The sequence below is a fragment of the Acinetobacter sp. SA01 genome (assembly GCF_011319235.1).
Lineage (GTDB): Bacteria > Pseudomonadota > Gammaproteobacteria > Pseudomonadales > Moraxellaceae > Acinetobacter.
Genome location: NZ_WXXM01000005.1, coordinates 1 through 115,343, shown reverse-complemented (window position 1 = coordinate 115,343; position 115,343 = coordinate 1). Strand labels below are relative to the sequence as shown.

The following is a 115,343-nucleotide window of genomic DNA, read 5'->3' as shown; positions in this document are numbered from 1 at the left end:
CTGGCTTTACCCTTACTGATCGGCAGTATCTGTCTATTTTATATAGGGATCAGCTTTGCCTATTTTGTTGCTCTGCCTTCTATTTTGCATTTTTTCATCAGTGTTTCACCCGAAACCGTTGCCCCAATGACAGATATTAATAGCTATCTGGCCTTTTGTTTAAAGCTGTTCTTGGTATTCGGATTTACTTTTGAAATTCCGGTGATTACCTTGTTATTGATTTTAATCGGGCTGGTCAATACCGAACAATTGGTAGAAAAACGACGCTTTATTGTGGTGGGTTGCTTCTTTGTGGCGATGTTTGTTACTCCGCCGGATGCTCTGTCAATGATTATGCTGGCTGTTCCAATGTGGCTGTTGTTTGAAATGGGTTTATGGCTAGGCAAGCTGCTGGAAAACCGGCGTACCGTTTAAATTCAACCGCGATGTTGCTGAGCAGACTGAGGTCTGCTTTTTTCATGAAAACGACTTATTTTCTTCACCAGACTGTCATTCAAACGTCAGGACGCTGTCATATTTTTCACCTAAGTTTAAAACAACTTTACAACAACCATACATTTGGAAAATTATCATGACAGACTTTACGCCATATCATGAAGATCAAGAATTAGACAATAATACTTCTGAGAATATCCATTTCCGTGACATTTTAGAGCAGGCTATTACACGCCGCAGCCTCATCAGCAAAACTGCGAGCGGTGCAGTTGCCTTGACTTTGGCTTCAACTTTGACTGCTTGTGGCAGCGATAGTGACAGTACCCCAAGTGCAACAACTCCATCTATTGATCCAACCAAATTACCGACAAAGTTAAGCTTTACCCCAGTGGCAAAGAACCTGAATGATATCGTCACGGTGCCAGAAGGTTATGAAGCTAAAGTACTGTATGCAATGGGTGACTCCATCAACCCATACTATGAAGCATGGGATGACAGCAAGATTCCTTCAGGTGCAAGCTTTCAGTTCCGTTCTGGTGACTGTCATGATGGCATGAGCTTTTTCGGTTTAAATACTTCGACAGGCCGTTACGATAACACCAAATCAGATCACGGCTTACTGGTGCTGAACCACGAATATATTAACCAGACTTTCTTACACCAGACAGGCCCGACCAATAAGGGAACAGGTCCTCGCCCTGAAGATGAAGTGATCCGTGAAGTCAATGCACATGGCGTATCCATTATTCATCTGAAAAAAGACAGTAAAACCCAAGCCGTTGAAATTTTGAAAAATTCAATTTTTAACCGCCGTATCACAGCTTCTACACCCATGACTTTTACCGGCGTTGCTGCTGGTTCAGCTTTACTTTCAACCCGCTTCTCTCCATCTGGTGTAAAAACCCGCGGTACTCAAAATAACTGCGGTAATGGTTATACACCTTGGGGCACCTACCTGACTGCTGAAGAAAACTTTATCGGTTACTTTGTGCGTAATGCAGCAGATGATAGCTCGCGCACTGCCAATGAAATTGTGGCATTAAACCGTTACGGTTTAAAACAAGGTGCTAAATCGCGTTATCAATGGGAAACTGCAACAGGCAGCCTGGAACAGCAGGACATGTATGATCGCTGGAATGCATCTGTTGTAGGTGCATCTGCATCTGTAGACTATCGCAATATTGCGAATACTTTTGGTTGGATTGTAGAAATTGATCCATTCGATAGCCGCCAGGACCCTGTAAAACGTACCTCACTGGGCCGTTTTGCACATGAAGACTGTCGTACCAGCCGTGCCATTGAAGGTCAGAACTTGGCATTTTATATGGGTGATGACTCACGTGGTGAATACATCTATAAATTCGTTTCTGATGCGAAATGGGATGCAAAAGATGTCAACGGTGGCTATGCAGCCGGTGATAAATACATGAATAGTGGTAAACTGTATGTTGCCAAATTCAATAGCGATGGTACAGGTCAGTGGATTGAGCTATCGATTAGCAACCCGGCAATTTCTGCTTACACGACTTATAAATTTGCAGACCAAGCGGATGTCGTAACGCATGCACGTATCGCTGCAGATGCTGTTGGCGCAACCAAAATGGACCGTCCTGAATGGGTCGCAGTCAATCCGAACAATGGTGAAGTATATGTCACTCTCACCAATAACAGTAACCGTGGTACCAGCTATGTAACTGATGCCGCCAACCCACGTAACTATACAGATCCTGAAGGCGGTAAAGGTAACGTGAATGGTCACATTATCCGCTTCCGTGAAGATGCCGATAATACAACAGCCACCACATTCAAATGGGATATTTACCTGTTTGGAGCTGAAGCAAAAATGCTTGAAAATGTTAACCTGTCTGGCCTAACTGACAATAATGACTTTTCTAGCCCGGATGGTATGTGGTTTGACCCACGTGGTGTACTCTGGATTCAAACCGATGATGGTGCCTACACGGACGTAACCAACTGCATGATGCTGGCTGCATTGCCAGGTACAATGGGTGATGGTGGCACAGCAACTGCACTTTCAGGTGCTGGTACACAAGATACCTTTATGGGTGCCAAAGTAACCGATGAAAATTTACGCCGCTTCCTGACTGGTCCAAACGAGTGTGAAATCACCGGCGTAACCATGACACCAGATTACAAAGCCATCTTCATTAACGTTCAGCATCCAGGTGAAGATTCGGCTGCTTATAATAACGCAACCAGCCACTGGCCTGCGACACAAACAGATCCAAGCAATACCACTGCACGTCCGCGTTCAGCAACGGTAGTGATTACCCGTAAAGATGGTGGAGTAATTGCTGGATAAGTTTCCAACGTTTTGAAAATGCCGACCTCGTGTCGGCATTTTTTATTTACTTAAAGGTAAATCTATCTGAATAATATTGCCCTGGGTTGTCCCTTGCTGGGATTTTTCCTGCCATAGCCAGACATCATTTTTCAGCCTTAAAAAATTGGAACAACGCGTACCATAGACCGGGCTTTGAATAAAGGTCGAAGATAGTAATTCCTCCATCTCCAGACTAATACCAGTTTGGGGCAAAAGCTCGGGAATAATTTTCCGTTCATCTTCCAGAATGTCCCAAACCGCAAATTCCAGATCGGCTTCAGCTGTCTCTGCATATTGCAGCATCGGTAAAAATTCCTGGGTAAAACGTTTACGTAAATGTCGGGTCTTTTCCCAATGCTCGGTCATTAAACCATTGGACACCACATACACACCTTGGGCTAAAACCTGCGGTGCTTCACCACGGTTACTCATATAAACCGCCTGATTTGAATCACCTAAAAATAAATTAAAGCCGGCATAGTCACGCTGGCGTTTTTCCAGCGCTTGAGCAAAGCGAATCGGGTTTAAATCGGATTCCAGAAAAGTCTGAATCAGATGACCACGAGAAGTCGGATACTGTGTTTTATCGCTCGCATCCCTGAAATTGGTCAGTACAGCCCAGCGGCCTGATGCAGTAATGCCCATCCATGTGCCGCCTGACTGCAAGTCTTTTCCGGCAATAATCGGACTGTTTTCCCAGCAATGCAATGCTGCACTCGGCCGCTGATAAAACTCATCCCGATTGGAAATCAGACATAGTGGAGTATCCGGCAAAACTTGCCAGGCTAAAGCGACAATACACATAATTCATGCTCTTCATCTTTACACATTGAATGTACAACATTTTTCCCAGGTTTCAGCTAAAATCTGTGCAAAACATAATGACAAGGAACAGGAATGCTGACCTATCCAAATATAGACCCGGTTGCGGTATCGCTGGGACCATTACAAGTCCACTGGTATGGATTGATGTATTTACTGGCATTTTTATTTGCCTGGGGACTTGCCACCTATAGAACCAAACAACGTGATGGCTGGACACCTGACATGGTCTCTGACCTGATCTTCTATGGTGCCTTAGGGGTTGTGGTGGGTGGTCGTGTAGGCTACGTATTCTTTTATGGCTTTGAACAATTCATGGCCAATCCACTGTGGTTATTTCAGGTCTGGACCGGCGGCATGAGCTTCCATGGCGGATTCCTGGGTGTGATGCTTGCCATGCTGTTCTGGTGCAAAAAATACCAGAAAACCTGGTTTCAAACGCTGGATTTTATTGCCCCTTGTGTCCCGACTGGCCTAATGTTCGGTCGTATTGGCAACTTCATTGGTGGTGAGCTTTATGGCCGCCCGGTTTCTGATCCGAACTTTGCACTGGGGATGATCTTCCCTACTGATCCCTTGCAATTGGTCCGTCATCCCTCACAGCTTTATCAGGCTTTGGGCGAAGGTTTAATCCTGTTTATTGTATTGTGGTGGTTCAGCTCCAAGCCGCGTCCACGTATGGCAGCTTCTGCCCTGTTCCTGATCGGTTATGGTATTGCCCGTTTTGTGGTGGAATTCTTCCGTGAACCCGACAATGGCCAGCTATTTATTGGCTGGATGAGTAAGGGCCAGTTCCTGACTGTACCGATGATTTTGATTGGCCTCTGGATGATGTGGTATGCCTATCAAAAGAAAATCTATGATTGGGGTCCACAGAAAAATAGCTAAATAAAATTCCTTCTACCTTTGGGAGAAGGTTAGGATGAGGGAGACAAAAAATGTCTCCTTTTTTTATCTCTCTGGTTATGTGCTCTTAAGAAAGAGATTTAAAATAATCTACAGGTAGGTTGAATCTGTGCTTCCCTCTCACTCGTATGCTAAAGTGCCCTTAGTTCTTATTCATCCAATAGAAAAACATGCTCGAATTTTGGTTCAATCCTAAAGCTTCCATTCTTCATAAACTGCTGATCTTTGTGGTCATCGCAATTGCCACGGGCGGACTGTACTGGATGGAACCTTTAAAACCGGATGCTATCCTGATGTTCATGGGTACAGGTATTATTTTCCTGATTTGCCGTTACTGTAAAATTCATTTTGCTGCTAAAAATCCGGCCGGCCTGTTCTATCGACTCTTGGTCTGGATTCCGCTTGCCTTGCTGCTGGCCCTGATTTTCATGCATATGCAGAATGGTGAAATTCTCATCCCCGGTGCCCAAGGCATCGGTTTTATGGCTTTGGCCATTTGCCTATTTTCACCCTTGTCTTTATTGAATAAAAATGCCCCCTTGGATGAGCAAAAATAATGCTGGAGTTCTGGTATTCCGACAAATGTAGCCGCGAGCTGAAACTGATGGTCTGTATTGCAACCTGTGTGATCATTTATCTCTGCTCTACGGTACAGCGACTTTCCCCCATCTTGATAGGAATAAGTGTAGGTATCGGTCTGAGCATACATGTATTAAGAGCATTAAGCTTAAAAATTGCAGCAGATAACCCTTATAAGAAAGGTTTTGAGATTCTTGTGTTCATCATGCCGCTGATGGCATTCATTACCTTAATTTCTGCATTGCCTACCCAGCATAAGCTGATGCTCGCCATTCAGGCGATTGGCTTTGCTGCCATTGGCCTATTTATATTATCGGGCTTTCCAAAGCGCAAGTTTGATTAGATTGAACTGAATTAGCTTCTCGTGTATTTCACACCCTTAAATAAGCCGAAATCCATATTGGATGTATTTTAAAAAAAGCCAAAATAAAAAAGACCGCTAAAAAGCGGTCTTTTTCAATCATCGAGAGATGATTAAGCAGCTAATGCGCCTTTAGCTTTTTCAGCTAAAGCAGCAAATGCAACTGCGTCATGCATAGCGATGTCAGCAAGTACGCGACGGTCGATGATCACTTGAGCTTTTTTCAAGCCATCGATCATACGGCTGTACGACAAACCATTTTGACGAGCACCAGCGTTGATACGTGCAATCCACAAAGCGCGGAATTGACGTTTCTTTTGACGACGGTCACGGTAAGCGTATTGACCTGCTTTGATTACTGCTTGGAACGCAACGCGGTAAACGCGTGAGCGAGCGCCATAGTAACCTTTAGCACGAGCAAGAATTTTTTTATGACGGCGATGAGCCTGTACACCACGTTTTACACGAGCCATTTATAAATCTCCTTAGATGTATGGGCACATAGCACGAACTGAAGCAACGTCACTTACGTGAACCATCACACAGCCGCGCAATTGACGGATACGTTTAGCAGATTTTTTGGTCAAAATGTGGCGTTTGAACGCTTGTTTACGCTTGAAACCGTTAGCAGTCGCTTTGAAACGTTTAGCTGCACCACGGCGAGTTTTTAACTTAGCCATAACAACCTCTTTAAACACCTGTTCAGCACGTCTGCACCATTGCAAAAACGACCTGCAGGTAAGGGAGGGAATATTCTAAAGCATCTTTGCTCAAAACAAAAGCAGAGATACTGAAAATTGCACACCAATGATCAGATTCTCTTAGTCTTATTTTCACTATCAAAAGCGGGATGTTTTTATTAATAAATCCACTATTCGGCATTATAATTATCAGCCCATAAGAATACTGGACTGCTATGAACCCTGCACAGGATGCTTTTGCCGCCCTACGTTATCGTGACTTTTCCATTGTCACGATGAACCAGTTCTGCCTGACGCTCGCCATTTTAATTCAAGAAATTATTGTCGCGTATTCACTGTATCAGATTACCAAAGATCCTTTAACACTGGGTTTAATTGGTCTGGCCGAAGCCATTCCTTTTATTGCCTTGTCCTTGTGGGGCGGTTATTTTGCCGACCGCTTTAACAAACAGACCATCATGAAAATATGTCTGTTTTTTGCCGTGCCCTTGCCTGTGGTTTTATGGTGGCTATTCCATTCCTATGGCCTAGGACAGATCGACGTTACTACACTGTCTTGGGGGATTTATGCGGTTATTTTTACCCTAGGGACTATCCGTGGCTTCTATAATCCTTCCGCTACTTCACTCAAGCCTTTTTTAATCCCGCGCAAGCTTTATGCCAATGGTGCCACCTGGACCACCATCGGCTGGCAAAGCGGCGTGATTATCGGACCCATGCTGGGCGGTTTTATGCTGGCTTTTTTAGGTCGTGAAAACAGTTTATGGGCGGTAACCGGATTATTGTCCGTCTGCTTTATCCTGATTAACCTGCTACAAAAGCGGAGTTTTCCCAAAATTGAAACTAACAACCTGCTGGAAAGTTTGGGAGATGGTTTCCGCTTTATCTGGAAAACCAAAATCGTACTCTGGGCCATTTCGCTGGATCTGGTTTCGGTGCTGTTTGGCGGGGTCATTGCCTTACTGCCCATCTTTGCCGAAGATATTTTAAAAGTCGGGCCTGAAGGTTTGGGTTACTTGCGTGCAGCGCCATCGATTGGTGCTCTCATTACCATGATTGCCTTTACCAGATTTCCACCAACCCAAAATGCCTGGCGTAATATGTTGCTCGCCGTTGCCGGTTTTGGCCTGTTTACCCTGTTGTTTGCCTTCTCGAATAACCTGTGGCTATCGCTGTTCGCTTTGGCCATGACTGGTGCCTGTGACAGTATTTCAGTGGTCATTCGCCAGACCATTCTGCAAATTTATCCGCCAGAAAATATGCGTGGCCGTGTCGCCGCGGTGAATGGCATGTTTGTCTCAAGCAGTAATGAACTGGGTGCTTTTGAATCCGGTCTGGCTGCGAAATATATGGGCACCATTATGGCAACGGTCTTTGGTGGCTGTATGACCATGGTAGTAGTAGCGCTGAGCTGGACAAAAACCCACGATTTATTTGGCGTCGACATTACCAAAGTGCATGATCATGAACATTAATTGAGTTTTTAGACTTGCCAGTATTTCCAATTCAGGAAATACTGCGCACTCATAATACTCCGCTACCACTGCAACATCTGGTTTGACTAAGAAATAAATATTTATGAAGCAAATACTGTGTTTTTCTCTACTCATGTGTGTACCCTTCAGTACTGTTTACAGTGCTGAATCTAAAGCAACCAAACAGCTTGCCGTTCAGAAAAGCGCAGCCCTTCCCGCGCATTTGACCACACGCATTCAGTGGACCAAATTTCCGCATCCAAACTATAAAAATGAAGATTTAAAAGAGCAAAACCGCAGTGCCATTATTCGCATTTATGCAGATGAAACCGGTAATGTCATCAAGGCCAGCGTACAGGAAAGTACCGGCTTAAGCCATCTGGATAACCTGCTGGTTCAAGCAGTGCATGAAGCACATGTCAAACCCCATATCGAAAATGACACGGCAACACCTCTCATTGGCTATCAAACCTTTAGTTTAAAGTTAGACCAAGAGGATGTTGACGCCTGTCCCTATCAGTTTGAATCGAAAAACTGGCAAGCTCAACAACAGAACAGAAAAACAGCCTTTTCCTACCGTACCCAGCCCCAGCTAGAGCTTGATTCTGACTTACTGGCTGGACACAATCGCGCGGTTAAATTTAACTTTAAAATGAATAAACATGGTGATGTGAAAAAGGTCAAAGTCACCCAAGGTTCCGGTGTTTACGCTTTAGATCAGAAAGTTGTTCAAGCCGTATCAAATAGCCAAATTAATGTAAAGCGCACTGCCAGCACTTTATGGATGTATAAAAAATCCAGCTTTAAAGATGAAATTAAGTTCGACCTAAATCACTGTGAATAAGCAAAATTAAAAACGAGATGCCGAAGCATCTCGTTTTTTTAAAACAGGCTAAAAGCCAGATAGATAAACAAGTAGCGCCCTATTTTAGCAATTGCAACCATCAATAAAAATCGGGCAAAATTTTCTTTTAACAGACCGGCAATAAGGGTAATGGGATCGCCAATGATGGGCACCCAACTCAACAATAATGACCAGTAGCCATATTTGTGATACTTCGCCTGTGCTTTCACCATTTGCTGCTGTGAAACAGGAAACCATTTTTTATCTTTGTAATGTTCAATCTTAAAACCGAGCCACCAGTTCACGCAAGATCCCAAAATATTTCCCAAGCTTGCAACAAACAGTAGCCAAGGAACTGAATGACTGCCCTCCGCCAAAAAAGCCAATAAAACAGCTTCGGATTGCAAAGGCAATAAAGTTGCCGCACCAAAAGCAGAAATAAACAGTAACAGGTAAGCTGGCATCAGGCTGCTACCGGTTTAAAGCCCGAGTTTTTTCTTGGTTGAGGTGTATTCATAAACCGTCCAAAGCAAAGCCAGAACCATAATCAGATAACGGCTATAGCTATAACGCTGCGTCAAAGGCTGGATGGCTGCGTATAAAGCATTCTGGTCCTGTGTATTTAAAGTCGCCATAAAATTCTGGATGTGCACGGCTTCGGCAATAAAAAGAATCAAACAGGCTGCTATACCAAAGATAATGCTCCAATAGATTTTGGTATTGTGTTCCAAAATACGGGTTGAATTTAAAAAAAATGCTTTCATAAGGTGCTGATCCAATAAAAAACCACCGCATGGGTGGTTTATTTTTCTATATCGCCATCTTAACACAACTGTGGTTCAAGTCATTTTAACCAGCGACCTGAATCGACAATGCTTTCTGAATGGCAGGACGTGCAGTCAGGCGATCTACATATTCTTTTACGTAGGGATAATCTTCAAGCTGAATTTGCTGCCATTCATGGCGTAGGATCCACGGTAAAATCGCCATATCGGCAATCGAATACTCGCCCGCCACATACTTTTGCCCCATCAGCTGCTTATTCAGCACACCATACAGACGCTTGGTTTCATTGACATAACGGTCTATGGCATAGGGAATTTTTTCCGGTGCAAAGCGACCAAAATGATGGTTCTGCCCCAGCATCGGCCCGAAACCACCCATTTGCCACATCAGCCATTGCTCGACTTCAACGCGCTGTTGCTCATCTACTGGATAATACAATCCGGTTTTACGGCCCAAATACTGCAAAATTGCCCCAGACTCAAATACTGAAATGGCTTCACCACGCGGTCCGTCCTGATCCACAATCGCGGGAATTTTATTGTTAGGTGAGATACGTAAAAAGTCAGGCTGAAACTGATCATTTTCTAAAATATTGATGGGGAAAATTTGGTATTCCAAACCCATTTCTTCTAATGCTATTGTAATTTTATGACCATTGGGTGTTCCCCAATAATAGAGATCAATCATGTTTCCTACCTTTTGCCTTTTTCGTTTTACATGACATGCTTAAAATTTATTCCAGTTATAGCATGATTTAGTACCATACATCCGCATATTTAATTATAGATTCATCAATAAAACCACTAAATATAAAGCATTATTTTCAGGCAAAAATCCGCCCCGGATGTTGTTACATATTGATGCTTGAAAAGCCTCCACCCAATCTTATATTAGACATGAAGCAATCATCCATTCAGGATATTGCTTCACATTACTTATGCCATCCATTACAGAATTATCATCATGCTTCTATAACTTTTCTGAGAACCGGAGGTTCTATCCATGAGCAATTCCAGTCTTACCCCACTGTTCCGACGTAGCATCGGTTTTGACCGTTTTAATGACCTGTTTGACTATGCAATGCAAAGTGAAACACCGAATTATCCACATTACAATATTGAAAAAACCGGCGATAATAATTACCGCATTGTCGTCTCTGCAGCCGGATTTAACGAAGACCAACTCGAGATCAACCTGGAAAATCAAGTTCTGACCATTAGCGGCAAAGCGGTTGAAGAAAAATCAGATACTACGGTAGAATTTTTACACAAAGGTATCGCCCACCGTTCCTTTAAACTGTCTTTACGTCTGGATGAACATGTAGAAGTACAACAAGCTGACTTTGCAAACGGTTTGTTAAAAATCGACTTACAGCGCAATGTTCCAGAAGAAAAATTACCTCGCCAGATTCCAATTGGCAGCAAAACCACGGAAAAACTTGCGTCACCTCAACAGGAAATAACAAAATAACACCCCAAAAGACTGGTCTTTTGAATGATTGAAACGATCTCTTAAAAAACCGATTCAAAAAATCATCGCTATAAAAAAGCCCTGCTTTTGCAGGGCTTTCTTCATCAATAGAGGCTTACTTTTTCTTTTTAGGACCAAGTAGCATACCCATTTGACGACCTTCCATTTTTGGTGCTTGTTCAACTACACCGAATTCAGCCACATCTGCTTCAACTTTTTGCAATTGAGCCAGACCCAACTGTTGGTGAGCCATTTCACGACCACGGAAGCGTAAAGTGATTTTTACCTTGTTGCCTTCTTCAAGGAACTTGATAATGGCACGTAATTTTACGTTGTAATCACCAACATCAGTCGCAGGGCGGAGCTTGATTTCTTTCACCTGTACTTGATGCTGTTTTTTCTTCGCTTCTTTCTGCTTTTGTTTCAGATCAAACAAATGCTTGTTGAAGTCCATGATTTTACACACGGGTGGCTCAGCATTTGCAACAATCTCAACCAGGTCAAGATCGACAGCTTCAGCTGCACGTAAAGCATCATTTAAGCTTACGATGCCTTTTTGCTCGCCATTTTCGTCTACAAGACGGACTTCTTTTGCACGAATTTCATCATTCAAAGCAGGACGGTTTGATTTGTTACCGCCCTGTTGATTACGGTCAGGCTGTTTAATCGCTTTTACTCCACAATATACCGGCCGCGTTCGGCAACGGCTGCTTTTACTAGGTCAACGAAAGCATCGATTGACATAGTACCCAAATTTTTTCCTGAGCGGGTACGCACATTCACTGTACCTTCCTCTACTTCACGGTCGCCAAGTACCAGTAAGTAAGGAATACGCTCTAAAGTACGTTCACGAATCTTAAAGCCGATTTTCTCATTTCTCAAGTCGGAAATGGCACGAATACCGTTTTCTTTAAGTTTAGCGACGACTGACTCACATGCTTCCGCTTGAGAATCGGTAATGTTCATTACACATGCTTGTGTAGGTGCCAACCAAGGTGGCATAAAGCCTGCATAGTGTTCAATCAGTATACCAATAAAACGTTCGAAACTACCAAGAATTGCACGATGTAACATAACAGGCTGATCACGGTCGTTATCTTCTGTTACATAAGAAGCATCCAGACGCTCTGGCAAGTTGAAGTCACACTGAATTGTACCGCACTGCCATACACGGCCTAAGCAGTCTTTCAATGAGAATTCGATCTTCGGACCGTAGAATGCGCCTTCACCCGGTTGAAGTTCCCACTCCAAACCGGCAGCATCTAAAGCATCAGCCAAAGATTTTTCCGCCATGTCCCAAAGTTTGTCATCACCGACACGTTTTTCCGGACGTGTAGAGAGTTTCATTTGAACGTCTTCAAAACCGAAGTCTTTGTACACATCTAAAGTCAATTTAATGAAATCTGCAACTTCAGTTCCAATCTGTTCTTTGGTACAGAAAATGTGTGCATCATCTTGGGTAAAGCCACGAACACGCATAATACCGTGCAATGAACCTGATGGCTCGTTACGGTGACATGAACCAAACTCAGCCAGACGGATTGGCAGGTCACGGTAAGATTTCAACCCCTGGTTGAATACCTGTACGTGACATGGACAGTTCATTGGTTTTACCGCATAGTTACGGTTCTCTGAATGAGTCGTAAACATGTTGTCTGCATAGTTTGCAGCATGTCCCGATTTTTCCCAAAGCGTGAAGTCCACCACTTGCGGGGTACGAATCTCAAGATAACCATTATCTTGCTGAACTTTACGCATGTACTGTTCCAATACCTGGTAAATGGTCCAGCCATTCGGATGCCAGAACACCATACCCGGTGCTTCTTCCTGCATATGGAACAAGTCTAAAGCTTTACCGATTTTACGGTGATCACGTTTTTCTGCTTCTTCAATACGTTTGATATAAGCAGCTAACTGTTTTTTATCTGCCCAAGCTGTACCGTAAATACGTTGCAGCTGTTCATTCTTCGCATCACCGCGCCAGTAAGCACCAGAGATTTTAGTCAGTTTGAACGATTTTAAGAATTTGGTATTCGGTACGTGCGGACCACGGCACATATCCAGATAGTCTTGATGGTAGTACAAGCCCATTTGCGTTTCTTCAGGCATGTCTTCAATCAAGCGGAGTTTGTATTCTTCGCCACGCGCAGTGAATTCTGCAATCACTTCATCGCGTGGGGTCATTTTTTTGATGACATCATAGTCCTGATCGATGAGCTTTTTCATACGCTCTTCAATCGCCGCCAAGTCATCTAAAGTAAACGGACGTGGCATCCAGATGTCATAGTAGAAGCCTTCTTCAATGACCGGACCAATCACCATCTTTGCTTCTGGGAACAATTGCTTCACCGCATGGCCGACCAGGTGCGCACAAGAGTGACGAATGATGTGAATACCATCTTCATCTTTAGGCGTAATAATTTGTAAGGTTGCATCTTCGGTGATGAGATCAGACGCATCAACCAAACGGTCGTTTACGCGACCCGCAACTGTATTTTTTGCAAGACCCGGACCAATGCTCAGTGCAACGTCCATCACAGATACGGCTTGATCAAACTGTTTTTGATCGCCATTTGGCAAAGTGATAATTGGCATAAAAAAATCCTTAAGGAGTGATGCCCCGTACCATAGGGCATGTCACCGCGAGATTATGATCGAGGCAGAACCTCAAAAGATAAAAACGGTGGATAAATAAAAATCGATTCGAATTTTACACGTCTTATCCACAGGATTAAACCTTTTCACCTATAAAATTCGCAATTTGGCACATTTTGAATTTATTTGCCAATGCCTTAGCTCTAGCTCAATCAGGCAATTTCAGCTTTCCTTTTTTATGCTCTAAAGTTCTCCCATGCGTCGAACTTGCCCTGAGCATAGGCATAAAGCTGAGCAAATTGCGGAATTATGGCTTCGCTCTGGGTGGGTCTTAAAAACACATAATCCACCATTTCGGATAGAGCTTGTGTAATGCAGCGTCCCCCAATGCAATCGGCCCTAATATTTCTGTAAAATGGGTTCGACCAAATCAAATATAGCGTGATAATCCTGTTTATAAAACTGGTGAATGGAAATGGAGACCGAATCGCGCTGATTGGCTAAAGACTGATTGATCGGAGCAAGATATTTCCCCAGGTCATATAAGCGTGTATCTGATTGAACTGTGCATTAACTTCTATCTTCATCAAAGGCCAGCATGCCTTTTAATTGATCAAAATTAAGTAAAGTTTCATCCGTCTTGGCCAACGCACTAAATGAATGCCCTGCACGACGACACGAATATGAGCAGAGGATTTGACTCATTTTTGTAATTCATTGACATGCTGAGGTTGAAAAATTTCTGGATGTGCCTGCTAGTAGCTTCCAGACCAGTTCTGCTATCCTTTATCCGCCTGTTGTATTTTCATTATTATTTCCTGGCTAATATTATTTAAATTGCCTGTTTAGAGTAAAATACCTAAAAAAGCAAATATGGGAACCCGTGCGTTCAAAAAAAATCCACGCCATAAAATAATTTTTTAATTTTCAATATGTTAAAAATTACCAAATAGCACTCGACTAAAGCATAACTGCAAGATTTCTGATAAATGCATATCTTTTTCAAAAGGATATGAAAACAAATATAGAATGGAGTTTTAACATGGTTAGCGCATATGATGAATTACCGCGTACCCCCGCAAATTTTGTAGCGTTGTCACCTTTACGCTATCTGGATCGGGCTGCTTATATTTACCCGAATCAAAATGCAATTATTCATGGTAAACGTCGTATTACCTGGCGTGAAAAATATAATCGTTGCCGCCAGTTTGCCCACCAACTCCAAAAACTCGGGATCGGTAAAAATGATACCGTTTCGGTACTGCTGCCTAATGTGCCGGCAATGATTGAAGCACATTTTGCCGTACCAATGGCAGGTGCCGTACTGAATACCTTAAATACCCGTCTGGATGCCAAAACAGTTGCCTTCATGCTGGAACACGCCGAAAGCAAGGTGTTGCTGGTTGACCCCGAATTCAGCCAACTTGCTACAGAAGCCTTGGCGCTGATCCCGCAAGAAATCTATGTCATTGATGTCGCCGATGAAGAATATGAGGGTGAGGATACCCGTATTGGCCAGATTGAATATGAAGACTGGATTGCACAAGGTGATACCAATTTTGAGTGGCATTTACCCGCAGATGAATGGGATGCCATCAGCTTAAGCTACACCTCGGGCACCACAGGGAACCCGAAAGGCGTGGTCTATCATCACCGCGGAGCCTACATTAATGCAGCCAGTAACATCATTGCCTGCGGCATGATGCCTCGCGCGACCTATTTATGGACCCTGCCATTGTTTCACTGCAATGGCTGGTGCTTTGCCTGGACCATGGCTGCCAATGGCGGGACCAACGTCTGCTTGCGCAAAGTTGATGCAGAACAGATTTTCAAATTGATTGCCGAACATAAAGTCGACTACTTCTGTGGCGCACCGATTGTCCTGTCGATGCTGATCAATACCCCTGAAGAGAAAAAGACCCAGATTGATCACCGTGTTGAAGTGATGGTGGCCGGTGCCGCGCCTCCTGCGGCGATTATTGAAGGCATGCGTAATATTGGCATTAATGTCACTCACGTCTATGGTTTAACTGAAACTTACGGCCCTTCTGCCCTGTGTGCATCACAAGCGGGCTGGAGCGATCTATCGATTCAGGAACAGGCACACTTGCACTCTCGTCAAGGAGTTCCATATCCACTGCAAGATGGCATGAAAGTACTTGATCCGGAGACCATGCACGAAGTGCCGCATGATGGTAAAACCATGGGCGAGATTATGTTCCGCGGCAATATCGTCATGAAAGGCTATTTAAAGAATCCTGAAGCAACCGCCGAAGCCTTTGCTGGTGGCTGGTTCCATACCGGTGACCTTGCCGTTTGCCAACCGGATGGCTATGCCAAAATTACCGACCGCTCTAAAGATGTGATTATTTCCGGCGGTGAAAATATTTCTTCACTCGAAGTGGAAGAAGTGCTGTATCAGCACCCTGCAGTCCTGACGGCAGCGGTAGTGGCAAAACCTGATCCACGCTGGCAGGAAGTTCCATGTGCCTTTGTGGAACTCAAACAAGGTAAAACTGCAACAGCTGAAGAACTGATTGAATACTGTAAACAGCATTTGGCCAGTTTTAAAGTACCTAAAGATGTGGTGATTACCGAGATTCCAAAGACATCTACAGGCAAACTGCAAAAATTCATTTTGCGTGACTGGGCCAAAGAACGTGCTACAGGCGAGTTTCAGTAACTCTCTCTAACTAGCCCTCTCACTAACTTTCTCCCCTGAGTAAGCGACAAAGCAGTGCATTGTCGCAAAGCGCAAGAGAGCAATCTTAAGGCATAAAAAAGCGACTCCATCGAGTCGCTTTTTTAATTTTATTACTGAAGCTCAAGATCAATTATCTGAAATCAAAGCCACTTGCTGAATATAGTTGAACAGTTTCAACTTGGATGCAGCCAGCTCTTCTTCCGTCACCTGATTTTTGATATCACGATGGATACGCAAAATATGCTGACGAATCGCATGGTGTTCGGCAGCATTATGCGCTTTCATGAATTCTTTAATCACCGGATCACCTTGCGCGATCATACGATCGACCCAACGTTGCAACTGCGCAGTTTTTTTCGCACCTTGCTGTGGGGTTAGGTAAGACAAAATCATGGTTTCATCTTCATTACGCAATAATTTTCCTACACGCTGAAACTGACGGCGACGTGCTTCATGTGAGGTAATGGTTTGCACATCCAGTAAAGCATCAATCAAACGTTCTTCCACCGGAAGGTTTTTAATTTGTTTGATACTCAACTGAGCCAGTTGCTCACCTAAAGCAGCCATACGCTGAACTGCTTTTTTCTGTTCGGTTTTACTCGCCCGCCCTTCTAAACTATCAAAGTCATCTTCAGTAAAACGGTTCGGTCGACGTGCCACGATTAATCTGCCTCGTAAAATTTTGCTGCAAATAGCGCCTGAATTTCAGATAAAGCCTGTTCTTCATCTGTACCTTCAAGCACTAACCGTAAAGTTGTGCCTTTGCCTGCACCGAGCATCAGCAAAGACATAATATTTTTTGCATCTACTAATTTGTTGCCTTTACCAATTTGAATCGATGAACGAAATTTGGTGGTAACTTCGATTAGCTTTCCAGACGCACGCGCATGTAAACCTAGTTTATTAATTACGTCAACAGTTGTGTCAATCATGACCAGTGCTTCATTTCTCTGTGGAGGACTTGGATAGACCATTTTTCCTCAAGGGCTTTTTTGAGTCTATCTACGATATATACGGAACGATGCTGCCCGCCAGTACAGCCAATGGATACCGTCATATAGTGACGATGCCCTTCTGCAAAGGCAGGCAACCACTTATCTAAAAAATGATAAATGTCTTGGAACATTTCATTGGTTTGTTCACTTTGCAGCAAAAACTGTTGTACAGGCAAATCCAAACCTGAATATTTTCGCAATTCCAGATCCCAATGCGGATTCGGCAAATGACGTACGTCAAAGACATAATCGGCATCAAGCGGAATACCGTGTTTATAACCAAATGATTGTAAAATTAAAATAAGGTTATCTGATTGTCCAAGTTTAGACAACAAGGTATGTTTCAGATCATGTACGCTTTTATCGGTGGTATCAATATGTACCGTTGAACGCAACTGTATCGGAAGCAATAAGGTTTTTTCTTCCTGTATACATTCAATCAGGCTTTTAAAACGACCGGCTAAAGGATGCGGACGCCGCGATGCACTAAAACGCGAAATCAGTTCCTGATCTTGCGTGGTCAAATAAATGATATCCACCGAACCAGATTTCTGCAGTTGTTCAAAAACATGATCAAATTCCTGCAAATCTGCACGCGTACTGCGTACATCTACGCCCAGTGCCAGCTGTTCCAGATTATTGTCACGATCCAGTTTTTCCACAATTTCCGGCAGCAATGCCAGCGGTAAATTATCAATACAGTAATAGCCCAAATCTTCAAGCACCTGCAGGGCAGATGATTTTCCCGATCCAGATTGTCCTGTGACGATTAAAATACGCTTCATGGCAAGGCTGTCCTTAATAGTGAAGTCTATGCGGTATGCTTAACCAGCAAGTTATCAATCAGTCTGGTGGTGCCCAATTTAGCGGCAACAAACAGCACCACATCCTGATCAAAGGCTTCTATTTTTTGTAATTCCGGAGTGCGTACTTCCACATAATCCACAATAAAACCAGCTTGTGTCAACTTTTGCTTTATATGTTCTAGCACGTCCGCAAGGCGGACCCCACTGTGCAGTTCCTGCTCGGCAGCAGTTAAACTCTGGTAAATGGTCGGAGCAATCGCACGGTGTTCTGCACTCAAATAACCATTACGCGAACTAAGGGCCAAACCATCTTTGGCACGGGTAATCGGCACCCCAATCACTTCTAGCGGAATATTCAGGTCACGTACAAACTGACGAATCACTGCCAGTTGCTGGTAGTCCTTTTGCCCGAAGAAGGCAAAATTTGGCTGCACAATATTAAACAGTTTAGTAACCACTACCGCCACGCCATCAAAATGTCCCGGACGCTGCAACCCGCATAAGTCATTGGTAATCTCAGACACGCTAATGTTGGTTAAACGCGGCTTGTTGCCATACATTTGCTCAACGCTAGGGGCAAAAATAATGTCACAGCCGACATCTGCCAACAAATGACTATCCTGCTCCAGAGTACGCGGATAGCTGTCAAAGTCTTCATTGGGCCCAAACTGAATCGGATTGACAAAAATACTGACCACAACAACATCACAGATTTTTTTTGCTTCACGCACCAGGTTTAAATGCCCTTCATGCAAATTCCCCATGGTCGGGACAAAACCGATAATTTTTCGTGCCGATCGAGCTGGACTCAGTGAAGCGCTTAATCCCTGAATGGTAGTTTCTGTTTTCATGTTTACAGCTCAACTTGAAAAGTTTGTTCTTTAGCAGGGAATGAACCCTCTTTAACTGCCGCATGGTAAGCTTTAAAAGCATCCAGAATTGCAGTTTCCCCTGCCTGTTCTTTCATAAAATTACGGACAAATTTGGCCACATGACCACCGGTCAGTCCAAGCATGTCCTGTACAACCAACACTTGGCCGTCCGTATCTGCCCCCGCCCCAATGCCAATCACAGGCGTATGTGGAAACAACTCACTAATTTCCTTACCCACCTGCGCCGGAACGCATTCCAGTAGAAGGACTGCGGCACCGGCTGCCACCACAGCCTTACAATCGGCAATCAACTGATCGGCAGCTTCACGGGTACGCGCCTGAACCTTATAGCCACCAAACACATGCACAGATTGTGGAGTTAGTCCCAAATGCACACATACAGGAATACCGTTGCGAGTTAAGACCTGAACGGTTTCGGCAAGCCATGCACCGCCTTCGATTTTTACCATGTGTGCACCAGCCTGCATCACTTGTTTGGCACTGATTAAGGCATCATTCAGCGTGGCATAACTCATAAACGGCAAATCAGTCAGAATAAAAGCATGCTGATTACCACGGCGAACAGCTGCGGTGTGATAAGCCATATCCTGTACCGTCACAGGCAGGGTAGAATCACAGCCCTGAATGGTCATTCCCAAAGAATCACCTACCAGAATCGTATCAATTTCAGCAACTTCCATTGCTTTCGCCATACTCGCATCATAGCAAGTCAGGCAGGAGAATTTGCGGCCTTGCGCTTTAAATTTTCTTAAGTCACTTAGACTAATCATCCGGATATTCCTCTTATGACGACTTTCTCAAGCGGTCATGCAAAAAATTAAATATTTGCCCAATTTCCTTCATCCAATACGGTAAGCGATGGATGTTGCAATATCGGTAAATCTTTTAATAATTTTCCTTTGAGTTGTAAATTTGCCTCTAAATCAAGCAATGGCATCAGCACGAAATCACGTTCCATAACACCAATATGTGGCACGGTTAAACGCTCATGATGAATCTGTTCTTCGCCATACATGAGGAGATCCAAATCCAAAGTCCGTTCACCCCAACGGCGCAGTCGCACTCGACCAGATTCTTGCTCAAAACGCTGTAATTCATCCAGCAATGCAAGGGGTTCCAGATCTGTAACCAGCTGTACAGCCGCATTTAAGTAATTGGGCTGGTCTTGTGGCCCCATTGGAGGGCTTTGATACAATCTGGATGTTTTCACAGCTCCCAAAGTCGCCAGTTTCTGTACTGCTTCTGCTAAAATTTGCCGTGAATCACCCAGATTACTGCCTAAGCCGATGTAGGTTACTGTGCTCATTGTGTCGGTCCAAAAATAACCTGGCTTAAGTCACGTTTGACCCGTTTGCGTTTTAAAATTGGATGGTCATAGCCAATTTCCGAGCCATTTAATGAAGTGGGCTGAACGGGTCTTTCAGATTTTGTCCGGCTCTTGCGTTCACGGCGACTACGCGGTTCAGGCTCGTTCACCAAAGGTTCAATTTCAGTAATTGCAGCAACCGGTTTGGTTTCCACCACATCGTCTGTAGTTGCCTTACGGCGGCTTTTTGCACGCTGGCGGTTATATTGACTGATGGCACGTTCTTTTTCATCCGTAGACATCTGTTGATACGCATCCCACCATACACCCATGCCTTGAGTGGTATCGTCACCCGATTTCTCACGCAGTAACAGAAAGTCAAATCCAGCACGGAAACGCGCATGGGTCGATAAAGCCTGAATTTGCTGCGGCTTCGGATTGAGTAAACGCGTTTGCATTTCCCAGACTTCACGAATAAAGGTTTCGGCAAAACGTGGAATGATGGTCCGGGTAGCCTGACGTTTTAACACATCCAAACCGGCTTGTGCTCTTGCCTCTGCCGGAACAACGCCTTTACTTAAATAAAATTCACAACGCTCTAAAAAAGGTTTCCATAACAATACCGCATAGAAGAATGCAGGATTGATGGTCTTGCCCATTTGAATGCGCTGATCGGTATTGATCGCAGCGCGTTCGATAAAGGTGGAGATATCCGGGCTGATGTCCGCAAACAGCTGATGCCAAATACCGAAATCAATCAGCATTGGCAGCACCCGGTTCAAATGTCCCATGGTGAACAGCTTCTGTGATTCATCATATAAGCGGTGTGGAGAGATATCACGCAACAGCTGAGTCAGCTCGGGGGTAAAAACCTCTAGAATTTCAGGTGCAATACTAAAATTTAATTTTGCAGCAAAACGTAAAGTACGTAGCATACGTACCGGATCTTCTTCGAAACGTAAGGTCGGGTCACCCAACAAGCGCAAGGTTTTATTTTTTATATCATCAATGGCATGACAGAAATCCAGCACAATCCCTTTACGCGGCTGGTAATACATCGCATTAATGGAAAAATCACGACGCACAAAATCCTGTTCAATTGTGCCCCAGTTATTGTCGCGCAGAATCATGCCTGAGGCAGAAGTGACTGCTTTTTTAGGCGGGGCACGGAAAGTGGCCACCTCGACCAGTTCTCGACCGGCATAGACATGAGCAAGCTCAAAACGTCGTCCGATAATACGGCAACGTCGTCCGAATACTTCTTTGACCTGAGCCGGAGTTGCGTTGGTGACCGCATCAAAATCTTTAGGATTCAGCCCTAAAATTAAGTCACGGACGCCGCCACCGACGATATAAGCTTCATAGCCTGCCTTGGTTAAGGCATCAATAACATCTAATATGTAAGAAGGTAATTGAGCGGTTGATAAACCACATTTTGACGCGCGCAAAGTTTGCAAAAGACGCTGTCTCCTACGTCTGAACGTAAAATATCTAAGATGACGCTAATCATATCTCTAACACAATCAAAGGGCAATTTGATTATCTTAATGCATCATACTTTGTTCGATATTCTAAGCGGCTATTGCCATTCCTCTACAAGCCTAAACGGTCTTTATTCTTGCTAAATAGTGCAGATCCAATCCCCTTGACCTGTTGCAATTCTTCAATATTTTTAAATTTTCCATTTTTTTGTCGATAGGAAATAATGGCTTCAGCTTTCTTCTGTCCTACCCCTGAAAGTTCTTGTAGCTGTTCCGCATTGGCCTGATTCAGGTTGATCTTGTTGGTCGCTGAAGTCGCAGAGTTTAAAGCAGGCCTAGCCAAATAATAATTCCGTGTTGAGACGCGCGGTATTTTTAACCGTGCATCCTGGGCCTCCTGTTCAACCTTCCATTTTAAATACTGCTGGTCAAACTGTTGAGCATAACCCGTAGATACACTCAACAAAGACAGCAGACTAAAAATATAAAAAATCCCCTTCAGGATAGGTATTATTTTTTTCATTGGGAAACCTATTATTTTAATTGTTGTTTCGCCTGCTCCCACAGTTGATCCATTTCTTCTAATGACAGGGCTTCAATATTTTTATGTTGTTGCTGAGCCTGATCTTCAATGAAAGCAAAACGTGTTTTAAATTTATGAATGGTACTTAACAGTGCCATTTCACTAGAAAGCCCTAGTTTACGTCCAACATTGATCAGTGAAAATAAACAATCGCCAAATTCGTCGAATATTTCGTCGGAATTTTGCTTTTGCATGGCGTGTTGTAATTCGCCCAATTCCTCGTTCAGTTTGTCATAAGCACCCGGTACGTCAGGAAAATCAAAACCAATTTGGGCAGCATTTTTTTGAATGTCATGTGCTTGCTGAATGGCAGGTCCATGTTTGATCTCATCTAGGCGTGATTGTGCTTTGCCCTGCTTTTCCTGCTGTTTAATTTGCTTCCACAGTACGGATACATCTTCCGCGCTCAATTGTGAATATTGTTCTGCCTGAAAGACATGAGGATGACGGCGAATCAGTTTTTCACTAATGGCATTGACCACATCATTAAAATCAAAAGCACCTTGCTCACTGTACACCTGAGCCTGAAACACCACCTGTAACAGCAAGTCGCCCAGTTCATCGCGCACTTCATTTGCGTTTCCTGCTCTGACTGCCGCTTCGACTTCATAGGCCTCTTCTATGGCATATCGGGTGAGGCTTTGCGGTGTTTGCTGCTGATCCCATGGACATTTTTCACGTAGCTCACGCATCACTGCCAATAATTTATCCATGTTTTAAGTACTCTCTCTCATTTCAGACATAGTGCAATTTCCATACTCAATTTCGATGATATGGAACTTTAATGGGTTAAAAAACAATTTCAATAAACTTTACTTAAAAAGAGCAAAAAGGAAGATACTAAAAAATATCAATTGAAGATTTGGTTAAAGATTTAAGCAGCATAATCAAGACCCCATACATCCCTAACAATTGGTAAAACTTTAGCTAAAAAATAGCTGTTGGCAATATCGCAACTGGGATTAAAATTATCCCTAGAATCCTTCACCATGAATAAGGCGATAATAATGAAAATGAAAAATGCTCTTCTTATTTTAATCAGCAGCTTAAGTTTAATGGCTTGTTCGACTATGCCTTCCAATAAACAGACTCAAAATAACTCATTAAATTCGGAGCCGAATAGCAATGCCACCAAAGAGGTTTCGATTGATGGCAGCTATACGGGTGAAATTGTTGGCGATTACCAGAATTCTAAATTTTCCCAGTTAAAAATTGGTATGTCTAAAGGTCAGGTAGAAGATTTAGTTGGTGCTTCAACAGATCAAAGAAGCTATCAGACAGCGAAAGCCTGGATTCCAGTCGCAGGTGCTTTTTCCAAGGATCAATTTCGGATTGAAACCTACTACAAAAAGGCTGGACGCTTAATCTACGCCAATAATGGAACCAAATTATATCGAATCGAAGTGGACCAAAACGAAGATGGTCTTCAATAATCCGTGGATCTTTTCACCCACTCGCTAAACATTCATCACTATCGATCATTGAGAAATAAAAATGCCTGTTTTGATTTTAAAACAGGCTATACAGGTCGCTGTTTTTTATCCTATCGATTTTTATTGATCTGTGTTTATCCAGATGAATCTTGGACTTTAAAGCTGTTATGACCTTATAGGGACATGAATAAGAACCGCATATTTTAAGATGACCAAATTATTTTTATTTCAGGAAAGCTAAAACCCTTACAGGAGGCTTCTGAACGCCAGGCAACCGTAAGCATGACATGACCCAAATGAAAATTTTGATAAGCGAATGTTCCAATTAAAGGATGACTGCACAATCCGCCATTATGTACTGGATGAACGAAAGTATTTAACTCATTTAAATTTAAGCGCACGCCCAGTCCGGCTGCTTTCAATACGGCTTCTTTGGTAGTCCAGACTTTGAACCAATATTCTGACTCATGTTGCAATTCGTTCCAGCATTTTAATTCATCAGGATGAAATGCATGATTCGCCAATGCTTCAAATCTAACCTTGCGATCCAGATCTTCAATATCCACCCCGATATCAGGCATAGTATGACTGGTGGCTAAAGCATAATTTTTTTGGCTATGACTATGATTAAAATAAAATTCAGGAAAATTAATCAAATATGGTTTTCCATATTCAGTAGTTGTCAACTGCTCATGTTGAATTGTGACCTGCAATTGCTCGGAAAGTAATTGATTACGAAAGTGATGGATTTGCTGTTTTTGCAACTGGATTTTGCTCTTGCGATCAAGTGCATGATCCAAATGAACGATCTGCTCCAGTGCATTTACTTCTACCCGTATCCGTCTACTCACCAAGATCACCTGTCAAAAATAGAAGTATATTTTAAAAGAAAAAAGCCCAAAGATCACTTCAGGCTCTTGCACTACCATTTAAACTTGGCCATTAACCACGTTTAAATTTCTTCTCGGCTTTCTTAAACTTCTGAACATAACGACGCTTACGTGCTGCAGTACGTTCATCAAGCTGAGATTTACGCCCTTCAAACGGGTTTTCTGAGGTTTTAAACTCAATTTTCACCGGTGTACCTTCAAGCTTGTACACTTTACGGAACACGTTTTCCAGATAACGACGATAATCCGCAGGGGTTTTATCCACCTTGTTCCCATGAATGACTATCGTCGGTGGGTTCTGACCACCAATATGGGCATAACGCATTTTGATGGCACGACCTTGAACTTTCGGTGGATGATGTGCATCGGTTGCATCATTCAAAATTTGCGTGATTTTTGCCGGTGACACTTTCAAGTGTGAAGAATCATACGCACGGTGAATCGACGGATATAAGTCACCTACGCCCGTACCATGCAGTGCAGAGATCAAGTGAATCTTCGCCCAAGGAATAAAATCAAAGCGGCGTTCCACATCGAGCTTGCATTGCTTGCGGTCATACTCGGACATGTTGTCCCATTTGTTGATCGCAATCACCATCGCACGACCCGCTTCAATCGCATAACCGATTAAATGCAAGTCTTGCTCGACAATCCCTTCACGCGCATCAACCACGATCACTACAACATGTGCATCTTTCATGGCCTGTAAAGTTTTCACAATCGAGAATTTCTCGATCATTTCATCAACTTTACCTTTACGACGTACACCGGCAGTATCAATCAGGGTGTACTTACGGCCATCACGTTCGAACGGAATATAAATCGAATCACGTGTTGTACCAGGCTGGTCAAATGCCACCACACGTTCTTCACCTAGAAGACGGTTGACCAGTGTCGATTTACCCACGTTTGGACGACCAATAATTGCCAGACGCAAGCCTGTGTCACGGTCATGTTCATCAAGGTTTTCATCTTCAGGCACATCTTGCAATACTTCTTCAAGCATTTGCTGTACGCCACGGCCATGACTGGCAGCAACTTGTAGTGGTTCACCCATACCCAGTTTGTAGAATTCACCCAGTGCAGCTTCAGCATGTACACCATCTACTTTATTGGCAACCAGGAAGACTTTTTTGCCCAAGGTACGCAAATCACGTGCAATCTGCTCATCAGATGCAAGCAGTCCGGCACGCGCGTCTACCACAAAGATGATTATGTCAGCTTCATGAATGGCTGTTTTGGACTGTTCAGCCATGTAGGAGTCGATTCCACCTTCAGTTTCGCCAATACCACCAGTATCGACAACGATGAATGATTTATTTTGATATGTCGCATCGCCATACTTACGGTCACGGGTCAGACCGGCAAAGTCAGCAACAAGCGCATCACGGCTCTTGGTGATCTGGTTAAACAACGTTGATTTTCCGACGTTCGGACGACCAATGAGCGCAATTACGGGTTTCATAGATTAACCTTTATTCAAGATCAGCCAGTAGGTCTGGTCTGAACAATCAGAAACAATGGAAGAAATAATTAGCCAAAAATAAATAAAACACGGGGCATTGAACACTCAATCCCCCGTGTAAAAAAAATACGGTTAGCTTAGTTTAACATAAGGCTGAAAAAAATTTTAACGGTTCTGCCAAATGCTTAAAGCACCCTTACGGGTCGCTACATAAAGTTGGTTATCAATTACACGCAGGGTACGCACTTCACCACTGGTTTTTGAACGACCAATCAGCTGGCCTGTAGCCGGATCAATGAGATGTAATACGCCATCCAGATCACCCACCACCAGATCCTGACCCAGAATTACCGGATTGCTGAGCTGGCGATTCAGTAAACTGTCATTTTGCCACAATTTTTCACCGGTGGTCAGTGAATAAGCGGTAATTTTTCCATTGGCTTGAGCCACATAAACAGTGTTATTAAAGACTTCCGGGCGTTGGATACTGCTGGCATCTTCGCTCCACACCACTTGTTGGCTCGCCAGATCCATCACCGTTACCTGTCCTTGGTAGCTGGTTGTTACCAGAAATTGTCCAGCCACAACAGGATCGCCATCCAGATCATTCAGACGCTGAATATCCGAACGTCCATCACTCACAGCAACACGACGCTGCATACGTGGCACACCGCTAATAATATCCAGTGCATAAATATAGGCATTGGATGAAGCAATCAGTACGGTACGCGGATCAAGTGCAACCGGTGTCGCAACACCACGCAAGCTAAACTGTACATTCGGCAGATTATAAGTCCAGACTTGCTGACCAGTAGCCAGATCATGCGCATAGACAGTGTCATCATTGCTAACCGTAATGACACGACCGGACTGAATAAGTGACGCAGATAAAATGGCACCCGATAACTGGGCTGTCCACTTTTGCTCACCTGTGGCCTGATCCAGAGCAAACAGTTGACCTTTTTTATTACCGACCACCACCATGCCTTCGGCTGCTTCTATACCCGAGCTTAAGCCCAGCTTAGACACCTTTTTCTGCCACAAGCGTTGTTTGCCCTGATAGGCAGTCACTTCACCATTTGGATCGACAGCAAAAATCACGCCGTTATCGGCATCTAAGCGTAAACGTAACGGGTCTGCTTTACTGGTCGAAGAAACACTTTGAGAAAATACAGGAACAAGAGTTTTTGCTTGCACCAATTTAGGCAATGGATTCGGTTTAACCTCTTCTACCTTGATTTTATTGGTAGAACAACCGGCAAGTGCAAATGTTAAAATTGTTAGTGCAAACGGTATTTTGTATTTTCTATCCATTACGACTCATCCACTTGTGTTTCTAAAATTGGGCGTTCAACATCAGGATCATCAACTAAAACGCCAACACTTTCGAGTTTAATTTGTAAAATTTGACGTTCTTGCTTACGTTCAAGCAACGCATCCCATGCGCTCATATACGATTTTTTAGCATTTTCGATATCATTTTTAGCCACATAGACATCACCGCGTGCTTCATCAGCAGTTGCCTTAAAGGCAGGATCGGTCACTGCAGCCAATGTTTTAATGGCATCGTCATATTTTTTTTGTGCCAACTGGGCATAAGCCAAACGCAGCTTAACCACCTGTACCAGACCGACATCATCCAGTTTGGAATTTTCAACTTTTTTCAAGGCACGTTCTGCATGTGCATAATCAGCTTTGTCATAAGCCAGTTTAGCCATTAACAATTGAGTTTGAATGGCCTGCACAGAATCCGGAGCTTCTTTAACAATCTTGTCCGCAGTTGCAGATAAGGCATTAAATGCATTAGCATCGCCTGAGACACTTTTTGCATCGTCCATCAACTGTTGAACCTTGGCTGTTTCCATTTGTGATTCAGCCAGGTTCTTCTTCTGCCAATATTCCCAGCCGAAAAAGGCAATCAACGCAATTAAAATTCCGCTCATCATGGCAGAACCATATTTTTTAGCGAAAGATTTTAAGCTATCAAGTTGTTCTGCATCACTCAATGCGTTCATGGGATTACCTTTTCCTTATGTTATTCGGCTTATTTTGAAGAAAATTTTTCAATGATAAATGGCACAAAGTCAGTCACTGCAATTTCAGTCTGTTCTGCTGTTGCCAGTTCTTTGACCAGAATGTGCTGCGCTTCAGCTTCACGCCCACCAAAGATTAAAGCATAAACAGCACCCGCCTGATCGGCTTTTTTCATCTGACTCTTCATTGAACCTTGTGAACCGGTTTTTAAACGGATACGGCTATTGGCTGCTTCAAGCTGGTCACGGATCTGTTCGGCAAGCACCAAGGCTTGACCTTGAGTTTCAGGGTCTGAAACCAGGAACATTTCACAGTCACGGAGTGGCGTATTGTCTTCCACCTGTTCAAGTAGCAGCAACAAACGCTCCATACCCATGGCAAAGCCTACCGCAGGCACCGACTGATCAGGCTTGCCTTTAAGCTGACCGACCAGACCGTCATAACGGCCACCGGCACATACGGTGCCTTGTGAACCCAAATGGGTTGTGGTCCATTCAAAGACTGTTTTGTTGTAGTAGTCCAGACCACGCACCAGCTTCTGGTTAATAACAAAACTTACGCCAGCATCAGTCAAATATTGCTGAAGCTGAGCAAAATGAGCCAAGGTTTCCTCACCCATAAAGTCATGCAGTTTCGGCGCATTTTCAAGAATCGACTGTGTTTTCGCATCTTTAGAATCAAGAATACGGAGCGGATTCGTGGTTAAACGGCGCTGAGAATCCTCATCCAGATCGGCTTTATGCGATTCCAGGAATTCAACCAGTGCTGCACGGTATGCTGCACGCTCATCCGACTCACCCAAAGTGTTCAGCTCTAACTGAACCTTGTCGGCTACACCCATGCGTTTCCACAAACGTGCTGTCATCAGAATCAGTTCTGCATCTTGGTCGGGTGTTGCCACACCAAACGTTTCCACACCAAACTGGTGGAACTGGCGGTAACGGCCTTTTTGCGGTTTTTCATAACGGAACATTGGCCCGATATACCACACACGCGGAGTGGCACCGCGAAGCAAGTTATGCTCAAGCATGGCACGTACACAGCCTGCAGTTCCTTCTGGACGCAGCGTCAAAGACTCAGGTGGATTACCTTTGTCCAGAAAAGTGTACATTTCTTTTTCGACGATATCGGTTGCATCACCAATTGAACGCTTGAACAGATTGGTCTGCTCAACCATCGGCAAACGGATTTGCTGGTAACCATAAGCATCCATAAGTGATGCTAAATGTTGCTCAAGACGTCTCCACGCGGGGGTTTGCGTTGGAAGAATGTCATTAAAACCTTTGATTGCGACAATTGAACTCATGATCTACTCAGAAAAACCTGTGCGAATAATCTCTTTAGATTTAGCTTCTTCAAGCTCGGAAACACGTTGACGAACCATAGATTCGATTTCATCAACCAATTGATTGGTATCGATTAAATGGCTTTTCTCGCCATTACGATACACCAGTGAACGCGGACTTGCACCTACTACGCCAATATCGGCTTCTTTGGCCTCACCCGGACCATTCACTTTACAGCCAATCACGGATACATCCATTGGAGTACGAATATCTTCCAGACGTTCTTCCAGTGCCTGCATCACTTTAATTACGTTAAATTCCTGGCGTGAACAGCTTGGGCAGGCAATGAAGTTAATGCCGTTGGAACGAAGACCCAGTGATTTTAAAATATCAAAACCGATCTTGATTTCTTCTTCAGGCTCGGCCGCCAGCGAAATACGCATGGTATCGCCAATGCCTTCCATGAGCAGACCGCCAAGCGCAATCGCCGACTTCACTGAACCGGTACGGTAGATACCCGCTTCGGTCACGCCTAAATGCAGTGGATTATCAATCTGTTGAGATAAAAGACGATATGCATCCATAGTCAAGAATACGTTCGAAGCTTTCACCGACACTTTAAACTCATGGAAGTCTAAGCGGTCTAAAATATCGATATGACGCATGGCCGATTCAAGCAATGCCTGACCGGTTGGTTCGCCATATTTTTTCTGGATATCTTTTTCCAGTGAACCGGCATTCACCCCGATCCGCATAGAAATGTCATGATGTTTCGCCGCAGCCACCACTTCACGAATTTTTGCTTCCGAGCCAATATTGCCCGGATTAATCCGTAAACAGTCTGCACCCGCATCCGCCACCGCTAAAGCAATTTTATAGTCGAAGTGAATGTCAGCCACCAGCGGAACATTTACCTGCTTGCGAATTTCACCGAATGCTGCCGCTGCTTCCATACTGGGTACGGAAACACGCATGATATCGGCACCTGCATCCACACAACGCTGAATTTGTGCAACAGTTGCAGCAACATCACAGGTTTCGGTATTGGTCATACTCTGGATGCTGATTGGGGCATCACCACCCACATACACAGAACCGACACGAATTTTACGAGTGGGACGGCGCTTAATCGGATTTTCAATCATTGCTATCGCTCTATTCTTGACTCATTAACGTGACAAACGGAAATCTGCTTTTCCGTTGACGGTATAAGGTGACAATGCAATATTTTCATTGTTTAACTTCAACGTTACCGCTGCTGCATCATCCAGACGAATCTGGAAAGGGGTTTCACCATTCAGCTTCAAGTTAGATGCCTGACGGCCTGTTGCCAGCACTTTACCCGTTGAATCTACAATATGCACAGAAGTTGGCTGACTAAACTCTAGCTCAAGCTGGTCACCCGAAACCACAGTCGAGTTATCCAGATTCAGCACCTGCACATCGGATTCGGCAGGTGCTGCTTCAGGGCTCTGGGCATCTTTGCTGGATGACCAGTTTTGTATCCCCATCACAACAGCGGCGATAACAATCAATGCCACCAAAGCAAGCAGAATACGTTTTAACCATTTCTTGTTACGATCACGATTAGAACCCGGTAGCTTACCCATGATTTTAATTGGTGAATTGTTTAAGGCATGATTGGGCAACAATCCTGTATCATTTTGATAAATTTCATCAAAACGTTGAATGATAGAACTTGCATCCACCTTCAGGTACTTCGCATAGGTACGATAATAACCCTTAATAAAGGTCGCTTCTGGCAAAGACTTATAATCATCTTGTTCTAAAGCAGTCAAAGTCTTTATAGGGATATTTAAATCTTTGACCACTTCACTTAATTCACGCTTTTGTGCAATTCGAACTTGACGTAAGTACTCGCCTGGACGCTGAACATTTCCTAACGCAGTGGGTACTACGCTTGAACCATTCGATTGCGGTGAATTAGGATTTACTTCCATACGGCCTCAGTACTGTACTGTAATTGCAGATAACGTTGGTATTCCGGACTCTCGGGAAAAAGCGCGCGCAACTGATTGACAAGCACCTGCGTTCCCATTGGGTCGCTATTTGCCCGCGCAATTCGGATACCAATCCAAAGCGCACGCGCACCTTGATTCTTTTGACCAACACTGCGCACAAACTGTTCATACAATTGTGTTGCAGCAGCGGTCTGCTGTTTGAGATAAAAAATTTCTGACAACTCTAACATTGAAACATAAGAGTCACGATTTACTTGCAGAGCCTGTTTGAATGTTTTTTCAGCATTCACCATATCGCCTTGCTTTAAATAAATCCGTCCCGCATTTTCCAATGCTCTGTAGCGTTGTTCATAGCCCAATGTAGTTCCAGCCACATTGAGTTGTTCAAGCGCGTCATTATAACGCTCAATTTGATACAAATAAGTACCGTAGTTGTTACGCGCTTGTGCATTTTTCGGATCAGCAGAAATCGCGCGCTTAAAATAGCTCTCTGCTTTGTCCATGCTGATTTTACTGCCCTCTTGTTGCAGTAAAACCCCCATCATCATATTTGCTGTTGAATCACGTGAATCTACTTCCAGTGCCTGATCCAGAGTACGTTTTGCTGAATCCAGGTCACCCGACTTAATATATTCTGCCGCCAATTGAGTGCGAACTTTCACTGCCTTCTCAGGATCTTTTTTCCCGATTGTTGCTGGTGCTTGGCACCCAGCAACAAAAATTGCGGACATACAAATTGTTGTAATAAAAGCTAATTTATATGTGGGCTTTCTCAATTGACATCCCCTTTATTATCCTTGAGTGCGCAGAATCTCATTCTGCTGCGCCACTTTCTTTTTCCACTGTTCCGCACGACGGGTACGGTCAGCAACTTGTCCAACCAACTGTCCACACGCGGCATCAATATCATCACCACGCGTCTGACGAATCGTACACACAAAACCGGCATCAGACAAAGTTTTTTGGAAAGAAATAATCCGGTTACGGCTGGAACGCCCATAAGGTGCATGCGGGAACGGATTAAATGGAATCAGGTTAATTTTGCTGGGTAAATTTTTAAGCAGCTTAATCATTTGCTGTGCATGCTCAGGATGATCATTCACGCCATCCAGCATCACATATTCAATGGTCACGTGTTTACGTGAACTTTCATTGCCATCTTTGCCAATATAGCGCTGACAAGCTGCAATCAATTGTTCCAATGGATATTTTTTATTGATTGGAACCAGTTCGTTACGCAGCTCATCATTGGTGGCATGCAATGAAATCGCCAAGGCGACATCAATATCTTGCGCCAACTGGTCAATTTTTGGCACCACGCCCGAAGTCGACAAGGTCACACGGCGTTTTGACATACCATAAGCAAAATCATCGAGCATGATGCGCATGGAATTCAGCACGGCATCGTAGTTCAACAATGGCTCACCCATGCCCATCATCACCACATTGGTCACAGAACGCTCACGCTCTGCCACAGGCACATCTTCCATATAGGAATAATTTGCCATCCACAGCTGACCTATAATTTCAGCCTGGCTTAAATCACGCTGGAAACCCTGTTTGCCCGTAGAACAGAATGAACAGTCCAGTGCACAGCCGACCTGTGAAGAAATACACAGGGTTTTACGAGAACCGGTTTTGTCTTCTGCCGGAATCAGCACGGTTTCAACAAGAGAACCATCACCATCGCCGACACGGAACACCCACTTACGGGTACCATCTTTGGAATAGTTTTTATGCACCACTTCCGGTGCTTTAATTTCAGCAATTTTTTCCAGTTTTTCCCGCAGTTTGCCAGAAATATTGGTCATTTCAGCAAAATCTGTTACGAAAAATTGGTGAATCCATTTCATCACCTGCCCAGCACGGAATTTCTTCTCGCCCATATCTTCGAAGAATTTTTCCATTTGCGGACGTGACATGCCAAGTAAGTTCACTTTTTCCACAGAATTTTGCTGCGTCGGAGCGGATGGAGATGGTTGCTGTGCATCAGAAATTGCTGATGTAGCGACTACTTCAGTACTCATGTGTATTACCTAAACCATGCCTAAAGATGAAAGGAGAAGCTCAATATCTGAGCAGAGGATTATTCAGAGAATAAAAAAACCAGATAAGTATAATAACACTTATCTGGCTTGAATACTGCGTATTAACGAGTACGTGGAGCAATCTCAGTTTGCGCGAAGAAATAGTTAATTTCGCGGTCAGCAGATGCTACAGAGTCAGAACCGTGAGCAGCGTTTTCATCGATGCTTACAGCGAAGTCTGCACGGATTGTACCAGGAGCAGCTTCTTTAGGGTTAGTTGCACCAAGGATTTCACGGTGAGCAAGAACTGCGTTTTCGCCTTCAAGAACTGAAACAACAACTGGACCAGAAGTCATGAATGCAACCAGGTCACCAAAGAAACCACGTTCTTTGTGCTCAGCATAGAAGCCTTCAGCTTCAGCTTGAGTCAAGTGTTTCATTTTAGTTGCAACGATTTGAAGACCAGCTTTTTCGAAACGAGCAAAGATGTCGCCGATGTGGTTTTTAGCAACTGCGTCTGGTTTAACGATAGATAAAGTACGTTCAATAGCCATTGATTGGCTCCTTAAGTCAATTGTTGACATGAAAATTTGCCGCATTATACCGAATAATGGGCTTTTTTCTGCTTTTGATATGTAAAAAAATTGCTTTTTTCGATGTAGCGCTTAACGCACTTCATCAATCCAGGCCATTTGAATTCCTTCCAGCAAACCTTCAGTCGATTTGGTTGGGTCATCACTAAAGTCTGGTAATGCACATACCCAGGCATGCAAATCGGTAAAACGAATCCATTGCGGATCCACATCTGGATGTGCTTCAGAAAGCTCAATCGCAATATCAATAGTATCTGTCCAACGCAAACCCATGGCTATTCCTAATATGTTCAAATCAGTGGCAATACTTTAGCAAATTTTGGAAAAATCGCGTGATTTTCCTGATTGATCAGCTGCATTTTTATAACATGATATTAAAAAAAGGCGCACTCTCAATAATGCCACTGGCAATCACGGCACCAATCAATGCGCCTACCAGCACGTCACTCGGATAATGTAGCCCCAATACCATCCGCGATATCGCCACCAGAATGGTAAAAGGTAACATCAAAATCAATAGCATGGGCTGAATATAACCCATGACTGTACTGGCCATAACAGCATGCAGGGTATGACCAGAAGGAAAACTGAAATGGTCGAGCGGCGGTTCTTGCAATCGAATCACCTGATGTACTTGATAAGGTCGAGGACGTACCGTTTTTTGTTTTAAGATTTTATAAATTACGGTACCTATAGATCCGCTAACCAGCAGATATAACACTTGTACAATATAAAATACCCCTTCCAGCACCCATAGACTAGCGAGCATAATAAACCAGAACAAACCATTACCAAAACGGCTGATTATTTTAAAAAAGTGGGCTACCGTATGTGAATGTGAAAAATTATTCAAATACAAGCAACCTTTTAAATCCAGATCCAACATCGTTATTTTTGCTTTTTTTAAATCCATGATGATGCTCCTTTAAGCTGTCGCTTAAAATTTAGGATGTCATTGCTGTCTCCATCGCTACCGTATACAGTGCTTGCTCAAACTGTTGCACTGGATATTGCCAACCTATATGTTGCACGGCCTTTCGAGCTTCCAGTCCCATATGTTTCAATTGCTGATTGCTCGGCAACTGATACATTGACTGCATAAAACCTGTCTTATCACCCAAAGAACTCAACCAACCTGTCAAGCCGTGTTTAACATGCAAATGTGCACAGGCATAATTATAGGCAATCACTGGCAAACCGCTTGCCATGGCCTCCAGCACCACATTGCCAAAGGTTTCAACCTGACTGGCAAACACAAAAACATTTGCACTTGCATAAGCTTGAGCAAGTTTCTGACCTGATAAATTTCCTGTAAAAATAACATCATGTCCTTGGCATAATATTTCGAGACGACCACGCTCCGGACCATCACCCACAATCACCAGTTTGATATCCGGGTTATTTTTCTTCATGGAGAGATAGGCTTGAACCAGAACATCTATTTCCTTTTCAGGTGACAACCGTCCCACATAAAGCATGACCTGAGTACTCGGTGGTGCCTGCCATTGCTGACGTAAAATGCTGGAGTAATGTTGGGGTGAAAAATGCGTAACATCCACGCCACGCCCCACCACAACCAAAGGACAACAAATGCCAAATTCTCTTAAAATATATTCCGTATCTTTACTGGGAATACAGGTCAGTTGTGTATTGTTATGAAACCAACGTAAATAACGCTGAATGGGCTTAATTAAAAAGGCTAAATCGAAATAGCGACTAAATTCTTGAAAAGGTGAATGGAAGGCACTTGAAACAGGTATGCCCTTTGTCTTCGCTGCCTGCAAAACGCTTAATCCCAATGGTCCTTCTGTAACAATATGCACAACATTTGGTGCAAACTGATCCAATGCCTGAGAAACTTTTAAAAATTGTGGCCAGCCAAATTGCAAGCTTGGATATTGAGGAATAGCCTGAGCTTTGACTAAACACTGCTGATTTGGCAAAAATTGATCACACAGCTGCTTTTGTTCCGGCCGAATCAGTAAAATTTTATGGCCCTGTTTCTGCAAACCCTTGCAGAGTTGCAATAGAGACAGTGCCACGCCATTAATTTCTGGAGACCAGGTTTCTGTCACAATGGCAATTTTCAGCCGTGGGCGAATTAACCCAGTGAGTATCGCGACATCATCAAAAATGCGGTCTTGCTTATTTTTTTTAAAATAAAATTGGAAATTTTCTGGAAAATTTTGTTGTCTTAGCAGGTTGCTCGCATACAAATTTGCCATACAGCACCTATATCGTTATTTTAGATTTAGCTTAGATGTTAATTCTTTCAGTTTGATGATTCTTAGATGACTGTTTATTGAAACGTTGTATAATGCTAACAGCCAATAAAAACACGCTCCTCTTCCAAAGCTAGCTATTTTAAACAGCTCTTTTCAGTTTTACGTTTACGTTCAATTACAGACCAGTCCTTCGCTAGCATATAAAATAATTAAAATAATAGGTTTACGTATATTACATCGCTATATATGCCAACTGGCGTACGTATAGAAGGCTGTTCTTCCAATCGTACCGCAATGACATATTTACTATCTTTTGAATTTCCCGACTGGGAAAGAGGCACATTCCACTGATTTCTCACAGGGCCCGAAATATTCATTCGGGTTTTCAAGCGGTAAGTACCATTTGATACATAACTCGAACCATCCGAGCTACGCAAATTTTGACTGCTAAATTTAATTGCATAGGACTGGTCACAAAAGACTTTAAAGGAAGTTGCAGCAAAACTATGATAATAATCTGCCAAATGCATGACCGGTTCTGATATAGCATTTAAATAGCATTGCCCCGCATAAGCGAAAGCACAATTTGCATAGAGTAAAATGACCATGATAATTTTTTTCATTGTAATAACCCTTTCTAGCGACAAATAACATCCATAACTGACTGCTCTAGCGCTTTTTGGTTCTGATTTGACACCTCAAAAGTACCCTGACATGTCTCGCCACCCTTGGCTTTCGCTAAAAACCGATATTTATTCGGTTTTAATCCATATAAATACACCCTACCCTGGGCATCCACAGGGAAATACTGGCTCTCTTCACCATTGATATATACTTCGCTTGTACGAGGCATCTGTTGATTATTTTGATCCAATAAACGCAAAATGACTTGTTGGGTATGATATACAGGAAAATCTAGAATATAGCCCCGTTGATTTAAGCCAATCATTTTTTGGCTCGAATAATCAAATGCATCTTCAATTGCTAACTGATTTTGGTCAAACGAAATATCATAGGGCACATAAGGAATAATATTATGTACAAACACATAGCCATCTTTATTGGTGCTTCCTACAGGAGATAATGACCTTGCAACATCAATCTCTGGAGAATCCTCAACTTTAACTAAAGCGAATGCATTATCAACAGATTTTGTTAATGCTACTTTTCCACCCAACCAGACAATAGCCCCGCGATAAATCACCTGATTATTTTCATATTCATCAGATTGGTCCAATTGAACACGTAAATCACCTACATTTGATTTTAATAAACCCGCAGCTTGATAAGCTAAATTTCCACGACGCTGATTTGCCCCCAAAACATAATCAAACCCAGTTTGTGCTGGAGATGCTTTGACAAATTGCACCCTTGTTTCATTATCTGTTGAATGAGAGAAGTAAGCATTCTTGTTATTACCTAAGCTATAGTTTAAAGATAAATATGCACCAGAATTTTTATCACCAGCAAACTCTTTAAAGCCTGAAATACTGAATGAAAGATTTGAACGCAGCATTTTAGAAATACTTAGATTTAATATACGGCTATCTGAAATATTAAAATTATCATTTTCATAATAAATTCGTTCTAAATAATTTAAATTAAAATTATTTATTATTGGCAAATCATACATACTGAAATAAAAAATATAATCATATTTTGGAATAAGTACTTCATTGCTATAGCCCAAAGTTTTATAATTATCAGTGGAATACTGCCCACTAAAACCCAAGTAAATATTATTTACAGTACGATTAATCGAGCCACCTACCGAATAGCCAGATCCATCACTACTATCACTTCCTGCAATAAAAGCGTCTAATAATGCATATTTACTAATCGCTTGAGTCCATAAAAAACCCAGATTCTTTACTTCTTCACTATATGTAGCATTAAACCCAAGAGTAGTTAAATTACTTATACCCCGCCTAAAATAGATATTAGAAAAAAATTCCCTATAATCATTACTTTGAAGATCATAGTTATATCTAATCTTACCTAAAGAAATATTATATTCATTTAACCCAGGTTTAAGCAGTTTATTATTAATATATACAGGAAAACTCTGGACTGTTTTATTACCCAAAATATCTTCTACCACTACCTGAGCATCTCCAGATTGTTGAATCAATGCACCAGGCTGTAAAGTATAATTCCCCGGAGTAATTCTTTGTTGAGAAATACTCACCCCATTAATATATAAATCCACAGTTGAGGGTAAAACAGCGCTTCCTTTTAAAGTCGGCATATTCCAATAAATATAGTCAGGCCGATCTGTAAAATTTGTTCCAAAACTTAAACCACCATAACGTACTGAATTAACGAAGGGGTTGGAAATAGTGGTGGTATCACCCACGGTTAAACTTAAAAACTTATCAGGAAAATCTAGATCAAAAGCGGACCTTAGACGAACTATTTTTTCTTGTTTTACCTCTTCTGGTGCCAGAGCCAGTTCATTCTCAGTTAAATTTCGTATAAGCGTAGAATTTTGAAATAACCAATAATCTTTAAACACCCCTAATTCTGCTAATGAATTAAATTGGTCATCCTGTGAAGTCTGCTCATAAAAAAGATCATAATTTAAAAAAGCACCCAAAGCTGCCCTATTAGGCATAATCAATTTTTCTTGATCTATTTCTTTAGCTTGAAAATACTCTGCGGGTACTGTTAGTTTTACTGACTGTACATGTGTATCTATTTCAGCAAGAGCTGGATTCAGTGAAACCAAGCAAAACTCTTTTTTTATGGGATGGACAGGAAAATAATCTCCTTTCAACTCTAAAGCATTTAAAGATTGGCACTCTATATATATTTTTTTATCTTCTTCAAATACTAATGTTTCTATATTTTTATCTATACCATTTAACCAGACGTTACTAAAAAAAACATTGTTCTCCTCTGCATTTACCCGCTGAATAGGTAGGACTATATTTAAAAATATACATGGCAAAAACAATATGATTTTTTGCATAACCCCTCACCCTGACAAATTAAATTCCATCGGCAATTCACTTCTATCTGTTTCAATAATTAATTTATATTTATTGAAATCCCCCAACTTAATCTCACCAAAATTAAATTTTTGTTGCTGATTATTAAGTAAATATTTCATATCTGTAGTGACTGCAACTTCTTTTTTCTTGTCATCCAGAATGGTTATTTTTTTAATTTGAACATGTGTATTGGTATTATTTTTCACATTTAATGAAAGCTGTGATCCATTATATACAGGGTTAAAATTTAGCTTCACTTTTTCTTGTACCCCTACGAATAGTGGGACAGAAATATTAAACAGGAAATTAACTTTTGACTCTTTTACAGTAGGTGCAATTTCATTAAAAATGATTCGCCAAGTTTCTTCTTTTTTTGGGGCTTGCATTTGAGTGAATCCTACCCGAACAATCTGCTTACTATTGGGTTGTAATACAAAGTTTTTAGGATTAATCACTACGGAATTATCAGGCTCTAAAACATCTTCCCCTTCTGCATTTTGTCCCCATTTAACGGCAGAAATTTCAAATATTTTAGCTTGATCAGATTCACTATAATCTAATGTAACGGTAGCACTACGCTGTTTTTTGACATCCGATATATATAGTTGAATAGGCGTAATTTTTAGTCCTGCATAAATTGTCTGTGAACATGCCAACACAATAGAAATAGCGAGCATCGAAAATAACTTATTCATTTTCCCCTACCTATTATTTTTTATTTTTAAATTTTGATCTTTTTATAGTGAAGTTGGCATCACTATAAAGTGATACCAACTTTTTTTATTTCTAATTAAAAATTAGAATGAAACAGCAATTCGCAATTCTTCAGTATAAGTACCTACTGGTTTAGATACACCAACTTGTGGACTTACAACAGTAACATCATAAGGCGTCCACCCTCCTGGCGTAAATGGTTGACCTGCTGTTGTCGCATTCAAAGGGATAGTGGTTGTACCATTACGTTTGGTGGTAATTGTAACAGGAATTTCATTAGCACCCATTTTAAGTTTAGAACCATTTGCAGTTGTTAAACCAATCTTAAACTGTGCATTTGCCCCAACACGGAAACTGCCCTGTGCAGTATCGCCACCCACTTTATCTTGTAAAGTCAAAGTAGGAGTAAGTACTTGTAGTTCACAATGCGGTTCAACTTTAAGTTTAATATCAATTTTACCACTACAATCTACATCACAACCTGAAGGTGGTGGTGGAGTTGGTATCCCTCTTGCCAAATCATCTTCCGCATACACGCCTGTTGCACAAACGCCAAGTACTAATGCCGCTAATGCAGCTTGGGTCATTTTATTCATGATTTTCTCCATTTCTTTTTTTAAAAGAATATGTGTGTATAGTTATTTTAACGATTACGATGTAACTCTTTTTATTGTGAGTAAGGTTACGTAACCGTTGACCTATCTTATTATCTTTAATTTTAAAAAATGCAAAAATGTTATTATTCACAATACACCACTTTAATATTTGTTTTTTATTTGTTTTACAACTTTAATTCTATATTTATAATAAGCTTACGATACAAAATAAAATGATACAATTTAGAAATGTTTCCAATTATTTCAAAATAAAAAACAATAAAATAATATTCAAAATACATAAAAATAACTAAATCACTAATTTTATTATTATTTTTAAAATCATCTCAACTTACACTAGCTTAAAATAAAGTTACATAATTTACAAAAGTTTGTAAATTACAGCTTATTATTTAAAAAATATGTGATTTTATCGATAATTTTACTTTCTTTTTCAAACATTAATACTGTTCTTTAGGCGCAATAGATCTAATTCAAAATTCCATCAAAAAATAAATTCATTTAGAAAATAACCATTTAAACAGAAATAAAACTTATATAAATTATTTTTATAAAAAAGAGAAGGCGAAAAAATTATTTTTAGTCTTGTTTTTATTTAATACCAATGTTTTCTCAACCGTAATGTATCTTACTTTATTTAATACAACATGTAATATTTTATGGTTATAAAAATTTGACATATAACCATTTAGTAAAGAATATTATTCACATAAATATTTAAGGAATTTATAAGATAAACATTCATCCAATTAAATATTTTTCTTTTAATAATAATTAATGCAAACTCATTTTTTATTTATATTTTTTAAAAAATATTTTATAAAATATTTTTCAATTATTTTCTACCCGATTTAATAAGCCATCTTTTACTTGATAGACCTGCCCATAACCGAAATCAATTTGTTGTTTTTCTCCCTGAATAGCTGGAAATCCAGTAATATTTTCTAATTGGGGGGAGCGTTGAAATTGATGGGTTTTAGGGTTATACATCCAGTAGATAAAGCGCTTATCTTCAATTTTTCGTTCATTGGAAGTATCTGAAAGCACGATGTCATAATAGCCATCAAGATTAATATCCATATAGCCAATACTCTTGGGATTAGCAGTAAACCCTGACAAACTTTGAACGACTGTATTGGTCGTTTTATTCCATACATCCACTTGTTTTAAGGCTCTTCCATAAGGCTGTTGGGCATTTTCAAGACCATAAAATTTAAATATGAACAGCGGCTTTTCTACTGCTGTAAATGCAGGCCCAAATTGAATTGGAATACTTTCGTTATTCTTTGCTGTGATCAAAACTGATGACATCTGTCCTGTATTGGCATTTAAATTTCCATTTAACTGATATTCTTCAGATGCTGTTGCCTCCCCCTCTACACTTACCGATTTAAGATTAAGCTGATCTCCTTTTTGCAAGCCTTTAAAAGCAATCGTTTTTTGCTCGTTCAAATCATGGAATTTGCCGTGTGGATTCCAGATTCCTGCATATAAATCAATAAAATAGCGTCCATCATCTGAACGCAACATTCGCTGCATAGAGACCCGAACATTTGTGAAAGATTTGAGGTGATCAATCCTGGTTACAGGCACTGTTTCTGCAAAACTTAAACATGCAAAAGATAAAGTGGTAAGACATAGCAGGATTTGAGTTTTCATTACTCAGCCAAACTTAACAATAAATTATGTCTACTCTATCACACTTAAAATTACATTTGATCTATCCTCAGCCGCTGTGTTTTGTTGCGAATTATTAATAGACTGATCTTCATCAAAAAACTAAAAATACTTTAGACAATAAAAAACCCTTGTATCAACAAGGGTTTTTTAAAGATTAAACTAAAAAATTAGTTCTTCTCTTTGTCAACGATTTTGTTCGCTTGAATCCAAGGCATCATTGCACGTAACTTGTTACCTGTTACTTCGATACCATGAGCAGCGTTTTGACGACGACGAGCAGTCATAGATGGGTAGTTCAACGCACCTTCCTGGATGAACATTTTCGCATATTCACCAGATTGGATACGTTTAAGCGCATTACGCATTGCTTCACGAGACTGTTCGTTGATTACTTCAACACCAGTTACGTATTCGCCATATTCAGCATTGTTCGATACTGAATAGTTCATGTCCGCGATACCGCCTTCAAACATCAAGTCAACGATCAATTTAAGTTCGTGTAGACATTCAAAGTAAGCCATTTCAGGCGCATAACCCGCTTCAACCAAAGTTTCGAAGCCCATTTTAACCAGTTCAACAGCACCACCACAAAGAACCGCTTGCTCACCGAATAGGTCAGTCTCAGTTTCTTCGCGGAATGAAGTTTCAATGATACCCGTACGGCCGCCACCTACGCCTGAAGCGTAAGAAAGTGCTACATTACGCGCGTTACCAGAAGCGTCTTGGTGAATCGCGATTAAATCAGGAACACCTGAACCACGTTGGAATTCAGAACGTACAGTGTGACCTGGTGCTTTAGGCGCAATCATGATTACGTCTAAGTCAGCACGTGGCACAACTTGGTTGTAAAGAACAGAGAAACCGTGAGCAAATGCTAGAGTCGCGCCTTGTTTGATGTTTGGCTCGATCACGTCACGGTAAAGTTGAGATTGGAACTCATCTGGAGTCAAAATCATGACTAAGTCAGCTTGAGCAACAGCAGCAGGAACTTCTGAAACTTTAAGACCAGCATTTTCAGCTTTTTTCCAAGAAGTCGAACCAGCACGTAAACCTACAGTTACGTCAACGCCAGAGTCTTTAAGGTTAAGCGCATGCGCGTGACCTTGTGAACCATAACCAATGATCGCTACTTTCTTAGATTGGATGATCGATAAGTCTGCGTCTTTATCGTAAAAAATTTGCATTGCTGTCTCCGCTTAAATGCTTATGTTTTCTTTTATCCAGGTCAATGATGTTATTGGTATTCATTGACTTGGATCCTCATCTCCACGATGAGTAGAATGTGTTAAAAAATTAGACTGTTAAAACTTTTTCGCCACGTGCGATGCCAGATACACCTGAACGCACCACTTCAAGAATGGTATTTTCTGCAAGCGCATCAATGAAACCGTCAAGCTTTTCAGTTGTACCGGCAATCTGAATGGTATAAGTCGTCGGGGTTACATCCACAATTTGTGCACGGAAAATGTCAGCAGTACGCTTGATTTCTGCACGTGCCGATCCAAGTGATTTCACTTTAATCAGCATCAGTTCGCGCTCGATATGCGCACCCTCAGACAAATCAACCACTTTCACCACTTCAACCAGTTTATTCAGCTGTTTAGTGATTTGTTCAATTTTATGATCATCACCATACGTGGTCAGCGTCAAACGCGACATGGTTGGGTCTTCGGTTGGTGCAACATTCAAAGTCTCAATGTTATAACCACGTTGAGAGAACAATCCCACCAGACGTGAAAGTGCACCCGCTTCGTTTTCTACGAGAACAGAGATGATATGTCTCATTGAGTGCGCTCCCCTTTTCCTAACCACATATCTTGCATCGACTGACCCGCAACCAGCATTGGATATACATGCTCGCTACGGTCAACCATAACGTTAATAAATACGCATTTATCGTTGATGGCCATGGCTTCTTCAAGCTTGGATTCAAGTTCATCAGCATGGTTAATCTGGATGCCTACGTGACCATAAGCTTCCATCAACTTGGCAAAGTCAGGCAATGATTCAACATAAGAGCTTGAATGACGACCTTCGTAGTTCATATCCTGCCACTGTTTCACCATACCCAAGGCACGGTTGTTGAGGCAAAGAATTTTCACATTTAGGCCATATTGCTTACATGTTGATAATTCCTGGATACACATCTGAATCGATGCTTCACCGGTAATACATACCACTTGCTGATCCGGGAATGCCAATTTCGCAGCCATGGCATAAGGCAAACCTACACCCATGGTTCCCAAACCACCTGAGTTAATCCATTGACGTGGACGCGTGTATTTATAATACAACGCACCAAACATCTGATGCTGACCCACGTCAGAAGTAATAATCGCCTGGCTATTGGTAATTTTATCTAAAGCAGCAACAACTTGTTGTGGCTTCATCGTGCCATCAGTTGGGGCTACAATTTTTAAGCCGTGTGCTGCACGCCATTCATCAATTTGCTTCCACCATGCTGCAATATCTTCAGGGTTCGGTTTTGAAACATTCATTTGTTTCAACTGTACCAGCATCTCTTGAAGTACCGGCTCTACCGCACCCACAATTGGAATGTGCGCCATGATGGTTTTAGAAATGGTTGCCGGATCAATATCAATATGAATCACTTTGGCATTTGGACAGAATTTTGCCGGATTATTGGTCACACGGTCATCAAAACGCGCACCTACACACAGGATCAGGTCTGCATTGTGCATGGTCATGTTGGCTTCATAAGTACCATGCATACCCAACATACCGATAAATTGAGGGTCATTGCCCGGAAATGCACCCAAGCCCATCAAAGTATTGGTTACCGGATAGCCCAATAAATGAGCCAATTCAGTCAATAATGCTGAGGCATTACCCTGTACCACACCACCGCCAGTATAAATCACTGGACGTTTAGCACTGATCAATTCGTCAATTGCTTTACGGATCTGGCCTGAATGACCACGATGTGGTGGCTGATACGAACGCATCTTCACTTTTTCAGGATATTCGTAAGCAAATTTTTCTGCAGGATTAGTGGCATCTTTAGGAATATCGACAACCACAGGACCCGGACGACCTGAAGAAGCAATATAGAATGCTTTTTTAATAATCGCAGGAATTTCGCTGGCATGACGCACTTGGAAACTGTGTTTTACGATTGGACGAGAAATACCGACCATATCGGTTTCCTGGAACGCATCCTCACCGATAAGATGGCTTGCAACCTGACCAGACAAAATCACCATTGGGATTGAGTCCATATAAGCCGTTGCAATTGGCGTTACGGTATTTGTCGCGCCTGGACCTGATGTGACAAGTACCACACCAGTTTTACCTGTTACACGCGAATAAGCATCGGCCATATGACCGGCAGCCTGTTCATGACGTACAAGGTAATGATTAATTTTGTCTTGTTGAAAGAGCGCATCGTAAATATGCAGTACTGCGCCGCCTGGATATCCAAAAACATGTTCAACGCCTTCGTCCGCCAATGCGCGAACAAGCATTTCACCACCAGATAAAAGTTCCAACGTGATTCACCCTAATCTTTTTTCACGCACAAATGGAGGGCATTTGTGGTGATTCATTCATTCACTGTGTGCTCTGTTATAGCACACAAATTTCATAGTTTTCATAGCAATAAGAAAAAAATCTGACCTGGTCGCTGTTTGAGCAATATGAGGTCTAAAACATGTTGGGATAAACATATTTTGTTGGCTTTGTTCAGCTTCTCGGCTAGAGAAGAAGTCCATTGCTAAAAGGCTCTTATTCGAAGGGTGATCGATCTAAGGCATATAAAACTAAAGCAGCATTTTTGTGGTTTCGAGTATTAAAGTCAAGTTTAAAAATTAGCTTTTTATAGCTTAATTTTAAATTATTCATTTTTTATGCATTAGTTTTGTCTTTAGCAGTGCACACCATAATAAAAAAAAATTAACTTTTTTATATTTTTCAAATAATTAAAAAATATTTTCATAAAAAATAAATATAAAAATTATAATAAAATGGAATGAATATTTATTTTATTAAAAAATGTTTTTATTAATTCAAATGTATTTCTTACACTTTGATTTTGTATCTGGATATATTTTTGTATTCAGATTCACAACACCGTAACGAATCAAGGAGTATCTTTCTAATTAAATGAAGATCAAATAGTACGATTGCCTAATCATTCATTTATCTGCATTTTGGGGCAGTTTATCTTTTTTCTCTGCAAAACGATCAAGATCATATAAAATACTGAAGCAATCAGGAGTTCTATTTACCCAACACTCTATCCAACTGATTATGACAATAAGGACTTGATTATTATGGCATCATCTTTCATCAAAATTGCATTCATGGCTGCATGCCTGAGCTTCAGTCTAAGCTCAACCACGAGTTTTGCCAAAGAATATTACAAATGGGTGGATGCCAAAGGGTCTACGCACTACACCACCACCCCACCACCAAAATCGGCAAAAAAGAAAGGTAAAGTGGAGACTTATGGCACGACACATTCTGCTAGTCCTGCGACTCAAGAAAATAATGCTTCGAAAGAGTCCAAGAATACTGTTCAAGAAAATAAGCCAGTTAATCCTACAATTCCTGTAATTCCAGAAGGCAGCATTCCTGCAACACCTAAAGTCCAATAATATTATATTGTGCCCAGGAGTGATTACGAACCGGTAATCACTCTAGATAATCTAAAAAACTATAAAGATGAAAAGAGCGATAACAAAACCCTATATTCACCTTAGAAAAAGGGTCGCAAATGCTTAAGCCTTATTCGCTGTAATGAATAGATGAGTACTTCTGCTTGTTGATGCTGCGAATAATATTGCCCCCTCATATTATTTTTCCCCATCCAGGCATGCTGAAGATTTTTATAAAGGATTGGATACCAAGGATTCAACGCATACTGGCAAAGCATCTCCGCCGAAACATGCATAGAGACCAGACTTATATCAACCTTTCAACACAAAACTGAACAAGCTGAAAAAGTAGTAGCATTGTCCAGACAACATATAAGAAAGATCCTTATGCAAGCATGTTTGGTGCGATCACATAACAAGAAATCCACGCATCAATAAAAGCAGCTTATTTATAAAACAAAGAGAAACTTGCGAATTCAAAAACATTAGATCATTAAATGATATGTTTAAAAGTTCCATTTCTGGTGCTCAGGAAGATAAAATCCTGATTTGAAAACTGACATTGCATCGCATTTTGCGCTATGCTGTGGGCTAAATTTTTTAACCGTTCTCTTGTATTACGTATATGACTACTCACATTGACTCTGAATACCAAGCCAGTGCGATTGAGCCTCAAGTCCAACAGGATTGGGAATCTCGCAAAGCCTTTAAAGTTGCCGACACTGTAGAAGGTCCACGTCGTTATATCCTCTCGATGTTCCCTTACCCAAGTGGCAAACTGCATATGGGTCATGTGCGTAACTATACGATTGGTGACGTAATCAGCCGTTTCCACCGTCTAAAAGGTGAAACCGTGCTGCAACCTATGGGTTGGGATGCATTCGGTCTACCTGCTGAAAACGCGGCGATTGCCCATCAGGTTGCACCTGCAAAATGGACCTTTGAAAATATCGATTACATGCGTAATCAGTTGAAAAAACTCGGTCTGTCGATTGACTGGGATCGCGAATTTGCAACATGTACACCAGAATACTACCGCTGGGAACAATGGTTATTCGTTCAGCTGTATAAAAAAGGTCTGATCTACCGTAAGCTTTCAACAGTCAACTGGGATCCTGTAGACCAGACTGTTTTGGCAAACGAACAGGTTGAAAATGGTCGTGGTTGGCGTTCAGGTGCATTGGTTGAAAAACGCGATATTCCAATGTACTACTTCCGCATCACAGACTATGCGCAAGAATTACTGGACGATTTAGAAACTTTAAAAGACGGTTGGCCACAACAAGTTTTGACCATGCAACGCAACTGGATTGGTCGCTCACAAGGGATGGAAATCACCTTCCCTTCAGCGAATCCTGAAGTGTATGCAGATGGTTTAACTGTATTTACCACTCGTGCCGACACTTTAATGGGCGTGACTTATGTTGCTGTTGCAGCAGAACACCCTATGGCACTAAAAGCAGCTGAAACTAACCCTGAATTACAAGCATTCATCGAAGAATGCCGTATGGGTTCTGTAGCAGAGGCCGATCTTGCCACTGCCGAGAAGAAAGGCATGGCAACCGGTCTTTCTGTGAAGCACCCTGTAACGGGTGAAGAAGTTCCGGTTTGGATCGCGAACTACGTACTCATGTCTTACGGTTCAGGTGCGGTGATGGCGGTTCCATCACACGATGAACGCGACTTCGAATTTGCCAACAAATATAGCTTAACCATCAAGCAAGTGATTGATGCCAAAGGCGCTGATGATGCTGACTTTGATGCAACTCAATGGCAAGAATGGTACGGCTCTAAAGAAGGTAAACTGGTTAATTCAGGCGAATTTGACGGTTTAGACTTCCAGGGTGCATTTGATGCCTTCCTTGCAAAACTTGAGCCGCAAGGTCTTGCCAACGTTAAAGTTCAATTCCGTCTACGTGACTGGGGTGTGTCTCGTCAGCGTTATTGGGGTTGTCCAATTCCAATGATTAACTGTGACACCTGTGGTCAAGTGCCCGTACCAGAAGATCAACTTCCTGTGGTACTGCCAACGGATGTGGTTCCAGACGGTTCAGGTAACCCATTGAACAAAATGCCTGAGTTCTACGAGACTAAATGTCCTTGCTGTGGTGGCGACGCACGTCGTGAAACAGATACATTAGATACATTCGTAGAATCATCTTGGTACTATGCACGTTATGCATCTCCAGACTTTACAGATGGCATGGTCAAACCTGAAGCAGGTCAAACCTGGCTGCCTGTGAATCAATACATCGGTGGTGTTGAACACGCGATTTTGCACTTGCTCTATGCACGCTTCTTCCACAAATTGATGCGTGATGAAGGCGTGGTACAAGGTAACGAACCATTCACGAATTTGTTAACACAAGGTATGGTGCTTGCGGATACTTACTACCGTGAAGCTGAATCAGGCAAGAAAACCTGGTTTAACCCTGCGGATATCGAGCTGGAAAAAGATGAAAAAGGTCGTGTGCTTTCTGCAAAATACACTGGTGATGGTCAAGAAGTCGTGGTTGGCGGTCAGGAAAAAATGTCGAAATCGAAAAACAACGGTATCGACCCGCAAGCAATTATTGACCAATACGGCGCAGATACTGCACGTGTGTTCATGATGTTCGCTGCTCCACCAGATCAATCACTTGAATGGTCGGATGCCGGTGTTGAAGGCGCAAACCGCTTCCTGAAACGTGTATGGCGTTTAGCAACGGGCTTCCTTGAACAAGGTAACAACGCTTCAAACATCGACAAAGCTGCGCTTTCTACTGCTGCACAAGACTTGCGTCGTAAAACCCATGAAACCATCCAGAAAGTGGGTGATGACATTGAACGTCGTCATGCCTTCAACACTGCCATTGCAGCGATGATGGAATTGTTAAATGCAAACAACAAGTTCGAAGCGAAAGATGACAACGATGTTGCGGTTGCACGTGAATCCATCACCACACTTCTGACTTTATTGGCTCCATTTGCGCCACACTTAAGCCAGACTTTATTGGCTCAGTTTGGTATTGAATTAACAACTGCTGCGTTCCCTGCTGTAGATAAATCTGCATTAACACGTAATACGCAAACGATTGTGGTTCAAATCAACGGGAAACTTCGTGGCAAGCTCGAAGTGTCTGTGGATGCATCTAAAGATGACATCTTGGCACAAGCCAAAGCATTGCCTGAAGTACAACAATTCTTGACCGGTCCAACCAAGAAAGAAATTGTGGTGCCGAATAAGTTAGTGAACTTGGTGGTTTAAGAATCCTTATAGCTCCTTCTCTTGCGCCATATATGGCTCAGGGAGAAGGTTGGGATGAGGGTATCTCCCTAACCCTCTCCTGAAAGGAGAGGGAAAAATAAGGAATAAAACAATTCCCAAACAAAGCCCGTTGTCAATCAACGGGCTTTGCACATACAATCACTACATATTTTTCGATCTTCCTTTTTTGCTTTGAAGAACAATACAGAGGACAACGCATGCATTTGGGCAAACGTTTAGCAGCAATTGTTTTAACTTGTGGTCTAAGTGCAGGCTTAGTGGGCTGTGGCTTTCATTTAAAAGGGACCAACCCGACAACTGCTCCTGTGGCTTATTCTAAAATGAAATTGGCACTGCCGGATAATGCAGGACAATTACATGAAAAACTTGCAATTTATTTGGGTGCAACAGGTATTCAGCTGAGCAATAGTCCCGATGCTTATGTGTTGCGTGTACTGGATTACACCCCACAGCGTCATGAATTGAATGGCAAACTGGTGGAAACCCTATTGCGCTTAACCGTGACTTTCCGTATTGAAGATGCACAAGGTAATCCGGTTACTGAACCGCGTGCCATCATAGCTTCACGCAGCTATCAATATGATGTGGCTACGGTAAACACGGATGATCAGGAACAGAAGTACCTCAATCAAGTGATTGTTGATGATGTGGCACAGCAAATTGTGCGTCAGATTTCATCCAATCGTTTACCCAAAGTCGTGACCAAACCAGCGGTTTCTACGACCCAACCTTAAATATAGAAAATAGCGCTATGAAACTTGACTATCCCCAAGCACTCAAACGTGTTGATGAAGCTCGCGGTGCCTGGATTATGTATGGTCAGGAACCTCTGCTCGAACAAAATTTACTTGATGCTTTCCGGCAAAGTTGGCAAAAACAGGAAATTGAACGTCAGCGTTATGATATTGGCAATGTCAGTGACTGGAAAAATGTCTTTAACGCTTTAAACAGCCTGTCCTTGTTTTCCACACAACTGGCTGTTGAAGTACATGGCAATATCAAGCCCGATGCCAATGGCATCAAGCAACTGAAAAGCTATATCCAGCATAATGAACAAAACCTGCTATTGGTGGTAATGCCGAAACAGGACAGCAGCAGCCTAAAATCCAGTTTTTTTCAGGTGGTGGATGCCAATGGCGTGACAGTGTCACTTGCGGCCAATTATCCGCAAGACCGGCAACGGATTTTAAGTATTGAGGCCGAAAAGCTGGGCATTAAACTGGCCCCTGATGCTTGGGCCTGGCTGGAACAGCACCACGAGCACAATCTGCTGGCTGCAAAAAACAGCCTCATGCGCGTCAGCGATACTTTTGCCGATGTAGAGATCATCCAGATTGAGCATTTGTATTCATGTCTACAAGATCAGTCGCGCTACACCACTTATGATTTAAATGATGCCCTGCTTGCAGGCAATCTGGCTCAGGCAATTAAAATTTTCCAGTATTTAATTGCCTCGGGTGAACCGATGAGCCTGATCTTGTGGAGCATCAGCAAAGAAATGCGATTACTGATGCAACTTTTTGAACAGCCACACAATGCCTTACAGTTGGGCATCTGGAAAAATAAAGTTAGCCAATATCAACAAGCCTTAAGACGGCTCAATCCGAACTGTTTCCTGACTTGGCCATCCCTATTGTTACGCATTGATGCTTCAATAAAAGGTTTAGGCAAAGAAAACCCCGAACATCTGGTTCTGCAAGCAATTAGCAGCATGTGTGGTCAAACCTTATTTTTATCGCCAAGCGCCTAACTAAAGAAACGTGAAAACCAGCTTTTGCCTTTTTTCTCTTCTTGTTTACGTAGATAGCTCAACATATTGTCTCGCACTGCATCGACATAATCCTGATCATCATGCTGAATATGGTTGATCAGCCACTTGGACAGCAGACGATACAAGTCTTTTTCAATGGATTCACCTTTTTCAAATTTCAGGCGGTAATCATTCAGACGTTTTACAAATAAGTCATGGATACCACGATGTGATGGTAAGTATTGATAACTGACTTGTTCCAGCAAATTTTCTTCAAAGCTAAAATGCGACTGGGTGTAGTCAATTAAATCCTCCAAAACCTCTTTAATTTTATCGCGCTGCCCCGTGTTTTTCACCTGCTCCAACGCATTAATATAATCCAAGATCTGACGATGCTGATTATCAATCACATCAATCCCAATATTATAGGTTTCATTCCATTCCATCACTTACCCCTTACAAATTTTCATATTAAAGTTATGATCTTTTTCGCATAATTATGGGGATTAATGCTCTTATTATTAAACCCATAATTATTTTATGGATTTAATACTACAAACTTTTTTTATTTAAATCTAGAGATAAAACAAAGATTTTTTAAATTATGTCTACCAGTTTGAAATTCAGGAGAGTGAAGGTAAAAAGAAATCAACATCTTCAGCACGAAAAAGCTATTTAAATAAAAATCATTAAATAAATCCATTATCATTCGACTAAAATCGAATGCATCTTGATACCACGGATTCAGTGAACGACATTCCACTTTCTCAGCAGCATTTTGAAAAACTCAAGCATCAGGCTAAAAACCATCTTTTAGAAAATTGATGGAATCGAAATTTAATAAAATTTCTCTCCTCTATTCATTCATGCTAAAAGTTTTGTTAAAAAGAAATCAACTCTCTGTTTAGTAAATTTTCAAGAGAACTTCAAAAAGAAAATAATTCTCATTTGTTTTTAAAAAGTTCACGTTTTATCCTTATTTAGCTTTTATAATTGCTGCAATTTTCCTCATTTATCAGCTCACTATGCCAAAAATAAAACCGTCTAAAATAGTTGTCGCCATAGTCAGTATTCTTGTTATTGCGGTCACCGCCTGGTTCTTTTTAAAACCAAAAGAACAAGCGCCGCAATACATTAGCAGTGAAGTCACGCGTGGCGATATTGAAGACTCTGTACTTGCAACCGGTGTACTTGAAGCCACCAAAATGGTCAGCGTCGGGGCGCAGGTTTCAGGTCAGGTGAAAAAAATGTATGTGCAATTGGGTGACCAGGTGAAACAGGGTCAGCTGATTGCGCAAATTGATTCGATTCGTCAGGAAAATGACCTGAAAACGGCTGAAGCAAGCATTAAAAACCAGCAGGCTCAACTGGCAGTCAAACAGGCAAACTTGGCTAAAGTCCAAGCGGAATATCAACGCCAGCAAGCCATGTATGCGCAAGATGCAACTTCTCGTGCAGAACTTGAGGCTGCATTGGCCAGCTATAAAACTGCCCAAGCGGAAATTTTGGCCATTAATGCCCAGATTGAACAGTCACGCTTAACCCTGGCAACAGCGAAAGAAGACTTGGGCTACACCCGGATTGTTGCACCTATGGATGGCACCATCGTGGCAATTGTGACTGAAGAAGGTCAAACCGTTAACGCCAATCAAAGTGCACCGACCATTGTCAAACTGGCCAAGCTCGACAACATGACGATTAAAGCTGAAATTTCGGAAGCTGATGTGATGAAAGTTGAAGAAGGTCAAACCGTATATTTCACCACCTTGGGCAATAGCGATAAAAAACATTATGCCAAACTACGCCAGGTAGAACCGGCACCGAACTCTATCAATACAGAAAGCAATAACTCATCCACTTCATCATCAAACACGGCTGTGTATTACAACGCCCTGTTTGATGTACCCAATGAAGATGGCAAACTGCGTATTGATATGACTGCGCAAGTGTATATAGTCCTGGCTGAAGCAAAGAATGTGTTAACCATCCCAGCAGCAGCCTTACAAAGTTCAAATCGCCCTCAAGGCAAACGTGCTGATCGTAATGCAGACCAGGTAAAACAACAAAATCAGACTGATCATGATCAAGCTAAAACTGACAGTCCCAAACGCTTGCAACTGTCTGCGAAAGAAAAATCACTGATTGAACAAGGCAAGGCTTCCATGTCGATGGTCCGTGTAGTGCAGGCTGACGGTACTGCAAAACCGCAACCTGTCTTGGTCGGCCTGAACAACCGTGTCACTGCTCAAGTGATTAAAGGCTTGAAACAAGGTGACCAAGTCGTAATTGCAGATGCTTCCGATACCTCAAATGATGCTGCCAAACGCAGTAACCGTGTAGGTGGTGGTGCCGGTCCAGTGAGAATGTAATGATGAGTCAAGATCAACAGCCTTTGCTCAAGGTCACAGACCTGACTCGTGAATTCCCCGCTGGGGAAAGCACCATTCAGATTTTAAAGGGCATTAATCTTGAGATTTACCCGGGAGAACTGGTCGCCATTGTCGGACAGTCCGGTTCGGGCAAATCCACCCTGATGAATATTTTGGGATGTCTGGATCAACCAACCTCAGGTAGCTATCAGGTCAAAGGGCGTGAAACACGTCAATTGGAAGCAGATGAACTGGCACAATTGCGCCGGGAATATTTCGGTTTTATTTTCCAGCGTTATCACCTGTTGGGCGATTTAAGCGCGGCAGCTAACGTAGAAGTTCCGGCCATTTATGCAGGTGTCGATGCCTCTGCCCGTCAGCAACGTTCAACCCAGCTGCTTTCGGACCTGGGATTGGCTGAAAAGACCCAAAACCGCCCCAGTCAACTTTCCGGTGGCCAGCAGCAGCGTGTTTCCATCGCACGTGCCTTGATGAACGGCGGTGACGTGATTCTGGCCGATGAACCGACCGGTGCACTGGATAAAAATAGTGGTATTGAGGTGATGCGTATTTTGCGCGAGCTGAATGCCAAAGGTCATACCATCATCCTCGTTACCCACGATCATAACGTGGCTAAAAATGCCTCGCGTATTATTGAAATTAGTGACGGTAACATTATTTCAGATAAACCGAATGTGCCTGAAGTTACCGCAGATGAGGTTTTGGAAAAACAGATCTTAGAACAAACTGCACAGAAAAAAACATCTTCTTGGCGCTCTGCGGCGGACCGGCTAGGCGAAGCTTTCCACATGGCCTTACTGGCCATGAACGCCCACCGTATGCGGACCTTCCTGACCATGCTTGGGATCATTATCGGGATTGCATCGGTGGTATCTGTAGTCGCACTGGGCAATGGTTCACAAAAAAAGATTCTGGAAAATATCAGTAGCCTCGGCACCAATACCATTACCGTCTATCAAGGCCGTGGATTTGGGGATAACTCCAAAACTTCCCAGGCTAAAACCCTGGTTCCTGCCGATGCTGATGCCTTGGCCGAACAGCCCTATGTCGATGGGGTCAGTCCTTCAGTTAATAGCAGCGTCACTGCCCGTTTTAAAGATACCGAAGCTTCTGCCACAGTGAATGGTGTCAGTGAAGACTTTTTCTATGTTAGAGGGATGAACTTTGCCTCAGGACAGCCTTTTGACAAAGAAGGCGTGACTGAACGTGCTCAGGACGTGGTGATTGATGACAATACCCAAAAGACGTTTTTTGATGGTACCGATCCTGTCGGTCAGGTCATTCTGTTGGGCAGTGTTCCCAGTCGTATTATTGGCGTAGTTGAAGCACAAAAATCGATGATGGGTAATTCAGACAGCCTGAATGTTTACCTACCCTACTCCACAGTAATGAGCCGTATGTTAGGACAGGCGAATGTACGTAGCATCATTGTCCGGGTCAAAGACGAATACCCAAGTGCGGCAGCTGAAAATGCCATTTTAAATTTATTGGTACAACGTCACGGCGCACAGGATGTGTTTACCCAGAATGCAGACAGTATCCGTGAAACCATTCAGCAAACCACGCAAACCATGACCTTGTTGGTGTCTGCAATTGCAGTAATTTCCTTGATTGTCGGCGGTATTGGGGTCATGAACATCATGCTGGTCTCTGTAACTGAACGCACTCAGGAAATTGGCGTGCGTATGGCCGTCGGTGCACGGCAAAGTGACATCTTACAGCAGTTCCTGATTGAGGCGGTACTGGTCTGTATTTTAGGCGGAATCTTGGGGGTGCTTTTATCTTTAGGCATTGGACAGCTGTTTAGCCATTTTGCTGGCGATACCTTCCAGATGGCCTATTCCACCACCTCGATCGTGGCTGCTTTTGTCTGTTCCAGCATGATCGGGATTATCTTCGGCTTTATCCCTGCCCGTAATGCCGCACAGCTCAATCCTGTCGATGCACTTTCTCGCGAATAAGGATACCTAGAATGCAAATGAATTTTACCAAACTTATTGCTAGCCTTATTTTAACTGGCTCACTGGTTGGTTGTGCCGCGGTGGTAAAAACACCGTACGAACAGCCTGCCGTGAATATTCCAGGCAGCTTCCAGAATAGCAAAGCACTCAGTCAGCAGGTGCATGCCGATGTCTATGCCGATCAATGGTGGACCTTATTTGGCGATGCGCAGCTGAACCAGCTGGTCAATCAGGTTTTAACCAGCAATAGCGATCTAGTGGTTGCCGGCATTAATTTGCAGCAGGCACGTTTACAGGCCGGTTTGGCGAAAAACCAGCAAGGTCCTCGGGTCAACTCCAGTGTTTCCGCTGGACATACCGTTGATCTGAATTCCGGTGATGATGCTTCACGTGGCCTGTCTTTAAGTGGCAGCGTGAGTTATGAAATGGACCTGTTCGGAAAGCTGGCTCGTCAAACCGAAGCCAGCAGATGGGAAGCTTTAGCGACTGAACAGGACTTGCAAGCTACCGCACAAAGCCTGATTGCCACTACGGCAAATTTATACTGGCAGTTGGGTTACTTAAATGAACGCTATCAAATTGCCGGACAAAACCTGGCCAGTACGCAAAAAATCTTTGAGCTGGTGCGCAGCCAATATCGTGCCGGCGCGGTTTCCGGTCTGGACTTAACCTCAGCGGAACAATCGGTGCAAAGCCAAAAAGCGACCTTAAGTCAGATTGAACAGCAGAAAGTCGAAACCCGAACAGCATTAGCAGCGTTGATGCATCAACCTATACAGCAGCTCAATATTGCCGAACCGCAACGTTTACCGCGTATTACCCTACCGGCTATTTCTGCAGGTTTGCCAGCAGAGCTGTTGTCACGTCGTCCGGATTTACAAGCCAGTGAACTGCGTTTACGCAAGGCACTTGCCACTAAAGATGCCACCAAAGCCAGTTATTATCCTTCCATTAACCTGACCGGAAACCTGGGCTCTTCCAGCACATCTTTAACCAGTCTCTTGCAAAATCCGGTATTAACTTTGGGTGCCAATCTCAGCCTGCCTTTCCTGCAATATAACGACATGAAAAAAGATCTGGCGATCAGTAACCTAGATTATGAAAAAGCGATTGTCCAGTACCGTCAAAACCTGTATCAGGCCTTTGCAGATGTAGAAAATGTCCTGTCTGCCCGTACCGAATTAAACAAACAGGTGGCTCTGCAAGAGCGCAATGTACAGCTTGCAGAGAAAACCGAGCGTCTAACTGAAGTACGTTACCGCAATGGTGCCATTGCCTTGAAAAACCTGCTCGATGCGCAGGAAACCACACGTAATGCCCGTTTGTCTTTGGTTCAAACCAAACAGAGCCAATACAATGCATATGTCACCTTGATGCAGGCTTTAGGCGGCAGTCCAGTCAAACCGTTGCCTTAAGTTAAAAGTGAAATAAAAAAGATGCCATTTGGGCATCTTTTTTATTTCAGAAAAATTTCTGAGAAAATGTTCTGTTTGGCTATTTTTAACTTTTTAAAAATTAAAAACTCGGGCGGTAATATTTATAGGTCAGGCCTTTTTCATTATAAACATCATAACTTCTTTGCTTAAAGTCAGATACCCATTGCTTGCCGTTAAATCCTGCAATATGTCCATACACATGCTTGCCGGTTCGATCAATAATATAAATATCACCTTCTTTCGGGGCATCGAACTTAGGATTAATTTCTCGATAACCAATTTTCATCAAGGTATTTCCCCAGTCTGCCGCAGCGACGGGATGACTTTGAAATCTTGCACCCGCCGACTCCAAAGCAAGTCTGATACTTTTGGCACATTTTTGTGAACTGCTGGTTGAAGAAACGGACTGCAAGAAATCGGTGAATTTACTGATATCAATTCGCTGGCCATTCTTTGCAAGCACATTCTTTTTAGCTATGGCCTGCCCAGTCTGAAATTCTGAAGATTTTTTCGAATTTTTACCCGATTGGGAACGAATTATGATGTTTGCCTGAACAGGAGCATGAACTTCACTCATGTTTACATTATGATCATAAACCATTCTTTACCAAACACTCCTAAGCCTGACACTACCGGCTTTTCACTCATTTCGACGGCAAGATGGTAACCCCTAAAATGTGATTTTTCATATAACAAATGTAATTAAATATAAATAAATTACCGATAAGTGAGTTAACTGACTATTTTTTGTAGTTTTTTATCATCCAATACTGCTGATAAATTTATTTTATCCTCACTCCATCCACATTGCGCTGTCATTGAAATCCGGATTTTCAATTGATAAATTGCTGGGATTGAACAGAATAAATACACCATCTGGCATTTAGCAGATCGTGTATTGCTTTCTCCACACATGCTTTACTTCATTTAAGTGATGAACCCATGTTTTTATTCTTAGCTATTGGCAGACCTATCAGATTTTTTATCAAGCCCGGGAAAAATACATTCAATAAAATGTAATCCATTTTCCTTACCCTTATAATTTTTAATTAAACACCGCCAAGATTAGGCCTTAGGATTTATACCACTTTGCAAACACCAACAAAAAACATATAAATCATTTATTTATAAAAATTATCACCATAATTTAAACTTGCTTTCCCCCTCAATGGATACAGTTTCCTCACCTGTAAAAAAAGGCTAATATGTGCCACAAGAAATTCACAATATTATGAGAGAGACATGCGTCAATATTTAGACCTTTTACAACACATCCTTGACAACGGTGGCGACAAAGGCGACCGCACAGGTACAGGTACGCGTTCAGTATTCGGTCACCAAATGCGCTTTGATCTTTCTCAAGGTTTTCCTTTATTGACCACTAAAAAAGTACACTTCCGTTCCATCGTGATTGAACTGTTGTGGTTTCTCAAAGGCGATACCAACGTTAAATATCTGCAAGACAATAAAGTCACGATTTGGGATGAATGGGCTACTGCAGAACAAACGGCGCGTTTTGGCCGTCCTGAAGGTGAATTGGGGCCGGTTTATGGTCATCAGTGGCGTAATTTTGGCGCAACCAAAAAAGAAAATGGTTTATATGAACAGGATGGTTTTGACCAGATCACATGGCTGATCAACGAAATTAAAACCAATCCCAATTCACGCCGTTTAATTGTGTCAGGCTGGAATCCGAAAGAAGCGGGAACGGTTGCCCTGCCACCTTGCCATACCCTGTTCCAGTTTTTTGTACAGGACGGCAAGCTATCCTGCCAGTTGTATCAGCGTAGTGCCGACGTGTTTCTAGGCGTTCCATTTAATATCGCCAGCTATGCCCTGCTCACACACATGATTGCGCAAGTTTGCGGTTTAGGTGTAGGCGACTTTGTCTGGACCGGTGGCGACACGCACTTATATGTGAACCATTTTGAACAGGCTCAATTACAACTTAGCCGTGAACCTTTGCCGCTTTGCCAATTGAAACTGAATCCAGAAATTAAAGATATCTTCGCGTTTAAATTTGAAGATATTGAAATTGTCGGCTATGAATCGCATCCCGGCATTAAAGCACCAGTAGCGGTTTAATTTTTTCTCATTCATCATTCCACCTAAACTCCTAACCCCCCTAAATCCCTCCTTTAAAAGGGGGGATTTGAATAAAAAAATCCGGGAATATAATCAGATAAGGCGAACTTTATGACCTTCCAAAATTTAGAAGTGGTGCATGTTGTGGCCATGGATCAACAGCGCTGCATTGGCAAAAATAATAACCTGCCTTGGCACATTTCAGCTGACCTCAAACACTTTAAGGAAATCACCCAAGGTGGTGTGGTGGTCATGGGACGCAAGACCTTAGAGTCTATGGGCCGCACTTTGCCAAGACGGGTCAACTGGGTCATTACCCGTGACAGCAACTGGTCATTTGAAGGCACCAAAGTAGCCTACTCGATTGAAGATGCCTTGGCTCAAGCCGTTACTGATGTTAAAGCATCAGAAAAACCTGAATCAATCTTTGTGATTGGCGGCGGTGAAATCTTTAAACAGACCATGAACATTGCCGACCGTTTAGAGCTGACCCATGTTGAACTGGACGTTCAAGGCGATGCCTACTATCCGGAAATTCCAGCTGAATTTAAAAAGGTCGCCTCAGAACAACATATTGACGACAAAACCGGGATTGCTTTTGAGTTCGCAACTTACAGAAAATAAAGGCAATAATTATAGATAACAGTCAAATATGCATAATACTGGAACAAGAGAATTCCTTCTTGCCTTGGGCATGGTGCTACTCCACACTGCGTTCGGTCTGTTCGTTATTATGTCCTCTATTTGGCTGTGTCTGGCCTTATGGTTTCAGCAACCCTTTGGCGGCTTAGTCACCCGTGTACTGATCGGCATCTGGATCGCCTTTGCCTTAAGCATACTCAGTATTTATATCACCCAATATGTTTTGAACCGTCAGACTGATGTTCTGATCTATGTTCTGTTCTTTCTTGTCGGCTTATCCTGGTATTTTGGTTTGCAAGCCAGACAGGATCGTGAGTGGAATCCGGAAGTTGCCCAAATACTGTCTTATGAGCAACAGGATAATCTGGTTACACTGCACAATGTGCGTCATTTTAACTGGCATGCGGATGGCAGTTATGATGAACGTTGGGAAACCCGGCAGTTTGATTTAAACCAGATTAACGGTGTAAATATCATTACATCGTACTGGATGGGACCACGCATTGCCCATACGCTGGTCAGTTTCGATTTTGCCAACAGCCCGCCGCTGACCTTTTCAATTGAAATTCGCAAACAGAAAAATGAAGAATTTTCCACGTATGGCGGTTTCTTCAGAAAATACGAACTCAGTCTGATCGCAGCAGATGAAAAGGATCTGATTTATACCCGCAGCAATATTCGTGGCGAACAGGTCTATTTTTTTCCAATTAATATGCCAAAAAGTGAAATACGTGCCCTGTTTGAAGAATATCTGCATAAAGCCAATGAATTAAAACATCAGCCCAAATGGTATAACAGCCTAACCAGTAACTGCACCACTCTGGTATTTGACATGGTACAGGCAATATCTAAAAGACCTTTCCCTGCAGATTACCGCCTACTGGCTTCAGGATATTTACCCAATTACCTCTATGATTTGAATGCCATTTCCCATGACTTAAGCATGAAACAGTGGTATGAGATTGCCTACATTAACCCGCGCGTCAGCCAGTTAAAGAATATCTCCAGCACACAATACTCACGTCTGATTCGTCAGGGCATCCCTGCAACGATAACAGACGAATCAGCTGAATTTCAAAATTAAAAATATAAAAAACATCCATTTAATCCTAGTGAAAAGCCTGTTTTTTTGTTTATATAGACTCCAAGTTAAACCAAAAATGAGAACTCCAATATGTTAAAAAAAATATTTGCTATTGGCATACTGGGCACTGCTATTGCTTTGACAGGTTGTGAAACCACACCAAGTGCATCTGCTACCATTGAAACTGCCAATTTAGTGCAACTGCAAAACCGTAGCTGGATTGCCACCCATATTGGCAATACAGCAATCAAAACAGCACCGACTGCACACAATATTCCAAGTTTACAATTTGATGCCATAACTAAACGTATCAGCGGTGCTGATGGTTGCAATCGTATTATGGGCAGCTATGCAGCGGGTCGGGATACCCTGGTGCTCAGTCAAATGGCAGGGACTAAAATGGCCTGTCAGGACAATAACAATCCGTCTGAACAATTTAATGCAGCCTTGGCTAAAGTAGCCCACTATCAGGTTTTCGGGAAAACGCTTAAATTGCTTGATCGCTACGGCAACGTGCTGCTGCAATTTACCAGTCCGGTACAACCACGTTAAACTGCTCAAATAAAAGCCTGAAAGCTCAGGCTTTTGTGTTTAAAATGTTTCAATACATTTTAGCTTCATAGAAAGCCTCTATATTAAAAACAATAAGCAAATACAGGATCAAACTATGCAACAGGCCTTATTCGGTGGTGGATGCTTCTGGTGTGTCGAAACCGTTTTTTTACAGTTAAAAGGTGTGGAAAAAGTGGTCAGTGGTTATGCTGGTGGCCATACTGAACATCCCAGTTATGATGATATTTGCCGTGGCGATACCAACCATGCCGAAGTCATCCTGATTGATTATGATGAAACGCAAATAAGCTTCGCTCAGCTGTTAGATGTCTTTTTTACCACGCATGATCCAACGACCTTAAACCGTCAAGGTAATGACATCGGCACTCAATATCGTTCTGTGATTTATTATTTTAATGATGAACAGCAACAGCAGGCACAACACACAATTGATGCCCTGAAAGCAGAAGGTCTCAATATTGTGACTGAGCTAAGCCCTGCACCGCAATTCTACCCTGCCGAAGACTATCACCAGAATTTCTTTGCCCGCAATCCTGCGCAAGGCTATTGCAATTTCACCATCCCTCCGAAATTAATGAAATTGCGCAGCAAGTTTCAGGACCTGCTGAAACCGGAATAAGCGACTGTGTAGAAAATTCTAGCCATAAAAAAAGCGACCTTATTAAAGGTCGCTTTTTTTTAAGGATCAAATTAGTTATCAGTCGCAAAGGCAATATCGCTGAGCCCGGCTTCGCTCGCACGAGACATCACTTGTGCAACCGTATCATAACGTGATTCTTTATCTGCTTTCAAAATAATGGTTGGCTGACGCTGTTCCTGACCTGCTTGGTTAAATTTCATCTGCAATTCATCAAGCGTGAGCACCTTGCCATTCCAGGCAACCTCTCCACTGGCATTAATACTGATGGTGACGTTTTTAGGCGGCAAATCCGTAATATCTGCTGTTGTTTTAGGTAAGGTTAATGGAATTGACGGGTTAGCAACGGTTGCTGTCACCAGGAAGATGATCATCAATACCAACATAATATCGATCAGTGGAATGAGGTTCATCTCATTCATACCTACATCGTTGTCTTCGCCCAATTGAAAGCCCATTAAGCCTGACCTCCCACCAGATTGTTTGTTGCTGCTTTAGTTTCTACCTGAGCTGCACTGTCCTGTTGCAACATGGTATCAATCAACAAACTGTGTGCCTGATCTTGTAACTCGTGTGACAAACTTCGATTGGCACGGGTACACATGTTATAAGCCAGTACTGCAGGAATCGCGACAGCCAAACCCAGACCGGTCATAATCAAGGCTTCACCAACAGGTGTCGCCACTTGAGCTAAGCCTGCCTGCCCACTCTTACCTACTGCAACCAGCGCGTGGAAAATACCCCAAACCGTACCAAACAAACCTACAAACGGTGCCAGTGAAGCAATGGTACCCAAAACTGCCACACCTTTTTCAGCATTGGATTTTTCAGCTGAAATTTGACGCAACAAGGCCTGTTCAGCGACCGCTTTACGTTGTTCAAAATTCAAAGCTGAAAATTTTGCTTTTAACTTGCTTAACGCTTGAGAAAGTTGAGCATAAGCTTGTTGTTTCAGTTGGCGAGTCCCCATTATACGTAAAATGAAGATGGTCCATGTCGCAATCGACATTGCCAATAACACGAAATACAGGGTTTTACTCACTGCATCAGCATGTTGCCAATAAACTGAAAAGTTCATACTCGAACTCCTAATAAATGTTAGCCGCGTGGATTCAAGGTCAATAGTAATGGGAGGTTAGCCTTGATTGGATAAGCCACACCATTTTCTTTGTACGGTTTGAATTTGGAACTACGCACAGAGCGTAAAATCTTTTCATCTAAAGCAGGAACACCGGTCGAACGTACCATGCGCACCGAGGTAATCACCCCTTTTTCATTCGCTTCAATATACACTATGGCATTCCGCGTTTGACCTTCCAAATCGCTATTGCTATAGGATGGTTTTGGCGAACGGCTCCATTGCACGCCTGAACCACCAATCACAACATTTTTTGGTGATGGCGGTGCAGGAGGCGCAACCGGTGCAGGCGGTGTAACTGGCGCTGGTGGAGGTGTCACCGGAACCGGTTTCACCACTTTGGTTTCAGAAATTGTGGTCGTTACTGTCGGTTTGGATGGTACTTCCACCGGTTTGATCACGGGTTTCGGTGTTTCTGCTTTTTTAACTTGTTGAACCTTTTCTACCTTTTTCGGTGGGGGTGGAAGCTGTTTTTTTACAATTTCAACTTGTTTTACTTCTTTTGGTTTTGGAGGTTCCTTTTTCGGTTCCGCTTTAGGCTTCGGTGGTAGCGGTTTTACTGGCTCTTGAATTTTTACAAAACGCACCTTTAACGGTTCTTTTTCAATCGGTTTCAGTTCCGGAGTTTTCATGTGCCCTACCGCCCACAACACGCCCATGTGACCCACCACCACCGCAAGCAAGGCAGTGATCATTTTCTTTTTCATTGGATTGGGAGTTTGCATCTTTAGAGCGGAGGATTGACTCATTAAAATCAGTTACCTAATTTAAGCGATTGTAGATCTATAAAGATTTCAGCAATCAGGCTCATCGGTTAGTACAATTAAAGCATGTCAATAATAAATGAGAAGTGTTTTCATTTGCAACTATTAAATCGTAAGTTTTGATGAGTTTTTTGAATCAAAAATAAGAAAGGCATACTTAAAGTACGCCTTTCTTTAAAAATTAGTCAATGTTGTTTTATTGGAAGACTACGGTTTTATTGCCATCGACAATAATACGGTCTTCCAGATGCCATTTCACTGCACGGGCCAAAACATTTCGTTCCACATCTTGTCCAAGTTCACGCAGCTGATCAACGGTGAAATCATGATTCACGCGTTCCACATCCTGTTCAATGATCGGACCCTGATCGAGGTCAGCAGTCACATAATGCGCTGTTGCACCAATCAGTTTCACCCCTTTATCATAGGCCTGTTTATACGGGTTCGCACCAACAAAGGCTGGCAAGAAAGAATGGTGGATGTTGATGATTTTCATTTCCCACTTTTGCACGAATTCTTCATCCAGAATTTGCATATAACGTGCAAGAATCAGTAAATCGTTGCCCTGCATGATTTCATCAATTTTGGCATAGGCTTCACGTTTATTTTCTTTATTCACCGGCACCACTTCAAATGGAATACCAAAGTTTTCTACCGCTTCACGCAAGGTGTCATGGTTTGAAACCACTTTGGTAATTTCACATGGTAAACCGCCACGCGCATGACGCCATAACAGCTCAAGCAAAGCATGATCTACTTTAGAAACCAGAATCCCGACTTTTTTCACATCACTGACCAGTGCCAGACGCCAGTGCATGTCATAGCGTTCCGCTACATTGGTGGCAAAAGTCTGGGTTAAACTTTCTTTACGGCTTTGCAAATTTTCCAGTTCAAATTCAACACGCATGAAATAACGTCCGCCCTGAGCTTCAGTCGCGTATTGATCAAGTGCGGTAATATTTGCTCCCTGATGATACAAAAAGCTCGAAACAGCTTGCACGATCCCTGGTTTATCTTCACAAGTAATCAGTAAACGTGCCGTGTTAGCAGTGGACATATTCATGTTGGTTAATATCACTAATCAGTTAAATTGAAAAACAAGCCGAGTATTCTAACGCTTTTTTTAGGCTTTCTAAATAGGCTAGCCTGCATCATGTTTTTTACTGGACGATAAACTTTCAAAAAGCTCTGAAGGGCCAAGCGTTTCAAGTAAATGTTCATAGGTTTGACGGCTTTCACCACGCAGATAAGCCCCTTCCAGAAATACCATTTGACGCAATGCCTGCCACACCCACTTTTCTTCCAGATGGTTCGAATCGGTAATATGACCCGACATGTACAGGAAGTTGGTCCAGTTAGTCAAAACAATCCACAAGTTAATAATCAGGGCTTCAATTTCTGAATCTGTCATTTCCATTAAGCCCGCATTCACGAAAGCTTTATAGATTTTTTGCCCCTGCTGCATCACCTGTCCGGCAAAGCGTGGATACATTTTTCGAAAATCTTCGTTATTTTCAACCAAGTGATAAACATCACGATGCAGAAAACGATAGGCCCAAAGCTGGCTGCTCAGCACCTGAAAATAACGAATTTTATCGTTGGCATCAAGCGGACGATCATCAGGCAATGCCAGCATCTCCAGAGTTTCGCCTTGATACTGCTCCATTAACTCTTTGATGATTTCGTTTTTATTGCGAAAATGGTAATACAAATTACCCGGGCTCATATTCAGTTCAGCTGCAATATGATTGGTTGTTACCGAACGCTCACCGCGTTCATTAAATAACTGTAAGCTGAGCTGTAAAATACGTTCTTTGGTTTTCACCGTTTTGGAGTGAGACATCCTAAAGTAACCATTCATTCAATAGGTTAGCGAACTAACACATAAAGTAACTTGACTATTTAGAGTTTTTACTCTAAAAATTAAATTAATCGCTTTTTATTCAATGGTAGCAGGTCATGAACAGTCAGACAAAAACAACTTCAATGACACCACATTCGTTTAATATTCAGCACTTACACGACGTACTAGAACAGCAAAAACACGCTTACCTGCGTCATTCCTTTCCATCGGCAAAAGAGCGGATTGACCGTTTAGCACGCCTCAAGCGTATCTTAGTTAAATATCAAGATCAATTTGCTGAAGCAATTAATCAAGACTATGGTAACCGTTCTATTGGTGAAACCAAAATCGGTGAACTACTCACCTGCCTTGAACAGATCAGATATTATAGCAAGCATTTGACCGGCTGGATGAAACCTTCGAAACGTCATGTTGGAATTATCCATCAGCCAGCAAAAGCATGGGTGCAATATCAACCCTTGGGTGTGATCGGGATTATTGCTCCATGGAACTACCCATTATTGTTGTCGGTTGGTCCACTCATTTGTGCAATTGCCGCCGGTAACCATGCCATGATCAAGATTTCCAGTGCCTCCAGCCATTTTGGTCGTGCCTTGGAAAAAGCCTTGGGTGAAGCATTTCCGACCGAACTGGTTGCGGTGATTAATGGTGGCGGACCAGTTTCCGATGCTTTTAGCCATTTAGGCTTTGATAAAATTGTTTTTACCGGTTCAACCGAAATTGGTAAAACCGTAATGGCAGCAGCTGCAGAAAACCTGGTGCCGGTAATTTTAGAACTGGGCGGCAAATCACCGGTACTGGTTCATCCTTCTATTGATTTGCAAGATGTGGCACAGCGCCTGGCTGCAGGTAAACTGTGGAATTCAGGTCAAACCTGTGTGGCACCGGACTATATGTTCCTGCCTAAAGGTAAAACCGCCGAATTTGTTGAACATTTTAAAGCCTGTGTGGAAGAGATGTATCCGAGTATTGAATACAATCAGGATTACACCTCGATTATTAATGACAAACAATACAACCGCCTGCAGGGCTATCTGGAAGATGCCCGTACCCATGGCGCTAAAATTATTGAATTAAATCCGGCACATGAAGATTTAAGCAAGGTTCGGAAAATTGCGCCAACCGTCGTGACTGGGGTCACAACGGAAATGCGGATTATGAAAGAAGAAATTTTTGGTCCGATCCTTCCTATTCTGGAATATGATCAAATTGACGATGTGATTGACTTTATTAATAGCCGTCCTCGTCCACTTGCATTATACTATTTCGACTTTGATCAGGCGCGTGCCGACTATGTCGCACAGCATACTCATTCAGGGCATTTCGGACAGAATATGGTATTAACCCATGTAGCACAGGATGACTTACCTTTTGGTGGGGTCGGTGCTTCAGGTATGGGCAAATATCATGGTCCAGAAGGTTTCTTCAGTTTGTCGCATGAACGGTCAGTAATGTCTAATCCAAAGCTGTATAGCTTAAAATTCATTCTCCCGCCGTTTAACAAGCCGATTCACAAACTGATTTCCAAGACCCTTCTTCGATAACTGATCAAGGCATGATCTATCACACATGATCATGCCGCGTTTTTCTTAAATTCGCTTGTCTTTTAAGCGTATTTTTGGTATAAAACGCCCCTTGAATGATTTCATCCGTTTACTTTTAATGACTAGCCGCACAATCGGTGCTGTCTAGCAATGGAGTTCACCATGTCTAAGGTTTGCCAAGTTACCGGCAAGCGTCCAGTCGTTGGAAACAATGTCTCGCACGCCAATAACAAAACCAAACGCCGGTTCGAGCCGAACCTGCATCACCACCGTTTCTGGTTAGAAAGCGAAAAACGTTTCGTACGTATTCGTTTAACCACTAAGGGTATGCGTATTATCGACAAATTGGGCATTGAAAAGGTTGTTGCTGATCTTCGTGCTCAAGGTCAAAAGATCTAAGGAGTCAGTACAATGCGTGATAAAATTCGCCTAGTTTCTTCAGCTGGTACAGGTTATTTCTATACTACGACTAAGAACAAACGTACTATGCCGGAAAAAATGGAAATCAAAAAATTTGATCCAAAAATCCGTCAACACGTAATCTTCAAAGAAGCTAAAATTAAATAATTTTGACTTCTTGAAAAAAACGGCCCTTCCGGGTCGTTTTTTTTTGCATTTTTTTTACCCGACTTGTTACACTTCTAGGCATTCTTTTTTGGCATTTTTTGTGCTTATTCTTTTTTACCCTTAACTTTGGCTCAAGCTTAAGGAGTCTTTAGTGCCTCATGATGTAGATCTGATTATATTACTTGCCGTTGGCTTTGGACTGGCACTCATTTTTGGCTATATTGCTGCACGTATTCGTCTTCCTCCCCTGATTGGCTATTTAGTTGCGGGTATTGTGATTAGCCCGAATACACCAGGCATTGTGGGCGATATCCACCTTGCCAACCAGCTGGCTGAACTTGGGGTCATGTTCCTGATGTTTGGTGTCGGGATGCACTTTTCCTTAACCGACCTGATGCAGGTACGCCGTATTGCCTTACCAGGTGCAGTTCTGCAAATTGCTGTAGCAACCTTGCTTGGTATAGGCGTAACGATGATCTGGGGCTGGAGTTTTGGCTCGGCACTGGTGTTTGGTCTAAGCCTGTCCTGTGCCAGTACCGTGGTCCTCCTGAAAGCCTTGGCAGACCAAGGTCTGATCAACTCTGTAAATGGCAAGATTGCCGTGGGCTGGTTATTGGTTGAAGATCTGGTCATGGTGCTGGTACTGGTACTGCTACCTGCCACTGCAGTTTTACTGGGTGGAACAGCAATTTCCGGCTCAGACCCAAATGCCAATATCTGGATGACTTTAGCTGTCACCCTATTGAAAGTAGCCGGCTTTATTGCCTTTATGCTGATTGTGGGTAAACGTCTGGTACCCTGGATTATGCAGATCGTTGCACGTCTGGGATCACGTGAACTGTTTACCTTGACCGTAGTGGCAGCAGCTGTATCCATTGCCTTTGGTGCTTATAAGGTTTTTGGCGTGTCTATGGCTCTTGGTGCATTCTTCGCCGGGATGGTGGTCAAAGAGTCCGATTTCAGCCATCGTGCCGAAGAAGAAACTTTACCCTTACGTGAAATTTTCTCGATTTTATTCTTTGTCTCGGTGGGGATGCTGTTTGATCCCATGATTTTAGTGCAGCAACCCTGGCATGTTCTGGCCGTAGTGGCGATTATTATGGTTGGCAAGACCATCGCAGCAATGGCACTGGTACTGTTCTTCCGTTATCCAATTAACACTGCTTTAACAGTGGGTGCCAGCCTTGCACAAATTGGCGAATTTTCTTTTATTTTGGCGACCTTAGGCGTTTCACTAAATCTATTGTCTTTAGAAGGACAAAACCTGATTTTAGCCGGCGCGCTTATCTCGATTACCCTAAATTCATTTGTGTTCTCTGCCATTGAACCGGTACAAAACTGGATTCGTGAACGCTCACATTTGGCCCGCTTGCTTGAACGTAGTGGTGACCCGCTGTCGATGTTGCCAGATGAAGTCTCACAAGAATACTTGCGTGATCAGGTGGTGATTGTTGGTCATGGTGAGGTGGGACGCCGCATTACCAAAGCCTTAATGCAGCAAGAAATTAAAGTGGTAATTGCCGAGGAAAACCGTGAGATCGTTGAAAGTTTGCGTGACAAAGGCATTGCGGCGGTATCCGGACACGCAACCGAAGCCGGGGTACTCATTCAGGCGCATATCCAGCATGCACGCCTGCTGGTACTGTCTCCAATGGATATTCTGGATATCCATAAAATTGTCGACATTGCCAAAACCTTGAATCCACAAATTCAGGTATTGGTATGTGCCGAAAGCAAGGAAGAAGCTGAAGTGATTCGCCGTGAAAATATCGGTCAGGTTTATTTTGCCAAAGAAGAAATGGCCATCAACATGACCAACCATATTTTAAACCAGATCCAGATTGCGCATCATCAGGCACCGACACACTAATCTTCAATCCATAAAAAAGCGCACCAAAGTGCGCTTTTTAGGTTTAAACAAGCTTAGCTCAGATACTTCGGCTGTTCATCCACGATTTCAGCCTGCCATTCATTGACCTGCTTTTCCATCATGGCAAACAAAGCCGCCTGCATCATGTGCTGGGCAATTACCTGCGTTTGATCACCAAGTAACGCTTTGACCTGATCATTAAACTGAATCTTGACTAGCGGTTCTTTTTCAGAGCCTGCATTTCGCAATGCCAACTCACCACCTTCAAGTTGAACAAGTTCTAAAATCGCTTCTTGACTACCAAATAATTCTTTCAAATGTTCTATAGACATATATCCTCCATGTTCAACATGGTGGCAAAGGGCTGTTGCACTTTGCATTACTTAGACTATTTATATAAGGTCGATGACAGAAACTTCAAGAGTACCGGTGCTAAAGTTTAAAATTCAACCATCTCATTACGAAACCCGTCAATTAACTGGGTCAGGTCACGATGCCATTCACGAAGAATCTTGGTATCCGGCAGCCAGGCTTGAGGCGTTTGAGTCACTTTAATAATCAGGTTGGAAGAGGTTTCATCTTCAGGTTCTGGAGCACTCGGTTCCGGTGCATATTGACACATACGGTAGGCACGTTTTAGCTCGGCAATAAAACCCTGTTTCGCCAACTGCTGCATCACAGTCACTTCAGGCGAAATCTGTCCTTTGTCTGCCATATGTTCTTCAATCGATTTCAAGGTCGGAGCAAAGTCATTTAAACGGTAGTAACGAACCAGTTCTTGCAAAAATGCCAATACTGCACCATGCAAATGAAATACCGCAGCTTCACGATGTGCCTGAGCCTGCTGAATATGGTCGGTTTGTTCCGCTTGTTGACATGCAAGACGTGCAAAGTACAGTTTCTGATTGGTACGATCGGCATGAAAGCGAGCAACACGAGACATGGTGATTTCCTAAGTTTTGGCGTGATTACACCGTTAAGATTAAACGGTCTTTCAGAAAAATTACAATAAAAATTGTGGAAGATTCATTTCAATGAGTGAGATATCGAGTGTCACTTCAATGATCATGGATGATTTCAGGCAGAATAATTTACATCCTTCCAGATCAAGAGATGGGGATTCAATCGACCAATTCAACCTGATCAAAGCCTAGTTATTTTATCCATAAAAAAAGGAGCATGGCTCCTTTTAGTTTTTATTCTGCTGCTGGCTTGTCTTCAGCCTGCTTAACCCGAATACCCTGTCCATGCAAACGCAGGGTATTTAAGCCTTTAATCGCTTTCACCGCTTCACGGCCATGTGGCATTTCCACAAAAGCAAAACCCTTTGATTTACCTGTTGCAGCATCTAGAACCAAGGTGCATGACTCTACCGTGCCATATTGCTTAAACAATTCCAGCAATTCAGCTTCTGTCACTGTACGTTCTAAATTACGGACTAAAATTTTCATCTGATGACCTTTAAATAGGCTAAAAAAACCAAAAAGCACTCGCCTACTTACTTTTTGCACTTCAATATTGAGATAGTTTAATCGAGATCGATACCAAAATCTAAATTAATCGATTGCCGCTCAATTAAGGCACTTTTTACGGTTTGCTGACGCGGCTTGTAATGGGTCTCGGTCGTGCACAGGTTGCGGGTCAGGTCATTCAGGAAATAGCTTTCAATTTTTCGTCCCTGTTCATCGACCTGATCCCGCGCCCAGAGATTCAGATTTTGCTTGGTTAAAATCAGTTCATCTTTGGCCCGGGTTAAAGCCACATACAAGACCCGGCGTTCTTCTTCAACTTCGTCAAAATTGCCCTGAGCACGTGCATGTGGATATTGTCCGGCAGAAACATTGGCCACATAGCAAATCTTCTGTTCCGTCCCTTTGGCCGAATGAATGGTAATCAGCGTCACCACATCATCTTCAGACTGGCGTTCAATTTCACTGATCGATACCGGATCGAGCACATATTCTTCCAGAAATTCACTCAGCTGGTCATGTTTGGTGGCCAGCTGCTTGACCAGATCAAAATCACCCATGCGTTTCGACCAGTCTTTCTTGGCGTAGTTTTCTTCCAGCTGTTCGACCAGTGCTTCTATTCCTAAAGAAACACAAGCTTGCACCTGATCTTTTAATACCGACATCTGCTTCATGATCAGCAGCGTTTTTTCAGGAATGCGACCAAATTTTTCCAGTTTGTCGAAAATCAGTTCTGGATTGTCCTGCTGCAATAATTGCTGCGCCAGCTTGCTGGCTCCAACATCGCCTACCCCATTCCACAGGGTCAGAAAACGCATCCAGGCAATATCATCCAGAGGATTGGCAATCACCCGTAACAAACTGAGCAGGTCTTTGACATGTGCAGTTTCCAGCAGTTTCATACCACCGATAAAGCGATAAGGCACATTGGCCTGAATAAAGGCCGCTTCGATGTGACGTGCGGCAAAACTGGAACGCACCAGCACCATATGATCATGCCACGGCGTGCCTTCCAGAAAATGCCGCTCTTTGATATCAATGGCAATCCATTTGGCTTCATCAAACTCGTTCGGAAAAATGTGCAGTTTCGGTTTAATACCCTCTCCACGATGTGCATCCAGACGCTTGTCATATTTGATTGGGCTCTGATCCAGCAACCAGTTAGACAGGTCTAAAATTTGCTGGGTAGAGCGATAATTCTGTTCCAGTTTAAAAATCTGCGCATCCGCTACGCGTTCTTTAAAATGGTGAATATTTTCAAAGTCCGCCCCGCGGAAGCCGTAAATCGACTGGGCATCATCCCCCACACAGAACAGACTGACTTTATCTTTTAAAGGTTCGAGTAGAGCCCATTGCAGCGGATTAGTATCCTGCATTTCATCCACTAACATATGCTGACAAATAGAGGCTACATAATCACTGAGGCCTTCAGATTGAGCCAGTGCCGATGCTACCACCGCCAAAATATCGTCATAATCCAGAAAGCTGCGCGCACGTTTTCGTGCCTCATACTCTTTCATAATGTCCGCGATTTGATCTTTATATTCCAAAAATTCAGGATGCTGTTTCTCTAAAGCAATACTGAGTTTTTGTCGGGTATTGCGGGCAAAGGAATACAGGTCACACAGCTGTTGAGGCTTAGGCAAGGCATTCGGATTTTTTTTATCATCCTTACCGCGAATTAAGCGGAACATCATCAGCTGATCATCACGGTCGATAATCGAAAACTGTTCCAGACCAAAAGCTTTCGGAATACGGCGCAGCAGATACATACAAAACGTATGAAAGGTGGATGCGCGTAAACCTTTGGCCTGCTCACCCAAAGCCAATTCGACCCGTGCCACAATTTCACTAGCAGAACGGCGGGTAAAGGTCAAAATTTGAATTTGATTGGCTGGTACGCCTTGATCAATCAGGTAAGCTGCCCGAGCCACAATGGTTTTGGTTTTGCCACAACCTGCCCCTGCAAGAACCAGACTGTGCTTTGATTCAGTCGTGGCAGCCTGTTTTTGTTGCGGGTTTAATTCATCAATCAGGGTGGCTAAACTCATGGTGTCTCATCGTGCTAGGGAGATGAATAGTTTAACAGAGGTTTTAGTAAAACCTGAGTAATGCACCTTGATTCATTTTTTATTCCTTAAGCATTTTTTCAAAAACTGAATACTGTGTGTACTCAATCAAATGCCCATCGTTATATTCCCTCTTCTTTTTAAGGAGAGGGTTAGGGAGAGGTTACTATTTAAAATTCCCCTCATCCTAGCCTTCTCCCTGAGTGAGACGGAACTTCACAAATTTGATGATGTCTTAATTATTTAATATAAGTTCATTAAAATTATAGTTTCTTACATATTGCTCAACTGCTTCTTCCAAATACATTGAAGCATGTGCAATTGCATGTTCCATTGAAATTTCAGGTGGATTAATCCCGATAATTTGACTAAAACCCAAGTCATATAGTTCATCAATACCATTGCCAACTACACCAGCAAAAGCAATCACAGGCTTATTCAATCGCTTCGCGACCTGCGCCACACCAAACGGCGTTTTGCCAAATTTGGTTTGAAAATCAATTTTTCCCTCACCAGTTAATACATAATCGGCTTGAGCAATTTTTTCAGCCAGTCGAGTTTCTTCAATCACCAGTTCAACACCGGATTGAATAGAAGCATGGGCAAAAGCCATCAGACCAAAGCCCAGACCGCCTGCTGCACCTGCACCCGCAATCTCCCGACAATCTATTCCAAGTTGCTGCTCAACAAGCTTAGCAAAATGACTTAAGTTGTTATCCAGAGTTTTGACTATTTCAGGCGTAGCCCCTTTCTGTGGACCAAAAACATAAGATGCACCATTTGCACCACATAAAGGATTATTCACATCGCTGGCAATGATGATTTCTGTTTGTGCTAAACGCGCATCCAAACCGGAAAGATCAATCTTTTTAATCTGGTCAAGCTGACCACCGCCTACCGCAGCATCGCAGCCTGTAGCATCGAGAAATTTTGCACCCAAAGCCTGTGCCATACCACTTCCGCCATCATTGGTGACACTACCACCTAAACCAATAATGATTTTAGCGACGCCCCAGTCCAAAGCTGCTTTGATCATTTCTCCCGTACCAAAGGTACTGGTCAATAAAGGATTACGCTTAGATTTTTCAAGCAGGTGAATGCCATTTGCCATCGCCATTTCAATGACAGCAGTCTGATCATTTTCTATCAGTCCAAAATAAGTCTGTACTTTCTGATCAATAAATGGACCTGACACTTCAATTGCGATTTTGCGACCATGTCGCGCAGTAACCAAAGCTTCTACTGTGCCCTCACCACCATCTGCCATGGGCACCAAAATACACACCGCATCTGGATATACATTTTGAATGCCACGCTGCATCGCCTGACAGGCCTGTTCGGCGGTCATACTTTCTTTAAAGGAATCGGGGGCAAGCACAAAGGTTTTAGGCATAATCAACAAAAAATGAAAGCAATAAATCTTTATACAATAAAAAAGAGCGCTCTATGCGCCCTTTTCTCCTACTTCACTGTTATACATCTGCCGAACTTTGCGGTACTTCACGTTTGATATAAGATGCTAAAGTCAAATAATTAATCCCCTGAAATAAAACATCTATCGCCAGAAACAGACCCAGTACCCAGAACGGAGCATCAGGTGATTTTAAAATCATAATCCCGGTCACCAAGGTTAACAGGCCCGAAAATAAGATCCAGCCCCAACCTTGATAGGCTTTAAAAATAATGGCACTAAAAATACGGATGATACCGGCCACGATCAATACAATTGCCAACAGATTGGTCAATACAATCGCGGTTTTTACAGGTGTGCTAAAAGCATAATAACCAGCGACCAGATACAGAACGCCAAACAGGGCCCATAGCCAGCGGGTCCCCCCTTCAAAAATTTTGAAAGCAGCAATAAAGTGCAGAATACCGCCAATCATCATCAGTATGCCAAACAGGAATACCACAGAAAGCGTAGCAAAAGGCAGTGAAGCAAGCAGTACAAGAGCAAACAAGGTCAGCACAATGCCCAGACCTAAATACCACTTTCGATTTTCATGCAGCTGATGTCGAACTAAATCATTTCCTACTGTTCTCATGTTTTTCTCAAGTCTTTTGTTTAGGAATACCTGTAGTTTTAGCTGATTTTCGGTCAAAAGTCTGTTATTTCTCTGCATTTTAATCCACAGCCCGATGCGCAGCTGTGGATAAAAGCATCGTTATCCCCAAGGGTTATTTTTTCCAGCCCAATTCAATTGCGGTAATCTCGTTGATTAAAGTCTGCTCCAAACGATCTGGCATTTTGCTTTTTTGTTCAGATACTGGAATATGCCCTGCCATCAACTCTGCTTTGGCTTGAGGAAATAAAGGCTGCTGGTTTGGATAAGCATATCCAATCGGATAGGCAGGCTGTCCTGTGGACAAATCATACTTATCACTTGCGCCAAAGCTATGCAGTAATTCATGCACCAATACAATCTTGTTTTGTTCAGCCTGTTTTTTAGATGCAAATAAATTGACTGAACCTATGCGCCCTTTTTGCAAAGCAGTGGAGTGTTTTAATTCTTTAATTGTTTGGGGATCATAATAATTTAAATATAAAGTCACGCTGGGTGAACCATCAGTACTTTCATGCTGTTTCCAGGCATAAAAACGGAATTTTAGGCTCCATAAAATGGTATCCAGCATGGTTGCCTGTGCAGGTACTTTCGGGGGTAATTGTTTCAGCTCACGACCCAACTGAAAGTAAATGGCAATCGGCTGTCCTCGATACTGTGCCGACATCTGCTGGAGATATACTTGTGCCCCATTCAGCTCAGACAAGTTTAGCGATTGAATATAATTTTGAGTCGCAGCTCGTCCATCTGCATTGACAGGATGCAGCATGACAATAATGGGTTTGGACCAGTCCTGATTCTGGTCACGGTAAGCATTTACTGCCACAATCAATAAAATGATGAGTAAACACAGTATCCGAATGTTTTTCCACATTAATTTTTCTCATTATTAAGCAATAAAATTTTAAAAATCCATCCAAGAATTGGATACACAAGAAATCATCCGCACTTGTCTGAGATAGACTGAATTATTATAGATAATGTTTCTGCGAGCTTTTAGATAAAATAAGAAATCTGGCGAGTTTTACGGTGAAAAGTTTCTAAATAATTATTTAGACTCTTTGCAAGATGGCTTTCTTACTCACTATCTGTACTTATTTTTTCCAAAACCAAACTAACAGATGAGCTCCAAGCATTAGATGGAATATCGAGAAGACTTCGCTGAACCACATAGTATCAACAGATAAAAAATGCCGACTTTCGTCAGCATTTTTTACATTTCTTAAAACTTAAGCTTCAACCCATTTTCCATCCTGGAATACCAGACTCCACTTGGTTTGCTTGCCTTCCGGCGTTTCCGAACCAATATATTGCGCCTGGTTCTTACGGCTGAATTTCACTAAAGTTGGATTTCCTTCAGGGTCGGCATCCGGCGCTTGTAAAATAAACTGATATTTTGGATCCAGCTGCTCGGCCACAGTACGAAGTTCTGCCACTTTCGGTGCACGTGTTTCACGCACTTTCGGGAACTTACTTGCTGCCAGGAATAAACCTGCCGCACCATCACGCAGGACAAAGAAGTCATCATGTTTGGTAGAACGCAAGTGTTCCATTTTGATTGGATCTACACGCGGAGGAGCAGGCTGACCATTCTTTAACACTTTACGGGTATTGTCACAGCTGGTGCAGGCAAAATAAGGACCAAAACGACCGGTCTTAAGCTGCATTTCACCATCACATTTATCGCATGGAATGGTTGGACCATCGTAACCTTTAATTTTGAACTCACCTTCTTCAAGTTCAAAACCGGCACAATCCGGGTTGTTACCACAGATATGCAGTTTACGGCCACCATCAATCACATAGCTGTCCATAGCTGTGCCGCAAATCGGACAACGTTTTTTCGACATCAAGTCGGCAGTTTCTGCCGCGTCGTCATCCGACAGCGCTGCCAGAGATTCAACCGGGGTTAAATTCAACGTGCCTTTACAGCGCTCTTTAGGCGGCAGGTTATAGCCTGAACATCCTAAAAATACGCCTGTGGTTCCGGTACGAATCTGCATTGGACGAGAACATTCAGGACAATGCACTGCCTCTACTTCCACAGGCAGGTTACGGCGCATACCGTGTTCGCCTTGCGCTGTAGTCAAGCGTTTCTTAAAGTCGCCATAGAAATTATCTAACAACTCTTTCCAGTTCCGCTGGCCATCAGCCACTTTATCCAGCTGACCTTCAAGATCTGCGGTAAAGTCGTAGTTCATCAAGTTATTGAAACTTTCATCCAGACGATCAGTCACGATTTCGCCCATTTTTTCGGCAAAAAGACGACGGTTATCCAGCTTCACATAGCCACGGTCTTGAATGGTAGAAATAATGGCTGCATAGGTCGAAGGACGACCAATGCCTTTTTTCTCTAATTCTTTTACCAGTGAGGCTTCGGTAAAACGTGCCGGCGGTTTGGTAAAATGTTGTGATGGATCAAGTTTCTCAAGTTTAAGCACTTCACCCACTTTTACTGCAGGCAACAGTACATCATCATCCGACTTGTTTTGTCCGCGTACTTTAGTGAAACCATCGAACACCAAGGTACGACCTTTGGCTTTCAGTTCCACACCATTGGCATCGACTAAAATGGTTGATGACAGGTATTCTGCTGGAGTCATCTGACAAGCTACAAACTGGCGCCAGATCAGATCATACAAACGTTGTGCATCACGTTCCACACCCACCAAGCTATCGCCTTTCAGTACCACGTTTGAAGGACGAATCGCTTCATGGGCTTCCTGTGCACCCGCCTTGTTGCCATAACGATTTGGCTTGGTAGGCAGGTATTTTTCGCCATATTCATTTTCAATATGACCACGCACCATATTGACTGCATCATCACTCAGGAAAGTGGAGTCAGTACGCATATAGGTGATAAAACCCGCTTCATACAGGCGCTGCGCCAGCATCATAGTTTTCTTTACAGAAAAGCCTAAACGTGTGCTTGCCGCCTGTTGCAGGGTTGATGTGATATACGGGGCGCTTGGGTTGACCTTGGTCGGTTTATCTTCACGACTGGCAACTTTATATTCAGCATCTTTAATCAGATTGAGTAAAGCTTCAGTTTCAGCTTGATTACGCAGTTTGAGGGTTTTACCGCTCTGCTTCACAGCTTCAAGACGGATATCATCTTTTTGAGATTTGGTGTCTGCAAAAACCTGCCAGTATTCTTCAGGAATGAATGCACGAATTTCACGTTCGCGTTCCACCACCAGTTTGACCGCAACCGACTGGACACGACCCGCCGACAAACCACGGGCAATTTTTTCCCAAAGTAATGGCGAGATCATAAAGCCCACAACACGGTCGAGGAAACGACGCGCTTGCTGCGCATTGACCTTGTCGATATCCAGACGTGCAGGCTGTTTAAAGGCTTCCTGAATGGCATTTTTGGTAATTTCGTTAAATACTACACGCTGATAGCGTGAATCATCCCCACCAATCACTTCTTTTAAATGCCAGGCAATGGCTTCCCCTTCACGGTCCAAATCCGTTGCGAGGTAGACTTCATCGACTTGCGATGCCAGTTTTTTCAATTCCGCCACGACATTTTCTTTGCCAGGAAGCACTTCATAATGCGCTTTCCAGCCATGCTCAGGATCAACCCCCATACGGTTGACCAAAGCTAACTGAGCTTTTTCCGCTTTTTGTTCATCGGTTAATTTGGTACGGGTTGCCGGTTTTTTTTCTGCCGTTTTAGAACCGCCAGTCGGCAAGTCACGAACATGACCCACCGATGATTTCACGATGTAATTTGGACCCAGATATTTGTTGATTGTTTTCGCTTTTGCAGGCGACTCCACAATCACTAAGGCACGTTTGTTCGCAGCACTCGGTGATTTTGCTGTGGTGCTTTTGGATGTGGACCGAGGAGCGTTCGCCATAGTTAACCGTTAATCCTGTTTGATGGGTTTATAAATTAAAATTCAGCCAAAGACGTTAAATAAGCTTTGATGTCATCTAACTGAGTTGCTCGAAGGTCTGATTCTTCATCCCAATAGAGTCCTACACAGTTTGCCTGCATATCAATAGCATAAATGCCCTTTAATGCAATGGGAAAATCGTTAAACTTCTCATCACCTTGCACAACTTTGAGTTTCTGATCTTCCACACGTGCACGCATCAATGGCAGTCGGGCATCTGGAATTAAAATACTGTAATAGGCCACCATACTGGCACGCTTTTCCGTTGCCATAGGCACTTTGGTCCAATCGGGAGCAGCCACTAAACGCGGATGTAAAGCCATCTTGCGCGCCTTTTCACGCATCAGGCCTAATGCTTTTTCTCTTGGGCTGACACGTAGCCCAAAAATTGAGCCGAGTACAAACAGCACAATGAAGACTGTAATCCAAATTCCAGTATTTTCCATAGCAAAACCTTTTTATTCCTTTATTAGAGTTGCATAAGCTGAATATAAAACGCAAGTTACAGCGATGAAATTAATTCAGGAACAGCTCATGACTATACAGGACTTCACTACCATTCCAGTAAATATATCCTTTCTCAATCAATTCCTTAAGCAATAATCGTACATCCGATTTCGGGAAAAGCTGCTCCAGCAAATCGCGCAAGGCATAAATGTCTTTCGGTTTATCGGATTTTAATTCGCGTAGTTTTTGCGCCACAATTACCTGCACCGGATCAATCTTGGAAAAGTTTTTAAATAACTCTTTTTGCGCCTGATGCAATGTTTTGGCCTGCACTTCTTCTACTTCTTGTTGTGAAGATTCAGGGGATAAATCCGCAAAAGCAGCGGAAATATTTTGAGCTTTTTCTACCAATGTTTTCTGCTCCAAGTCCAGTTGCATCCATTGCTTAATGACTTTTTTACGGAAACTGATTTGCTGGTCAAAACGTTTCACAATTTTTAGATTAATCAATAAGCCAGTGAGATGCTGAAGCTGATCATTTTCGACTTGCAAAATATTCGCCAGCGAGTTCTTTAGTTTCTCCAGCGTATTCGGTTTGCCCTTCATTTTCCCTAAAGCATCACAATACTTTTTAACAAGCAACAAATCCGGTTTTTGCAGAATGGTCTCGACACTGGGAATTTTGTACTTGGTATTTAACGCCGGTTCTTCAGCCTGAACCTGGATCAGACTACAGTTCAGGTTGGAAGACTGCAGCATTTCGAGCAGCATTTCACTGCTTGGCATGGCAGATATGAGTTCAATAGAAGCATCGGCATCTAGCAGCGCAAGCAGTTGCCCAACCACAACCGCATACTCAAACTCTTTGTGCTCGACTTCTGCCGTTTCCAGAATGACCACTTGCCCACTGCTGACCCAACTTGAAAATTCCGTTAAATCTTGCAGAGAATATTCAAATTTCCCCTGACAATTAAACAGGTAAATTGCTGCATAATGCGGAATGATGTTACGCAACAATTGCGCAGTCGGCATATTATTTTCAAGATCAAGAAGAACGACTTTATGACTCATATCTTCGAATAAACAGTTCGGCTAGGCAGATGCGGTGCATTAGAACGGGAACCATGGCAAAGGTCAAATACTTTATGCTTCTGGTTTTTTACTCAGTGGCATGACTCTGTCTTTAGAAAAGCTAAGGAAAAGTTAAGTTTTTTTTCAAATAAAAAAGCCCTGATCAACACCAAGGCTTTAATACACGGACGGATTCAGTTCAATAATGCGGTGGCCGGTTAGACATCGGATCAAAGGCAGCAATGCCTTCCGATAAATCGGCAGATTCCACACGCTGATAAAGCAGCTGCATTTGCTTCTTTAAATCCATAATTTCAATATGTTGACGTGTTACCTGTTCATTCAACTGTTCAACTAAATCATCTAAAAATGTAATTCGGACTTGCAAATCTTCCAAGTGTGCGGAAAATGACGCCTGATCATTAAGATTTTTTTGTTTAGTCATTTTAAGTCCTCATTGGGGATTTCAGGAAACAGTATGGCCTATATTACTTTAAGGGATGTCCAACTTGCGTTTGGCGGACCGTCCCTGCTCGACGGCGCGAACTTTAATCTGGAACGCGGTGAACGAGTCTGTTTGATTGGCCGTAATGGTGAGGGTAAGTCTACCTTACTTAAACTCATCGAAGGAAGTTTGCTGCCAGATCGTGGTGAAGTTTCTATACAAAATGGCATTACCATTTCCATGCTGGCCCAAGATGTACCGATGGATTCCGGCAAAGTCGCCGACATTGTAGCCGATGGTGCAGGTGAAGCTGCTGCTGTACTCAAAGCTTATCATGAAGCCAGTGATGCCTGCGTACTGGGAGATATGGAAGCCTGCGACCGCATGGGTAACTTACAGCACAAACTCGATCAAGTCGATGGCTGGGCTTTAGAGAACAAAGTAAATTCAATTTTAAGCAAAATGGGTTTAGACCCGGATGCCGATTTAGCCGATTTGTCCGGTGGTCGTAAACGCCGTGTTCTTTTAGCACGTGCCCTACTCACTCAACCCGATGTACTTTTACTCGACGAACCGACAAACCATCTGGACGTTGAAAGTATTGAATGGCTGGAAAAATTCCTGCTCGATCAAAATAATCTGACCCTGTTATTTATTTCGCATGACCGTTCATTTGTCGACAGCATTGCCACCCGTATTGTCGAGTTGGACCGTGGTCAATTGCGCAGTTTTGAAGGTAACTATTCACGTTACCTTGACCTTAAAGCTCAGCAAATGGAAGCAGAAGAAAAGCAAAATGCTTTATTCGACAAACGTTTGGCTGAAGAAGAAGTCTGGATTCGTCAAGGCATTAAAGCACGCCGTACCCGTAACGAAGGCCGTGTCCGTGCCTTAAAAGAATTGCGTGAAGAATCAAAAGCACGTCGCTCACAGCAAGGCAAAGTGAGTATGGCCACTCAGGACGCCAACCGCTCAGGCAAGGTCGTGTTTGAAATTGAGCATTTACGTGTGGCCTTTGGCAATCAGGAACCGATTATCAAAGATTTCTCTGCCTTGGTATTACGTGGCGACCGTATAGGTCTGGTCGGTGATAACGGTGTCGGTAAAACAACCCTGATTAAAGCCATTTTAGGTGAAATTGAACACGGTGGTTCGGTAAAAACAGGCACCCAGCTTGAAATTGCCTATTTTGACCAGCTACGTAATGCACTTGATTTAGAGAAATCGGTTAAAGATAACGTTTCTGAAGGTTCGGACTTTGTCGATGTCAACGGTGGCCGCCGTCATATCTATAGCTATTTACAGGACTTCCTGTTCTCGCCTGAACGTGCGCGTACACCAGTCAAAGCTCTTTCTGGTGGTGAACGTAACCGTATTCTGCTCGCCAAACTGTTGCTCAAACCATCCAACCTGATTGTGATGGATGAACCGACCAATGACCTGGATATGGTGACACTTGAACTGCTAGAAGAAATGCTCGGCGATTATAAAGGTACCCTGTTACTGATCTCGCATGACCGTGCCTTTATGGACAACGTCGTGACATCCACCTGGGTATTTGACGGTAAAGGCAATATCGATGAATACATCGGCGGTTATCAGGATTACTTGCAACAACGTCCTGATCAGACTGTGGTGGATCAGAAAAGTGATGTCAAAAAAGCTATGGCCAAAGCAGAAGCCAAAGCGGCTGAACCTGCTCCGGCAAAGAAAGTGAAACTCAGCTATAAAGATCAGCGTGCTTTAGAGCAACTGCCTGCTGAAATGGAAGCGCTGGAAAAAGAGCAAGCTGAAATTAACGCTCAACTTGCCGATGGTTCCCTGTTTGTAAGCGATGCGGACAAAGCCATGAAACTTTCCAACCGCCTGACTGAAATTGATGATCTGTTACTGGAAAAATTAGAGCGTTGGGAAGAATTAGAAAAGCTGGTTAACGGCAACTGATTTTCCTCATGCTTGAAGCACCTGTAATTGGCGTTGCAGGTGCTTTTTTATTTAAAAAATAACTTCATGTTACACTTGCAAAAAACTTTTGTTCAAAATGGTCACTATGAGTAAAAAGCCAGATTACACTCCCGGAGAATTCCAATGGTCTTTCCTGCTCCCTCAATATTGGGGCATCTGGATCGGTATTGTCTTGCTGATGATTTTGGCGATTTTACCTTGGGCGATTCAGTACCGTCTGGCCACTTTTATGGGCAATCTGGCCTTCGACAAGCTGAAATCGCGCCGCAAAACCACAGTCCGTAACCTGGAAGTCTGTTTTCCTGAATGGTCTGCACAGCAGGTTAAGGAGAATGCACGTCAGGTTTTTATCGACCAGATGATTGGAATTTTTGAAACCCTGAATGCCTGGTACTGTCCGCAATGGTTTAAAGACCGCGTCACGATTGAAGGTCTGGAACATATTCAAAATGCCCAAGCCGCAGGAAAAGGGGTTTTACTGCTTGGTACGCATTCTACTTTGCTGGATGCCGGTGGCTATCTGTGTGCCCAGTATTTCGAACCGGATGTGGTTTATCGTCCGCAGAACAATCCTTTGCTCGATATGCTGATTTACCGCTGTCGTGCCACGATTTATGCCCACCAGATTGACCATGACGACATGCGTGGCCTGATCCGCAATCTGAAAGAGGGTCATGCCATCTGGTATAGCCCGGATCAGGATTTTGGTTTAAAACAGGGTGTGATGGCACCGTTTTTCGGTACTCCTGCTGCCACGGTAACGGCACATCGCCGTTTACTGAAAATATCCAAAGCCGTACCGATTCCTTTATATTTTTATCGTAGCGGTGATTTAAAAGATCCGCGTTATCATGTGCTAATTGAACCTGTGGTGGATAATCTGCCCAGTGAAAATGAAGTAGATGATGCCACACGTGTCAACCAGATTATTGAACGTCAGCTGCGTATTGCCCCGACCCAATATATGTGGTTCCATCGTCGCTTTAAAACTCGTCCGGAAGGCTTTGAGAAAATCTATTAATAAGATAACTAGGAAACCTCGCACAGAATCTACTATCGTGTAAAGGCGACAAGGATGTCGCCCGTTGGACTGCAATATCATGGATGTATCGTCAGTCCAACAGATGGTTTTGTTACTTTTGCCGAAACAAAAGTAAAGAATAAACTCCTAATATTGGATAAATGAACGGTAAAACTCCGCTTTGCGACAACCCTAAAGGCAAAAAACCATGAAAGTGATGCAACTTCTTCCTGAACTGAATAGCGGTGGCGTAGAACGCGGTACTTTAGAAATCGCCGGTGCCTTGGTTGCAGAAGGTCATGAATCTTTGGTGGTGTCGAATGGTGGCCGGCTGGTGGCCCAGCTTGAAGCGGAAGGTTCAACACATTTGACGCTAGCCATTCATAAAAAAGCCCTGTCGAGCTTATGGCAAATTCGTCCGCTACGTCAGCTGATTGAACAGCACCAACCCGACATCGTGCATGTACGTTCCCGCGTGCCTGCATGGCTGACCCATTTTGCTTTAAAAGGCATTCCTGCTGCGCGTCGTCCACATTTAATCAGTACCGTGCATGGCTTCTATTCGATTAACCGTTATAGTCAAATTATGACCCAGGCTGAAAAAGTCATTGCAGTATCAGACAGTGTGGTCAAATACATCACCGACAATTATAAAAATTGCCCAGCACAAGATATCGTGCGGATTTACCGTGGTATAGACCCTGTAGCATTTCCGCATGGCTATCAACCGTCTGTACAATGGCTGAATCAAACCTTTAAAGACTTTCCTGAACTGGAAAACAAGTTTTTACTCTGTCTTCCAGGACGGATTACCCGTTTAAAAGGTCATGAAACCCTGATTGGATTGGTCGAAAAATTACAGCAACAATACCCCAACTTGCATGCGGTAGTGGTGGGTGGAGCCGATCCGAAAAAAGCCGCTTATTTGAAAGAAATGCAGGACACCATTCAAGGCAAAGGCTTAACTGACAAAATCACTTTCGTTGGTCATCGCTCAGATATTCGTGAATGGCTGGCATTTAGCGATGTGGTGCTCTCCCTTTCCAATCAGGCAGAAACCTTTGGTCGTACTGCTTTAGAAGCACTATCGGTAGGCACTCCGGTGATTGGCTGGAACCGTGGCGGGGTTGCGGAGATCTTATCGCAGCTGTATCCACAAGGTTTAATTGCCGTGGATGATCACGCTGCACTGTTCAATGCAGTCAAGAATCATCTGGATGAACCGCAACAAGTAAAGCCAGTCACAACGTTTAGCTTGAAAGAGATGTGTGATCAAACGCTTCACTTATATAAGCAAGTTTTGAAATAGACTTCATTGATGAGTCATTTTTCAATGGCGAGAAGTGGCTAGCAATATCGAAATTAAACGCAAATTTTCGTAAACATTGGATATATGAGGATGACAGGCATTGATATTTCGGAAGCCATGACGTGTTAAACATTCCACACCCGAAATCGTGCCATGAGCCAAATGAGCAGCGGCCAGAAAATGTTATTGATGATATCGTGCACACTGGCACCAATGCGCCACAGCCCATAATTGATTAAATCATCACGGGCATCCAACAGCTCTGCAGCAATTGCAACAATAAGCACAGCCAAAATCGCCCACTTCGACTTCAACTGATGATGGTGGAAAAACGCCACGATAAAAAATAGCGTCAGCCCTGCATAAATATGTAAAGCATCACGTGATAGTTCAGTAAAATTTACGACATAAATTTTAAGTTCTTGAAATGTTGATAAATACATGGCTGAAATTTTATTTTCAAGAGGTTCTATAAAACCATAGACCCGAGTTCTGCATCCTGCAAAACTCGGGTACATGAGGTTGTGCTTTCAAATGTTATTTTTATTCTGTTATTGCTATCCATTGCTGCATCATATCCATGATGACTTTCTATCAGCCATGTGTTTGATCTTCCATAATGGGATTTTCCTTTCCCGGCTCCTTGGCTGATGAGTCTAGATTAAGCTAGTTTATAAAAAAGAAACATTCGCAATTGACCTAAATCAATGTAAGCCATTTCGTACACTTTTCTATTATTTAATCTGCCTGCTTGATTGCATTTTTATAGCTCTGGGCAATTTCATCAGTGACTGGTTTTTCTTCTTTTTCAGCTTTTTCAATACCTTCTTTTATTGTTTCTTGTGCCTGCTGTTCATCAGCATCCGTTTGCTCCAGTTCTTCTTGCACCCGTTCAAAAACACGTCCTGTCTGTAAAACCACATAAACCGGAAAATGGTCTGAACCGACATGAGGCAACCTTTTCATGTGAACCAAAGCAAAATCGGTACTGTGAAAAATATGATCCAGTGACCAACGCAATAAGGGATAATCGGCATGGAAGGTATTGACAAAGTGACGCCCCACCCGTGGATCGAGCAAACCACTCATGCGCTGAAACAGTCGGGTCGTTCGCGACCAGGCCACATCATTCAAGTCGCCCATCACAATACAGCTTTCATCCAGATCCTTGATCTGGTCACCCACAATTAATAGTTCCGCATCCCGTAGCGTCGAATCTTTCGCTTCAGTCGGGCTCGGCGGTTTGGGATGTAGGCAATAAAGCTGGACCGGCTGACCTGAACGCAAAATGACTGTGGTATGAATGGAAGGAATCTCATCACTTAAAATGAACTTGACCTCGGTATCTTTCAGCTCTAAACGGCTATACAAATGCATGCCGTATAAATTATCCAGAGGTACAGGCACCCGATAGGGATAATCTTTTTCAATCGCGGAAAGTGCTTTTTGCCAGACCCGATCTGATTCTAGCGTTAACAGCAAATCTGGCTGATGCTTTTGAATCTGCTCAATCAACAACTGGTATTGGGTATTTGACGTCAGTACATTGGAAATGATCAGAGAGATTTGCTTGTCCGGATTCAGCTGATGTTTGCGGACATGCTTGACCTGCTTTTTCCAAAGAAAGGTATAAGGCAGCACCATTTTGAGCTGGTACGCCAGTGCCGCAATCAGACCGATAAAAATAATTTCCCGTGTTAAATTCCAGGGTTGCTCCCAGACCAGCAGCAGAACCAAGGCAATCAGTCCTAAAACCAGAATTTGTAACCGTGGAAAATCAGCACCTCGAATCCACCACTCATCCCGTGGAATCAGTGACCAGAATGTCAGCCATATCACTAAAACTGCAATTATTTCCACCCAAATCATCAGCTTTACTCTATTTATCTTGGTAATTCGATCTGCAGTTGAAAAACTTTATCAATTTTGTATGTAACATAAACAAGAGATTTCTCTCAATAATATTGATGTTTTCATTATGTAGTACTTGCAGTCACGTCCCTTTTTGATACACTCGAATCCCTTTTGATTTTTTTTAACGCACCGAGGCGAAGTGGCATGAAAGTAGGTCTGGTCGGTTGGCGCGGGATGGTAGGTTCCGTCCTTATGCAACGTATGGTTGAAGAGAATGATTTTGCTTATTTTGAGCCATTCTATTTTTCTACCAGTAATGCAGGTGGTGAAGCGCCTGCGTTTGGCGGTAAGACTGCCCCAGCACTTATGGATGCGACAGACATTAACAGTCTGAAGCAAATGGATGTCATTATTACCTGCCAGGGTGGTGATTACACCACTGACGTTTTCCCGAAACTGAAAGCTGAAGGCTGGAATGGTTACTGGATTGATGCAGCTTCTACCTTACGTATGGATGATGAAGCCATCATCGTGCTTGATCCGGTCAACATGAACGTGATTAAAGATGGCCTGGTGAATGGTACTAAAACATTCGTTGGTGGTAACTGTACCGTTTCCTTGATGCTGATGGGCTTAGGTGGTCTGTTCCAGAATAATCTGGTGGAATGGGCAACTTCGATGACTTATCAGGCCGCTTCTGGTGCGGGCGCGCAAAACATGCGTGAACTCATCAACGGTATGGGTTACTTGTATAACAATACCAAAGATTTGTTAGATGACCCTCGCTCTCCAATTTTAGAGATCGATTCTAAAATTGCGGCTTTACAACGCAGCGAAGGTTTCCCGTCTGCAAACTTTGGCGTGCCTTTAGCAGGTTCTTTGATTCCGTATATCGACAAACAGCTTGAAAGCGGTCAGTCGAAAGAAGAATGGAAAGGCCAGGTTGAAACCAACAAGATTCTGGGTAACTCGCAGATTGTTCCTATTGATGGTCACTGTGTGCGTATTGGTGCAATGCGCTGCCATTCTCAAGCACTTACATTGAAATTGAAGAAAGATGTACCGCTTGATGAAATCGAAGACATTATCCGTAATGCAAACGATTGGGCAAAAGTCGTTCCCAACACCCGTGAAGCATCGATGACCGATCTGACGCCAGTGGCTGTTACAGGTACCCTGTCTGTTCCAGTGGGCCGTTTGCGTAAACTGAATATGGGTAAAGAATATCTTGGCGCATTCACTGTCGGCGATCAGCTGCTATGGGGTGCTGCAGAACCTTTACGCCGTATGTTACGTATCCTGATTGATTACAAAAATGCTTAAGTGCTAAATGAAAGAAAAGCCGATCACAATTGATCGGCTTTTTTATGTATCCTTTATGTTAAATGTTTTACAATTCTGCAACACCTCGTTAATGTATAACTTTCGCAATACGATAAGAAACCGAGCTAAAGATTAAGATGACCGTATATAACAAATTAAAGATAGCCATTTTAGCCATTATTGCTTCGCAGAATATTCATGCGATTACTATTGATCCTATTCAAGTTCAATCTGCAGCAGGTGAATTATTGTATGCGGAAATGAATTTTCGCAATGCTGATCCTCATGCACAAATCCAGGCCAGCCTGGCTGATGCAGAAGATATCGCAACTTTAGGCGCTGTCTATCATGCTCCCGGACATCTCAATTTCTTTACCCGTCGCGATAGCTCGGGCAATGGTGTTATTACCATTACCTCATCACGCCCCTTAACGGATGCTGAATTGAACATTATTGTTAAAATTCAGGAAGGTAATGCGACACGTTTACAGCATATCAAGACCCCTCTGAAGCGTAGCCAGGTAAATACTCAGGCACGGGTCTCAGGCAATGAAAAACCTTTAATGCCTATCACCATAGTGAATGAAAAAGATATTGCCTTACAACTGCCTGAAAGTACGCAATTTCGGATTGAAAAACCACAAACGGCACTACCGCAATCATTTGAAGCACCATTAATGGTACATAAAGCGGCACCGCCGATTTTAAATAGTACCTCTGCTGCACCCGTCGTCATTGCAGCAATGGCTATACCATCTGCACAGCCACTTCAGACTCCACAAAATGCGCCACTCAAAACCAAGAGTTCTATTGCAGCACAACGTTTGACACAAAATGAAGCGAAAATTTCAGCTAACTCAAACAACTCGAATAACAATGTCTCCACAGACCCTTTAGTCAAACAATATGCAGCATCTGCACATCAACACGTGGCTAAAGCAAAAGTAACGGCAGAACCTGTAGCAGCCGCTGCGCCAAAAGCCAAATCAGAAACAGCGCCTACACCATCACCTCAGCCTGCGGCTACAGCACCAGCCAATCAGCATGTAGTGCAATCGAATGAGTCACTGTGGGCAATTGCCTCACGTGTGGCCACTGAGCAAAATCGTCCAATTGGCGAAGTCATGAAACAAATCAAGGCCAATAATGAACATGCCTTTATTCAAGGTGATGTGAACCGTTTACGCCGTGGCGCTGCTTTGAATTTAAATACTGTGACCAGCCCTAAAGAAGAGCAAAAAGCAAAAATTGCCCATTTAGCTCAAGCCCCTTCCAAACCGTCCAATCAGTCGGCTAAAGCCAAATATCGCTTGAATCAGGCAGAAATGAGCCTGGTTGCAGAGAAAGAACAAGATTCAGCCAGCGGTTCTGCCAAAAAGAACACAGAAAAAAGGCAAACTTCAAATGAATTATCATTAAAAGTTATGACATCGCGTGAAAAAACCGTTAAATTACAGAGAAACGTAACACAGTTAGAATTGGCATTGCGTAACAAGGATCACAGAATTCAATTATTAAATACTCGTCTTGCCCAATTGCAGCAACAATTGAAAGCACAACAAGTACAGAAAAAGCCAACGCACTAAGGGTGTTATACAATTTGATTTTTTAGGATGGGTTTCATGGATAAAAACTCAATCCTGCAAGGGGTAACAACATGCTGCTTTATGTGATTCCGTTTATATTGTTATTAGTGATCGCAGTTGTATTAAAAAAGCGCGAGGCAAGTAAACAAACAGAACAAACACCAAAGACGAAAAGTAAAAAAGTCACTTCAACCAAAAAGTCACCGCAAAAAACTCAAATTGTGGAAAGCTCGGTTGTTGCAAAGAAAAAAACCACCCCTTTAGCTGCCGATGTCTGCAGTAAAATTGAAGCCCTGATTCGCGAAAAGAACTTTTTCTCAGCCGAAGCACAGATTAATCAGGCTTTAAATAAAGACAATTCACAACATGAGTTGTATTTGTTGTTGCTGGACATTCATATCTTGCAGAAAGATGAATTTGCCATCAGCCAGCTGATTAATCACCTGCGCTCATTAGAACTGGATGATTTTTTAGAACAGGCACTTGCTAAAAAAGCAGCCTATGATCAAGAAAGTGTCACCCCTGCCCCAAATCATGAAATTGTAAACGCTAAAGATACGATTGAGTTTAAGCCATCATCAACTGTTGCTAAAGCGGCTGAACCAGCGGTTGCAGAAACAAAAAATACGGCTGCTTTTGATGCTTTAATGAGTGATGCTGCACCCGCTGCAACAAAAAATGATCTTGCCTTTGATCAGTTACAGCAGGAATCTCGTTCAGCTCAGCCGGAAATCTTTAAGGAAATCAAACCTCTTGATTTCAATTCTGCATCGTTAAATACAGCACCAAAAGCAGAAATAGCAGCTACTCCGGTGGAAGAAATCAAACCCCTTGATTTCAATTCTGTATCTTTAAATACAGCACCAAAAGCAGAAATAACAGCTACTCCGGTGGAAGAAATCAAACCCCTTGATTTCAGCAATCTATCTCTGGATTCAGTGGCAGAAGCAGCAACTGCACCAGCTGAAGAAATCAAGCCTTTAGATTTTAATAACTTTAAGCTTGATCCTGCACCTGTGGCAGAAACCAAGCCGGAAGCTGCCCCAGTTCAAGAAATTCAGCCTCTGGATTTCTCATTTAGTTTAGACACTGCAACAACCGGGCAAGCAGAAACAGAGAAAGCGGCTAGCATTGAACCTACTGTAGAAGAAAAACCTGAATTTAATTTTGATTTTTCCGTTGCAGAAACTCCAGTAGCTGAAACAAAAGTTGCAACTGAAGAAATTACGCCAAGCCTGGAACTGGACTTTAATTTAGAGTCAGCAAGCACGGTTGAAGAGCCAGCTGTAGAAGTAGCGCCAGCAAAAGCCGCAGGCCTAAACTTTGATATTAGCAATATCAGCTCATCTGCAGCCAAAGCAGATAAAAATGATCCATTGGTTCAATCCTTCCCCGAACTGATTGAAGTCAATGAAATTAACCTGAATCTAGAACTGGCACAGCAATATATCCAGCTTGGTGCGTTCGAATCGGCACGTGAATTACTGGCAGAGCAAGAAGCTGGCTATACACCTGAACAACGCCAACAGGCAGATCATTTACGCAATCAAATAGCATCTTAAGCAATTTCGATCTACTATAAAGCAGTCATCCTTGGCTGCTTTTTTATGATGAAAAAAATAGCGTTAATCTATATGGGCGGTACATTTGGCTGTATTGGTGATCCACTTAGCCCTATGCCAGCTGAGCAATTTATTCCGAAACTGCAACATGTTCTCCCTCTCGATCAGCAGATCGAATGTTTTGTTGCACCAGTCATTCAGGACAGCAGTGCCTGCACAGCCACAGACTGGCTGAAACTGGTTCAATCTATTCAACAGCTACAGCTACAGCAGTTTGAGCATTTTGTGATTATTCATGGTACCGACACCCTCAGTTATGCCAGTGCGGTGCTGTCACGCTTTCTGGGTCAATCCGCGCATGTGGTCATGACCGGTAGCCAGTACCCCCTGCTAAATACTGCGGGAGACAATACCCGTGAATTTACTGATGCCATTGATAATTTAAACTTTGCTCTGGACTGTGTAGTTAAATATCCGGTGGGAGTTTATTTAGCCTTTCATCATCATTTAGTACATGCACAGACGGCATTAAAAATCCATACCACAGAACTGGATGCCTTTAGCGGTAAAAACGCAGCGGAACCCATTTCCCACAGCTCCATCTATATAGTTCATGACAATGATCTCCACAAGGCAGCAACTTTTAACTGTTTAAGCCTGATGATGCAGCCACTGGATTTGATGCAGCAAGTTGCCAATCTGCAAACGATTTGCCAAATACCGCCAAACTGCCTGATTCTGCAAGGTTTTGGTACAGGAAACCTGGCTGTGAATGACCAATTCATGGCTTGCATTCAAAAACTGCAACAAGCAGGCTGTGCCGTAATTCTCACCACTCAGGTGCCTTTTGGTGGTATTGATCAGCGTTATGCCATCAGCCAATGGATCCAGCAGACCCATATTCTTCTGAATGACTGTTTGGGACATGCAGATCTTTATGCAAAAGCGCTGAAAATGTATTTACAATACGATGCTGTAGACCAATGGCAGGCACATTGGCATGATCACATGTAATTTGAGGTAAATATGCAACGTTTTGCAGTCGGTATTGAGTTTTGTGGCATTCGATATAGAGGTTGGCAAACTCAACAGCCTGGCGTACCAAGCGTGCAGGAAACCATTGAAAAAGTACTGAGCAAAATTGCTGATGAACCGATCATTTTACATGGCGCAGGCCGTACCGATGCCGGTGTCCATGCCACCAATATGGTTGCCCATTTCGATACCCATGCTATCCGCCCGATTCGTGGCTGGCTAATGGGCGCAAACAGTCAGCTTCCTAAAGACATCGCCTTCCAGTGGATCAAGGAGATGGACAGCGATTTCCATGCCCGCTTTAAAGCTCAGGCACGCCGCTATCGCTATGTCGTCTATAACAATCCGCAGCGCCCTGCACTTCTGCATAAACAGGTCACGCATGCCTACTATCCGCTGGATGTGGAGAAGATGATTGCTGCGGCGAAAAAGTTTGAAGGCACGCATAATTTTGAAAGTTTCCGTGCTGCAGCCTGCCAGTCCAATCAGCCGGTTCGGCATGTCAAACATTGTCGCCTCATTCAACATGGCTGTTATCTGGTGTTAGATATTCAGGCAGATGGCTTCTTGCACCATATGGTACGCAACATTATGGGCTGTTTACTGGAAATCGGTCAGGGCATGTATGAAGTTGACTATATTGACCAGATTTTTGCCGCTGAAGATCGAAAAGCAGCAGGAATCACTGCACCACCGGATGGCTTGTATTTTATCCACGCTGATTATCCGGAACAGTTTGAGCTTCCTAAAATGCCATTAGGCCCGCATTGGCTGAATATGCCAGAGTGATTTCTTTTAAAAATTTTGACCTCCCCTCACCCCTCCTAGAAGGAGGGGAACCCCCCCCTACAAAAATACGGTAATGAAAAATCCCTCCTTTCAGGAGGGACTTAGGGAGGTGCTTTTATCAAACTAACGCTGCTTCCGCTTTCGATATTCCACCGGTGTTTCATTGGTCCAGCGCTTAAAGGCACGATAAAAAGTGCTAGGTTCAGAAAATCCGGTCAGATACACAATCCGTTCCACGCTTTCTGCCGTATTAGCCAATAATTTCTTTGCCAAACGGCAACGATAGTCGGACAAAATTTGCTGAAAACTGGTATTGGCTTCACTCAGCTGGGTACGTAAACGGCGCGGCGTGATATTTAGATGTGTGGCTACGGTTTCCAAAGTGGTTTCGCCACTTTCTAAAGTCGAACCAATTGCACGGCGTACTTCACCGACCAGATCATAACGCGCCAGTTCCTGCAGCTTTTCAATCGCCAATTGCTCATGTAACTGTAACAGTTCTGGCTCTGCTTGCCATAACTGGTAATCTAAAATTGCAGGATCGAAATATAAACGGGTTTCTTTTTGCCCTAAGCTGACTGGACATTCATAGACCCGGAAATATTCATCATCAGGTGCACCCTGACTGAAATTAAAATCGATATAAATCGGCTGAAAACGACCTTCGGTAATAAACTTGAAAAAACGCAATACGCCGGATAGTGCACATTCGGAAAAATGCCGATTAACGATATTTTCGCCCCAAGGTTGCTCACCATTGGTCAAATAGCAACGGTCATCTTCAATCACCAGTTTGGCATGGAAAGCATCACTAATCAGGCGCTGATAAGCCAGTGCACGTTTGAGGCCTTCACCAAAGTTTTCACTGGAAATAAACAGGTGCTCAATCACCTGCCCCCGGTATAAAGGCAGGTGTTCGCCCAAATGCAAACCAATGTCGGGATCTTTACTGACCTCTTCCGCAGCCACCCAAAACGCATATTGAGCACTAAGCGGGGTACGGTCATTGGTTTCGACCTGATTTAAGGCCACACCAGCTTTCATTAAAATTTCTTCAGTTGGCAAACCTGCACGACGGATGGCTTGATAACCCAATCGTAAAACAACTGATGCATCAGTTAGCTGACCCACGCAAAGACCTTCCTTGTATGTTCTTCATTTATACTTAAAAAGATTGATTTTAGATTAACTGCGATTGACCAAACTGACAACATGACAATAGGCTTTTTTACAGAAAATCTGTATACGGAGGGTTCGCTTATTTAACTGACAGATGAACGAGCAAAGCCGCATTGCGCCTTGTTTTATGCAAAAAAATTGACTATAATTTGCGCCTTTCCAATTTATTCATTCAGGTAGGCTATGGCCAATAAAGAGGAACTCATCGAGTTCGAAGGCGTTGTCACCGAGACGCTTCCTAATACTATGTTCCGTGTACGTTTAGAAAACGGTCACGAAGTGATTGCCCACATCTCTGGTAAAATGCGTAAACACTATATTCGTATTTTAACCGGCGACAGTGTGAAAGTAGAAATGACACCTTACGATTTGACCAAGGGTCGTATTACTTACCGTGCACGCTAAGTTTTAGCGAAAGCATGAAAGCCACCTTTGAGTGGCTTTTTTATTACCTTCAGTTTTTATTATTCAATAAAACAATTTGACACAGTTTGATCATTTCACGACTATAATTTAATTAAAATTAAACAGATACGCTAAAAAAGATGAAAATAAAATATTTAACCCTATTTTCCTGCCTGATGCTCGCAGCATGTGAAACAGGTGGTTCTCATCGTCTTAACCAGTCTCTACAACAATATGTTGGTCAAACTGCAGCGCAAGTTCGTAGCCAGCTTGACCTGAATAAAATGGGATTTAAAACCACTCAAGAGCCTACTCAGACAGCAGAATTGCTCAGCTATACCATTGTTCGTGATATGAATATTCCAATAGGTACACCCAATATTAGTCACAGTATTTCGATGGGTGCACCGATGCCTACCCCTTCAAATGGTGGCTACAATATCAAGATGGAATGTCAGGTAGGATTTAACCTGAAAGACGAAATAGTTCAATCCATTCGCTATACTGGTAGAGCTTGCTAATTGCCAAGAGCATAGGTTAAGGGTCTATATCAGATTGAATAAGGGCTTAGCATCATGGCTACACCTCTCTGTACCGTGTATCAAATCACAACAGTATTCCTACCTGCAATTTGCTTAACTTAAACTGATTTTATTTGGTGTGAGGACAACTCATGAAATTCACACTGATTTTAGGATACTTTACGGTTTTTAGTTTACTCACTGCATGCACGACAACATCCACGACAACCACTATGCAGCGTGATGCCTATTTACAGCAATTCATCGGGCAGACCAGTCAAAGCATTCAAGCTAAGCTGGATTTGAACAGCATAGGTTACCAGCAGGTGTTAGCGCCTGTCGCGAATGATCAGACGCTCACTTATACCGTCATTCGTCCCGTCACCATTCCGGTACCAATGGCACAAAATCCTGCCGATATTAATGCTGGTCATATCCCTATACAAGTTACACCCCGAGCACAAAGCTATGATGTCAACTTGCAATGTAAAATTATCTATCGCCTAGAACACAACATTGCCACATCGGTTCATTACACTGGCCATACCTGTTAAAACCCTCTGAAAAGCCATAAAAAAACGCAGCTCATGGCTGCGTTTTTTCTGTCAGGCGAACTTAGTTCAATGCAGTAACCACTGCTTGACCCATTTCAACTGTACCTACCTGAGTATTGCCTTCTGACATGATATCGCCAGTACGTAAACCCTGATCCAGTACATTGCCTACTGCATCTTCAATGGCTTGCGCTGCGGCTTCTTCACGGAAGGTATAACGCAGCATCATTGCTACAGAAAGAATGGTCGCTAACGGATTGGCAATGTTTTGGCCTGCGATATCGGGTGCTGAACCATGACATGGCTCATACATGCCTTTACCGTTTTCATCCAGTGATGCAGATGGCAACATGCCAATAGAGCCAGTAAGCATCGCTGCTTCATCAGACAGGATATCACCGAACAGGTTACCGGTCACAATCACATCAAACTGCTTAGGCGCACGTACCAGCTGCATTGCGGCATTGTCGACATACATATGTGACAGGTTGATTTCTGGATATTGCTCTTCCTTCAACGCAGTCACGGTTTGCTTCCAAAGCTCGGTCACTTCAAGGACGTTGGCTTTGTCGACTGAACATACTTTACCACCACGAAGACCGGCAAGTTCAAATGCAACTTTGGCAATACGTTTAATTTCAGACTCTTTATAAACGTCAGTATTGAAGCCTTGTTTCTCACCATTTTCTAGTTCACGGATACCACGTGGCTGACCGAAGTAGATACCACCAGTGAGTTCACGAACAATCAGGATATCCAGACCAGAAACGATTTCAGGCTTTAAGCTTGAAGCACCGGCAAGTTGTGGGTAAAGAATTGCAGGACGCAAGTTTGCAAATAAATTCAATTCAGAACGGATTTTCAATAAACCACGTTCAGGACGGATTGAACGTTCAATCGTATCCCATTTTGGACCACCGACAGCACCGAGCAGGATTGCATCCGCACGTTTTGCCTGTTCTGCCGTAACGGCAGGGTACGGTTCGCCATGTGCATCAATCGCTGCACCACCCAATAAACCCTGTTCCCAAGTCAAACCCAGATTGAATTTTTCATTCACGCGTGCAAGCACCTGTTCAGCTGCTTTTACGATTTCAGGACCAATACCATCACCTGGTAAAATCAAAATATGTTTTGACATGAGTGTTTCCATTTATGAAGTCGATAGATTAAATCGACGGGATTTTAAATTTTCTTTTCCACAAACTCGCCCAGACCGGTCAAGGCATTATAGGGTCTGCAGAAACGTCGGATTGTCTTGTGTTCTTGCAGGAGATCTACACATAAGGGTTCAGGTGCAGATACATTCAGCAAGCTGCCCTGCTGCTTGTTGCGTTCACGGTACATTTTAAAAATGTAACGCTGCTTCGGCTTAAACTGGTGAAAAACATGAAGGGTTTCGGCACGATCCTTGGAAATCGGATAAAAGCGGATCACCAGTTCATGTTGCCCGGGAGGGATTGAAAGATATAACGCATTCGGCTGACTTAAGGAATTCGCCTGTAAACGTAAAATACCCGATTCAACCGCAGCACTATTCACACGGCGCTGTGCTGCATCAATAATTTGAATTTTGTTTAAACGTTCAAATTCACAGTTTGCAGTACCCGCACAGTAAATTAAGGCATTTGTTTTGCTACTTTCAGTTTCTTTTACATGTTTAATTCGTACTGTATCAATACTTTGGCATGCACTTAAGGATGCGGCCATAAGACCCAGTACAGCAAGCTGACCGTAAACTTTTGTCATTGTTCGAGCCCAACCCTCACCAAATAAAGCCAACTAAATATTTTTATGGATCCGATATTAGCAAGAGTTAGGCTGCGATACTACTAGCGCTGAAAATTCAAGCAACTAACCGTGAATTTCCTGAAATACCCACGGACGTGACTGTTTGGTCTTTTCTTCATAAACACGAATATCATCTGCAGCTTGTAAAGTTAAGCCAATATCATCCAGACCATTTAACAGGCAGTGTTTACGGAACGGATCGACTTCAAATTTAAAGCTCTCACCCGATGGTGTACGTACTTCCTGCGCTTCCAGATCGATGGTTAACTGGTAGCCTTCAGTTGCCGCACATTCTTTAAACAACTGATCGACGATCTCTTCAGACAAAATCACCGGCAACATGCCATTTTTAAAGCTGTTGTTGAAGAAAATGTCGGCATAGCTTGGTGCAATCACAGTACGGAAACCGTATTCATTCAACGCCCATGGCGCATGCTCACGGCTAGAACCACAACCGAAGTTGGCACGAGAAATCAACACTGTCGCGCCTTGATAACGCGGCTGGTTCAAAACGAAATCAGGATTCTTTGGACGTTTTGAATTGTCCTGACCGGGATAGCCTTCATCCAGATAACGCAATTCATCAAATAAATTGTCACCAAAACCGGTACGTTTGATCGATTTCAAAAACTGCTTTGGAATAATTAAATCGGTATCGACATTGGCACGGTCTAATGGTGCAACGATACCTTGTTCAATGGTATATTTTTTCATGTCATTTGCTCCTTTAGCCGAAATTAAAACGTACGTACGTCAACGAAATGACCGGCAATCGCTGCAGCAGCTGCCATCGCAGGACTCACCAAGTGCGTACGACCGCCATTGCCCTGACGACCTTCGAAGTTACGGTTAGAAGTTGAGGCACAGTGCTCGCCCGGTTGCAATTTGTCTGCATTCATCGCCAAACACATTGAACAGCCCGGTTCACGCCATTCAAAACCAGCTTCCAAGAATACTTTATCCAAGCCTTCAGCTTCAGCCTGCTGTTTCACCAAACCAGAACCTGGAACCACCATCGCCTGTTTGATTGAAGCAGCTACTTTACGGCCTTTAATCACTTCAGCAGCAGCACGAATATCTTCAATACGCGAGTTGGTGCAAGAACCGATAAATACGCGGTCTAACTGGATGTCTGCCAATGCCTGACCGGCATTTAAACCCATATATTGATAAGCACGGGTCCAGTCATTACGTTGCACGTCATCTTTGGCCTGTTCCAACGTTGGAACCGCTTGGGACACCGGAATCACCATTTCAGGCGAAGTCCCCCAAGAGACTTGTGGTTCAATTTCTTCACCCTGTAACACCACCACAGTATCGAAATGCGCGCCTTCATCAGAATGCAAGGTATTCCAGTAGGCTACAGCAGCATCCCACTGCTCACCTTTCGGTGCGTAGTTACGGCCTTTTACATATTCAATGGTTTTGTCATCGACAGCGACCATACCGACACGGGCACCAGCTTCAATCGCCATGTTACATACGGTCATACGACCTTCGATCGACATGTCACGGAACACTTGACCGCCAAATTCAATCGCGTGACCGGTACCGCCTGCAGTGCCGATTTTACCGATAATCGCCAAGACCACATCTTTCGGTGTAACACCCTGACCCAATTTACCGTCAACACGCACCAACATGTTCTTCATTTTCTTTTGAACCAGGCACTGGGTCGCCAATACATGTTCAACTTCTGAAGTCCCAATACCGTGCGCCAAACAGCCAAATGCACCATGAGTTGCCGTATGCGAGTCACCACACACCACAGTCATGCCGGGCAAAGTCAAACCTTGCTCAGGCCCAACCACGTGCGCGATCCCTTGGCGAATATCGTTAATATCAAATTCAACAATATTGAAAGTTTTACAGTTGTCATCCAGCGTTTGCACCTGAATACGCGAAGTATCATCTTCAATACCGGCAATACCCTGCTCACGCTCGGTTTTTGAAGTTGGCACATTATGGTCTGGCGTAGCTACATTGGCACTTAAACGCCAAGGTTGACGACCTGCAAGCTGCAAACCTTCAAAAGCTTGTGGTGAAGTTACTTCATGTAATAAATGACGGTCGATATAAAGTAAGGCTGAGCCATCATCGCGTTGTTTTACTAAATGGTCATCCCACAATTTATCATATAAAGTTTTTGCTTTTGGGGTATTGCCTGCCATGTCGACGCGCTCCATAGAACTGGGTAATGCTTTCATTAACTTCGATTATAACCACGTATTCACATAAATCTAATTTATCATTTTTATTAGTTTAAAAACTTTTTGGAATTAATTTTAACCCTATTAAAACCCTGAATTTTGGCAAAATTTTATCTCTTGGTTTTTAAACCACACGACTATCTTCTTATGCTCAGACTCAACAAATCAGGCATATTTAGCGCCGTGCAGGGAATGATACAGACTGGATTTAGCCTGACGGGTTTTCTTTCGCTGCGATAAGCTGTTCAATTGCCCGGATGAGTTCTGCTTTCGCTGCACCACATTCGGCGGCAGCCTGATTTTCATCATTTTCATCATCGGCAATTTCATAGACCTGACTGCGTTTTTCCACAGCTTCCTCAAAAATATCAAGGAGGTATTTGATGTGTTTAATATCCATATGTTCACCCTGCCAGAAAAGTATCTCTAGACATATATCTCCAGGCGATACCATTCCCCTGTTGTTGTATTGATGGTTCAGTTTAACCAGTTAAATAATTCACAAAACCGATTAAAAATATAAAAATGTTCGTTTTTACAAATTAAATAAGACTGATTATCATTTAGCTATATCCCGAGACAAAGATTGAGGAACAAACCATGGCTCATATTCAAAAATTTGTTAATAACAACCAGCGTATGTTCAAGAAAACCTTTAGCTATTACATTATGCACATCACCATTGCCATGTTGGTCGGTTATTTCGTCACAGGAAGTATCTGGATGGCAGTAACCTTGAGTTTACTTGAGCCGACTATTCAGGCAATCGCATTCTTCTTCCATGAAAAAATCTGGGAAGCCAAGCCAGCTCAAAGACAGAATAGCAATAATAATATAGTCATCTAAAGGCTGCATAGGCCCAAACTAGAGATCATGGTTTGCCCGCTTCCGCTTTATAATCACTCCATTCATATGGGGTGATTTTTTTATTTTTACCTTTTAAGTTCACATCTGTATACATTTTTTCAGGTCTTTTTTAAGATGAAACACCCCCTTTGTTATAAAAATATTTTATAATTATTTAACTTTAATATAACCAGATATCTCCCTATGAATCTTGCTGCCTTTGAAGCATTCATTAAAGTCATGGAAACCGGTTCTATTTCTATGGCCGCCGATTTATTGTTTATTACCCAGCCTGCTGTGACCAAAAGGATTCATAGCCTGGAAGAATACTTTGGCGTGAAACTGTTTGAGTCTGCCGGTCGTGGCGTTCAGGCGACGCATGCTGCCCATTCCTTATTACCAAAAGTGAAAAACTGGCTCAATGAACTGGGTGATATTCACCATACCCTCAGTCACGAACAGGAACAGGTGCAAGGCAAGCTGAAAATTGGCACCAGTCATCATATTGGCTTGCATCACCTGCCGCAGCATCTGCGCAATTATGTGCAAAAATTTCCTGAAGTTACTTTAGATGTGCATTTTGTTGACTCGGAACAGGCGCATGAGCAGGTACTGGCGGGTGACCTGGAGCTGGCCTTTTTAACCCTCCCACCGAAAGGTGATGAACGCTTGAGTTATGTGACCATCTGGAATGATCCACTGGTCTTTGTGGTGGCACCTTTTCACCCATTGGCGCAAAAAAAGCATTTGAGTCTGGAAGATTTGATTCAATATCCGAGCCTGTTGCCAGCATCGCAAACCTATACCACGCAAATCACCTTGGCAGAATTCGAAAAGCAAGGCGTTAAACCGAAAATCACCATGAGCAACAATCCGCTTGAATCCATCCGCATGCTGGTTTCAATTGGTTTGGGATGGTCGGTGTTACCGAAAACCCTGCTGAATCAGGATCTGCAAATGCTGGATATTAATGTGCAAATGCAACGTCAACTGGGCATGGTCTGGCATCCGGGGCGTACCCAGTCACGTGCCGTACAGGAACTGGTGGCCATGATGAAAAACTCCCATCTCAACTAAAACCAGCTCTAGTGCTGCATCTGCCTGGATGCAGCATTTTGTTACCTTAATCCTCAGCACAGCGGCACAGCTTTCGAGTACTTTTAAATAAAACACATAAAACAAGATGTTTTAAATGTGCAAAAGAATTCGAAGGAGTATGGGGCTATGCTGAGGGATTCATCACCAACAATATCTACAACAAATTCACCCGAAACAACCCAATCTAAAACCAACCCAGTCAAAGCCGATATCGATGCTCCACATATATGGCAAAGCGCTAAAATTTCTTTGCTGCCTACGCCGGATTTAAACTTTGCTGATGAAGCCACGGCACGGCGTAGCTTGCATGATTATTTCCTCAATACTTTTGATAGCTATGAACTTCTCTTTGACTGTCTAAGAAATGATGCAGCCTATTACCTTAAGCCCATTTCTTTACGTCATCCGCTGATTTTTTATTTTGGTCATACGGCAACCTTTTTTATCAATAAACTGCTGCTCAGCAAACTGATTAGTACACGTTTGAACCCACAGCTGGAAAGCATTTTTGCTGTCGGGGTCGATGAAATGAGCTGGGACGACCTGAATGACCAGCATTATGACTGGCCGAGTGTAGAAAAAGTACGGGCTTATCGTGCTCAGGTACGAGCACTGGTACTGAATCTGATTGAGCATGCCCCTCTGACGTTACCCTTGAACTGGAATCATCCATGGTGGTCGATCCTCATGGGTATTGAACATGAACGGATTCATCTTGAAACCTCATCAGTCCTGATTCGCCAGCAGCGGCTGGACTATGTCTACAATCTTCCACAATGGCGTGCCAAGGTTATGACTGGAGTTGCTCCAGAAAATGTCCTGCTTGCTGTGCCTGCAGGACAAATAAGTCTGCACAAGACTTTCGAGAGTAGCTTTTATGGCTGGGACAATGAATATGGCCGGCATCAGGCGGATATTCCCACTTTTCAGGCTTCACAATATCTGGTTTCCAATCAGGAATTCTTCAGTTTTGTGGAAGATGGCGGTTATACAACTGACCGCTACTGGACAGCAGAAGGACAGGCCTGGCTGAAATTCTCTCAAGCCACGCACCCCAGCTTTTGGCGAAAAACCCCTTCAGGCTGGTCACTGCGGCTGATGCTGGAAGAAATTTCCATGCCCTGGGACTGGCCGGTAGAAGTGAATTATCTTGAAGCCAAAGCTTTCTGCAACTGGAAAGCCGAAAAAACCGGTCAAAGTATTCGCTTGCCAACAGAAGATGAGTGGTATCGGCTGTATGATGTGGCCGGGTTGGATTCTGACCTGCCCAGTCCAGAACAGGCCAACATCGAACTGAAATATGGCAGCAGTCCCTGCCCGGTCAATCATTTTCAGCAGGGTGATTTTTTTGATATTCAGGGCAATGTCTGGCAATGGACTGAAACCCCAATTTACCCTTTTGACGGTTTTCAGGTGCATCCGATCTATGATGATTTCAGCACCCCAACCTTTGACGGGCAACACAATCTAATCAAAGGAGGTTCCTGGATTTCTGCCGGCAATGAGGCTTTGCACAGCTCTCGTTATGCTTTTCGCCGACATTTTTTCCAGCATGCCGGATTCCGCTATGTCGCTGCCTCCCAAAAACTTCAACAGTTTCAATCGCAGTATGAAACTGACCAGATGATCTCGCAATATCTGGAATTTCAGTACGGTGCAGAATATTTTAACGTGCCCAATTTCGCCCAAAGCCTGATTAACCTTGCACAACCTTATTTAAAGAATATTGTGACAGAGAAGGCACTGGATATCGGTTGTGCCACAGGTCGGGCCAGCTTTGAACTGGCAGCTTATTTTGATCAGGTCACAGGACTGGACTTTTCCGCGCGCTTTATTCAGCAGGCGGTACAGCTGGCACAAGGTGAAACGCTACGTTATACCCTGCCAATTGAAGGTGAACTAGTCGAATATAAAGCCTGTAACTTAAAAGAACTGGGGCTGGATGCCCATGCGGATCGGGTCGATTTTTTCCAGGCCGATGCCTGCAATTTAAAACCGCATTTTAGCGATTACAATTTTATTCTAGCTGCGAATTTGATTGACCGCTTACATCATCCCAAAGATTTCTTAGCCGAAATCCATCAGCGTTTAGCCATGGGCGGAATTTTAATGCTGGCCTCCCCCTATACCTGGCTAGAGGAACATACTGCACCTAGTGAATGGCTCGGGGGCTTTAAGAAAGATGGGGAAAACTTGAATACGCTACAGGGTATGACTGAACTTTTAAAAGCACATTTTGAAATGCTCGATGAACCTCAGGATGTGGCGTTTGTGATTCGTGAAACCGTACGTAAATATCAACATAGCCTGTCCCAAGTGACCTTATGGAAACGGGTGAAATAAAATCTTTGTCTCGAAAAAAATAATCTACTGATTCAATATTGATCAGTTAAGATATTTTACTATAAATGCCTTAGCTTTAAGTTATTCACAGCGGAGTCTTATCTTTTTAAATTAAATACCTGGAGCTAATTTGTTCTTTTTTTAGCCAAAAGAACCAAAAGCATCTGTCATTCGCAAAACTCGCCAACTACCACCGAGTAGTACATCTATCACAAAAACAGTAACTTTTTAATCTTGCGGTACAATGCACCTCATGCCTCAAACAGTTGCGAATGACGTTTTCGCGTATCAAGAATTAAAAATCAAAAATGCCAGCCAATTTCTTAACTGACTGGCATTAAATCATTTGATTGACTTTGATCTTTATTGAATCACTGAATCTTCATGTAAGGATTCATTTAACTGGTCAACAATAATGGCCCATGAACCATCGGATTTAATTTTTTCTGCTAAAAACTGGCGCTGTGCTTCAGTCCAATATTCCGCTTCGGTAATTTTGGTCTGGGCATTGAGCTGATGCGTGGCAATAAACAGGGCTATCGCCTCTTCACTGGAATCTAACCCTAACTGCTCAAAAAGATTGGTCATTCTTGGACGTGTTTGGCTCATTCTTCTCTCCCGTTCTTCTTCAATTTCAAACTATAAATTTTATTTTTTACCCTTTTGCTTTCAGTCTACTATACGGTAAAGGCATAATCATAGTAAGGCTTATTTTATCGACCCTTAGTCGATATAAAACATTCCATCCGGTTTAGTAGATCGGTAGACACTATCTACAAACATGCAAGGATTTCGGTGCAATCCTTTTTTATTTTTAACTTTTAAAGCAGAGAGAATAACCATATTCCATACAGCTCTCCCCTCCATCAAAACAAATTGCCTAAATTGACCAGTCCTGAATTTCCCAGTTTTGCGCTTTGGCCAAAGCCTCCAAACGCTCATCCGGATTGACCACAATGGCATGATCGGCATATTCCAGCAAGAAACGGTCATTGAATGAATCCGAATAGGCCCATGACTCATCAATATCCCGCCCTTGCAGCCATTGTTCCAGACGGATCAATTTACCCTTTTGATAACATGCAGTATTGATGACTTTACCGGTATATTTGCCATCCACCACTTCTGCATTGGTGGCAATAATTTCAGTAATACCAAACTCGTGAAAAATCGGTGCCGTAATAAAATCGGAGGTTGCGGTAATCCCGACCAGCTCGTGTCCTGCATCACGGTGTTTTTGAATGGCAGCAAAACCTTCTGGGCGCATTTGTGGACGAATGACCTTTTTCATGAATAATTCATGTAATTCAGTCAAATAATCATTATCATGCTGGGTTAAAAATTCAAAGACGAATTCGTTATAGGCAATCGGGTCAAGTTGCCCTGCTTTATAGTCTTCATAAAACTTGTCATTCATTTGACGGTGTCGGATTGGATCGACTAAACCCTCGTTTACTAAAAACTCACCCCATGAATAATCTGAATCGGTATTTAATAAGGTGTGGTCGAGGTCAAATAAAGCCAATTTCATGAAAATACTCGTAAAAACTGAAATTTAAGAAAAAAATTGTAAATCTATCTCCGCTAGTCGATAGAAATTCGTTAAGATCATAGCAATTTTTAACATTTAAGCTGTGCTTTTTTTCGAGATGGATATAGAAATAACAATCCCCGAACAAAAAGCCATACATTACAGAAGATTTAGGTAGCCAAATGATCGACTCAGAAGGTTTCCGACCGAATGTCGGGATCATTTTGGCAAACGACATTGGACAAGTTTTATGGGCAAAACGCATTGGACACAATGCTTGGCAATTTCCGCAAGGAGGAATCCAGTTTGGAGAATCCCCCGAACAGGCACTTTATCGTGAGCTGAGAGAAGAAGTTGGCTTATTGCCCGAACATGTTCAAATTGTAGCGCAAACAAAAGGTTGGCTGCGTTATCGTTTGCCGCAAAGATATATACGCCCGGATTCAGACCCGGTGTGTATTGGTCAAAAACAGAAGTGGTTTTTACTCAGGCTGACAGCGCCAGCAAAGCATATTCAGCTGGACCTGTCAGACCCACCAGAGTTTGACCAGTGGCAATGGGTAAGTTACTGGTACCCATTAGGTCAGGTCGTGAATTTTAAACGCGATGTATACCGAAGGGCGATGGTGGAACTGTGTCAGCAGTTACCCTCGCTCTAGCTCGAAAAAATCGTATGAAAATGCAGATTTTTTAGTAGCATGTTGTTATAAATAAAAACAGTTTTAAACTTATTTTGGAGCAGATTTTATGTCGAATATGCAACTGGACACCTTAAGACGCATTGTGCAAGAAATCAATGCGTCCACCAGTTTGCATGAGTCACTCGACATCATGGTCAATCAGGTTGCTGAAGCCATGCACGTGGATGTCTGCTCCATTTATCTACTCGATGAGCGTAACCAGCGTTATCTGCTCATGGCATCTAAAGGGTTAAATCCTGAAGCTGTGGGGCATGTTTCCTTACATACCAGCGAAGGTCTGGTGGGACTGGTGGGACAACGCGAAGAAATCGTCAATCTGGATAATGCACCGAAGCACGAACGCTTTATGTACCTGCCTGAAACCGGAGAGGAAATTTATAATTCCTTCCTGGGTGTTCCGGTGATGTACCGCCGTAAGGTTATGGGCGTATTGGTAGTGCAAAATAAGGAACCGCAAGATTTTAGCGAAGCAGCGGAATCGTTCCTGGTCACCCTGTGTGCCCAGCTGTCCGGTGTGATTGCTCATGCCCATGCCGTCGGCAATATCGATGTGTTCCGCAAGCCAAGCAATCTGCCTGCTTATAAAACCTTTCAGGGCGTTTCCGGTTCAGGCGGGATTGCTTTAGGGCGTGCGGTAATTCTCTACCCGCCTGCAGATCTGGCGGCTGTACCTGATCGTGAAGCAGATGACATCAGTGAAGAACTGAAACTTCTGGATGCCGCATTAAATGCAGTGCGTCAGGAAATTCAGGCACTGGATGAAAAAATGCAGGATGCCTTAATGGCTGAAGAACGGGCTTTATTTAGCGTGTTCTTGCGCATGCTGGATGAAAACTCCTTGCCTGCTGAAATTAAGGCTGAAATCCGCGATGGTAACTGGGCACAGGGTGCGGTCCGTATTGTCATTGATAATCACATTGCCCTGTTCGCACAAATGGAAGATGACTATTTACGCGAACGTGTGTCCGACCTGAAAGATCTCGGTCGCCGCATTCTGGCCTTTTTACAGGAAGCCGATGCCAGCCATCGTGAACTGACCGATGAAAGCATTCTGATCGGGGAAGACATTTCAACCGCGGCACTGGTTGAATTACCGGTGGATAAAATTGCCGCAATTGTCACCACCGAAGGTGCCATGAACTCACATATGGTGATTGTGGCACGTGCACTGGGCATTCCAACCGTGGTCGGTGTGACTGAACTGCCAATCAATACCCTGGATGATGTCGAGATGATTGTCGATGCCCATCAGGGACGGGTGTTTATCAATCCGCCGCGCCGTTTACGTACACGCTATAAAGAAATCCAGAAAGAAGAAGAACAGCTGGCGAAAGACTTAAAACAATACGAAACCAAAGACGCTATTACGCCTGATGGTGTTGCAGTCAAACTGTATGTGAATACCGGTTTAATGATTGATGTCGTTCGCGGCGTACAGCGTGGTGCCAAAGGCGTAGGTTTATACCGCTCTGAAATTCCGTTCATGCTACGTGATCGCTTCCCTGGTGAAGAAGAGCAGCGTGCCATTTACCGCCAGCAACTCAGCCACTTTGCCAATAAACCTGTGGTGATGCGTACCCTCGACATTGGTGCAGATAAAGATTTACCGTATTTCTCGATTGAAGAGGAAAACTCGGCGCTGGGCTGGCGCGGCATCCGTTTTACCTTGGATCATCCTGAAATTTTCTCTTCCCAGATTCGTGCCATGCTGAAAGCCAGTATTGGTCTGAATAACCTGCACATTTTGCTGCCCATGATCACCAGTGTCAGTGAAGTGGAAGAAGCCCTCTATCTGCTGGACCGTGACTGGACCGCAGTGCAGGAAGAAGAACAGGTTAAAATTACCAAGCCCAAAATTGGCATTATGGTTGAAGTACCGAGCGTACTGTTACAGATTGAAGAATTTTCTGAGCTGGTGGATTTCTTCTCGGTCGGTTCAAATGACTTGACCCAGTATTTACTTGCTGTAGACCGTAATAATCCTCGGGTTGCCAATGTCTACTCCCACTTCCACCCTGCCGTCTTACGCGCTTTAAGCCGTTTGGTTCAGGAATGTCATAAATATGACAAACCGGTGAGCATTTGTGGAGAAATGGCTGGCGACCCATTGGCGGCTGTGCTGCTAATGGCGATGGGCTTTAATACCCTGTCGATGAGTTCAAGCAATATTTTGCGGGTGCGTAAGGCCATTTGTCATGTGCCGATGAGCGATGCACAGGAACAACTGGAACGTGTATTAAAAATGAGTAATCCACTGATGGTGAAAAGCTGGATGGAATATTACTTCAAGACCCATGGTCTGGGCGATATGGTGAAATCTGCTACCCGTATTGTGGGTGCTTAATTCTATTTAGATGTAAGAAAATACGGTGAAATAAAAAGGGAGATAATCATCTGAGTATCTCCCTTTTTTGTGCTTGTCATAGCCACGTTTTGCATTTTTCTTTCGGTCTACAAAGACCTGGCTTTTGTTGACCTCATGCATGTGTTTTGCCACAAAGTTGTGAATCACTACTTCTGGCAGTGCTTTTTTCTTTGCCATTTTACTCACCTGTTTTCATTTACCATCCGGATGGGATAGCAAGCCGATATTACGCTTTTTTGTACAGAATTCAAGCTATTTATTAAATTAGATAAAATTATTAAAAAACCATTTATTTCATACACTTAATATTAATTTTAAGTACTTAACCCAACTCAGTATTAGAATTTCGGCATATTAAAAAAATGCATGGTCAAATAGCCCAGAAAGAGCAGCCAGATTAAAATAATCACACCTGCCGCCCAACGGTTTACCGGCCGTTCTGCCAATAGCGAGGCACGAATCCTGCAATCCTCTATAATTTCTTGTGGCGTCAGCTTAATCACCAATAACAGCCCCAAGGGCACAATAATAAGATCATCCAGATAGCACAGCACTGGAATAAAATCGGGAATCAGATCAATCGGCGATAGCGCATAGGCCGCAATCATCAGTGCCAGTATTTTGATCCAGACAGGTGTGCGCTGGTCTTTAGCCACCAGCCAAACCACCAGAACATCTTTTTTAATGGTCTTGGCCCATTGTTTAATTTTTTGATACATACAGATACTGAAAATCAAAAATTTATAAATGACATGTTAAATAAGTTTTCTTAAATGAATATAAATTTTCCAGTTTTAACATTTTTTATGTAAGTGGCAGTAAGACAACTTTCCTTACTCATCACAATAAAAAATAAATTTATTAAAGAATTTTCCTCATTTAAAAAATTCACAATATATTTTGAGTACGCAAAGGAGAGATTCTTAACATTTAATTCTCCCTCCCTCTAGCTCCCTCCCATAGGGAGGGAGAATTTCGATTGTGAATTCCCTCTCATTCCAGAAGATGAATAGCACGGCTACAAGGGAGAGGTGCTTTTAACACTGAATAATTAAAAAGTGGAGTACAAGCGAAGGCTAGAAAGAGGGCAATTTACACAGCCAACGCCCGCTCCAGCACCCGCTCTACATCCACCTGCTTCGCTGCAATCATACCCACCACACGACCATGAAATTCGCTATAACGCGTTTCGATAAAAGCAGCGGACACGTAATCCGGCGCATAACGTTTTAATAAAACTGCTTGCGCCAAAATCACTAGACGGCTGACCAGACTGCGCCCCATAAACTGCAACTCTTCGGGTGATTGCTGCAACAGTTTAAACAGGCTTTGTAATTCATTTTTCAAGGTTTCATCTTGCATCGCTATGGATGCCAGATCTTTAAACAGAACCTCGATAGATTCAGGTTCACGACCAATAGCGCGCAGCACATCCAGACACATGACATTGCCAGAACCTTCCCAAATGGTATTCACCGGGGCTTCTTTAAAAATACGCGCCATGATGCCGTTATCGACATAACCATTGCCGCCAAACACTTCCATCATCTCGCCAGTCAATTCGACTGCACGCTTGCAGATCCAGAACTTGGAGGCGGGCGTCATGATTCTTTTCCATGCCAGAGACAAAGCATCGTCAGATTCATAGCAATGTGCCAAATGGAAACTGAGTTGCATCGCCGCTTCGGTTTCCAGGGCTAAATCTGCGAGTACTGCTTGCATCAGGGGTTGTTCAGCTAAATGTTTACCAAAAGCTTTGCGCTGACGGGTATAGGCAATACATTGCACCAAGGCCTGACGCAGCATCGCTGTACTGCCCACAGAGCAGGTCAGACGGGTGTAATTCGCCATTTCAATAATGGTCGGAATGCCGCGTCCCACCTCTCCCATCATAATACCCCAGGCATCCTGAAACTCGACTTCCGAACTGGAGTTGCTTCGATTGCCGACTTTCTCTTTGAGGCGCTGCACATGAATATTGTTTTTCGTGCCATCCTCTAACCAACGCGGCACAAAGAAACAGGCCAAGCCATCCTGCTCGGTTTTAGCCACCACCAAATGCGCATCACACATCGGGGCTGAGAAAAACCATTTATGACCAGTCAGCAAATAGGCCTTTCCACGACCTGACTCGGTGACAGGAACAGCCAGGGTTTCATTGGCACGCACATCGGAACCGCCCTGCTTTTCGGTCATGCCCATACCGAGCCAGATTGATGCTTTCTGGGCAATCGGCAGATCACGCTCATCATATTCAGTGGATAGCAATTTATCGCCGATTTTGGCCCACAGTTCAGGTTCACGCTGAATCAGGGGAATACTGCCAAGTGTCATCGAGGTTGGACACAGACTGCCACACTCGACCTGTCCGCTTAAGTAAAAACGTGCTGCCCAGTCCACCCATTTGGAAGATGATTCTGCATGATTAAATGGATGAGCATGGCTGTCAAACCTGCGGTTTAAAGCCATCCATTTGTGCCAGGCAGGATGAAACTCGATATCATCTTTACGGCGACCACGGGCATCAAAGGCATGTAGAATAGGCGTGTGTTGATTGGCTAAATCGGCATATTGATAATATTCAGCTGATCCCACCACTTTGCCCATATCACACAAGGTTGCTTGATCATGGCTGCCATAACGCTTCAATATTTCATGTAAAACTGTATCTGATGAAAATAAATTGTAATCTTGCAGTTCATCAAACTGGTTGCTGATTTGATGGGTCATCCATGTCTGATTCGATGTATTCATCGTCTATATTTCCTGCTTGTTGTTCTGGGCTTTTCATTCCAGTATAGAGAAAAAATAGCCACGGGATGTTCGGCTTTGTTGGATCAAACTTTTTATGAAAAATCCACAGATTCAAGTACGGCGTAAGCCGCGCCAGTCCAGAGCCAAGCTGACGCAGGAAGCCTTGCAGGATAGTTTTGTTCGGCTTTTGCATGAACGCGCTGCACATGACATTACCATTCGTGAAATTACCGATTTGGCCGGTGTCGGCCTCGGCACCTTCTATGAATATTTTTCTAAAAAGGAAGATTTGATTGCACTGACTATTCATAGACACGTAAAAAACAATGCCGAGGACTTAAAAACTTATGCACACAGCCTGATCCAGTTATCCACAAATTTGGCTCTGGATGAGTACTTAAAGCAAGTGATTCACTTTCAGCTTGAGCAGATTCAGGCACAGCAGTTTTTATGGGCGCAGACCTTTTTACTGGAACGGCAAGTGTCGAATATTGAAAGTTATCGTAAAAGTTATGAGATGATGGTGCAGATGTGGCAAAGCATTTTGTTACCTTTTATTGAAGATACTGAACAGCTCAAGCAGATGAGTTTAAATGTGCAACGGGTGTGTTATGGTTTTGTGTCGCAGACTTTGTTGATAGAGCCTGAGTTTGGGGATTGGGATGAGTTGGAGGGAGATATTATTCAAACTTTGGTCAACTTAACTTTTAATAAAAATGACCTTTTTTGATTGGCAAAACATATTAAAGCCGCTCACAAAAAAGCCAACTTGTTTCAAAAAACGGTTTTTTGCTGATTTCCTAGTTATAGCGAAAATATTAAGCTATTGATTTTTATATAAATATTCAAGTGTACTTCGTATAAGCACCCTTATGTTAAATAGAAGGTAAATTGGTAGAAAATTCCAGTTTTTAAAATTACGAATAAGAGATTTTATGTTAAAGGCGGATTCGAGCGGCAAGTGCTCTTATGGGATTTTAACTTATCAAATTTTTGATACGATCAAGCAAACTACTTTTTTTCTCTCTATTTCTAAGATTCTCTAATTCTATATGAGCCTTGTCATTTTGAATCCTAAGTAATTCTAACTCTTGATCTAGTTTTTCTATTATTTTGGCATTTGTTATATTTTCTAGCACTTCTTTTTCTTTTTCTTTATGTTGATGATTTTTAACGTTCACATACTCTTGACGATAGATAGCATCTAATCCAGATGAAATACCTACAAAACCGAGAATAGCTGCAAACATACAAAATATAGAATAAAAGAATAGGAAGAATATAAAACCATTTAATACTACAGTAGCGTACTCAAAACCTTGCACAGCATTATTTAGACAAGCTAAATCTGAAAAATAAAAATATCTTTTAAAATCAATTGTTTTCGCCGATATGGATAATATCAAACAGATGATCTGTACCAATATAAAATGGATAAAAGAAGTGTTTATCTCCATGTACTTAGAATAAGCATTCCCTTCTTTAACTTTGGATAAAATTCTATTTAACTTTTGATTTCCAAATGCCAACCATATTGAATAACTTGCTAAATTAAAACCTAGTAAATTGGGTAAGATGCTTATAGGCGTATCAATCCATTTATCTACAGACCAAAAGGTATGAGAAAGATATGTTATACCTAGAGATAGCCATGTAAAAGGAGAAGCTAAAATTGCTTTCCATCCACCATAACTAGCCCAATATTTTTTTAATAAAGCGAACATACTTCGACCTTATTGGTTGAGTAATCGAATTTTGGGTTTAAATTTCGTGAGAATTGCTTTCCATTTTGAGTTCTTATCTATATCTATAGGTAGTTTAATAGGCTCTTGAATTGGTAGATCCTTTGTACTAATAGGTTGAAATTTTGTTAAATTTTCATTTAAAACTTGTGCATTGACCTCCCCATTTTCTGCTGCAATTTCGCCTATAGCTTTGGTTTTAGAGTTCAAGTTTAGAAATTTTCCTGGTTGGGCATTCATTCCAAATCTATATTCATCTGAACAGCTTTCTTCCATATCGTCTAAGACATCTTTTTCAATTGAAGTTCCGAAAAGATCACTATTAGGTCTTCGTATTATATATTCAATTGACTTAAGGCGAGGATTGTTAAGAAGAGCTTTTATTCCTTCAGAATGAGTAAGTGCGGTAATTTCTCCAGATTTAAACTTATCTTTAAAATCAGCATTGTCAAAAATTGATCTAAAATATTTTTCTAATGTATTAGAAGTTGTTCCAGTATCATCATTATCAATTTGCACAATTAAAATGTGTGGTTTCGTTAAGAATATAAAATCGAAGGTTGTACCATCTAATTTTAAATGAGTTGGTACTTTGATTAATGAACTTATATCTTCATCTTCAACATCTTTTTTCTGAGTGTTGTACCATTTAGCATCAAATATTTCTGTATAACGAATAAAGCTTCCAATAAAAGCATTTTCATTATCTTTAAAGGGTTGGTAAATCTGCTCGTTAATGCCAATTACATTGTATTTATAGCCAGTTTTTCTGAACAAATTAGATGATTGTAAAAAATTAAAAAAGTTTTGATACGTATTAGGTTTATCATGCGGGTGAAGTCTAATGTTAAATGCAACAAAGGTATAAGTCTTTTGTTTAATTGGTGCAGCCTTATTTTTTTCCCCTTTACTTTTCGTGTTACCCATTTTCTCCCCCAAAAATAATTAAATAATATTTCAAATTCTATATGAAGATTAGAAAGTAGGTGCTAAAACTTAAATTAAATAATTCTTTATTCTAAATATTTTCTAAAATTAACATAATACACCTTATACTAAATGCAATTGTAAGCCCAAAGTAGAAATGTCCGGTTTCTCCAAAGTAAAAATGTCCGCTTTTAGAATACGCACTTTTGCGATTATCGAAGCGGACGGTTTGATATGTTGGTGTCT

General features: G+C 42.7%; 115 protein-coding genes (1 of these 115 running past the window's edge). 43 read left to right on the top strand and 72 right to left on the bottom strand.

The window, feature by feature from the left end; translation table 11 throughout:
* Nucleotides 1-414: the 3' portion of a twin-arginine translocase subunit TatC gene (gene tatC / locus GTU69_RS06985; protein ID WP_086195401.1), read on the top strand. Its footprint begins 366 nt before the window's first position; only the last 414 of its 780 coding nucleotides appear in the window; its start codon lies off the left edge, out of view; it ends in the stop codon at nucleotides 412-414.
* A 157-nt stretch (nucleotides 415-571) separates the two neighbouring features.
* A complete protein-coding gene (locus GTU69_RS06980) occupies nucleotides 572-2,758 on the top strand; it encodes a PhoX family phosphatase (protein WP_166169298.1) in 2,187 nt (728 codons plus the stop codon).
* A 42-nt stretch (nucleotides 2,759-2,800) separates the two neighbouring features.
* On the opposite strand, the gene GTU69_RS06975 is transcribed toward GTU69_RS06980, so the two are convergent.
* The gene (locus GTU69_RS06975; RefSeq protein ID WP_166169296.1) at nucleotides 2,801-3,583 is read right to left on the bottom strand and encodes an NRDE family protein; all 783 of its coding nucleotides are present in this window, start codon (nucleotides 3,581-3,583) and stop codon (nucleotides 2,801-2,803) included.
* A gap of 93 nt (nucleotides 3,584-3,676) precedes the next feature.
* Here GTU69_RS06975 and lgt point away from each other — a divergent pair, with 93 nt between their 5' ends.
* From lgt to GTU69_RS06960, 3 genes are all read left to right on the top strand, one after another.
* Entirely contained in the window at nucleotides 3,677-4,489 is an 813-nt protein-coding gene (lgt, locus tag GTU69_RS06970; RefSeq protein ID WP_086195398.1) for a prolipoprotein diacylglyceryl transferase, read from the top strand.
* Between the two features lie 188 nt (nucleotides 4,490-4,677).
* A complete protein-coding gene (locus GTU69_RS06965; RefSeq protein WP_166169294.1) occupies nucleotides 4,678-5,064 on the top strand; it encodes a hypothetical protein in 387 nt (128 codons plus the stop codon).
* Complete coding sequence (locus GTU69_RS06960) at nucleotides 5,064-5,429, top strand: hypothetical protein (RefSeq protein ID WP_166169292.1); 366 nt, start codon at nucleotides 5,064-5,066, stop codon at nucleotides 5,427-5,429. Before GTU69_RS06965 ends, GTU69_RS06960 begins: the two co-directional genes overlap by 1 nt.
* Nucleotides 5,430-5,560: 131 nt before the next feature.
* On the opposite strand, the gene rplT is transcribed toward GTU69_RS06960, so the two are convergent.
* Nucleotides 5,561-5,920 (bottom strand): 50S ribosomal protein L20, encoded by a 360-nt coding sequence (gene rplT / locus GTU69_RS06955; protein WP_004867327.1) that lies wholly within the window; start codon nucleotides 5,918-5,920, stop codon nucleotides 5,561-5,563.
* Between the two features lie 12 nt (nucleotides 5,921-5,932).
* Nucleotides 5,933-6,127, bottom strand: coding sequence for a 50S ribosomal protein L35 (rpmI, locus tag GTU69_RS06950; protein WP_004637967.1), 195 nt, complete (start codon nucleotides 6,125-6,127; stop codon nucleotides 5,933-5,935).
* 236 nt (nucleotides 6,128-6,363) lie between these two features.
* Here rpmI and GTU69_RS06945 point away from each other — a divergent pair, with 236 nt between their 5' ends.
* A complete protein-coding gene (locus tag GTU69_RS06945) occupies nucleotides 6,364-7,623 on the top strand; it encodes an MFS transporter (RefSeq protein ID WP_166169290.1) in 1,260 nt (419 codons plus the stop codon).
* Between the two features lie 103 nt (nucleotides 7,624-7,726).
* The gene (locus GTU69_RS06940; protein ID WP_166169288.1) at nucleotides 7,727-8,467 is read left to right on the top strand and encodes an energy transducer TonB; all 741 of its coding nucleotides are present in this window, start codon (nucleotides 7,727-7,729) and stop codon (nucleotides 8,465-8,467) included.
* 38 nt (nucleotides 8,468-8,505) lie between these two features.
* Here GTU69_RS06940 and GTU69_RS06935 read toward each other — a convergent pair whose 3' ends face one another.
* The 3 genes from GTU69_RS06935 to GTU69_RS06925 form a co-directional block, all read right to left on the bottom strand.
* On the bottom strand, nucleotides 8,506-8,931 hold the full coding sequence (locus GTU69_RS06935; protein WP_166169286.1) for a YqaA family protein: 426 nt from the start codon (nucleotides 8,929-8,931) through the stop codon (nucleotides 8,506-8,508).
* Nucleotides 8,932-8,946: 15 nt separating this feature from the next.
* Nucleotides 8,947-9,231, bottom strand: coding sequence for a hypothetical protein (locus GTU69_RS06930; RefSeq protein ID WP_166169284.1), 285 nt, complete (start codon nucleotides 9,229-9,231; stop codon nucleotides 8,947-8,949).
* Between the two features lie 85 nt (nucleotides 9,232-9,316).
* Nucleotides 9,317-9,940, bottom strand: a complete 624-nt coding sequence (locus GTU69_RS06925; protein ID WP_166169282.1) for a glutathione S-transferase N-terminal domain-containing protein — start codon at nucleotides 9,938-9,940, stop codon at nucleotides 9,317-9,319.
* A gap of 315 nt (nucleotides 9,941-10,255) precedes the next feature.
* Here GTU69_RS06925 and GTU69_RS06920 point away from each other — a divergent pair, with 315 nt between their 5' ends.
* Nucleotides 10,256-10,723 carry an Hsp20 family protein gene (locus GTU69_RS06920; protein ID WP_166169280.1) on the top strand — a complete coding sequence of 156 codons (468 nt, stop codon included), beginning with the start codon at nucleotides 10,256-10,258 and terminating at the stop codon, nucleotides 10,721-10,723.
* A gap of 115 nt (nucleotides 10,724-10,838) precedes the next feature.
* On the opposite strand, the gene infC is transcribed toward GTU69_RS06920, so the two are convergent.
* From infC to GTU69_RS17280, 3 genes are all read right to left on the bottom strand, one after another.
* Nucleotides 10,839-11,390 carry a translation initiation factor IF-3 gene (gene infC / locus GTU69_RS06915; protein WP_086195388.1) on the bottom strand — a complete coding sequence of 184 codons (552 nt, stop codon included), beginning with the start codon at nucleotides 11,388-11,390 and terminating at the stop codon, nucleotides 10,839-10,841.
* Between the two features lie 5 nt (nucleotides 11,391-11,395).
* Nucleotides 11,396-13,318, bottom strand: coding sequence for a threonine--tRNA ligase (thrS, locus tag GTU69_RS06910; protein WP_166169278.1), 1,923 nt, complete (start codon nucleotides 13,316-13,318; stop codon nucleotides 11,396-11,398).
* 570 nt (nucleotides 13,319-13,888) lie between these two features.
* Nucleotides 13,889-14,023, bottom strand: coding sequence for a hypothetical protein (locus GTU69_RS17280; protein ID WP_265092675.1), 135 nt, complete (start codon nucleotides 14,021-14,023; stop codon nucleotides 13,889-13,891).
* Nucleotides 14,024-14,360: 337 nt separating this feature from the next.
* Between GTU69_RS17280 and GTU69_RS06905 the strand changes: the two genes are divergently transcribed.
* Entirely contained in the window at nucleotides 14,361-16,001 is a 1,641-nt protein-coding gene (locus GTU69_RS06905) for an acyl-CoA synthetase (RefSeq protein WP_166169276.1), read from the top strand.
* 147 nt (nucleotides 16,002-16,148) lie between these two features.
* Here the strand turns inward: GTU69_RS06905 and yjgA are convergent, their stop codons facing one another.
* The 9 genes from yjgA to mazG form a co-directional block, all read right to left on the bottom strand.
* Entirely contained in the window at nucleotides 16,149-16,682 is a 534-nt protein-coding gene (gene yjgA, locus GTU69_RS06900; RefSeq protein ID WP_166169274.1) for a ribosome biogenesis factor YjgA, read from the bottom strand.
* Between the two features lie 2 nt (nucleotides 16,683-16,684).
* Nucleotides 16,685-16,954, bottom strand: coding sequence for an HPr family phosphocarrier protein (locus tag GTU69_RS06895; protein WP_086195384.1), 270 nt, complete (start codon nucleotides 16,952-16,954; stop codon nucleotides 16,685-16,687).
* Nucleotides 16,951-17,802 carry an RNase adapter RapZ gene (gene rapZ, locus GTU69_RS06890; RefSeq protein WP_086195383.1) on the bottom strand — a complete coding sequence of 284 codons (852 nt, stop codon included), beginning with the start codon at nucleotides 17,800-17,802 and terminating at the stop codon, nucleotides 16,951-16,953. Before rapZ ends, GTU69_RS06895 begins: the two co-directional genes overlap by 4 nt.
* A 26-nt stretch (nucleotides 17,803-17,828) precedes the next feature.
* Nucleotides 17,829-18,674, bottom strand: coding sequence for a pantoate--beta-alanine ligase (gene panC, locus GTU69_RS06885; RefSeq protein WP_166169272.1), 846 nt, complete (start codon nucleotides 18,672-18,674; stop codon nucleotides 17,829-17,831).
* 2 nt (nucleotides 18,675-18,676) lie between these two features.
* A complete protein-coding gene (gene panB, locus GTU69_RS06880) occupies nucleotides 18,677-19,486 on the bottom strand; it encodes a 3-methyl-2-oxobutanoate hydroxymethyltransferase (protein WP_166169270.1) in 810 nt (269 codons plus the stop codon).
* 47 nt (nucleotides 19,487-19,533) lie between these two features.
* Nucleotides 19,534-20,022, bottom strand: coding sequence for a 2-amino-4-hydroxy-6-hydroxymethyldihydropteridine diphosphokinase (gene folK, locus GTU69_RS06875; RefSeq protein WP_166169268.1), 489 nt, complete (start codon nucleotides 20,020-20,022; stop codon nucleotides 19,534-19,536).
* Nucleotides 20,019-21,479, bottom strand: a complete 1,461-nt coding sequence (gene pcnB, locus GTU69_RS06870) for a polynucleotide adenylyltransferase PcnB (protein WP_166169266.1) — start codon at nucleotides 21,477-21,479, stop codon at nucleotides 20,019-20,021. The genes folK and pcnB overlap by 4 nt, the downstream gene beginning before the upstream one ends.
* Nucleotides 21,480-21,615: 136 nt before the next feature.
* Nucleotides 21,616-22,026, bottom strand: coding sequence for a ComEA family DNA-binding protein (locus GTU69_RS06865; RefSeq protein ID WP_166169264.1), 411 nt, complete (start codon nucleotides 22,024-22,026; stop codon nucleotides 21,616-21,618).
* Nucleotides 22,027-22,037: 11 nt separating this feature from the next.
* Complete coding sequence (gene mazG / locus GTU69_RS06860) at nucleotides 22,038-22,799, bottom strand: nucleoside triphosphate pyrophosphohydrolase (RefSeq protein ID WP_166169262.1); 762 nt, start codon at nucleotides 22,797-22,799, stop codon at nucleotides 22,038-22,040.
* A 294-nt stretch (nucleotides 22,800-23,093) separates the two neighbouring features.
* Between mazG and GTU69_RS06855 the strand changes: the two genes are divergently transcribed.
* Nucleotides 23,094-23,519, top strand: coding sequence for a hypothetical protein (locus tag GTU69_RS06855; RefSeq protein ID WP_166169260.1), 426 nt, complete (start codon nucleotides 23,094-23,096; stop codon nucleotides 23,517-23,519).
* A 203-nt stretch (nucleotides 23,520-23,722) separates the two neighbouring features.
* Here GTU69_RS06855 and GTU69_RS06850 read toward each other — a convergent pair whose 3' ends face one another.
* The 21 genes from GTU69_RS06850 to GTU69_RS06750 all read right to left on the bottom strand — a co-directional run bounded on the left by GTU69_RS06850 (nucleotide 23,723) and on the right by GTU69_RS06750 (nucleotide 45,534).
* Nucleotides 23,723-24,370 (bottom strand): 4'-phosphopantetheinyl transferase superfamily protein, encoded by a 648-nt coding sequence (locus GTU69_RS06850; protein ID WP_171522009.1) that lies wholly within the window; start codon nucleotides 24,368-24,370, stop codon nucleotides 23,723-23,725.
* Between the two features lie 91 nt (nucleotides 24,371-24,461).
* Nucleotides 24,462-25,874: a ribosome biogenesis GTPase Der gene (gene der / locus GTU69_RS06845; protein ID WP_166169258.1), complete on the bottom strand. Its 1,413-nt coding sequence runs from the start codon at nucleotides 25,872-25,874 to the stop codon at nucleotides 24,462-24,464.
* A gap of 165 nt (nucleotides 25,875-26,039) precedes the next feature.
* Nucleotides 26,040-27,188, bottom strand: a complete 1,149-nt coding sequence (bamB, locus tag GTU69_RS06840; protein WP_166169256.1) for an outer membrane protein assembly factor BamB — start codon at nucleotides 27,186-27,188, stop codon at nucleotides 26,040-26,042.
* Nucleotides 27,188-27,889, bottom strand: coding sequence for a tetratricopeptide repeat protein (locus GTU69_RS06835; RefSeq protein ID WP_166169254.1), 702 nt, complete (start codon nucleotides 27,887-27,889; stop codon nucleotides 27,188-27,190). Before GTU69_RS06835 ends, bamB begins: the two co-directional genes overlap by 1 nt.
* Nucleotides 27,890-27,918: 29 nt before the next feature.
* A complete protein-coding gene (hisS, locus tag GTU69_RS06830; protein ID WP_166169253.1) occupies nucleotides 27,919-29,214 on the bottom strand; it encodes a histidine--tRNA ligase in 1,296 nt (431 codons plus the stop codon).
* A gap of 3 nt (nucleotides 29,215-29,217) precedes the next feature.
* Nucleotides 29,218-30,339, bottom strand: a complete 1,122-nt coding sequence (gene ispG, locus GTU69_RS06825; RefSeq protein WP_086195369.1) for a flavodoxin-dependent (E)-4-hydroxy-3-methylbut-2-enyl-diphosphate synthase — start codon at nucleotides 30,337-30,339, stop codon at nucleotides 29,218-29,220.
* 24 nt (nucleotides 30,340-30,363) lie between these two features.
* A complete protein-coding gene (locus tag GTU69_RS06820; RefSeq protein ID WP_166169251.1) occupies nucleotides 30,364-31,155 on the bottom strand; it encodes a helix-turn-helix domain-containing protein in 792 nt (263 codons plus the stop codon).
* Nucleotides 31,146-31,907: a type IV pilus biogenesis/stability protein PilW gene (pilW, locus tag GTU69_RS06815; protein ID WP_166169250.1), complete on the bottom strand. Its 762-nt coding sequence runs from the start codon at nucleotides 31,905-31,907 to the stop codon at nucleotides 31,146-31,148. The genes GTU69_RS06820 and pilW overlap by 10 nt, the downstream gene beginning before the upstream one ends.
* A gap of 60 nt (nucleotides 31,908-31,967) precedes the next feature.
* Nucleotides 31,968-33,203: a 23S rRNA (adenine(2503)-C(2))-methyltransferase RlmN gene (gene rlmN, locus GTU69_RS06810; RefSeq protein ID WP_166169248.1), complete on the bottom strand. Its 1,236-nt coding sequence runs from the start codon at nucleotides 33,201-33,203 to the stop codon at nucleotides 31,968-31,970.
* A gap of 122 nt (nucleotides 33,204-33,325) precedes the next feature.
* Complete coding sequence (gene ndk, locus GTU69_RS06805) at nucleotides 33,326-33,757, bottom strand: nucleoside-diphosphate kinase (protein WP_086195365.1); 432 nt, start codon at nucleotides 33,755-33,757, stop codon at nucleotides 33,326-33,328.
* A gap of 111 nt (nucleotides 33,758-33,868) precedes the next feature.
* Complete coding sequence (iscX, locus tag GTU69_RS06800) at nucleotides 33,869-34,069, bottom strand: Fe-S cluster assembly protein IscX (RefSeq protein WP_092819025.1); 201 nt, start codon at nucleotides 34,067-34,069, stop codon at nucleotides 33,869-33,871.
* A gap of 88 nt (nucleotides 34,070-34,157) precedes the next feature.
* The gene (locus tag GTU69_RS06795) at nucleotides 34,158-34,709 is read right to left on the bottom strand and encodes a phosphatase PAP2 family protein (RefSeq protein WP_166169247.1); all 552 of its coding nucleotides are present in this window, start codon (nucleotides 34,707-34,709) and stop codon (nucleotides 34,158-34,160) included.
* 31 nt (nucleotides 34,710-34,740) lie between these two features.
* The gene (locus tag GTU69_RS06790) at nucleotides 34,741-36,021 is read right to left on the bottom strand and encodes a glycosyltransferase family 1 protein (RefSeq protein WP_166169246.1); all 1,281 of its coding nucleotides are present in this window, start codon (nucleotides 36,019-36,021) and stop codon (nucleotides 34,741-34,743) included.
* Nucleotides 36,022-36,230: 209 nt separating this feature from the next.
* Complete coding sequence (locus GTU69_RS06785) at nucleotides 36,231-36,644, bottom strand: hypothetical protein (RefSeq protein ID WP_171263149.1); 414 nt, start codon at nucleotides 36,642-36,644, stop codon at nucleotides 36,231-36,233.
* 14 nt (nucleotides 36,645-36,658) lie between these two features.
* Nucleotides 36,659-38,992, bottom strand: coding sequence for a fimbria/pilus outer membrane usher protein (locus tag GTU69_RS06780; RefSeq protein WP_166169245.1), 2,334 nt, complete (start codon nucleotides 38,990-38,992; stop codon nucleotides 36,659-36,661).
* A gap of 6 nt (nucleotides 38,993-38,998) precedes the next feature.
* A complete protein-coding gene (locus GTU69_RS06775) occupies nucleotides 38,999-39,709 on the bottom strand; it encodes a fimbria/pilus periplasmic chaperone (RefSeq protein ID WP_166169225.1) in 711 nt (236 codons plus the stop codon).
* A gap of 102 nt (nucleotides 39,710-39,811) precedes the next feature.
* A complete protein-coding gene (locus tag GTU69_RS06770) occupies nucleotides 39,812-40,324 on the bottom strand; it encodes a hypothetical protein (protein WP_086195359.1) in 513 nt (170 codons plus the stop codon).
* An 852-nt stretch (nucleotides 40,325-41,176) separates the two neighbouring features.
* The gene (locus GTU69_RS06765; protein ID WP_166169223.1) at nucleotides 41,177-42,004 is read right to left on the bottom strand and encodes a hypothetical protein; all 828 of its coding nucleotides are present in this window, start codon (nucleotides 42,002-42,004) and stop codon (nucleotides 41,177-41,179) included.
* Between the two features lie 188 nt (nucleotides 42,005-42,192).
* Entirely contained in the window at nucleotides 42,193-43,209 is a 1,017-nt protein-coding gene (gene ilvC, locus GTU69_RS06760) for a ketol-acid reductoisomerase (RefSeq protein ID WP_086195357.1), read from the bottom strand.
* A 109-nt stretch (nucleotides 43,210-43,318) separates the two neighbouring features.
* Nucleotides 43,319-43,810 carry an acetolactate synthase small subunit gene (ilvN, locus tag GTU69_RS06755; protein WP_086195356.1) on the bottom strand — a complete coding sequence of 164 codons (492 nt, stop codon included), beginning with the start codon at nucleotides 43,808-43,810 and terminating at the stop codon, nucleotides 43,319-43,321.
* Complete coding sequence (locus tag GTU69_RS06750) at nucleotides 43,807-45,534, bottom strand: acetolactate synthase 3 large subunit (protein WP_166169221.1); 1,728 nt, start codon at nucleotides 45,532-45,534, stop codon at nucleotides 43,807-43,809. Before GTU69_RS06750 ends, ilvN begins: the two co-directional genes overlap by 4 nt.
* A 783-nt stretch (nucleotides 45,535-46,317) precedes the next feature.
* Here GTU69_RS06750 and GTU69_RS06745 point away from each other — a divergent pair.
* From GTU69_RS06745 to holA, 4 genes are all read left to right on the top strand, one after another.
* Entirely contained in the window at nucleotides 46,318-46,641 is a 324-nt protein-coding gene (locus tag GTU69_RS06745) for a DUF4124 domain-containing protein (protein WP_166169219.1), read from the top strand.
* Nucleotides 46,642-47,266: 625 nt separating this feature from the next.
* On the top strand, nucleotides 47,267-49,888 hold the full coding sequence (gene leuS, locus GTU69_RS06740; RefSeq protein ID WP_166169217.1) for a leucine--tRNA ligase: 2,622 nt from the start codon (nucleotides 47,267-47,269) through the stop codon (nucleotides 49,886-49,888).
* A 218-nt stretch (nucleotides 49,889-50,106) separates the two neighbouring features.
* Nucleotides 50,107-50,643, top strand: a complete 537-nt coding sequence (gene lptE, locus GTU69_RS06735; RefSeq protein WP_166169215.1) for an LPS assembly lipoprotein LptE — start codon at nucleotides 50,107-50,109, stop codon at nucleotides 50,641-50,643.
* A gap of 17 nt (nucleotides 50,644-50,660) precedes the next feature.
* Complete coding sequence (holA, locus tag GTU69_RS06730; RefSeq protein ID WP_166169213.1) at nucleotides 50,661-51,659, top strand: DNA polymerase III subunit delta; 999 nt, start codon at nucleotides 50,661-50,663, stop codon at nucleotides 51,657-51,659.
* Here holA and GTU69_RS06725 read toward each other — a convergent pair.
* Nucleotides 51,656-52,105 carry a bacteriohemerythrin gene (locus tag GTU69_RS06725; RefSeq protein WP_166169211.1) on the bottom strand — a complete coding sequence of 150 codons (450 nt, stop codon included), beginning with the start codon at nucleotides 52,103-52,105 and terminating at the stop codon, nucleotides 51,656-51,658. The genes holA and GTU69_RS06725 overlap by 4 nt on opposite strands.
* 579 nt (nucleotides 52,106-52,684) lie before the next feature.
* Between GTU69_RS06725 and GTU69_RS06720 the strand changes: the two genes are divergently transcribed.
* The 3 genes from GTU69_RS06720 to GTU69_RS06710 are packed head-to-tail and all read left to right on the top strand — an operon-like array spanning nucleotide 52,685 to nucleotide 57,425.
* Nucleotides 52,685-54,028 (top strand): MacA family efflux pump subunit, encoded by a 1,344-nt coding sequence (locus GTU69_RS06720; RefSeq protein WP_166169209.1) that lies wholly within the window; start codon nucleotides 52,685-52,687, stop codon nucleotides 54,026-54,028.
* Nucleotides 54,029-54,030: 2 nt separating this feature from the next.
* Nucleotides 54,031-56,010 (top strand): MacB family efflux pump subunit, encoded by a 1,980-nt coding sequence (locus GTU69_RS06715; protein WP_166169392.1) that lies wholly within the window; start codon nucleotides 54,031-54,033, stop codon nucleotides 56,008-56,010.
* A gap of 11 nt (nucleotides 56,011-56,021) precedes the next feature.
* Nucleotides 56,022-57,425, top strand: a complete 1,404-nt coding sequence (locus tag GTU69_RS06710; RefSeq protein ID WP_166169207.1) for an efflux transporter outer membrane subunit — start codon at nucleotides 56,022-56,024, stop codon at nucleotides 57,423-57,425.
* 100 nt (nucleotides 57,426-57,525) lie between these two features.
* Here GTU69_RS06710 and GTU69_RS06705 read toward each other — a convergent pair whose 3' ends face one another.
* Nucleotides 57,526-58,047, bottom strand: coding sequence for a CHAP domain-containing protein (locus GTU69_RS06705; RefSeq protein WP_166169205.1), 522 nt, complete (start codon nucleotides 58,045-58,047; stop codon nucleotides 57,526-57,528).
* A gap of 641 nt (nucleotides 58,048-58,688) precedes the next feature.
* On the opposite strand from GTU69_RS06705, the gene thyA reads away from it, so the two are divergent.
* The 5 genes from thyA (at nucleotide 58,689) to msrA (ending at nucleotide 62,449) form a co-directional block, all read left to right on the top strand.
* Nucleotides 58,689-59,531, top strand: a complete 843-nt coding sequence (thyA, locus tag GTU69_RS06700; protein WP_086195345.1) for a thymidylate synthase — start codon at nucleotides 58,689-58,691, stop codon at nucleotides 59,529-59,531.
* Nucleotides 59,532-59,642: 111 nt separating this feature from the next.
* Entirely contained in the window at nucleotides 59,643-60,155 is a 513-nt protein-coding gene (locus tag GTU69_RS06695) for a dihydrofolate reductase (protein ID WP_166169203.1), read from the top strand.
* Between the two features lie 28 nt (nucleotides 60,156-60,183).
* Nucleotides 60,184-61,257 (top strand): DUF4105 domain-containing protein, encoded by a 1,074-nt coding sequence (locus tag GTU69_RS06690; RefSeq protein WP_166169201.1) that lies wholly within the window; start codon nucleotides 60,184-60,186, stop codon nucleotides 61,255-61,257.
* 90 nt (nucleotides 61,258-61,347) lie between these two features.
* On the top strand, nucleotides 61,348-61,809 hold the full coding sequence (locus GTU69_RS06685) for an META domain-containing protein (RefSeq protein WP_166169199.1): 462 nt from the start codon (nucleotides 61,348-61,350) through the stop codon (nucleotides 61,807-61,809).
* Between the two features lie 115 nt (nucleotides 61,810-61,924).
* The gene (gene msrA / locus GTU69_RS06680; RefSeq protein ID WP_166169197.1) at nucleotides 61,925-62,449 is read left to right on the top strand and encodes a peptide-methionine (S)-S-oxide reductase MsrA; all 525 of its coding nucleotides are present in this window, start codon (nucleotides 61,925-61,927) and stop codon (nucleotides 62,447-62,449) included.
* Nucleotides 62,450-62,520: 71 nt separating this feature from the next.
* On the opposite strand, the gene GTU69_RS06675 is transcribed toward msrA, so the two are convergent.
* The 5 genes from GTU69_RS06675 to GTU69_RS06655 form a co-directional block, all read right to left on the bottom strand.
* Nucleotides 62,521-62,925: a biopolymer transporter ExbD gene (locus GTU69_RS06675; protein WP_166169195.1), complete on the bottom strand. Its 405-nt coding sequence runs from the start codon at nucleotides 62,923-62,925 to the stop codon at nucleotides 62,521-62,523.
* A complete protein-coding gene (locus GTU69_RS06670) occupies nucleotides 62,925-63,545 on the bottom strand; it encodes a MotA/TolQ/ExbB proton channel family protein (protein ID WP_166169193.1) in 621 nt (206 codons plus the stop codon). Before GTU69_RS06670 ends, GTU69_RS06675 begins: the two co-directional genes overlap by 1 nt.
* Nucleotides 63,546-63,565: 20 nt before the next feature.
* Nucleotides 63,566-64,354 (bottom strand): TonB family protein, encoded by a 789-nt coding sequence (locus GTU69_RS06665; RefSeq protein WP_166169191.1) that lies wholly within the window; start codon nucleotides 64,352-64,354, stop codon nucleotides 63,566-63,568.
* 211 nt (nucleotides 64,355-64,565) lie between these two features.
* On the bottom strand, nucleotides 64,566-65,432 hold the full coding sequence (purU, locus tag GTU69_RS06660) for a formyltetrahydrofolate deformylase (RefSeq protein ID WP_166169189.1): 867 nt from the start codon (nucleotides 65,430-65,432) through the stop codon (nucleotides 64,566-64,568).
* A gap of 78 nt (nucleotides 65,433-65,510) precedes the next feature.
* Nucleotides 65,511-66,212 (bottom strand): TetR/AcrR family transcriptional regulator, encoded by a 702-nt coding sequence (locus GTU69_RS06655; protein ID WP_086195336.1) that lies wholly within the window; start codon nucleotides 66,210-66,212, stop codon nucleotides 65,511-65,513.
* A gap of 116 nt (nucleotides 66,213-66,328) precedes the next feature.
* On the opposite strand from GTU69_RS06655, the gene GTU69_RS06650 reads away from it, so the two are divergent.
* The 4 genes from GTU69_RS06650 to GTU69_RS06635 all read left to right on the top strand — a co-directional run bounded on the left by GTU69_RS06650 (nucleotide 66,329) and on the right by GTU69_RS06635 (nucleotide 70,214).
* Nucleotides 66,329-67,777, top strand: coding sequence for a coniferyl aldehyde dehydrogenase (locus GTU69_RS06650; protein ID WP_166169187.1), 1,449 nt, complete (start codon nucleotides 66,329-66,331; stop codon nucleotides 67,775-67,777).
* A 162-nt stretch (nucleotides 67,778-67,939) separates the two neighbouring features.
* The gene (gene rpmB, locus GTU69_RS06645; protein ID WP_086195334.1) at nucleotides 67,940-68,176 is read left to right on the top strand and encodes a 50S ribosomal protein L28; all 237 of its coding nucleotides are present in this window, start codon (nucleotides 67,940-67,942) and stop codon (nucleotides 68,174-68,176) included.
* A gap of 12 nt (nucleotides 68,177-68,188) precedes the next feature.
* Nucleotides 68,189-68,344, top strand: a complete 156-nt coding sequence (gene rpmG, locus GTU69_RS06640) for a 50S ribosomal protein L33 (protein WP_001205031.1) — start codon at nucleotides 68,189-68,191, stop codon at nucleotides 68,342-68,344.
* Between the two features lie 151 nt (nucleotides 68,345-68,495).
* Nucleotides 68,496-70,214, top strand: a complete 1,719-nt coding sequence (locus GTU69_RS06635) for a cation:proton antiporter (protein ID WP_166169185.1) — start codon at nucleotides 68,496-68,498, stop codon at nucleotides 70,212-70,214.
* A gap of 53 nt (nucleotides 70,215-70,267) precedes the next feature.
* Here the strand turns inward: GTU69_RS06635 and GTU69_RS06630 are convergent, their stop codons facing one another.
* The 11 genes from GTU69_RS06630 to GTU69_RS06580 all read right to left on the bottom strand — a co-directional run bounded on the left by GTU69_RS06630 (nucleotide 70,268) and on the right by GTU69_RS06580 (nucleotide 81,686).
* The gene (locus GTU69_RS06630; protein ID WP_166169183.1) at nucleotides 70,268-70,546 is read right to left on the bottom strand and encodes a hypothetical protein; all 279 of its coding nucleotides are present in this window, start codon (nucleotides 70,544-70,546) and stop codon (nucleotides 70,268-70,270) included.
* 107 nt (nucleotides 70,547-70,653) lie between these two features.
* Complete coding sequence (locus GTU69_RS06625; RefSeq protein ID WP_166169181.1) at nucleotides 70,654-71,157, bottom strand: DUF6586 family protein; 504 nt, start codon at nucleotides 71,155-71,157, stop codon at nucleotides 70,654-70,656.
* 253 nt (nucleotides 71,158-71,410) lie between these two features.
* Nucleotides 71,411-71,665 (bottom strand): RNA-binding protein, encoded by a 255-nt coding sequence (locus tag GTU69_RS06620; RefSeq protein WP_166169179.1) that lies wholly within the window; start codon nucleotides 71,663-71,665, stop codon nucleotides 71,411-71,413.
* 77 nt (nucleotides 71,666-71,742) lie between these two features.
* On the bottom strand, nucleotides 71,743-73,734 hold the full coding sequence (locus GTU69_RS06615; protein ID WP_166169177.1) for an ATP-dependent helicase: 1,992 nt from the start codon (nucleotides 73,732-73,734) through the stop codon (nucleotides 71,743-71,745).
* 253 nt (nucleotides 73,735-73,987) lie between these two features.
* The gene (locus GTU69_RS06610; protein WP_166169175.1) at nucleotides 73,988-75,145 is read right to left on the bottom strand and encodes a glycerate kinase; all 1,158 of its coding nucleotides are present in this window, start codon (nucleotides 75,143-75,145) and stop codon (nucleotides 73,988-73,990) included.
* Nucleotides 75,146-75,224: 79 nt separating this feature from the next.
* Nucleotides 75,225-75,797 (bottom strand): HdeD family acid-resistance protein, encoded by a 573-nt coding sequence (locus GTU69_RS06605; RefSeq protein ID WP_166169173.1) that lies wholly within the window; start codon nucleotides 75,795-75,797, stop codon nucleotides 75,225-75,227.
* A 133-nt stretch (nucleotides 75,798-75,930) separates the two neighbouring features.
* Nucleotides 75,931-76,689 carry a hypothetical protein gene (locus tag GTU69_RS06600; RefSeq protein WP_166169171.1) on the bottom strand — a complete coding sequence of 253 codons (759 nt, stop codon included), beginning with the start codon at nucleotides 76,687-76,689 and terminating at the stop codon, nucleotides 75,931-75,933.
* A 355-nt stretch (nucleotides 76,690-77,044) separates the two neighbouring features.
* On the bottom strand, nucleotides 77,045-79,684 hold the full coding sequence (gene topA / locus GTU69_RS06595; RefSeq protein WP_166169169.1) for a type I DNA topoisomerase: 2,640 nt from the start codon (nucleotides 79,682-79,684) through the stop codon (nucleotides 77,045-77,047).
* A gap of 35 nt (nucleotides 79,685-79,719) precedes the next feature.
* A complete protein-coding gene (locus GTU69_RS06590) occupies nucleotides 79,720-80,169 on the bottom strand; it encodes an ammonium transporter (RefSeq protein ID WP_166169167.1) in 450 nt (149 codons plus the stop codon).
* Nucleotides 80,170-80,239: 70 nt separating this feature from the next.
* A complete protein-coding gene (locus tag GTU69_RS06585) occupies nucleotides 80,240-81,241 on the bottom strand; it encodes a hypothetical protein (RefSeq protein WP_166169165.1) in 1,002 nt (333 codons plus the stop codon).
* A gap of 199 nt (nucleotides 81,242-81,440) precedes the next feature.
* Complete coding sequence (locus tag GTU69_RS06580) at nucleotides 81,441-81,686, bottom strand: SlyX family protein (protein WP_086195322.1); 246 nt, start codon at nucleotides 81,684-81,686, stop codon at nucleotides 81,441-81,443.
* Between the two features lie 33 nt (nucleotides 81,687-81,719).
* Between GTU69_RS06580 and GTU69_RS06575 the strand changes: the two genes are divergently transcribed.
* The 3 genes from GTU69_RS06575 (at nucleotide 81,720) to GTU69_RS06565 (ending at nucleotide 85,981) form a co-directional block, all read left to right on the top strand.
* On the top strand, nucleotides 81,720-83,630 hold the full coding sequence (locus tag GTU69_RS06575) for an ATP-binding cassette domain-containing protein (protein WP_166169163.1): 1,911 nt from the start codon (nucleotides 81,720-81,722) through the stop codon (nucleotides 83,628-83,630).
* A gap of 106 nt (nucleotides 83,631-83,736) precedes the next feature.
* Nucleotides 83,737-84,672, top strand: a complete 936-nt coding sequence (locus GTU69_RS06570; RefSeq protein ID WP_166169160.1) for a lauroyl acyltransferase — start codon at nucleotides 83,737-83,739, stop codon at nucleotides 84,670-84,672.
* A 208-nt stretch (nucleotides 84,673-84,880) separates the two neighbouring features.
* Nucleotides 84,881-85,981, top strand: coding sequence for a glycosyltransferase family 4 protein (locus tag GTU69_RS06565; RefSeq protein ID WP_166169158.1), 1,101 nt, complete (start codon nucleotides 84,881-84,883; stop codon nucleotides 85,979-85,981).
* Between the two features lie 125 nt (nucleotides 85,982-86,106).
* On the opposite strand, the gene GTU69_RS06560 is transcribed toward GTU69_RS06565, so the two are convergent.
* Nucleotides 86,107-86,499, bottom strand: coding sequence for a hypothetical protein (locus GTU69_RS06560; RefSeq protein ID WP_240921599.1), 393 nt, complete (start codon nucleotides 86,497-86,499; stop codon nucleotides 86,107-86,109).
* 220 nt (nucleotides 86,500-86,719) lie between these two features.
* Nucleotides 86,720-87,850 carry an endonuclease/exonuclease/phosphatase family protein gene (locus GTU69_RS06555; RefSeq protein WP_166169153.1) on the bottom strand — a complete coding sequence of 377 codons (1,131 nt, stop codon included), beginning with the start codon at nucleotides 87,848-87,850 and terminating at the stop codon, nucleotides 86,720-86,722.
* Between the two features lie 189 nt (nucleotides 87,851-88,039).
* On the opposite strand from GTU69_RS06555, the gene asd reads away from it, so the two are divergent.
* From asd to truA, 5 genes are all read left to right on the top strand, one after another.
* The gene (asd, locus tag GTU69_RS06550) at nucleotides 88,040-89,158 is read left to right on the top strand and encodes an aspartate-semialdehyde dehydrogenase (protein ID WP_166169151.1); all 1,119 of its coding nucleotides are present in this window, start codon (nucleotides 88,040-88,042) and stop codon (nucleotides 89,156-89,158) included.
* A gap of 137 nt (nucleotides 89,159-89,295) precedes the next feature.
* Complete coding sequence (locus GTU69_RS06545) at nucleotides 89,296-90,744, top strand: hypothetical protein (RefSeq protein ID WP_166169149.1); 1,449 nt, start codon at nucleotides 89,296-89,298, stop codon at nucleotides 90,742-90,744.
* Nucleotides 90,745-90,815: 71 nt separating this feature from the next.
* Nucleotides 90,816-92,306 (top strand): hypothetical protein, encoded by a 1,491-nt coding sequence (locus GTU69_RS06540; protein WP_166169147.1) that lies wholly within the window; start codon nucleotides 90,816-90,818, stop codon nucleotides 92,304-92,306.
* A 45-nt stretch (nucleotides 92,307-92,351) separates the two neighbouring features.
* Complete coding sequence (locus GTU69_RS06535) at nucleotides 92,352-93,320, top strand: asparaginase (protein ID WP_166169145.1); 969 nt, start codon at nucleotides 92,352-92,354, stop codon at nucleotides 93,318-93,320.
* 12 nt (nucleotides 93,321-93,332) lie between these two features.
* A complete protein-coding gene (truA, locus tag GTU69_RS06530; protein WP_166169143.1) occupies nucleotides 93,333-94,130 on the top strand; it encodes a tRNA pseudouridine(38-40) synthase TruA in 798 nt (265 codons plus the stop codon).
* Nucleotides 94,131-94,253: 123 nt separating this feature from the next.
* Here truA and GTU69_RS06525 read toward each other — a convergent pair whose 3' ends face one another.
* Nucleotides 94,254-95,261, bottom strand: coding sequence for an AraC family transcriptional regulator (locus tag GTU69_RS06525; protein WP_086195313.1), 1,008 nt, complete (start codon nucleotides 95,259-95,261; stop codon nucleotides 94,254-94,256).
* A gap of 231 nt (nucleotides 95,262-95,492) precedes the next feature.
* Here GTU69_RS06525 and infA point away from each other — a divergent pair, with 231 nt between their 5' ends.
* The 3 genes from infA (at nucleotide 95,493) to GTU69_RS06510 (ending at nucleotide 96,789) form a co-directional block, all read left to right on the top strand.
* Nucleotides 95,493-95,714: a translation initiation factor IF-1 gene (gene infA / locus GTU69_RS06520; protein WP_001284370.1), complete on the top strand. Its 222-nt coding sequence runs from the start codon at nucleotides 95,493-95,495 to the stop codon at nucleotides 95,712-95,714.
* Nucleotides 95,715-95,854: 140 nt separating this feature from the next.
* The gene (locus GTU69_RS06515; protein ID WP_166169141.1) at nucleotides 95,855-96,235 is read left to right on the top strand and encodes a hypothetical protein; all 381 of its coding nucleotides are present in this window, start codon (nucleotides 95,855-95,857) and stop codon (nucleotides 96,233-96,235) included.
* A gap of 152 nt (nucleotides 96,236-96,387) precedes the next feature.
* Nucleotides 96,388-96,789, top strand: coding sequence for a hypothetical protein (locus GTU69_RS06510; protein WP_166169139.1), 402 nt, complete (start codon nucleotides 96,388-96,390; stop codon nucleotides 96,787-96,789).
* Between the two features lie 61 nt (nucleotides 96,790-96,850).
* On the opposite strand, the gene leuB is transcribed toward GTU69_RS06510, so the two are convergent.
* From leuB to GTU69_RS06485, 5 genes are all read right to left on the bottom strand, one after another.
* Complete coding sequence (gene leuB / locus GTU69_RS06505; RefSeq protein ID WP_166169137.1) at nucleotides 96,851-97,930, bottom strand: 3-isopropylmalate dehydrogenase; 1,080 nt, start codon at nucleotides 97,928-97,930, stop codon at nucleotides 96,851-96,853.
* A gap of 44 nt (nucleotides 97,931-97,974) precedes the next feature.
* Nucleotides 97,975-98,538, bottom strand: coding sequence for a hypothetical protein (locus GTU69_RS06500; RefSeq protein WP_166169135.1), 564 nt, complete (start codon nucleotides 98,536-98,538; stop codon nucleotides 97,975-97,977).
* Between the two features lie 105 nt (nucleotides 98,539-98,643).
* Nucleotides 98,644-99,294, bottom strand: coding sequence for a 3-isopropylmalate dehydratase small subunit (leuD, locus tag GTU69_RS06495; RefSeq protein WP_166169133.1), 651 nt, complete (start codon nucleotides 99,292-99,294; stop codon nucleotides 98,644-98,646).
* A gap of 23 nt (nucleotides 99,295-99,317) precedes the next feature.
* A complete protein-coding gene (gene leuC / locus GTU69_RS06490) occupies nucleotides 99,318-100,751 on the bottom strand; it encodes a 3-isopropylmalate dehydratase large subunit (protein WP_086195307.1) in 1,434 nt (477 codons plus the stop codon).
* A 247-nt stretch (nucleotides 100,752-100,998) separates the two neighbouring features.
* The gene (locus GTU69_RS06485) at nucleotides 100,999-101,190 is read right to left on the bottom strand and encodes a hypothetical protein (RefSeq protein ID WP_166169131.1); all 192 of its coding nucleotides are present in this window, start codon (nucleotides 101,188-101,190) and stop codon (nucleotides 100,999-101,001) included.
* Nucleotides 101,191-101,390: 200 nt separating this feature from the next.
* On the opposite strand from GTU69_RS06485, the gene GTU69_RS06480 reads away from it, so the two are divergent.
* From GTU69_RS06480 to ovoA, 3 genes are all read left to right on the top strand, one after another.
* Nucleotides 101,391-101,636 carry a DUF2061 domain-containing protein gene (locus GTU69_RS06480; RefSeq protein ID WP_086195305.1) on the top strand — a complete coding sequence of 82 codons (246 nt, stop codon included), beginning with the start codon at nucleotides 101,391-101,393 and terminating at the stop codon, nucleotides 101,634-101,636.
* Nucleotides 101,637-101,840: 204 nt separating this feature from the next.
* Nucleotides 101,841-102,713, top strand: coding sequence for a LysR family transcriptional regulator (locus tag GTU69_RS06475; RefSeq protein WP_166169129.1), 873 nt, complete (start codon nucleotides 101,841-101,843; stop codon nucleotides 102,711-102,713).
* A gap of 147 nt (nucleotides 102,714-102,860) precedes the next feature.
* Nucleotides 102,861-105,077 (top strand): 5-histidylcysteine sulfoxide synthase, encoded by a 2,217-nt coding sequence (ovoA, locus tag GTU69_RS06470; protein WP_166169127.1) that lies wholly within the window; start codon nucleotides 102,861-102,863, stop codon nucleotides 105,075-105,077.
* Between the two features lie 363 nt (nucleotides 105,078-105,440).
* Here the strand turns inward: ovoA and GTU69_RS06465 are convergent, their stop codons facing one another.
* Both GTU69_RS06465 and GTU69_RS06460 read right to left on the bottom strand, forming a co-directional pair.
* Entirely contained in the window at nucleotides 105,441-105,686 is a 246-nt protein-coding gene (locus GTU69_RS06465; protein WP_086195302.1) for a DUF2789 domain-containing protein, read from the bottom strand.
* Nucleotides 105,687-105,957: 271 nt separating this feature from the next.
* Nucleotides 105,958-106,608 (bottom strand): HAD family hydrolase, encoded by a 651-nt coding sequence (locus GTU69_RS06460; RefSeq protein ID WP_086195301.1) that lies wholly within the window; start codon nucleotides 106,606-106,608, stop codon nucleotides 105,958-105,960.
* Between the two features lie 182 nt (nucleotides 106,609-106,790).
* Between GTU69_RS06460 and GTU69_RS06455 the strand changes: the two genes are divergently transcribed.
* Together GTU69_RS06455 and ptsP are read left to right on the top strand one after the other, a co-directional pair.
* Entirely contained in the window at nucleotides 106,791-107,267 is a 477-nt protein-coding gene (locus GTU69_RS06455; RefSeq protein ID WP_086195300.1) for an RNA pyrophosphohydrolase, read from the top strand.
* An 88-nt stretch (nucleotides 107,268-107,355) separates the two neighbouring features.
* Nucleotides 107,356-109,653: a phosphoenolpyruvate--protein phosphotransferase gene (gene ptsP / locus GTU69_RS06450; RefSeq protein WP_166169125.1), complete on the top strand. Its 2,298-nt coding sequence runs from the start codon at nucleotides 107,356-107,358 to the stop codon at nucleotides 109,651-109,653.
* A 6-nt stretch (nucleotides 109,654-109,659) separates the two neighbouring features.
* Here the strand turns inward: ptsP and GTU69_RS06445 are convergent, their stop codons facing one another.
* The 3 genes from GTU69_RS06445 to GTU69_RS06435 form a co-directional block, all read right to left on the bottom strand.
* Nucleotides 109,660-109,851, bottom strand: a complete 192-nt coding sequence (locus GTU69_RS06445) for a hypothetical protein (protein ID WP_166169123.1) — start codon at nucleotides 109,849-109,851, stop codon at nucleotides 109,660-109,662.
* A 161-nt stretch (nucleotides 109,852-110,012) separates the two neighbouring features.
* Nucleotides 110,013-110,393 (bottom strand): YkvA family protein, encoded by a 381-nt coding sequence (locus GTU69_RS06440; protein WP_166169121.1) that lies wholly within the window; start codon nucleotides 110,391-110,393, stop codon nucleotides 110,013-110,015.
* Nucleotides 110,394-110,766: 373 nt separating this feature from the next.
* The gene (locus GTU69_RS06435; protein ID WP_166169119.1) at nucleotides 110,767-112,428 is read right to left on the bottom strand and encodes an acyl-CoA dehydrogenase family protein; all 1,662 of its coding nucleotides are present in this window, start codon (nucleotides 112,426-112,428) and stop codon (nucleotides 110,767-110,769) included.
* Nucleotides 112,429-112,522: 94 nt separating this feature from the next.
* On the opposite strand from GTU69_RS06435, the gene GTU69_RS06430 reads away from it, so the two are divergent.
* Nucleotides 112,523-113,158 carry a TetR/AcrR family transcriptional regulator gene (locus tag GTU69_RS06430; RefSeq protein WP_166169117.1) on the top strand — a complete coding sequence of 212 codons (636 nt, stop codon included), beginning with the start codon at nucleotides 112,523-112,525 and terminating at the stop codon, nucleotides 113,156-113,158.
* A 247-nt stretch (nucleotides 113,159-113,405) separates the two neighbouring features.
* On the opposite strand, the gene GTU69_RS06425 is transcribed toward GTU69_RS06430, so the two are convergent.
* Nucleotides 113,406-114,152, bottom strand: coding sequence for a hypothetical protein (locus tag GTU69_RS06425; RefSeq protein WP_166169115.1), 747 nt, complete (start codon nucleotides 114,150-114,152; stop codon nucleotides 113,406-113,408).
* 9 nt (nucleotides 114,153-114,161) lie between these two features.
* The gene (locus tag GTU69_RS06420) at nucleotides 114,162-115,097 is read right to left on the bottom strand and encodes a DUF4747 family protein (protein WP_166169113.1); all 936 of its coding nucleotides are present in this window, start codon (nucleotides 115,095-115,097) and stop codon (nucleotides 114,162-114,164) included.
* Between the last annotated feature and the right edge of the window lie 246 nt (nucleotides 115,098-115,343).

Bases quoted from the DNA above. Each gene is read 5' to 3' on its own strand.
- GTU69_RS06785 (WP_171263149.1), bottom strand. From the start codon at position 36,644: ATGAAAAAAATTATCATGGTCATTTTACTCTATGCAAATTGTGCTTTC.
- folK (WP_166169268.1), bottom strand. From the start codon at position 20,022: ATGAGCACAGTAACCTACATCGGCTTAGGCAGTAATCTGGGTGATTCA.
- GTU69_RS06445 (WP_166169123.1), bottom strand. From the start codon at position 109,851: ATGGCAAAGAAAAAAGCACTGCCAGAAGTAGTGATTCACAACTTTGTG.
- GTU69_RS06455 (WP_086195300.1), top strand. From the start codon at position 106,791: ATGATCGACTCAGAAGGTTTCCGACCGAATGTCGGGATCATTTTGGCA.
- GTU69_RS06510 (WP_166169139.1), top strand. From the start codon at position 96,388: ATGAAATTCACACTGATTTTAGGATACTTTACGGTTTTTAGTTTACTC.
- GTU69_RS06935 (WP_166169286.1), bottom strand. From the start codon at position 8,931: ATGCCAGCTTACCTGTTACTGTTTATTTCTGCTTTTGGTGCGGCAACT.
- GTU69_RS06515 (WP_166169141.1), top strand. From the start codon at position 95,855: ATGAAAATAAAATATTTAACCCTATTTTCCTGCCTGATGCTCGCAGCA.
- bamB (WP_166169256.1), bottom strand. From the start codon at position 27,188: ATGGATAGAAAATACAAAATACCGTTTGCACTAACAATTTTAACATTT.
- rpmB (WP_086195334.1), top strand. From the start codon at position 67,940: ATGTCTAAGGTTTGCCAAGTTACCGGCAAGCGTCCAGTCGTTGGAAAC.
- leuC (WP_086195307.1), bottom strand. From the start codon at position 100,751: ATGGCAGGCAATACCCCAAAAGCAAAAACTTTATATGATAAATTGTGG.
- GTU69_RS06925 (WP_166169282.1), bottom strand. From the start codon at position 9,940: ATGATTGATCTCTATTATTGGGGAACACCCAATGGTCATAAAATTACA.
- GTU69_RS06460 (WP_086195301.1), bottom strand. From the start codon at position 106,608: ATGAAATTGGCTTTATTTGACCTCGACCACACCTTATTAAATACCGAT.
- rpmG (WP_001205031.1), top strand. From the start codon at position 68,189: ATGCGTGATAAAATTCGCCTAGTTTCTTCAGCTGGTACAGGTTATTTC.
- GTU69_RS06895 (WP_086195384.1), bottom strand. From the start codon at position 16,954: ATGATTGACACAACTGTTGACGTAATTAATAAACTAGGTTTACATGCG.
- der (WP_166169258.1), bottom strand. From the start codon at position 25,874: ATGAAACCCGTAATTGCGCTCATTGGTCGTCCGAACGTCGGAAAATCA.
- lgt (WP_086195398.1), top strand. From the start codon at position 3,677: ATGCTGACCTATCCAAATATAGACCCGGTTGCGGTATCGCTGGGACCA.
- GTU69_RS06580 (WP_086195322.1), bottom strand. From the start codon at position 81,686: ATGACTAAACAAAAAAATCTTAATGATCAGGCGTCATTTTCCGCACAC.
- GTU69_RS06630 (WP_166169183.1), bottom strand. From the start codon at position 70,546: ATGTCTATAGAACATTTGAAAGAATTATTTGGTAGTCAAGAAGCGATT.
- GTU69_RS06820 (WP_166169251.1), bottom strand. From the start codon at position 31,155: ATGGAAGTAAATCCTAATTCACCGCAATCGAATGGTTCAAGCGTAGTA.
- GTU69_RS06920 (WP_166169280.1), top strand. From the start codon at position 10,256: ATGAGCAATTCCAGTCTTACCCCACTGTTCCGACGTAGCATCGGTTTT.
- GTU69_RS06435 (WP_166169119.1), bottom strand. From the start codon at position 112,428: ATGAATACATCGAATCAGACATGGATGACCCATCAAATCAGCAACCAG.
- GTU69_RS06710 (WP_166169207.1), top strand. From the start codon at position 56,022: ATGCAAATGAATTTTACCAAACTTATTGCTAGCCTTATTTTAACTGGC.
- GTU69_RS06625 (WP_166169181.1), bottom strand. From the start codon at position 71,157: ATGTCTCGTGTTGCTCGCTTTCATGCCGATCGTACCAATCAGAAACTG.
- pilW (WP_166169250.1), bottom strand. From the start codon at position 31,907: ATGTCCGCAATTTTTGTTGCTGGGTGCCAAGCACCAGCAACAATCGGG.
- GTU69_RS06650 (WP_166169187.1), top strand. From the start codon at position 66,329: ATGAACAGTCAGACAAAAACAACTTCAATGACACCACATTCGTTTAAT.
- iscX (WP_092819025.1), bottom strand. From the start codon at position 34,069: ATGGGTTTGCGTTGGACAGATACTATTGATATTGCGATTGAGCTTTCT.
- GTU69_RS06855 (WP_166169260.1), top strand. From the start codon at position 23,094: ATGAAAATGAAAAATGCTCTTCTTATTTTAATCAGCAGCTTAAGTTTA.
- GTU69_RS06940 (WP_166169288.1), top strand. From the start codon at position 7,727: ATGAAGCAAATACTGTGTTTTTCTCTACTCATGTGTGTACCCTTCAGT.
- ptsP (WP_166169125.1), top strand. From the start codon at position 107,356: ATGTCGAATATGCAACTGGACACCTTAAGACGCATTGTGCAAGAAATC.
- GTU69_RS06420 (WP_166169113.1), bottom strand. From the start codon at position 115,097: ATGGGTAACACGAAAAGTAAAGGGGAAAAAAATAAGGCTGCACCAATT.
- GTU69_RS06665 (WP_166169191.1), bottom strand. From the start codon at position 64,354: ATGAGTCAATCCTCCGCTCTAAAGATGCAAACTCCCAATCCAATGAAA.
- GTU69_RS06560 (WP_240921599.1), bottom strand. From the start codon at position 86,499: ATGTACCCGAGTTTTGCAGGATGCAGAACTCGGGTCTATGGTTTTATA.
- purU (WP_166169189.1), bottom strand. From the start codon at position 65,432: ATGAATATGTCCACTGCTAACACGGCACGTTTACTGATTACTTGTGAA.
- rpmI (WP_004637967.1), bottom strand. From the start codon at position 6,127: ATGGCTAAGTTAAAAACTCGCCGTGGTGCAGCTAAACGTTTCAAAGCG.
- ispG (WP_086195369.1), bottom strand. From the start codon at position 30,339: ATGATTGAAAATCCGATTAAGCGCCGTCCCACTCGTAAAATTCGTGTC.
- holA (WP_166169213.1), top strand. From the start codon at position 50,661: ATGAAACTTGACTATCCCCAAGCACTCAAACGTGTTGATGAAGCTCGC.
- msrA (WP_166169197.1), top strand. From the start codon at position 61,925: ATGCAACAGGCCTTATTCGGTGGTGGATGCTTCTGGTGTGTCGAAACC.
- GTU69_RS06705 (WP_166169205.1), bottom strand. From the start codon at position 58,047: ATGGTTTATGATCATAATGTAAACATGAGTGAAGTTCATGCTCCTGTT.
- GTU69_RS06960 (WP_166169292.1), top strand. From the start codon at position 5,064: ATGCTGGAGTTCTGGTATTCCGACAAATGTAGCCGCGAGCTGAAACTG.
- GTU69_RS06430 (WP_166169117.1), top strand. From the start codon at position 112,523: ATGAAAAATCCACAGATTCAAGTACGGCGTAAGCCGCGCCAGTCCAGA.
- ndk (WP_086195365.1), bottom strand. From the start codon at position 33,757: ATGGCTATTGAACGTACTTTATCTATCGTTAAACCAGACGCAGTTGCT.
- GTU69_RS06930 (WP_166169284.1), bottom strand. From the start codon at position 9,231: ATGAAAGCATTTTTTTTAAATTCAACCCGTATTTTGGAACACAATACC.
- GTU69_RS06765 (WP_166169223.1), bottom strand. From the start codon at position 42,004: ATGAAAACTCAAATCCTGCTATGTCTTACCACTTTATCTTTTGCATGT.
- asd (WP_166169151.1), top strand. From the start codon at position 88,040: ATGAAAGTAGGTCTGGTCGGTTGGCGCGGGATGGTAGGTTCCGTCCTT.
- GTU69_RS06475 (WP_166169129.1), top strand. From the start codon at position 101,841: ATGAATCTTGCTGCCTTTGAAGCATTCATTAAAGTCATGGAAACCGGT.
- GTU69_RS06685 (WP_166169199.1), top strand. From the start codon at position 61,348: ATGTTAAAAAAAATATTTGCTATTGGCATACTGGGCACTGCTATTGCT.
- GTU69_RS17280 (WP_265092675.1), bottom strand. From the start codon at position 14,023: ATGAGTCAAATCCTCTGCTCATATTCGTGTCGTCGTGCAGGGCATTCA.
- GTU69_RS06835 (WP_166169254.1), bottom strand. From the start codon at position 27,889: ATGAACGCATTGAGTGATGCAGAACAACTTGATAGCTTAAAATCTTTC.
- GTU69_RS06945 (WP_166169290.1), top strand. From the start codon at position 6,364: ATGAACCCTGCACAGGATGCTTTTGCCGCCCTACGTTATCGTGACTTT.
- GTU69_RS06540 (WP_166169147.1), top strand. From the start codon at position 90,816: ATGCTGCTTTATGTGATTCCGTTTATATTGTTATTAGTGATCGCAGTT.
- rapZ (WP_086195383.1), bottom strand. From the start codon at position 17,802: ATGAAGCGTATTTTAATCGTCACAGGACAATCTGGATCGGGAAAATCA.
- GTU69_RS06465 (WP_086195302.1), bottom strand. From the start codon at position 105,686: ATGAGCCAAACACGTCCAAGAATGACCAATCTTTTTGAGCAGTTAGGG.
- GTU69_RS06975 (WP_166169296.1), bottom strand. From the start codon at position 3,583: ATGTGTATTGTCGCTTTAGCCTGGCAAGTTTTGCCGGATACTCCACTA.
- GTU69_RS06780 (WP_166169245.1), bottom strand. From the start codon at position 38,992: ATGCAAAAAATCATATTGTTTTTGCCATGTATATTTTTAAATATAGTC.
- thrS (WP_166169278.1), bottom strand. From the start codon at position 13,318: ATGCCAATTATCACTTTGCCAAATGGCGATCAAAAACAGTTTGATCAA.
- GTU69_RS06565 (WP_166169158.1), top strand. From the start codon at position 84,881: ATGAAAGTGATGCAACTTCTTCCTGAACTGAATAGCGGTGGCGTAGAA.
- truA (WP_166169143.1), top strand. From the start codon at position 93,333: ATGCAACGTTTTGCAGTCGGTATTGAGTTTTGTGGCATTCGATATAGA.
- hisS (WP_166169253.1), bottom strand. From the start codon at position 29,214: ATGAGTTCAATTGTCGCAATCAAAGGTTTTAATGACATTCTTCCAACG.
- GTU69_RS06610 (WP_166169175.1), bottom strand. From the start codon at position 75,145: ATGCCTAAAACCTTTGTGCTTGCCCCCGATTCCTTTAAAGAAAGTATG.
- GTU69_RS06575 (WP_166169163.1), top strand. From the start codon at position 81,720: ATGGCCTATATTACTTTAAGGGATGTCCAACTTGCGTTTGGCGGACCG.
- ilvC (WP_086195357.1), bottom strand. From the start codon at position 43,209: ATGCAAATTTTTTACGATAAAGACGCAGACTTATCGATCATCCAATCT.
- GTU69_RS06590 (WP_166169167.1), bottom strand. From the start codon at position 80,169: ATGGAAAATACTGGAATTTGGATTACAGTCTTCATTGTGCTGTTTGTA.
- GTU69_RS06965 (WP_166169294.1), top strand. From the start codon at position 4,678: ATGCTCGAATTTTGGTTCAATCCTAAAGCTTCCATTCTTCATAAACTG.
- ovoA (WP_166169127.1), top strand. From the start codon at position 102,861: ATGCTGAGGGATTCATCACCAACAATATCTACAACAAATTCACCCGAA.
- ilvN (WP_086195356.1), bottom strand. From the start codon at position 43,810: ATGAGACATATCATCTCTGTTCTCGTAGAAAACGAAGCGGGTGCACTT.
- GTU69_RS06425 (WP_166169115.1), bottom strand. From the start codon at position 114,152: ATGTTCGCTTTATTAAAAAAATATTGGGCTAGTTATGGTGGATGGAAA.
- GTU69_RS06605 (WP_166169173.1), bottom strand. From the start codon at position 75,797: ATGAGAACAGTAGGAAATGATTTAGTTCGACATCAGCTGCATGAAAAT.
- GTU69_RS06865 (WP_166169264.1), bottom strand. From the start codon at position 22,026: ATGAAAAAAATAATACCTATCCTGAAGGGGATTTTTTATATTTTTAGT.
- GTU69_RS06585 (WP_166169165.1), bottom strand. From the start codon at position 81,241: ATGAGTCATAAAGTCGTTCTTCTTGATCTTGAAAATAATATGCCGACT.
- GTU69_RS06600 (WP_166169171.1), bottom strand. From the start codon at position 76,689: ATGTGGAAAAACATTCGGATACTGTGTTTACTCATCATTTTATTGATT.
- GTU69_RS06905 (WP_166169276.1), top strand. From the start codon at position 14,361: ATGGTTAGCGCATATGATGAATTACCGCGTACCCCCGCAAATTTTGTA.
- GTU69_RS06725 (WP_166169211.1), bottom strand. From the start codon at position 52,105: ATGGAATGGAATGAAACCTATAATATTGGGATTGATGTGATTGATAAT.
- GTU69_RS06480 (WP_086195305.1), top strand. From the start codon at position 101,391: ATGGCTCATATTCAAAAATTTGTTAATAACAACCAGCGTATGTTCAAG.
- GTU69_RS06545 (WP_166169149.1), top strand. From the start codon at position 89,296: ATGACCGTATATAACAAATTAAAGATAGCCATTTTAGCCATTATTGCT.
- rplT (WP_004867327.1), bottom strand. From the start codon at position 5,920: ATGGCTCGTGTAAAACGTGGTGTACAGGCTCATCGCCGTCATAAAAAA.
- GTU69_RS06655 (WP_086195336.1), bottom strand. From the start codon at position 66,212: ATGTCTCACTCCAAAACGGTGAAAACCAAAGAACGTATTTTACAGCTC.
- GTU69_RS06775 (WP_166169225.1), bottom strand. From the start codon at position 39,709: ATGAATAAGTTATTTTCGATGCTCGCTATTTCTATTGTGTTGGCATGT.
- GTU69_RS06570 (WP_166169160.1), top strand. From the start codon at position 83,737: ATGAGTAAAAAGCCAGATTACACTCCCGGAGAATTCCAATGGTCTTTC.
- leuB (WP_166169137.1), bottom strand. From the start codon at position 97,930: ATGTCAAAACATATTTTGATTTTACCAGGTGATGGTATTGGTCCTGAA.
- lptE (WP_166169215.1), top strand. From the start codon at position 50,107: ATGCATTTGGGCAAACGTTTAGCAGCAATTGTTTTAACTTGTGGTCTA.
- GTU69_RS06695 (WP_166169203.1), top strand. From the start codon at position 59,643: ATGACCTTCCAAAATTTAGAAGTGGTGCATGTTGTGGCCATGGATCAA.
- GTU69_RS06485 (WP_166169131.1), bottom strand. From the start codon at position 101,190: ATGGATATTAAACACATCAAATACCTCCTTGATATTTTTGAGGAAGCT.
- GTU69_RS06690 (WP_166169201.1), top strand. From the start codon at position 60,184: ATGCATAATACTGGAACAAGAGAATTCCTTCTTGCCTTGGGCATGGTG.
- GTU69_RS06535 (WP_166169145.1), top strand. From the start codon at position 92,352: ATGATGAAAAAAATAGCGTTAATCTATATGGGCGGTACATTTGGCTGT.
- panB (WP_166169270.1), bottom strand. From the start codon at position 19,486: ATGATTAGTCTAAGTGACTTAAGAAAATTTAAAGCGCAAGGCCGCAAA.
- GTU69_RS06670 (WP_166169193.1), bottom strand. From the start codon at position 63,545: ATGAACTTTTCAGTTTATTGGCAACATGCTGATGCAGTGAGTAAAACC.
- GTU69_RS06620 (WP_166169179.1), bottom strand. From the start codon at position 71,665: ATGAAAATTTTAGTCCGTAATTTAGAACGTACAGTGACAGAAGCTGAA.
- thyA (WP_086195345.1), top strand. From the start codon at position 58,689: ATGCGTCAATATTTAGACCTTTTACAACACATCCTTGACAACGGTGGC.
- GTU69_RS06790 (WP_166169246.1), bottom strand. From the start codon at position 36,021: ATGGCAAATTTGTATGCGAGCAACCTGCTAAGACAACAAAATTTTCCA.
- leuS (WP_166169217.1), top strand. From the start codon at position 47,267: ATGACTACTCACATTGACTCTGAATACCAAGCCAGTGCGATTGAGCCT.
- infA (WP_001284370.1), top strand. From the start codon at position 95,493: ATGGCCAATAAAGAGGAACTCATCGAGTTCGAAGGCGTTGTCACCGAG.
- GTU69_RS06715 (WP_166169392.1), top strand. From the start codon at position 54,031: ATGAGTCAAGATCAACAGCCTTTGCTCAAGGTCACAGACCTGACTCGT.
- GTU69_RS06615 (WP_166169177.1), bottom strand. From the start codon at position 73,734: ATGAGTTTAGCCACCCTGATTGATGAATTAAACCCGCAACAAAAACAG.
- mazG (WP_166169262.1), bottom strand. From the start codon at position 22,799: ATGGATAAATTATTGGCAGTGATGCGTGAGCTACGTGAAAAATGTCCA.
- rlmN (WP_166169248.1), bottom strand. From the start codon at position 33,203: ATGAGTACTGAAGTAGTCGCTACATCAGCAATTTCTGATGCACAGCAA.
- GTU69_RS06720 (WP_166169209.1), top strand. From the start codon at position 52,685: ATGCCAAAAATAAAACCGTCTAAAATAGTTGTCGCCATAGTCAGTATT.
- GTU69_RS06500 (WP_166169135.1), bottom strand. From the start codon at position 98,538: ATGACAAAAGTTTACGGTCAGCTTGCTGTACTGGGTCTTATGGCCGCA.
- GTU69_RS06555 (WP_166169153.1), bottom strand. From the start codon at position 87,850: ATGATTTGGGTGGAAATAATTGCAGTTTTAGTGATATGGCTGACATTC.
- leuD (WP_166169133.1), bottom strand. From the start codon at position 99,294: ATGAAAAAATATACCATTGAACAAGGTATCGTTGCACCATTAGACCGT.
- panC (WP_166169272.1), bottom strand. From the start codon at position 18,674: ATGAAAACAGAAACTACCATTCAGGGATTAAGCGCTTCACTGAGTCCA.
- topA (WP_166169169.1), bottom strand. From the start codon at position 79,684: ATGGCGAACGCTCCTCGGTCCACATCCAAAAGCACCACAGCAAAATCA.
- GTU69_RS06795 (WP_166169247.1), bottom strand. From the start codon at position 34,709: ATGGATTTAAAAAAAGCAAAAATAACGATGTTGGATCTGGATTTAAAA.
- GTU69_RS06980 (WP_166169298.1), top strand. From the start codon at position 572: ATGACAGACTTTACGCCATATCATGAAGATCAAGAATTAGACAATAAT.
- GTU69_RS06745 (WP_166169219.1), top strand. From the start codon at position 46,318: ATGGCATCATCTTTCATCAAAATTGCATTCATGGCTGCATGCCTGAGC.
- GTU69_RS06770 (WP_086195359.1), bottom strand. From the start codon at position 40,324: ATGAATAAAATGACCCAAGCTGCATTAGCGGCATTAGTACTTGGCGTT.
- GTU69_RS06440 (WP_166169121.1), bottom strand. From the start codon at position 110,393: ATGTATCAAAAAATTAAACAATGGGCCAAGACCATTAAAAAAGATGTT.
- GTU69_RS06675 (WP_166169195.1), bottom strand. From the start codon at position 62,925: ATGGGCTTTCAATTGGGCGAAGACAACGATGTAGGTATGAATGAGATG.